Source organism: Cellvibrio polysaccharolyticus (assembly GCF_015182315.1).
Classification (GTDB): Bacteria; Pseudomonadota; Gammaproteobacteria; order Pseudomonadales; family Cellvibrionaceae; genus Cellvibrio; species Cellvibrio polysaccharolyticus.
On the sequence record NZ_PRDL01000001.1, the window covers coordinates 1150816 to 1266158 of the forward strand.

Below are 115343 nucleotides of genomic sequence, written 5' to 3' on the forward strand. Positions count from 1 at the left end.
AGGTTTGCAGTTCGTTGAAGCGTTTGGCAACGATAGGCATAACGCTTTTATGTTGCGGTAACTGGTCGCGAATATATTGGGCAGCCAGTTCTACCATTACCAGCGCCGAGGCTTCCAGCGGCTCGATAAACCCTGCCGCCATGCCAACGCCGACGCAATTTTTTACCCAGAACTTTTCACGATGCCCGCAGGGGATGCGAATTTTTCGCGGCGTCAGGTCGTTGGCGGCGGCACCGGCATGGGTTTTTAAAATCGCTACGGCTTCATCTTCCGACATGTGCCGGCTGGAGTACACATGGCCAATACCACGGCGGCTGTATAAACCTATATCCCATATCCAGCCGGATTTTTGCGCATGGGAAATGGTGTAGGGCAGGATGGGTGAATCTTCATTCTCGTAGGGCACTTGCACCGCTACGGCGCTATCAATAAACAGCTGCTCGCTTTTGTCCACAAAGGGGATGCCGAGTGTTTCGCTCAGCAGCAGTGATTTTAGGCCGGAGCAATCCACAAACAAGTCGGCGGCCAGCGTTTGATGATCAGCAGTTTCGACGCTGGTAATGCCCTGGTCATTTTGATTAACTCTGGTGATGGTGCCAATCACATGCTTTACGCCGAGCGTGTTTTTGCAGTGCTGGCGAAGAAAGGTAATGAATTTTCCGGCATCCAGGTGGTAGCCGTAGTTTACAAAGGATTTGTAATCGGCAGTATCAAAGGCGCGTGGCGCGATATTTTTTTCGCACAACAATTCCTGAGCGCTAACAGCATCGGCAAAGGATTGCTCGCCCGGGTTTTGCAGCCAGTGGGTGGCGGTATTGCGCTCAATAAAGCCAATAGGCAGCGAAAAGGGGTGGTAGAAGAAGCTGTTCTGCTCTGACTGCCAGTTGATAAATTTAACGCCCTGTTTGAAAGACGCATCGCACTCCCGGAAAAAATCCGTCTCGGCAATGCCCATATCACGCAGAGTATTACGCATCGACGGCCAGCTGCCTTCGCCGACACCGATAGTAGGAATTTCCGAGGATTCTATCAGGGTAATCGCAACCGCCTTGCCGTAGCGGGCGGCAATAATGCCAGCGGTTAACCAGCCGGCGGCACCCCCACCGACGATAAGAATGGATTGTATGGCGTGATTATTATTCATAGTGTCTGATACATTTCCCGGTAGCAGAAAAGCAAAAAGGCCATTGTAGCAATGGCCTTTTTACTGCGTTACACCCTTGCAGAAAATTTCTGCAAGGGTTTGCAATCAACCATTAAAAACTTGCACGGATACCGATAGCGTAACGACCTACGCCTTCACCGGTATAGTACATATGGTTTTTCTCTCTACCGTGAATGCGCGAACCTTCTTCGGTAACGTTAATGCCTTCAAGGAACAGGCTGACGTTATCGTTCAGATCGTAACTCATAGAGATATCCACTTGCGAGTAGTCTTCTACCACCACCGGCTCGTTACTGGTGCTGGAGTAGAAGTACTGGAAGCCGCGAATAAACGAATCACGCCAGTTGTACGCGATACGGATCTGGAAGGGGCCATTTTCATAGAAGCCGACCAGGTTCGCAGAGTCACTTACACCAACTACCGCATCTGCCGCCGGTACTTCACCCAGTGGAGTGAAGTAATCGTATTCCGGATCGGCAAATACGAAGGTGGCGTTAGCGATTACGCCGAAGCCGGAGTCACCGAAAATGTGCTGACCACCGATTTCAATACCGCTGATGTCTTTGGTATCGAGGTTGCGCGGACGTCTCATTTCGAAGACTACATCGCGGCCGGTTGCCGGATCAATAACACCGGTAATGGCTTCCGGAGACGCTTCGGTAACTACGAAGTTATCAATAGACTTGGAGAAAGCACCGATAGAGATGTAATCAAAGTCGTTGATATACCATTCTGCAGAAATGTCGAAGTTGTCCGACATAAACGGCTTCAGGTTCGGGTTACCAGCGCTGCCGATACCGGCTTGTCCCTGTCTGATACCGCTCAGCGTACGCGCTGATTTCATATCGTTCAGTTCGGGGCGGGTAATGGTGCGCGATGCTGCGAAACGCAGTACTACGTTTTCCAGCAAGTCATACTTCACAGACAGGTTGGGCAGGAAAACATCGTAACTACCATCATCTTTGAAAGGGGTTTCGCCCGAGAATACGCGGGTGTATTCCTCGCCTTCTACCGGCGGTGGCGTCAGCGATACCAGGGTTTGTTCCAGAGAGATGGAGTCAATGGAGGTATCTTCGTAACGGGCACCCAGTACCACAGTCAGGTCGCGGCCATTCAGGTCGAATGACTTGCTACCTTCCACATACACACCGAAGGTTTTTTCGGTAATGTCAGACCAGTTAGGCTGACGCACCAGTGTGGAGTTGGTCAGGTCTTTCTGAATCGCGGTGGCTGTCGGGTCGGTTTGTGCGTGACGGGTCCAGTCATTGAATGCCAGCGGATCAAAAGAGAAATAAGCCAGGTTGCCCAATACGGCGTGGTTCATGTGAGCCACTTTATAACCGGCATTGGCGGCTTCTTCTACCGAACGGAAAATGCTGGTTGTCGGGTCGCTGCCCACCAGATCGTAAGCGCCTTGTAAAACGGTACCGGCTTTCGCCTGGTACTGTTCAATCAACTTGCTCTGGTCGGTGTACATCACGCCGGTCTTGATGGACCAGGTATCTTCGTTAAAGGTGTAATCCAGACGGGTTTGCTGAATTTCATCTTTACGCGGGTCGGAGTAACCATCGTATTGCCAGATACGGGCATTGGCGAGGGATACATCGGCGTTGTTGTAATAGTGGCTGGCGATGCCATCACGAATAGCGAAATCGAAGGAGATCGGTGACGCCTGCAAGTCGGAGCGGCTGATGTTGGCCTGACGATCCGGCTGCGCTTCCGCCGTAGAGTGGCTGTGAGCGAAAACCAGTTTGGAGCGGTCGGTAATATCCCAATCCACTTCAATACCGGTGCTCAGGCCGGTTTCCTGGGTAACCGGGTTGTTGACGAAGAAGTCCAGACCGGCATCTGTCACGGTGCGGTGAACAATAGTGCCTTTGTCATCAATGGCGTACTGCTCGTCGTTACCATAACCGTACCAGGCGGCACTTTCGTATTCCATACCGTCTTGCTGCAAATCGGAGTACTGCGCATCCACGGTGATAGACAGGTTGTCAGCCGGCTTGTATTGCAATACCAGGCTGCCGTTCAAACGCTCGCGGTTGAACTCCTGACGTTTAATCGCGGTTTGGGTCGGGTAGAAGTCAGCATTGATGGTATTGCCTTGTGCATCCGGCAGTGGCAGGTAAGTGCCCAGGGTCGCCGGACGGCGAGAGCGCCAATCCCAACGGCGTTGTTCTACCGAATCGCTCTGGTATTCACGCTCCTGGTAGCTGATTGCCGCCAGTACACCGAAGTTGTCGTTGAAGGTGGTGCTGAACAGACCGGATACCGCCGGGGTAATGCTGCTGACGTTGGTTTCGTTCAGGCCTTTGACGGAGCCGGCAATTCTATGGCCGAGGTCCAGCGGTTTGGCGGTATTTACGTTGATGGTGGCACCGATACCGCCGGATTGGGTGGTAGCGGTAGAGGTTTTATACACTTCAACGCCGCTCACCATTTCTGCTGCCACGGTATCAAAGTTGAAACCCCGGCTGGCGTTGGCGCTGGGCATCTGGCGGCCATTCAACAATACCGTGTTGAACTGCGGGCCGAGACCACGAACGGTAACCTGGCGACCTTCACCACCGCTACGGTCAATAGAAACACCGGTGATACGTTGCAGGGATTCTGCGAGGTTGGTGTCCGGGAATTTGCCGATGTCTTCGGAGCTGATGGCATCGACAACACCGCTGGAATCACGCTTGGTATCCAAAGCGCTTTTCAAGCTCGCTTTGTAACCCGTTACAACAATTTCCTCTACCGTATCTTCCTGTGCGTACGCCTGGGCGGTTGCAGCAACAGCCAGGCTCAGCAAACTGATTTTGAAAAATGGATGTGTGTACTTTTTGTTCATATTTAGTTACCGCGTTGTTTATTATGACTATGCCAAACGCTTGACCAGGGCCTTTAAGAGACTTCATGTGAGCGTGCTTTTCTTTGTTAGTGCACTTGTATACATGGTCAATGTGAATATTAGTCTTTGTCTATAAACGCGTCAATAGAAAGCAGAACTCATCCGCCAGCTTTACATTCGGACGTGGCAACGTCTGGCAATAAGTCATTTTTATAAGATATATCGCCATAAGCTGCTGCGATTGTGCCGCGAACGGTGTGCGAAAACGGGCAGCGATTTATGGCGCTAAATCTTCGGTAATCCGGGTGGTAAAGTGAGGGAAATAATCAGCCAGGTGGCGCTGAAAATAAAATACTGTGGTGCTGCATGTTGTGATTTTTGCCAAGGGTTAGCTTTGATGGCAGTGCTTGAACAATTATTTTTACAGGGTGAGCGCGGGATCAACCGGCACAAGGCGCGCCGCCGCTGATCCCGCACCGGCTATTAATGAATTGGCGGATCGACCGGTTTTTGCAAGCGGCGAATCATATCCGGCACTTTAAACAGCATTGCCAGCGCCAGTAATAACAATACCGGCAAATAAATTTCCGGCGCCAATAACAGGTTCATACCCGGCAATTGCCCGTCTGCCAGCTGGCCATCAATTTGCGAACCGATAGAGGTAAAAACCAGCGTCTCGGGAATCAGCCCGATAAAGGTTGTCCAGATGTAAGTCCACAAACGGATGCCGGTGGTGGACGCCACAATGTTCACTGCCATAAACGGAAAAAAGGGTGTTGAGCGCATCAGCAATAAATAAAACACCGGTGCCTTGAGAAAAAATTCGCGCATACGAAAATAAAAACCGGCAGCGGGGCGTTGCAGGTGCGAAGCAAACGAGTATTGAATGGCGAAGCGAATAATCACCGCGCCGAGCGTAGCGCCGATAATAGAAAGCAGGCAGCCCAGCCAGGGGCCGAATAAAAAACCGCCCGCCATGGAAACGACCGCGCCGCCGGGGATGCCGAAAATCACCAACATGACATACATCAGCGTGTAGAAAAAAACGATCTGGTAAAAATTGTTGGCGGTGGCTGCCTCCAGTGCCGGGTAATACTCAAGAAATAATTTTTCCACAGAAATTCCGTGGTACAGCAGCAGCCCCATCAGAGACATGCCGGTAAACACCAGTACAATTATCGGTATGTAACGTAACGCATTATTCATTCATCGGGTCCATCGTTATTGCGGCTAACGGTTTTCGTTAATCTGGAAAATACTGATCCGCACCGGGTATTGATCAGCGTTGTGTGTTTGGCCTTGTGTGTTTGTCAAAGTCCCGCGTGAGGCTGTGGGTAGTAACAGGCATCCGTGCGACCTGTTTAGCGGTGCTACTGGTTGCTGTCAGGTGGCAGCCTGGTTCATGCCGGGCAGGCACACGCTGAAGCAGGTGCCGGGTTGCCCGTTGTCGGTAATGGCAAGCGATCCCTGGTAGCTGTTGATAATATCCAGCGCCACCGCAAGGCCAATGCCCTGGCCGGGTCGCTGCGTATCCAGCCGTTGCCCGCGTTGCAATATCCGTTCGCGGTCGGTGGCCGGGATGCCGCTGCCGTCGTCCTGAATGGTCAGGCACAACTGCCGCTGCGCAATGGCGCCGCACACCATAATATGTCGCTCGCCATATTTAAATGCGTTATCGAGCAGATTGCCGAGCAGTTCCATCAGATCCTGCTCATCCCCGGCGAATACCAGGCCTTCGCCAATCTGCACGTCGCAGGTGACCATTTTGTCACGATAAACTTTTTGCAGCGCGTTCACCAGCCGCTGCACCAGCGGCGCTACCGGTGTGAACTGATGGTTGCCCTGTTGATGGCTGGCCACTGCGCGTTGTAACTGATAGGTCACTACCTGGTTCATGCGCTGCACTTGCTCGGCGACGGTTTCTTGTAAATCCTGGCTGCGCGTTTCCGGTGTGAGTTTGCTTTGCAGCACAGCCAGCGGCGTTTTCAGGCTGTGGGCGAGGTCGCTCAAACTGTTGCGATAGCGCTGCCGCAAGGATTGTTCCCGTGCCAGCACCAGATTGAGGTTGTCGACGATTTGCTGCAATTCGCGCGGGTGCTGGCCGGAAATATCCCGGGTTTCGCCGTTTTGCATCGCCGCCAGCGAGGCCGCCAATTGCTTCAAGGGGCGTAAACCCCAATGCAAAATAATGGATTGCACCAGAATCAAAAACAACCCGGCGGCGCCCAGCCATTGCCACAGGCTGGAGCGGTAGGCGCGCAGTTCGGCGTTAAAGTTGCTTTCGGTATGGGTGACCACAAAACGGAACGGATGCCCGTCGCCATTGATGTCTTCCCAAATAACATCGTAGTGGCTGGCAAATTGACGTTGGCCGGTGAGGTGCTGAAAGATCAGTTCGCCGGGTTGGCGCTGGTGGGAAAACAGCGCTTGAGCGGGCACTGTTTTCAGGGCGGCGGAATTGGAATGCCACACCGGTTTGCCATCGCCATCATAAATGTAGGCGTACAAGCCGGAATCCAGCCGTTCAAATTCCGGCTCAAGCAGCGTATTGGGCATTTGCATGCTGGCGCTGTCATTGCCATTCAATTCGGCAACGCTGAACAGTAAATACAAATGGCTGCGCAAGCGGGTTTCTTCGGCGACTGTCTGGCTTTGTTTAAAGCCGCTGTGCAGAAAAAAGCCGGTGAGCCCGAGAAACGCCGGTAGCAATAACGCAGACGCCAACAGCAGACGCGTGCTGATGGCATTTATTTCGAAGGCGTTGCGATAGCGGGCCAGCAGGGTCAAGGTGGGTTAATCCGGTTGCGCGGTGGCGTTGAAGCGGTAGCCGAGGCCGCGCTGGGTCGAGATCAAATTCAGGGTGCCATCCGGGTCGAGCTTTTTACGCAAGCGCCCCACAAACACTTCAATAACGTTGCTGTCGCGATCAAAGTCCTGCGCGTACAAGTGCTCGGTCAATTCGGTTTTGGAAATATTTTTGCCCGCATGCAGCGCAAGGTAGGTGAGTGTGTTGTACTCAAAACTGGTCAGCTCAACTTCCTGTTCATTTAAATAAACCCGCCGCCCGCTGGTGTCGATGCGCAAGGCCCCGTAATTCACTACCGGGCTGGCATGGCCATTGGCACGGCGCAGCAAAGCATTGATGCGCGCCCGTAATTCTTCCGGGTGAAAGGGTTTGGTTAAATAGTCATCGGCACCGGCTTCCAGGCCTTCTACCTTTTCCTGCCAGGCGCTGCGCGCGGTGAGAATCAAAATAGGGAAATGCCGCCCGGCGGTACGCCATTGGCGAATCACCGAGGTGCCGTCAATCAATGGCAGGCCGAGGTCAATAATCACCAGGTCGTAGTCGGTTTCCTGGCCCATAAACAGGGCATCGCGGCCATCGGCGGCGGTATCACAGGCATATTTTTCAGCCGTGAGTTGTTGATTGATTTGTTCGCGCAAGGCGGGTTCGTCTTCGACAATCAATAAACGCATAAAGCGGTCTCCGCGCAGGCGTCAGCAGTGGTGGGGCTTAATTCATGATGGCGCCGGTCTGTGCGTTCACATTGACCGTGCGCATATGACCGGAAGATTGCAGAATTTTCACACTGTAAACGGTAGTGCCGTTACTTTGGCGGGTTTGCACACCCATCACCTTGCCACCAATTTGACGCTGCACGCGATCCGCCGCTTCTGCCGCTGACAGTGCTGCACGCTGCGGTTGCTGGCGCTGATTCTCCTGGCGAGGCTCCGGACGCTGATTATTGGCCAGCGCTGCTGTGCTCACCGCGAGCAGTGAGAGCAATAGCAGTGCTATTAATAGCAGCTTGCTGTTGGCGGGCAGAGGATGGGGCGGCAACATAACGGTTCCTGATGAGGATCTGGAAAAATAAATATAGCCGGCACTATCGCGTGTGTCTTTACAAACGTCAACGGTCGCAGTCCTGACGGCTGGAGATTGCAGACCTGATTTTAAAACAGGCGTCCATGCCTCACACCGGCGTCCTACCGGTAACCGTAAGCCGGGCGTACCTGTACATTGACAGGAATACGGTCACCAGGGTGGTGGCGGGTTTGGGTCTGATAAACGCGACCTTCATAGCGGTAAGTCACGTTATACCCGGTAATGTGTTGCGAATACTCGCTGCGGTAACGTGTCTGGCAAACCTGTTCGTCGCGATAGCGGGTGGTAGTGCGGCTGTTGCGGTTACTGACATCGCGCCCGATGGTTGCGCCCAGCAAACCGCCAGCTACAGCACCAACATCTTTGTTGCGCTTGCTGTTACCCAGTTCATGGCCAACCGCAGCGCCCACCAAACCGCCAACAATGGTGCCGGTATAGGAACGGGGGCCATCGCTATCGCGGTAAGACACGGTTTCGTAGTGGCAAACCTGCTCGGGAACCTGGTAGGAAGCGCTCTGATAAATCGGCCGCGCATCAATTACCCGCGCATAACGGGTGTGATTGTCGTGGTGGCGTGCCGAGGCCGGTAAGGCGATCAGCGCTGCCAACGCGAATGTACTAATAACACTGAATGTTTTCATCATGGAGTCCTCCCGCACGGGGTCATGGATTTTCAACCAGTGAGTGCAGATTACGAGCCGCAAGCTGAACCGGAACTGAAGCGGAGAAAAAACGGTTACACACGCGTATCCGGTTTAAAAAATGAGAGCTGGTATGCCTTTTTGACAAATGCATACTGCCGAAGAACGGCGGGCAATGGCACAATTGCCGCACTATGCATAGTCTTAACAGCGGTGTATCCCAATCCGTTTTTTTTCTGTGCGAATTGTGGTAAATCCTGCACATTTGCCGGGGTTTAACATGACTTTCAATGAACATGTAACAGGAAATATCGACGCGAGATGGATGCTTTAAGATCGACGTCAACTGTCAAAGAGATGCCTGTGCGCCTGATTCAAATTACCGATTGCCATCTTGGCTCTCACGCCAATGAGTCCCTGTTGGGGTTGAATACGGAAGAGAGTCTGGGTGATGTCCTGCAGCTTATTGCCAACGAGCACGACGCCATTGATTGGCTGGTGTGCACGGGCGATATCGCCAGTGAGGGGCACGACACCTGTTATGAGCGCTTCGTGCATGCCGTCAAACAGCACTTTTCTGTGCCGTTAGCCTGGCTGCCGGGCAATCACGACTCTGCATCCGTCATGGCATCCACGCCGGTGGAAGAACTTCCCGAATCCCGCGTTATCGTGCTCGACAACTGGGTGGTGGTGTTGCTCGACTCTTCCGTGCCCGGTGAGGTTTACGGTGAACTGGAGCAGGCAGAGCTCGATTTCCTGCAACAAACCATTACCCGCTACCCGGAAAAATACGTCATGGTGATGTTGCATCATCAGCCGGTACCGGTCGGTAGCGCCTGGATAGACGCCTACATTCTGCGCAATGCCCCGGCGTTATTTGCCATTATTGATGGCAACCCCAAAGTGAAAAGTGTGGTGTGGGGGCATGTGCACCAGCAGTTTTTTGGTCGCCGCAATCACATCACCTTATTGGGTACGCCGTCTACGTCGGTGCAGTTCAAACCGGGCTGTGACGATTTCACCGTCGATACCAGTATGCCCGGCTATCGCTGGTTTGATCTGGGTGCCGATGGCTCCTTTGAAACCGGCGTTTCTCGCGTATCCGGTGACCACTACCAGATAGATTACCAATCGGGTGGCTATTGATCGGGCATTTCGCTATCGTAAGCGCCCATGTCATCCCTCATTTACATTCACGGTTTTCTCAGTTCGCCGCAGTCTTTCAAGGCGCGGCAGCTGCAACAATGGCTCGCTGCACATCGGCCTGATGTGCAGTGGCATTGCCCACATCTCACGCCTTACCCGGAACAAACCCGCCACACCCTCGAAACCCTGGTAGATCGCTTCCTGGCTGAAAATCAGCCGGTGGGCGTGATGGGCAGTTCGCTGGGCGGCTTTTGGGCCACCTGGCTGGCAGAAACCCGCAATGTAAAGGCGGTGCTGGTAAACCCGTCCGTATCGCCCTGGCAATTTATGCCGGAATATCTGCACCGCGACCTCACCGCCTGGCATGGAGAAACGGTTTACCGTTTGAACGAAACACACGTTGAAGAAATACGCGCTTGTGAGCGTGCTATTCTTCTGCCTCATAATTACTGGTTGCTGGTGCAAACCGGCGATGAAACCCTGGATTACTCCCGCGCCGTAGCGCGCTATCGCGATTGCCGGCAAACCGTTGAAGACGGCGGTGATCACAGTTTCCAGGGCTTTGAACGCTACCACCAGCAAACCATCGAATTTTTGCTCGGGCCCGCTGCAATGCGCTCCGACACTGCGGCAACACCGCCATTGTTTTCAGGGGAAATCACAACACACTATGGCTAATTATTCTGCAGAAGATATTGAGGTTCTCACCGGCCTTGACCCGGTAAAAAAACGGCCGGGCATGTACACCGAAACCACCCGCCCCAATCACCTCGCTCAGGAAATTATTGATAACAGCGTCGACGAGGCGCTGGCCGGACACGCCCGTCAACTGGACGTGATTCTGCACAAGGATCAATCCATCACCGTAAGCGACGATGGCCGCGGTATGCCGGTAGACATTCACCCGGAGCAAGGCAAACCCGGTGTTGAAGTTATTCTGTGTACGCTGCACGCCGGTGGTAAATTTTCCAACAAAAATTACCAATTCTCCGGTGGTTTGCACGGCGTGGGGGTGTCGGTGGTAAACGCCCTCTCGGAAAAACTCGAAGTGACTATCAAGCGCGATGGCAACATCTACCGCATGGGTTTTGCCAACGGCGACAAAGCCAGCGACCTGGAAGTGATCGGCAGCTGCGCCAAGCGGCAAACGGGCACCAGCGTGCGCTTTACGCCCAACCCGAAATATTTCGATTCGCCGAAATTTTCCGTCAGCCGTCTGCGCCATGTGCTTCGTGCCAAAGCGGTACTGTGCCCCGGCCTTACCGTCACCTTTCTTGACGAGCAAACCGGCGAACAGGATGTCTGGTTTTTTGAAGATGGCCTGAAAGATTATCTCTCCACGGCTACCCGCGAATGGGAAACGCTGCCAGCAGAACCCTTCACCGGCGATTTCAGCAGCAAAACCGAAGCGGTCAGTTGGGCGATACAGTGGTTGCCGGAAGGCGGCGAACTGATTCAGGAAAGCTACGTTAACCTGATTCCTACCGCGCAGGGCGGCACCCACGTTAACGGCTTGCGCACCGGCCTGCTGGATGCCATGCGTGAATACTGCGAGTTCCGCAGTTTAATTCCGCGCGGTATCAAATTGGCCCCGGAAGACATCTGGAGCAACTGCGCTTTTGTGTTGTCCTTCAAGTTGGCCGACCCGCAATTTTCCGGCCAGACCAAAGAGCGTTTAACCTCGCGTGAAGCCGCCGGTTTTGTATCGGGCATCGCCAAAGATGCCTTCGCGCTGTGGCTGAACCAGCACACCGAAGAAGGCGACAAGCTCGCCGACTACTGCATCAACAACGCGCAAAAACGGGTTCGCTCCAGCAAAAAAGTGGCACGAAAAAAAGTCACCCAGGGGCCAGCGTTGCCTGGCAAATTGGCTGACTGTTCCGGTAGTGATCCGGCACGCGGTGAATTGTTTCTGGTAGAAGGGGACTCGGCGGGCGGTTCTGCCAAGCAGGCGCGTGATCGCGAATGCCAGGCGATTATGCCGTTGCGCGGAAAAATTCTGAACACCTGGGAGATTGACTCCAACGAAATTCTCGCCAGCCAGGAAGTGCACGATATTTCTGTGGCGATCGGCCTTGACCCGGGCAGTGAAGATTTATCGGAGTTGCGCTATCACAAGGTTTGCATTCTCGCCGATGCTGACTCGGATGGTTTGCACATCGCCACGCTGTTGTGCGCACTCTTTGTTCGTCACTTCCCGGCGCTGGTAAAAAACGGCCACGTATTTGTTGCCATGCCACCGCTGTACCGCATCGACATCGGCAAGGAAGTCTATTACGCGCTGGATGAAGGCGAGAAAAAAGGCATACTCGATCGCCTCGCCGCTGAAAACAAAAAAGGAAAAGTTAACGTGCAGCGCTTCAAAGGGCTGGGCGAAATGAACCCCTTGCAGCTGCGCGAAACCACCATGGCACGCGACACCCGCCGTCTGGTGCAACTCACCATCGAAGACGGCGACGCCACCCATTCTGTAATGGACATGATGCTCGCCAAAAAACGCGCATCCGATCGCAAAGCCTGGCTGGAATTAAAAGGAAATCTCGCCGATATCGCGGTTTAACCGCAACCTGCACAACCCGGCGCGCCCAACAAAAAAACTGTAAAAATGCGAGCAAGGATGCTCCAGCAGGTTCAACGGGCGCTGCTATTCACCGCAAAAAAATTCCAGTTTCTCCATATCAATAAAACTCCCTCCCTCTGCGTACCTGTACAGTCTATTCATGAACCCTCCCGGTTATGGCTTGTTTAACAGCTGAAAGTGGCTTGAAAAATAGCTTGCAATCATGCGCGCCAGTATTAATATCAACCACTTGCACGGATGAACAGCAAGATAACAGGCCATGACCAGGGAAATAACAAGCCCGCTCGTTTCCCTCCCCACCTGGCTGCGCCGCCTCCTGTTGATCCCGAATAAAAACAATCGCTTGCCTGTGGGTTTTAAGACGCTTTCTGTGTTGGATAACCGGCTGGCGCGATATACAAATAATGGTATGGACGCCCCTCTCTCAAGTGCCAAATAATAAAGGTACTTGATTCTGACATCAGAGAGGGCAAGGCTATGAGCGAACATGTTGCTGTGATCGGGGTTGATCTTGCAAAGAATGTATTTCAGGTTTGTGCTGCCAGTGGTTCAGGTAAAAGGTTAATTAATAAAAAAATAACCCGAGCAAAATTATTAGATTTTTTTGTTAACCTGCCGCCCTGTCTGGTGGGCATGGAAGCGTGCAGCAGCGCCCATCATTGGGCAAGGCAAATACAAAAGCTGGGTCACCATGTGAAGTTAATACCACCTCAATTTGTAAAGCCTTACGTAAAAAGCAATAAAAATGACGCAGCAGATGCGGACGCAATTTGTGAGGCTGTGACCCGGCCTACCATGCGTTTTGTTGCCATAAAGTCCGAGGAACAGCAAGCACTGCTATTGCTCCATCGGGATAGAAAGGGGTTGGTGGGGGAGAGATCTGCAATAGCCAATCGACTCAGGGCGTCTTTGGCTGAGTTTGGCTTGATTGTTCCCGTTGGTATACACAAGTTGAGAGCCTGGTTGCAACAGGATTATGGTGCCTACGAAGAGACCCTTCCCGTGATGATGAGGCTCCATGCGCAACGATTGGCTGGCAGGCTAAGGCAAATTGATCAGCACATTGATGAAATCGAACACGAGATAAAGCGCTACAACCCGGATATAGAGCTTACGAAACGGTTACAAGAAGTTCCAGGTATAGGTCCTTTAACTGCGTCGGCATTGGTGGCGACTATCAAAGACGGCAGCAGTTTCAAGAGTGGAAGGGAGTTTTCAGCGTGGCTTGGTCTTGTTCCCCGCCAGCATTCCAGTGGAGGAAAAGATCGCCTGCTGGGCATCAGTAAACGAGGCGATACCTATTTGAGAACGCTTTTTATTCATGGTGCAAGAGCAGTTATCAAACATATGAATCCCAGGCGATCTATGACTCCCTGGATCGCAGAGTTAATGAGGCGTCGTCACCGGAATGTAGTTATTGTTGCTTTGGCAAACAAGCTGGCTCGTATTGCCTGGGCACTGATGAGCAAAGGCAAAAGTTACGATGAAGCGTTTGGATTTTAATCGATAAATAAACTTACGCACAGTGTTGCGCAGGCAAGAAAACTGAAGGCAATGTAGATGACATCGTAATTGGGTAAGTCTGGTCCTAACATGGCTCATAACAAGAGCGAACAAATGATAAGACCCCGATTAGCGAATACCATCAGGGACCGTAGATAAATTCTACATCGGGAGTCCGGATAGATGGCTGCAACACACATTGACTACAAAAAATTGCTTGCAAAACCCGGGGCGTCCATAGATGTTAGGCTCATGCGCAACTGCATCTTATATTCGCAAAGGTAAACTATGCATTGGTACTACCTGATCTTGGGTTACTTCTTACTTATCATTGCATTAGGTCTATTTTCTTATAGATTGCACTTTCTATTTACAGGAAGAAGTGTTTCAGGTGTAGTTACTAACATCATCACCAGAAAAAGAACACTTACAGGCAATACCAATTCAACTCTTATAGAAATTTCTTACAAAAATTCAAATGGAGTTGATTGTAAATTTGAGGCTGACAACGGGTTATTAATTTTTTTCTATAAAATTGCAGACTCCGTAAAGCTATCAGAAAAAAATGGCAAAGTAATCGTTAGCTCATTATTTAATATTCTTACGGCACCAGTTTTTCTTTTTATCATGGGCTGTGTAATTTTGGTTTTTCTTGCCTAACAAGGCAATGAACTGGATGGTTTTTAAGTAGCGCCTTTATGCCATTCCGCTTCGCTACATTTTGTAGCATAAAGGCGCTACTTAAAAACCACCGTTTATCGCAACGTTACGCATAAGGAAGCTTCATGACAATTGCCAGCATGTTATCGTTATTTGTAGCCTTGGTTATTTTAGCGGTAATTCCTGGGCCGGGAGTCTTTACCGTTGTGGCTAGGTCAATGGCATCTAGTTTTTCTCATGGCTTAGTTACAGTCTTCGGTATTGTTGCCGGTGATTACATTTTTATCATTCTATCGCTTTATGGTTTATCTGCGCTTGCAAGCACAATGGGTGGCGTCTTTACATTTATAAAATATGCGGGTGCTGCTTACTTGGTTTTCCTCGGAATTAAATTGCTTCTATCAAAATATAGTTCCGTAGAAGTGAAGCCCATTATTGAACTGTCATTTTTTCCAAACTTCGTTGCGGGCCTAGTTACTACGTTAAGTAACCCAAAAGCCATTCTTTTTTACGTTAGCTTTTTTCCGGCTTTCATTAATGTGCAGAATGTTACTGTTGTCGAAATAGGCCAACTATTACTGGTCGCAACTATAGCTGTGGGCGGTGTTATGGTCACATACGCTTATGCAGCAAGTAAAGCTAGAGTCCTTTTTAAAAGTTCAAGAGCCGAAAAAACACTTAATGTAGCTGCGGGAAGTATTATGGTTGGCAGCGGTGTTCTCCTAGCCACAAAAGCGTAACAAAGTAATCAAACGGATGGCTTTTAAGTTACACTTTCGTCATTCCGCTTCGCTCCATTTGATGGCAAAAGTGCAACTTAAAAACCACCGTTTATCACGGCGTTAGCGCTCATGGGGAGGGGATATGGCACGTCGGGCAAATAGCAACGCTGGTATCTGGCTGATCGGCGGCCTTGTGTTGATCATTGCAATGTGTCGCGGCGGTAGCAACGACATCCCCACTTCGCCCGCTAGCACGTTGGTTGCACCAGCGCCTGGAGTTTCCGTCTCGCCACCGCAAACTGAAGCCATGTACGTCGCGACCAGCGTCCTCAATCAGCGCTCTTCACCTAACGGTGCAGTTGTAGCCAAAGCTTCTGGTGGTGATTCGCTAACAGTGTATGAGAACAAAGACGGCTGGGCTCGCGTATCTCCAGACGGGGCAAGTCAGCGTTGGGTGGCCTCAAGGTTCTTGTGCTCTGGTTCTGGTTGCTACTCGCCACCAGTCCGGAAGCAGCCTGGCAACCGCACCGATCGTCCTGACCGGAGCTACTACGATGACAGTGGCTGCCCCTGTTCAGAGGACCGGGTTTGCATCGGTCCTCGTGGCGGCCGTTACTGTATTACTTCGGGCGGAAATAAAAGATACGGGGTATGAGCGCTAACAATGCAAATCAGACCGACGGCTTTTCCGTTTCTTGTTTTGCGGTTTAGCTCGAGGCTACCGCAGAACAATTCTCTATAAGGTCGCAGCTGTTTGCGGTGTTATGTTACCAAATTGGGCACTGTCGGCATGCTGTCGGGTCTTTTTCGTAACCGCCAGCCCAATTTTTTGTCATTGTGACCGCTCAGAGCAGCGAGGATTTAAAATGATTGTTAGAAAATTGAGAGATGAAAGGAAATGGTCACAGGAGCAGCTTGCAATATTAAGTGGTCTCAGTATTAGGACTATTCAGCGTGTTGAAAGTGGTCAAAGTGCCAGCTTGGAAACTCTTAAATCACTCGCCTCTGTATTTGATGTTGAGATATCGAAATTAACAGAGGAGATCACAATGATTGATAAAAAGGCAGAAGTATGGAGATCACAGCCCTGGTGGTTTAGGTGGTCTTTTTTTGGGGTGCCTTCAAGAAGAGTTCAGCTAGCCCTTGAGCTATTGGCTTTACTCGTTGGAATTGGAGCTATATTTGTTGCGGATAATCATCTTATCGCGCCGGCATTTTTACTGGCAGCGTATTTTACGGGATGGACCGTTCGTTACGGGGATAGTAAAAAGGTCTGGTAGGGCGGTAACATAACAAGCGATTAACCGGGTTTAATGTCGGTTGCTTCTATTTTTTTGCTTAAATAGCGAACAATAGAAGCAATGAATCGCCCCGACTTTTTCGGAGGCGGTTTAATTTGAGTCATGCTACATGAGCCAACTCGGTTTGTTGATAAAAAAATTCCTCGAACTCCTTTGGCGGCACATAACCCAACGCACTGTGAAGCCGACGGTTATTAAACCATTCAACCCATACAAGTGTCGCCATCTCCACAGCATCAAGATTTTTCCACGGTGCGCTCTTATGGATAACCTCGGTTTTGTAGAGTCCATTAATCGTTTCAGCTAAGGCGTTATCGTAAGAATCGCCCACGCTCCCAACCGACGCATTAAATCCTGCCTCAGCAAGGCGTTCGGTGTAGCTGATGGATAAATATTGGCTGCCCCTGTCACTGTGATGAATCACGCCACGCGGTTTTCCTCTTGCCCACAATGCCTGCTCCAATGCATCCAGAATTAAATCCGCCTGCATTGTCGTCATCGCTCGCCAACCAACAATGCGACGTGAAAATACATCGATTACAAAGGCGACATAGACAAAGCCTGACCAGGTGGCGACGTAAGTAATGTCGGCAACCCAAAGTTGATTTGGCTTGTCCGCTTTAAAGTGACGGTTAACCAGATCTTGCGGGCAATGTGCCTTGTGATCGGGGATCGTTGTTTTACACTTTTTGCCACGACGCACACCTTCAATACCCAATTGACGCATGAGCCGCTCAACGGTACAACGAGCCACATCAAACCCCTCTCTACGCAGTTGTTTCCAGATTTTTCGCGCACCATAATTGCGATTACTCTCAGTCCAAACACGCTGTATTTCAACGACTAAACGCTCATCCTGCTGAATTCGCCGCGCCCGCAACTCGGGTGTTTTCTCCAATTGCTTGTGCCGATAATACGTTGATGGTGCAATCTGTAACTGCTGACAAATCGGCTCGACACCAAAAACACTTTTATGGGCATCAACAAAGTGGATTAGAGTTTCGGTTTGCGGTCGAGCTCCGCCTGGGCAAAAAAAGCCGAGGCTAAACGCAGGATTTCATTCGCACGTTTGAGTTCACGGTTCTCGCGCTCCAAGGCTTTAACTCGCTCGGATTCGGTAACGTTTGCAGTGTCGGGAGCGGCGCTATTGGATTCGATTCGGTTTATCCATGCACGGAGTGTTTCAGGTGTACAGCCAATCTTGCCGGCAACAGAAGTGATCGCCGCCCAGCGCGAGCTGTGATCTTGTTCGGTGGTGAGCACAAGCCTTACAGCTCGTTCACGCGTTTCAGGTGAATATCCGGGTCTCTTTTTCATAGGTTAATTCTCTCAAGAAAGTTAGCCTCCGACAAACCCGGAGCGATTCACAATTACAATTCGCCGGTTATAACTGCGGTATGTGCACCTATCTACAATGATTATCACCAAAAGATCCTTATTAAAGTTCTGGAGTTAATAATTCTAAAAAATCAACGCCCCTTTCGAGGTATTGCTATCAGAGCTTTGTTTTGCTTCTGAATCGCTCAAACCTGTGGATCACACTGAGAGTGCAGAGATAGTTACAGGAAACTATCGAGTAAAGGCGTGTGGCGCAAGACAGGCTACAGGCCGCGCATTCTTGTCAGCTCCAGAATGCCGGGGTGTGTATTGCCATTTGCCAGATGTGATCCATCTTTCAAGGCCGCATGGTACTGTTCACGAGCATCAGCCATAATTGTCAGAAATTTATCATGTACATGGCTGCTCGTAGTGGCATGCGAAAAATTCATTCCTTCCATCAACCAGGTTGCCGATACCTCTTTGGGTAGATAACGATTTTTTGATGCCCCATGAATATGCTGAGTTAGCGAGTTTTCGATCATTTTCAGCGCTGCGCCATTAAATGCGTCTATAGCTTGATGCAGCTTGTCGGCGACTTTTATTTCTTTCGGGTTATCCAAAGCCTCCTGTACTTTTTCCAGATCCTCATCATTAAGCCCATCACTGCCTTTACTAACCGCTACCGGTTTTCCATCACGAAAAACGATGTCATAGCTATCAGGATCTATATTAAATTCTTCCAACATGTATTCCTTGAATTCCTCCACGGCAGCGGTAACATCTTTTGCGGCTTTTAAATACGTGTGCTGAGCTTCAAATAAAATATTGGCAACCGCTACGTTGATGCGGTCACTTTGCAAGGTTCCGGCAAAGCCGGTTTTTAGATGGCCGTTTTCATCCACGGTAGGTAATCGTAACCCTTCTTCCATCAGTTCCTTTAATGTCAGGTGACTTAGCCGCTCATCCTCCGCAGAGGCAAACGGTCGCCTTGTGCCGCTTTCCAGTTCTTCGCGGGTAACCCAGGTGGCGGCAAGGCGAGTCATATGTTCACTCTGTTCCCCCATAGAAGAAAATCGGGAGGTCATGGTGTAATCGTGAGTGAGTTGGGAAGCTGCAGGAGATAAGGTGACGATGACAGAGGGCGATGCGTTGTTGCTCGAGGTAAATACCCTGTTTTCAGGCGCTTTGGATGCGTCTTGGGGTGAAGGTTTTTTTGACGGATTTGTCAAAATTTGCAGGTGGTTCAGATTAACGAATTCCATATCAATATATCCTGAAAGAGCCGTGCTTTATGAGTATGACGGCCTCTTTCCAAAAAACTTTATACTTATCATCAAATTTTCGCACCTGTTGATTTTGTAGGCTTCCAACGCCCCACCCATCTGCTCGCACCTTCCGGATTTGCGAGCAATGGTTATAAATTCACAGAATGCTTTTTCCGGTAGGCCAGCGGATTAATCCCCAGTGTGCGTTTGAAGTGGCGGTTAAAGTTGCTGTGGTCGTAGAAGCCGCAGTCGATGGCGATTTCGGCAATCGGCTCGCGGGAATATTTCAGACGGTCGCTGGCGATGAGTACGCGCAGGCGCACGAGATATTGTGAGGGGCTGATACGAAAGGTATCCGCGAAATGGCGCTCCAGTTGTCTTTGAGAGAAGCCGAATTGGCTGGCAATGTCGGGAATACTCAGTCGTTCCTTGTAATTGGAGCGAATATGGCGCACTACTTGATATAGCGGATTCTGCGAGTGATCCAGCATCCTTTCATAACTTTGCACAATGCCGCACAAGCCGCACACCTTGCCTTGCAGATCAAACAGCGGCAGCTTCTGGGTGATAAACCACTCCGGTAAGCCTTCCCGTGTCGGGAATAATTCAATCAAATCCAGCATTGGCGTGCCTTTTTCCAGCAGCGCTTCGTCATCGCGACGATATTTACCTGCCAGATAGGGCGGAAATAATTCTTCATCGCGCTTGCCGCGAATCTCTTCCGGCGAGCGACGGCCGCAGTGTTCGGCAAAAGCCTGATTGCCCGTAACGATGCTTCCTTGACAGTTTTTTACAAAGTACATGACGTTAGGCATGTATTCAAAAAGCTGCGTGGGAGAGTGCCGCGGGTCGAGTTGTGAAAAAAAAGCATCCAGATCGTTCATGTCGAAATCGTACAATTTTTTTACGATAAGGTACAAGCCTGATTTTGCCTGGCAAGATAGCATTAGCGCACAACATAATTATTTAATGCGGGAGACCTGTCTTATGGAATTCGGTGCCAGTACCTGGTTGTGGACTTCGCCCTTCACCAGTAACCAAATTGCCCTTCTCGAAAAAATTGCCGCACAAGGATTCGACTTTGTCGAAATACCCGTTGAGGCCGCAGAACACATATCCGTTGCCCAGCTGAAACCGGTATTGGCAAGGTTGGGGCTGGATGTGGTGATTTGTACCGCCGTGACCGGTGAGCGCAACCTCAGTTCGGACGATGCCGCGATACGCAAAAATGCACTCCAGTATTTCGAGTCGTGCATTGCGCTGGCCGCTGGGCTGGGCGCTTCCTGCGTAGTGGGGCCGCTTTATGCGTCGGTGGGCAAGGCTCGCCTGGCTACTGAAGCACTGCGCCAGGCGGAGTGGGAAAGATCGGTTGCCGGGTTGTCGCAATTGGCGGACACGGCAAGTTTGCACGGTATTCATTTGGGTATTGAACCCTTGAACCGGTTCGAGACGGACATGGTCAATAACGTTGACGATGCCTTGCGTATGGTGCAGCAGGTCAACAGCCCATGGCTCGGTATTTCATTTGATACCTTTCATATGAATATCGAAGAAACCAGTTTCCGCTTTGCTGTTGAGCGCGCTGGCGAGCGGCTGGTGCATGTTCAGGTGTCGGATAGCCATCGCGGTGTGCCGGGTGATGGCAATAGTGACTGGGCCGGTTTGCGTGAAGGTTTGAAGGCAATTGGCTACAACGGAAAAATTGGTATTGAAAGTTTTTCGCCGGATGCTTCCAGCCTGGCAGAGGCTGTGTGTATCTGGCGGCGCTTTGCTGAAAACCAGGATGAGTTTGCCAGCAAAGGGTTGGCGTTTTTGCGCGGTTGGTGGTCTGAAGTTTAAATCTGAAGTTTAAATCTGAAATTTAACTGTCTGAAAGATAGCTATCTGAATCTAACAATAAAGAGGAATCCATAATGAGTAAATTAAAAGTTGGTCTGGTAGGTCTTGGTTTCGGTGCTGAATTTATCCCGATTTATCAGGCTCACCCCAATGCAGAAGTCGCCGCGATTTGTCAGCGTAACCAAAGCAACATGGATACGCTGGTTGAGCAATTCGGTATTCAGGGCAATTGCTACACCTCCTATGAAGATATGCTGGCCGACCCGACTGTGGATGCGGTGCATATCAACACGCCGATTGCCGATCACGCGCGTCATACCCTGATGGCGCTGGAAGCTGGCAAACACGTTGCCTGTACCGTGCCTATGGCAACCTCGGTAGAAGATTGCGAGCGCATTGTGCAAGCATCGAAAGATCGTGGCCTCGTGTACATGATGATGGAAACCGTGGTGTACAGCCGCGAGTTTTTATTTGTAAAAGAACTTTACGAACGTGGCGATCTGGGCAAAATTCAATTTTTGCAAGCGAGCCACCAGCAAGACATGAACGGCTGGCCGAGCTATTGGGAAGGTATGCCGCCAATGCATTACGCTACTCACTGTGTTGGCCCGGTGTTGGGGCTGGAGCGCAAACTGGCGAAAGCGGTTTCCTGTGTGGGCTCGGGTCGTATCCGTGACAATCTGGCGCAAGTTTACGGTTCTCCGTTTGCGGTTGAGTCTTGCCATATTCAATTGCAGGATTCCGATGTGGCTGCACAAATTCACCGTTCGCTGTTTGACACGGCACGTCAGTATCGCGAAAGCTTTAACGTCTACGGTTCACTGAAATCTTACGAGTGGCCATTGATTGAAGACGAACAACCGGTTATTCACACGCTGGGCAAGCCCGAGCCGGAAATTCCCTCCCGTGTTGAAGTGCCGGATTACGCACATTTATTGCCTGAAGCTATTCGTCACTTTACCGGTCGCGGTGTTTACGATTCGGATAGCAACCAGCATTTGAGCTTTACTCAGGGCGGCGGTCACGGTGGTTCACACCCGCATCTGGTGCATCAGTTTATTCGTGCGGTGCTGGAAGGTCATAACGCTTACCCGAATGCGGTTGAGTCGGCCAATATCAGTTGTGTGGGTATTCTGGCTCATGAGTCGGCGCTGGCAGGTGGCAAACTGATGGCAATGCCGGAGTTCACCCTCAAGCCGTAAGAACCTTTTCGTTCTGCTACTGCGGTCCTGAATAAACCGCAGTAGCAGGCTGTATGTCGGGCAGGTTTCCAACAAGCTATAAAACACCACTTATAAAGACTAGAGCTATGAATATTATTAAAAATAATCCGTTAGCCAAGCCATTCAAAACTCTCACGCTGTTAGTCGTTTGCTTTGCCTTGCCTTTTGGCAGCGCGGTGGCAGATGACGAAGCAGGTATTATTAATTTGCTTTTTGTGGGGCACGAGCAGCGCGAAGGCTCGGGATATCACCTCTCCCATGTTTACGCACCCATGTTGAGCCAGTCGCTCGGCCACGAAAAAATCCGTCTGGAATATCATGAAGATCTTTCATCGTTCACCGATGAAGGGCTTGCGCAATATGATGCGGTCATGTTGTACGCTAACTACGACGAACTGAAACCGGCGCAGGAAAAAGCGCTGCTCGATTACGTGGATAATGGCGGTGCTTTTTTGCCGATACACAGCGCCAGCGCCTGTTTCGGCCATTCCGATAATTTCGTCAAACTGGTCGGCGGTCGTTTTCACAGCCACGGCTATGAAAGCTTTACCACGCGCACGGCACCGGGCCAGGAGAATCACCAGATCCTTCGCGGTTTTAAAAATTTTGAAACCAAAGATGAAACCTATGTACACCGCGACCATAACGAAGCCGGCCGCACGGTATTGACGTTGCGTGAAGACGAACCCTGGACCTGGGTTCGCGAGCAGGGCAAAGGGCGGGTTTTCTACACCGCGTACGGTCACGATGAAAATACCTGGGGGCAACCGGCTTTTCACGACCTGCTGATTCGCGGCATTTTGTGGAGTGTTGGCGACGAAAAGCGCGATGCCAATCGTGCGCTGGTAAAAACACTACCTAAAGCGGTGTATGAAGATAAAGGCACCATCCCCAACTATCGCCGTGTATCACCGCCACCGCAATTCCAGAACCCGCTGTCTGCTGAAGATTCCATGGCGCTAACAATGGAAGAGCAGGGCTTTGAGTTGCAATTGTTTGTTGCCGAGCCGGATATTGTTAACCCGGTGGCATTCACCTGGGATGATCGCGGCCGGTTATTTGTGGTGGAATCGGTTGATTACCCCAACGAAGTGCATCCGGATAGCAAAGGCAATGACCGCATCACCATGTGTGAAGACACCAACGGTGATGGCCGTGCAGATCGCTGTTCGGTATTTGCCGATGGCTTGAATATTCCCACCGGTATTGTTGCCGTCAACGGCGGCTTTATTGTGTCGCAAGCGCCACACTTTCTGTTTTTGAAAGATACCGATGGTGATGGCAAGGCAGACGTTAAGGAAATTATCAACAGCGTTTGGGGCGTTGATGACACCCACGCCGGCCCATCCAATTTGCGTTACGGCCATGACAACCGCATCTGGGGTGGTGTGGGTTATTCGGGTACCGAAAGTGCAAACCAGGGTAACTTCCAGAATGGTTTGTTCCGTATGGATGTTGATGGCACTAACATCGAACCCATCGCCCAGCTGAATAACAATACCTGGGGGCTTGGCTTAAGCGAAGACTTCGAAGTGTTCGGCTCTACCGCTAACAATGCGCCGGCCTGGCACGTACCGGTATGGCGTAATTTCCTCTACGGTAAACACGATGGTGTATCACCGGGGATGGCTGCAAAAATTGACAGCTTCTCGCAAGTGTTTCCGGCCACCTACAACTTCTTGCAAGTGGATGCGCACGGTCGTTACACCGCCGGTTCCGGTTTTAATCTTTATACCGCACGGGCTTTCCCGGAGCGTTTCTGGAATAGCAGTGCCTTTATTGGTGAGCCAACCGCGCATTTGCTGGGGCAATTTTTCCTGAAGGAAAATGGCTCTACTTATAAAGCCAACAACCGCGGTTCCATTGTTTCCAGTACCGATGAATGGCTGTCGCCGGTGTATTCCGATGTCGGGCCTGATGGTCAATTGTGGATTGCTGACTGGTACAACTTTATTATTCAGCACAACCCCAAACCGACCAAAAATTCGGCTGGCTTTGATGCAGAAATGGGCGCAGGTAATGCCCACGTAAACCCGCTGCGTGATGGCAAGCATGGTCGTATTTACCGTCTGGTTTCCAAGCAGGCAACGGCACAAGCCTCTCTCGATTTGAGCAAGGCTGATACCGCCACACTGGTAGAAACATTTGGCAACGACAACATGTTCTGGCGTATGACGGCGCAAAGCAAACTGGTGCAGGAAAAGCGTACCGATGCCATTCCCGTGTTGCGTAATATCCTGACCGGTGCCGCGCAGATTGATGCCATTGGCCTCGACCCGCGTTCTATCCATGCCATCTGGACGCTGCAAGGTCTGGGTGCTTTTACCATGGAGCAAAAAGCCAACGCCAAAGCCATTCAGGCCGCGCTGAAACATACGTCGGCGGCCACCCGTAAAAATGCCGTGCGTGCGTTGCTCGAAAGTGGTTCCGCTGCGGATTTGAAACTGGCGGCTGCGCAACTGCAAGACAAGGATGCCAAAACCCGCCTGTGGGCCTTGTTGGCCATCGCCCAGCAAAAACCCTCCAAAGAGGCGGCGCAACAATTACTGCGTTTGCGCACCGACTTAACGCAAGACGAGTGGTTGGCAAAAGCCTTTACGCTGGCAGCGATACAGCATGGTGAGTTTTACTGGGATGCGTTGAACCGTGGCGGTTCTGCGGTGAAAGGCGATTTCCTGAAAGGCTTCGCCGCCCAGGAACAAACACCGGAATATCTGCTGGCCAAAGATCACCTTTCCGGCGATAAAGTTGACTTCAATAAAACGCTGACCTCCTGGAAGCGTATTTCCGATGGTCGTTTGCCGTTGATGGCAATGGGTGTTGTGGAAGTGTGGCGTGCCGGTTTGAAACAGCCCTCCGATAAAGAGCTGGAAAATTTGCAGGCGCTGATTGATACCTTCGACAGCGATGCGCAAATGGCTTTCAAACTCAAAGCATCCGGGCTGGCGTTGAACTTTAATAAAGTGGAAGAGGCCGCCTATGCAAAATACCACGAGCAATATGCGTTCAAACCGCATGTCAGCAACTGGGGTTCGAAAGATAAAGGCCTTGAGTTATATCAGCAACATTGTGCCAGTTGCCACAGCGGTAATGCCGGTGGTGATCAGGCGTTGGGTGCACCGTCTCTTGCCGGCATGGACAATTGGTATGTGCAAATCCAGTTGCAGAAATTCCTCGCCGGGTTGCGTGGTACTCACTTCAAGGATGTTGATGGCATTTCCATGCGCGCTGCACTGGAATTTATGCAGCCGGAACAAACCGTCTATTTTGGTGCGTCGCTGGCACACTATGTAGAAAGTTTGCCGAAGGTTGAGCAGCCGGTAACTGTGACTGGAAATGCACAACGCGGTGCGGAACATTACGTAACCTGCGTTGCCTGCCACGGTGCCGATGGCAAAGGTAATCGCGAACTGGAAGCACCGCCATTGGCCGGGCAAGCCGACTGGTATTTGTTAAAGCAGTTGGAAAAATACCAAGCCGGCGCTCGCGGGCATGATCCGCGTGATGTGCAAGGCCAACAAATGGCCGCGATGAGCAAGGTGTTGCCCGATGAACAAGCTGTCAAAGATGTGATCGCCTTCATTCAGACGCTCGCTAATAAAAAGTAAAATAGCAACCTTTACATAGATAAATCATTGAGCCTCGACACGGATGTCGGGGCTTCTTTGTTTGTCCGTTCCCTTTTTCCAAACCGCTGAACCATCAATTTTATAAATATCACTCAAAGGAGGTAGTTACTGCGCAATAAAAAAATAATAAGATTTTTCGGCTAACAAACACTAATAAAACAAGAGAATAATGATATGTATACGGATGTATTCAAAAAGAAAGTCATCGCTACTGCTATAGCTTCAATCACCTTGGGTAGTTTAAGTCACATCGCTCTGGCTCAGGACAAGCCGGTAGAAGAAGTGCTGGTGCGGGGTATTAAAAGCTCGCTCGAAAAAGCTATCGACATCAAGCGTGAATCGGTCAATATGGTGGAAGCCATCAGCGCAGACGATATCGGCAAGATGCCGGACCAAAACGTGGCGGAATCGCTGCAACGTTTACCAGGCATTCAAATTGACAGAAACAATGGTGAAGGTACCAAGGTAAGGATTCGCGGCCTTGATCAAAATGCGACCTTGCTGAACGGCAATGTGTTTGTATCCGGTTTGGAGTATTTCCAGCTGGGTGAAGCGAAAACCGAGTTCGACAGTTCGCTGGAAGGCATTCCTTCCGAGTTGCTCGGTGGTGTTGAAGTGTATAAAACACCCAAAGCGTCCATGATTGAAGGGGGTATGGGCGGTGTGGTCAACCTGAAAACCCGCGATGCCTTCAGTTTGAATGGGCCACTGGTGGCGGTGAACGTAAAAGCCGACCAGGGGCTTGACGCAAAAGACACACAACCTTCCGGCTCTATCATTATTGGTAATAATTGGGACAGCAAGTTTGCTGCAATTATTGCGCTGACCGCCAACAAAAAAACCGTTCACAACGACTCTTTCCAAAGTTTTTCCCGCGAAGGCACTGCTATCAATTGCACCGATAACGGCGAATGGGATATCGAACTCTCACGTTGTTCAGCGGGCGACGCTTACCTTGTACCCGGCATGTATTACGCCACTGACTCCGAGCAGGAACGTGAGCGCCAGGGTGCGTCGGTGAATTTGCAGTGGAATGTCAACGAAGCGGTGCAGTTGGGCTTTGACTGGTTTCATGCCGACATGGAAGTGAGCAACCGTCAATACACTGTTAAACACGCGATGAATACGGATAACGCCACAGGTATTGACGAAAGCCAGCCTTACGAACTGGAAAACAAAGGGCTGTTCAATATCATCAAAAAAGCCAACTTTACCATTGCCGATGCCGAGGTGAACTCTGCCGGTGAAGTGAGCAAAGGTTCTGCGGATAACTTTGCCTTGCGCGCTAAAGTCGACAATGGCGGCAAGTTCCGTATCTCTACCGAAGTGTCTTATGCGCAGGCAGATCTTGAACAGCGCGCCGGTTACAGCGATAGCCGCTTTACTCCTTATCGCACCAGCCGTTATGTAGGCACTGACCTTGCCAATGGCGGCACGCCGAACGGTTGGGGCGATACTCCCGCCAACCCCGGCACCGGTGAAAGCACACGCTCTTACAACTATGTTGCCGGTTCACGCCCGTCACTGGCGTTTACCAACGATGCCTGGTTAACCAACCCGGATTTTTACGCGTTCAAATCCCATTGGGCGCTCGGTGCTGATGTAGACAACGAAGCGAAATCTTTCCGCACCGACCTGGAATACGATATTGACGTTGGCCATCTGAAAAAGCTGACCTTCGGCTTCCGCTGGTCTGAACAGGAAGTGGACTTCCGCGAGTTGCGTCACCTCACTGATTTCAGCCGAACCACCGGTGCGCAATCGCCCAATACCTACAACGCTGATGGCAGCCTCAACACTGCCACGACGTTCAACCCCAACAATGCACCTGGCCCAGGCGATAAAAATGCCAACGTACGCGAAGCGGTTTATTACGACCTCTGCGGCAACGGCGGTATTCCACAGGGTAAAGTTTGTGATATCGATGGCGATGGTCTGGACGATAACCAGCCTTACGGCCCCTGGGGATATTTCATTGACGCCGGTATCGGTTTGAAAGCATTTGACTTGAAAACCTCCTCGGGTATGAACCTGGCAGAGGCGCTTTATGGTTCTGCGGCGGTAGCGGGCGATGCCAATCGCTGGAGCCGATCACCGGGCGTTATTCCGTGGGAAACCTACAATCAAAACCCGCAGCGGTTTGTGCAGCTGAATAATTTCTTCCCGTCCGGTGGCTATCGCTCTGATGTGTTGATGGACAACGCCAATCTGATTACCGCCAATGTGGATGGCTGGATTAAAGGCCTGACGCCCAACTCGCCCGGCGAATGGATGGAGGTTCCGCTTGAATCCTGGAGCATTAAAGAGCAAACCACCGCGCTTTATGTAGAGGCTGATTTTACCGGCGACACAGTGCCTTACGATTTGAACCTGGGTTTACGTGTAGTGAAAACCGAAGTGGATGTCACTTCGGCTGAAACGACCCCCGAGTCTTCACTCTGGTCACTGGCAACCGATGGCTGGAACAGTCAGGGCGTGTTGTTAACCTGGGATGTTGTAACCAAGACCAAAGACTACTGGGATGTGTTGCCAAGCCTGAACTTTGTGCTGAACACCACAGACGACTCCAAGTTGCGTTTCTCGGCGGCCAAGGTGATCTCGCGCCCCAACTATCAGGATTTGGGCAAAGGTTTTGGTAAAAACTTTACCCGGGTGGATGAGCCTTACACCTACTTTGCCTTTACCGGCGGTAGCACCGGCAACCCGGATCTCGATCCTTACCGGGCAACCCAGGCGGATGTTTCCTATGAGTGGTATTACGATGACCTGGGTTATGTATCGGCCGGTGTCTTTGTCAAAGCCGTAGATTCCTTCCTCGCCGGGCAAACCACATTGGAGTACGGTGTGGACACCGGCCCGAATGGTGGCAGCATGGGCAGTGTCGCTCGTACCGTGAATGGTACCGGTGGCAGCGTTAGCGGTTTCGAGTTCGCCATGCAAAAGGCGTGGGAAAATGGTTTCGGTGTAACCTTTAACTATACCTTCTCCAACAGCAAGGCGGATGTGACCACCACCACCCATCAGGACCTCGGCTTGCCGGGTGTCTCTGAAAACTCGTTCAACGTGATCGGCTTCTTTGAAAATGATCAGTTGAGTGCGCGTGTTGCTTACACCTGGCGTGACGAGTATTTGTCTCCCTTCCGCTCCGCTTACGGTGTGATCGGTTTGGAAAACGGCGTGCCGGAGTTCTTTGAGGCTTACGGACAGTGGGATGCCAGTGTTACCTACGATATCAATGCCAACTTCTCGTTAACCGCAGAAGCGATCAATATCACCGGTGAGTCGCAGTCGTCTTATTTGGGTTACAAAGGTCAGTCCATGACCTACACCTCGCAAGAGCCTCGCCTGGTGCTGGGCGTCAGTTATAGAATGTAATTGTCGTTGCCCGCAAGCACAAACGCTGTGCTTGCGGGTTTTATTTCTGCTCTCCGCTTTTTCCGCTTCCCGACATAGTAATCCTCACTGCAGATTTCCCTCTTTCTTAAAAAAGTCTCTTTTTAGCGCAGATTATTTTTTTTGGTTGTTCGAAAAATAAGCTGTTTTTTTAATTTGTGTATTTTCCGTCAACAGCTTGCAGGGGGCGTGCGGTTTTAGTCGTTGCGCTCAACCCGTAATGTAATCCGTTCTTATGGGGCGGTTCGGCGGGGCATACAAAATACAATGTAACCGATGCGTTTCACACTTTATTAATAATTTTCTATTTTTAATGTTTGCTGAATTTTGTGCCAGTTTTTAATCATTACCTGTTGAAGATATTTTATTTCTTCAGTGTTTATTGTTTGTGTCGAAAATGTACAAATTTATTACCACTTAATACAAGATGCTTTGAAAATAAGCGGATAGTATCTAAAACATCGGAACATTCCGTTGCATGGATCTGGTGGTGAGTGTGATGGTTTTTTAAAAGGAATGATTAACGATTTGTTTTTAAATTTTTCTCAATTTTTTATAAAAATATAAAAGAGGTTGAGTGGTTTTTTGTTTGTGTTTCTACCTGATAATTTTTAAACAAAAAGGCTTTCGGTGGTGATCAGTAATAATAAGTGCTGCCGGGGCTGTTAGTAAAAAACTCAAAGGAAATATCCCATGTTTTCTCGCTCTGTATTAAGCGCCAGTATCGCGTCTGTTGTAGCTATTTCCAGCCCGTCCCTTTTTGCTCAAAGTAACGAAGCCGCGCCTGTTGAAGATGTTCTGGTTACCGGTATTCGTGCCAGCATGATGGAAGGGGTAGACATAAAAAGAAACTCCTTTCAGATTGTTGATGCCATCGTTTCTGAAGATATTGGTAAATTTCCGGACAATAACGTTGTCGAGGCATTGCAACGCATTTCCGGTGTTCAGGTGACGGATCGAGGGTCAGGCGAAACCTCAAAAGTTGCCATTCGCGGACTGGATGACGTTACCACCACCATCAACGGCAGAACGATTTTTACGGCTGCTGCAAGGTCAGTATCTCTGGCGGATATTCCGGCAAGTTTGCTTAAGCAGGTAGACGTTTATAAAACGCGTTCTGCCAGTAATATTGAATCCGGTATTGCCGGTCAGCTGGATATCAAAACCCAGCGCCCCTTTGATTTTGATGATTCCAGAGTAGTATTGGCCGGGCGGGCCATCTATCAGGATTCAGCGGATAAAACCGATCCCAATATTTCTGCACTATTTACCGATCGCTGGCAAACCGGTATTGGCGAATTTGGTGCATTGGTCAATCTCTCTTTTGCAGAAACCAATTATCGCGACCAGGCTGTAACAGCAGGTGCGATGTTGCCTTTCGCTGCGCAACCAGTAGGTTCTTATGGTTACCTTGAGCGTATTTTTGATACCAACATCTGGCAGCCGGGCCTCGAATTGGGCTTGCCATCTGCCGCCGGATCAACGCTGGATTTTGATGGTACGCCTGGCGAATATTTGCTCGCACGCGATGCGATATTTCAGCACGATGTGAGAGGTAAACGCGAACGCTCTGCAGCCAATATTTCGTTGCAATTTGCTCCGGATGAAAGCTCGGAGTACTTGTTTGAAGTCTTCTATAACGGCTTTCGTAACGAGTCATCTGACAGTGGATTGTTCGGATTCGTGGATGCCTGGCATGATCTTGAAAACAAGCCGGCACCCATACTCTACCCGGGAACCAACATTGTTAAGGAAAGAATTGTCGGTGACACCTCGCTTTTTTCATCGGCTAACTATGCGGACAGAAAAACGGACAGTTGGGTCTATGCCCTGGGTGGCAAATGGGAATTGAGTGAGGCGCTGACATTACGCTCGGAGCTGGTTTATCAGCACTCCAAAAATGATAACGTTACAAATGGCCTGCGAGCAGATACCCGTGGTGACATTTGGGTGGACTTCAAGTCAGATGGCGGGCTTCCCGCGTGGAAGGTGGTAGAGCAAGCGGCTGGCGGCGATTTGAATTATGGTGATGTGAGCTATCAGCACCGTGACCTGTCGGATAGTTCGCGCTGGACCATGGGTACTTTCTATGACAACCGAGGCAAGTACGAAGGTGATGCTTTTACCTGGACGGCTGATGGTCATTTAAATCTGGAAGGAAATTTCTTTAAGAATGTTGAGTTCGGCCTTCGATTTGATCGCCGTACGGCAGATGATTCCTATAAAAATCAGGAAGCCCAATGCTCAATCAATTGTTCATTTTCTTACTATGATGGCATCGAACATATCAACAGAAAGTTCTTCGATGGTAAGTCTGATGTACCGACAGAATGGTTTGTGCCTGGCAGTCACTGGATTGGCGCGAATGCAGACATTCTTCGTGCGAATTATGCCAATGACAATGGGCCGTTGGTCAAACCGGTGGTAGAGCGCTTTTTCTCTATTGAAGAGGATACCTACAACGCTTACCTTCAAACCGGTTTTGAAACAGAATTGGGTGGTCGCGTCCTGGATGGGCAAATCGGTTTCCGTTATAGCGGCTCACAAACCGATATGACTTTTTTTGATCTGGCGGTTGAAGGGCATCCGCGTAGTGTAGATGATGCCAGTACTTCCAAAGTGCTGCCCAGCATGATGCTTCGTTACCACCTTACCGATGATCTGGTGGCTCGCTTTGCCTATACTGAAACCTTGCGTCGCCCGAATTTCGGTAGTTTGAATGCCAATACCATCTACAGAAAAGATACCACCAATATCGGTTACGGCACGGCATCCGGCGGCAACCCTGACCTCAAGCCGGTAGAATCAAAAAATATCGACATCTCACTGGAATGGTATTTTTCACCAGGAAGCTCCTTGTACGGAACCTTTTTTACCCGGGACATTGAAGGCTTTATTGTCAATTCCCGACGCAAAACGGTTTACGAAAATTACGACTACATTATTGATCAGCCGGGCAATGCATCGAATGGCAAGCTGAAAGGGCTTGAACTGGGGCTGGTGTATTTCCCGGAAAGTTTGCCCGGCATTCTGGATGGTTTCGGTTTGCAATTCAGCTATACAGCGCTCGACTCATCCCAGGATATTCCTGAAACCAACAGTGCTGGCGAAATAACCGGTGTTGTGACGCGTGATATTTTTGGTATTTCGGACAGTTCATACAGTGCTGTGTTGGCGTATGAAAAGGAGAAGCTCGGGGCGCGGCTGTCCTATGTTTGGCGGGATGATTTCCTGAACAATTATGAGGCGGCGATGTTTGCCAATCCGTTGGGAATCTACCGCAAGGCGGAGAAAAGCCTCGATTTGCAAATCAGTTATGACGTGACGGATAACTTGTCCATAACATTGGACGGCACCAACCTGACCAATGAAGTGTATCAAAGCTATTATCAGTATCCGGCTACCAATAATTTTGGTTCGTCACTTTATAGCAGAACCTATGCGCTGGGTGCGCGTTATTCCTTTTAACCGTTAACCATCCGCAGGCTGATGGTGTTTGTCAGCCTGCGTTTTTCTTTCTGCTTTTCCACTATCTGCTGGCGCCTTTCGGCATCTGCGTTTTTATAACCCCGCAAACTCAAACGGTTTTGCCGTTACAAATTTATCGGTGGCATCGGCGGTGTAAATCTGATTGTTATCCAGCGCGAGTTTTCGGGTGCTGGTACCCGCGGAGAAATCTATTTTTTTCAAATCAATCCAGATGGTGTTTGGTGTCAGCACCGATTCAAAATAGTAAACCCGGTTTTTATGATCAGACACGGTACGCCAACGGGTGGAAGAAATATTGGGTTCGGTTTCTGATGAAATACCAAAAGGAACCGAGGCATTGCGAATAACACTGAAAACACTGGCAATAGCCGTTTGTGTGTTACTGGTTTGCGGAATGGCGTTGATATAAAACGATGCCCGTGCAAAACGATCGGCCGCGCGGTTGGTGCCCGGCAACATAGTGGTACCACCAATTTCCTGCCAATACTCATTCAGGGCAAGCTGCTTTTCGAAAATCGGTGAATTGGTCATCACCTGATATTGCTTGTCGTGATGAATCACCAGCTTGCCGCCAATGTATTCAAAAATAGCGTTGTCGCCCTGCGCATCGGAAATGGACAGGTGCAGCGTAGCAAAGCGGTCGGTACCGGGAATATCACTGGACACCACCACAAACGACTCTTTACGCAGTTCCGCTACCGCTTCACTCACGGTGGCAAAATTATCCAGCACATATTGTGTCCAGGCAGAAATGCCGAGCCCTTTACCAGTGCCGTTATAGGTCGGGTACTCCGATTCTGCCAACCATAACAAATTGGCCACCAGACCTTTTTCATTCATGCCATCGGTAGTGGCAATATCAAATGCGCTGGTAATTACACTGCCATAGCGCGATTTCCAGGTAATTGAATTCGGGCCTACTGCGCCGTTGCGTTCCATGCCTTGTGGAAAAACCCAGATATTTGCCGGTATGTCATCGCGCCAATCCATGGAGCGTGCAGTCACAATGGTGGACTCCGGCCCCTGGTAAACCACCCGCGTACAGGCATCTACCAAAGCGGTGGTGGTTAACAAAGGCAGGGCGGTGAAGAGTGCGAGGGTGATGGCGTTTTTTTTCATTTCAAACTTCCTGTTTGATCAATGATCGGGAAACCCGGCAAGGGTTCGTGAGCCTTGTCTTAAGAATGATGTGGGCTAATAAACCGGTTGGTAAAATGCCAGGTCTTTTAATGAGGGTGCAAATGCAGTCTAGGTGGTGACGGTGGTTTTTGCCTGAAATCTGTGCAGGTAAGGCGTTCTGAAAGGGGTAGGGTTTGGTTACTCCTCCGTGTTTAGCTGCGCCCGGTGGCTATAAAATGCAGGCGTCTGATTCATTGCAGAGTTATAAGCTAATGAAAAAGTATTCCTTTCTTCATAAAAAATATTTCATTAGTATGACATTCATCGGATAACCACCACCGGAAATGAATAACACCGGGCGGTTGGTGTTGATGAACCGGGCGTAAAAAGGCTGATAACGGATGCAGACCGCAAGCTTCAGGTTCACCCAAGACTATGCAATTTCAGGACTAAAAAGCATGACCACACACACCGCTTTGTACGTATCCCCTTTCGGCAACCCTTGTTGTTGCCGAATGATGTCCTCGAAATAAGCCCGACCGCAGGCTCTTCGCCTGCCATATCCGGGTAACCCTTTTTCCGTTTTTACTTCGCTTGAACTTCCGTTTTCGGAAGGTGCTGTACCTTATTGATTAAACCACACACAAAAAGAGAGTAAGTCATGAAGCGCACGTTATCTGTTTATATTTCTGCTATTACCGCGGCTCTGGCTGTGGCAGCAATTCAACCAGCCGTGGCAGCCACGCCAAATGGCCCAACCGTATACGGTAAGATCAACGTATCGGTAGACAAGTTTGACAACGAAGGCTCTGCGCGTGTTATCGCCGGCAGCTCTGCGACTGAAGTTGACCAATGGGAGCTGAACTCCAACGCTTCCCGTCTGGGTGTGAAAGGTGACCTGGCGCTGGACGGCACCGGCTTGACCGTAGTTTACCAGGCTGAATACGGCATCGACGTAGACGACGGCAACACCACCTTTACCCAGCGTAATATCTTCATCGGTCTGCAAGGCGACTTTGGCCGTGTGATTGCCGGTAAACATGACACACCGTTGAAACTTATCGAAGGTAAATTCGACCAGTTCAATGACCTGCGTGCGGATATCGACGTACTGACCGGCGGCCATAACCGTGCCAGCAACATCGTGCAGTACTTTTCACCCAAATTTGCCAATGGTTTGCTGACCGCCAGCGTAGGTTTCATCCTGCCGGAAGGTGCTGATGTGGATCTGGATGGCGAGCCGGACGATGGCCTGGCAGACAACGTTTCTGCCTCGCTGGTGGCGGATACCGGTACTTACTACGGCGCTCTGGCCTATAGTGGTAATGAAGCGGCCAGCCGCAGCGTAGACGGTATTATCCGTGCTGATATTATCCGTGCGGTAGGTACCACCAAAATCGGTGCTTTCGAACTGGGTGCCCTGTTGCAACAGTCCAAAGACGTAGCACCGGGTAGCGATCGCAAGGATGATACTTTTATCCTGTCTGCCGGTTGGAACATCGACAAATACAAGGTAAAAGCACAGTACGGCCTCTCCAAAGGCAAGGTAACTGACGAAGAAGGTACCCTGGCGGCACTGGGTCTGGACTACGCTCTGGGTGGCAAAACCCGCGTATACACCTACGTTTCTACCCTGGAGCTGGACAAGGCTGACCGTCGCGACGACACTTTTGCGGTTGGATTTGACCACGCCTTTTAAGGGATAATCGTCCTTTTCGGGGGCAACCCTGTAAAAACACCGGTCAGCAAAGGGAAATGTCCGGACGCTGACCGGTGTTTTTGTATCCCGAATATGCTTTTCGCCGCGCTATTGGCGCTCCGTTAGTGAAAAATCAGGCAGTAAAAGAGCAGACTTATGAGTATTGAGGTAAAAAACATCAACAAACGTTTCGGGCAATTTACCGCGCTCGATAATGTCTCTCTCGATTTCCCCACTGGTGAGCTGGTAGCGCTTCTTGGCCCTTCCGGTTGCGGTAAAACCACCCTGTTGCGCATTATCGCCGGGCTTGAACAGCCGGATGACGGCAACGTTGAATTCCACGGCGAAGATGCCACCCATGTTCACGTTCGTCAGCGTCAGGTCGGCTTCGTATTTCAGCACTACGCGCTGTTCCGCCACATGACAGTATTCGACAACGTGGCTTTTGGTCTTACGGTTCGCCCGAAAGACAAGCGCCCCGGCAAAGCAGAAATTCGCAACCGCGTGCACGAACTGCTGAAACTGGTGCAGCTCGACTGGCTGGCAGACCGCTACCCGGATCAACTGTCTGGTGGTCAGCGGCAACGTATCGCACTGGCTCGTGCGCTGGCGGTTGAGCCCAAAGTGCTGCTGCTGGATGAGCCTTTCGGCGCGTTGGATGCCAAGGTGCGTAAAGACCTGCGCCGCTGGTTGCGCCGCTTGCATGACGATTTGCACATCACCTCGATCTTCGTAACCCACGATCAGGAAGAGGCGATGGAAGTAGCGGATCGCATTGTGGTACTCAATAAAGGCCGTATTGAACAAATCGGATCGCCGGACGAGGTGTACAACAACCCGGCCAGCCCGTTTGTTTACGACTTTATTGGCCAGGTGAACCAGTTCCACAGCCGCGTACAGCGCGGTCAGGCAAAAATTGGTGACTACTCGGTTCCTGCCCCGGAGTTTGCCGACGTTGACGATTCAGCGGCGATCACTTACATACGGCCGCACGATATCGAGTTGCAAGCCTTGCCGGGCAGTAGTGACCTGATTGAAACCTACGTCGATAACGTCAGCACTGCCGGTGCTGTGCTGCGTATTGAATTAAAGCATTCACTCAGTGACAACCTGATTCACGTTGAATTACCGCGCTCCCAGGAGCGGCATCTGGATTTAACCCGCGGTGCAAAAGTCTATGCGCGCCCCACGGCAACCAAAACCTTTTTGACCGCAGAATAACCGTGTTTGCTGTTTGGCGGGCTGGTATAAAAAGCCGCTGAAAACACTGATTTTTCTGTTCCAAGCATAGGAAAACTTGATCTAACGGCGCACCACCGAATGTGATTTACTGGCGCCGTTAACACCTCATTCATCATGGAGTTTTTTATGAAATTAACGCGTTCAAAGCAGCTGGTACTTGCCGGCGCAGCGCTGCTGTTCAGTGTGACTGGCCAGGCGGCCTCCCAGGAAATTCTCAACACCTCTTATGATGTTTCCCGCGAACTGTTTGCGGAAATCAATCCAAAATTCCAGGAGTTCTGGAAAAAAGAAAGCGGCAACGATGTGAATGTAAAACAATCACACGCCGGTTCTTCAACCCAGGCTCGCGCTATTCTGCAAGGTCTTAAAGCCGACGTCGTCACCTTTAACCAGGTTACCGACATTGATATCCTGGCTGAAAAAGGTAACTTTGTTGCCAAAGACTGGAACAAAAAATTCCCGAACAACGCCTCACCATTTTACTCCACCACTGCATTCCTGGTGCGTAAAGGCAACCCTAAAAATATCAAAAACTGGGACGATCTGGCCCGTGCCGATGTGAAACTGGTTTTCCCTAACCCGAAAACTTCCGGTAATGCCCGCTACACTTACCTGGCATCCTGGATTTATGCCAACAAGGAATTCGCTGGCGATCAGGACAAAATCAAGGATTTCGTTAGCAAGTTCCTCGGTAACGTTGTGGTATTTGATACCGGCGGCCGTGGCGCTACCACTTCATTCGTAGAGCGCCAGTTGGGCGACGTACTGCTGACCTTTGAATCTGAAGTGAATCTGATCCGTAAAGAATATGGTGCCGACAAATACGACATCATTATTCCGCCAATCAGTATTCTTGCTGAATTCCCGGTAGCCGTGGTTGAGCGCGTCGCCAAATCCAAAGGTACTCTGGATGTTGCAACCGCATACCTGAACTACCTCTACCAGCCGGAAGCCCAAAGAATACTTGCGAGTTCTTTCTACAGAGTGCATGATTCTGCGGTCAAAACAGAGTTTGCTGCACAATTTCCCGAGTTGGAACTGGTAGCAATTGAATCCATCTTCGGTAGCTGGGCACAAATCGACAAAGATCACTTTGCTAACGGTGCCATCCTCGATGACCTGCTGAAGAAAGCTCACAAGAACTAATCGGACCGCACGTGTTAAAAAAATCCTCCCGGGTGCTACCCGGCTTTACGCTCAGCCTGGGGCTGAGCGTATTCTATTTAAGCCTCATCGTTTTATTACCGGCCTCCACTCTGGTGTTGCAGGCGGCAGAAATGTCTTTGAAAGAATTCTTTCAGGTCGTTACTGATCCGCGTCTGATGGCCGCTTATAAAGTCACCTTTGCCGGCGCTGCCATTGCTTCCATCCTCAATGCCATTTTCGGATTGTTAATGGCGTGGATTCTGGTGCGCTACGAATTTCCCGGCCGCCGTTTAATCGACAGCCTGATGGACTTACCTTTCGCCTTGCCAACGGCGGTTGCCGGTTTAACGCTGGCAGCACTGTTTGCGCACAACGGTTGGGTAGGGCAGTGGTTTGACGTCGCCGGTATAAAAATTTCCTACACTTTTTACGGCATTATTCTGGCGATGGTTTTCACCAGTATTCCGTTTGTAGTGCGCGCGGTACAACCGGTGCTGGAAGACCTCAGTGAAGAATACGAAGAAGCAGCCGCTTCGCTCGGTGCCAACAAAGCGCAAATATTTTTCCGTATCGTACTACCGCATATCGGCCCGGCGCTGACCATTGGTACGGCACTATCTTTTGTTCGCTCACTCGGTGAATTCGGTGCAATTATCTTTATCGCCGGCAATATGCCTTACGCCACCGAGGTGATCTCGCTGATGATCTTCACCTTGCTGGGTGAATACAATTTCCCGGCGGCCTCTGCTGTGGCGCTGGTTATTCTGTTCTTCTCGCTGGTGTTCCTGATGCTTATCCAGCTGGTACAGAGCTACTACGCCAAACGATACAAGTCTGTCTGATTATGCAAAAGTACAAACACAAAAAACCGGATGCCATCGGAAAACTGCTCATCGGAGTGGGGCTAACGCTCACCTTCTTTTTGTTGATACTGCCGTTGGTGCTGATTTTTTATTCGGCCTTCAAAGGTGGCTGGGCGCTGTTTACCGACAACCTGTTGCACCCGGACATGATCTCGGCCATCAAACTTACCTTGCTGGTGGCGTTGATCACCGTGCCGGTCAATTTGATCTACGGTACGTTTCTCGCCTGGTGCGTTACCAAATTTGAATTCCGGGGCCGTAAATTATTAATTGCCTTAATCGACATTCCCTACGCTATTTCGCCGGTGGTGGCCGGTTTGTGTTATCTGCTGTTGTATGGCGTACAAGGTTGGCTGGGCAGCTGGCTGGACGGTTACGATGTGCAATTAATGTTCGCCTGGCCGGGTATTGTGCTGGTCACCATCTTTGTCACCAGCCCTTACGTGGCCCGCGAATTGATTCCGCTGATGCAATCCCAGGGCAGCACCGAAGAAGAAGCCGCCGTGTTACTGGGCGGTAACGGCTGGACGGTATTTCGCCGCGTTACGCTGCCCAATATTAAATGGGCACTGATCTACGGCACTGTACTCACCACCGCCAGAGCCATTGGTGAATTCGGTTCGGTGTCGGTCGTGTCCGGTTCCATTCGCGGCGAAACCAACACCTTGCCATTGCATGTACAACTGCTGCACCAGGACTACAACGCCATCGGCGCCTTTACCGCCGCCCTGCTGCTGGCCTCCATCGCGCTGTTAACCCTGGTATTGAAATCGCTCGTGGAATACAAACAAGCCCGCCGCGAAGCACAGGCGATACAAGACGCACACTGACCGCTGGCCTTCGTTAATTGCAGCAGGGGATTGATATGAACAGAAAAACAGTCGATTCGCTGGACGCTGTGCGTACAGAAATCAACCGCATCGACCAGCAGCTTGTCGCCTTGCTGGGCGAGCGCGGCCACTATGTAAAACAAGCCGCCGCCTTCAAAAAAACCACCGATGACGTCCGCGCGCCCAAACGCGTAGAAGAAGTCATCGCCCGCGTAAAAACCCTCGCCGAAACCCACGCCGCCAACCCCGCCGTTGTAGAAGCTGTTTATCGCGCGATGATTGATGCTTTTATTAATGCGGAATTGGAAGAGCATGCGGCGTTGCAGTCAAGCTGAGTCTTCGCGATTTATATGATGGTGCTGTGGTTTTTAAAATTTTCCAAATTATATGTCGATACGATATGGGCTTTTCGGACTCTAATCAAATACCTGTTTAATTCCATGAAAATCCTTGCTGCAGAAAGGTTGGAATAGCTGGCAAAGAAATAAATATTTTCAGCAGCAAGGATAAACAGTTAGTGGGTAGCGCAGCTAGCACTTTTTGTTAGACATAAAATTTTTAATGTTATCGTTAAATAGCATATATAAGATGATTCCATCTAGCATATTCATTGTTGTATAAATCAGTATTTCTGCATGTGTTAAAAGCATCATTCCTATCTGAAGGTTGCCAATGATTGATGCTATGACAATAGCTGCATAACAAAATTTTGCATATGTATGTTTAAAAAACACAAAAATAGTTGCAATTAATTTCGTAACTATAAAGATGTAGTAGAGCTCATTTGGGAGGTCTATTACAGGACTTATCGGCCAGTTAAATAAATAATGCAAAACATGTTCTTCATAGAGATATTCGTAAAGATAAGGAAAAAAGAAATACAAAAAATACAATAAAAATGATGTGCAGACAAAAAGTCTAAGCAATCTAAAGTCCAAATTGGTCATTGAGCCTCCTTTAGCTTCCTGCAGGGCAGTATTGAGTTTTTTCTTCTATTGATTCAAGCAAACAAGCCAGTGGGTTTAGCTCACATCTAATCTTTTCTTTTATGTGGTCTTCAAAAATTGCATCATATAAATCCATAAGCTGGCGCAAAAACTCCTGTTCTCTACTCCCTGTCATTCCAGAGTAACCAACTGGATCTAACTTTCTAATGGGAAAAGGAGGCTGCTGCAAGTTAGGTCTGTGACTTCCATCTCCTAAAGGAATTCCCGGAGGAACATATCTGCCTGATGGCATAGTATATCCATTACTGATAACCTGCCCATATGTCCCTCCTGCGCCGCCATGAGTTCCACCGGAGCCATAGCCGCCACGACTGGGTGGTCGTACTTGTAATCCATCAAGATCAATAAAACGCACCGGGTTTCCAAGCACATATCCATAAAAGTTCGTATCTCCACCTGCAAATCCTATCGGGTCTCTTACCGTCCATCTTCCAGTCTGATGTCCCTGGCTTGCGTCAGGCTGTAGATGATATGCCCGGCGCCCCGGCCCGATTTATCAATGGTATAGCCAACCTCTTTCGGTGTGGGTAACCGCCAGCCGGTGTTGCGCGGTTCCGCCTGGTCGCGGCAATAGTTGATGGCTTGTTGTTTATCGGCAGTGCGGAACGGGGTCTGGAGATATTGCCACTCCAGACCCGTGACGCGATCGACCAGCAGGTTTTCAGCGCTGAGGAAATAGTCGATGTGTTTACCGCCCGCCTGGTAGTAACCGTCGTCACCATCGCTATGGCTGAAGGTCTGCCCGGTTTTGAGGATCAGGGAGGGTGTGACTACATCGAGGACAGTGCCGCTGCCCAAATAGACGGTGCCCTTGGGATCGAACTCATGCACCGACGAAAGTGACCAGCCCTCGGCAAGCTGGCGCTCATAGGTGTTTTTGACGGTAATGCCGCGCTGCTGCCAGGCGATGAAGTTTTCCCTGCCCGGCACCTGGGTGACGATATCGCTCAGGGTGGCCCAAGCCACCGGGAAACTGGCGAGGGGCTGGGGCGCTTAGGTAGACGGTGCGATATTCAAAACCGATGCTGACGCGGCCACTGACCAGCCCTTGCGCCCGGGTGCCGTCCCAGAGGAATTCGGCTTCCACATTGGGGGCGGGATCGAACGCTTGTTCGAACACCCGGCCAGCAATTTCCAGGCGCGCGATCATTTTTTCCAGCGACGAGATAATGTCATTGCCGCAGGCGGCAACCCGCAGTTTGTGGGGGTAGCCCGCGTTGCAAAATGGAAAGAATAATTTTCATAATCAAGTAATCTCTGTAAATAATTATCCTTACAAGCATAAAGATTGAAAAAATCCCGCTAAAAAAATTGAATACAGGAGATTTATATCCATTCCCACAGCTTGTTCTGCCTATCATAGGCACGTTATTTAATTAAATCATCTAAAATAATTTCACATGTCTCTTCGAGTAACAAAAAAAGCTCGGGTCAAATCCTGGATCTCCACTAACTTGCTGATCTTCAGTGCCGGCATTTCATAAGCATTTATTCTTGTATTAAATATGAACGCCAAAACTGAGCCTCCTGCAAATCATATTTTTCCGATTTTTGATTCTCCAGATGATATAGAATAATATTTAAAACTTCGCGTTGACGACTGGATATGATTTTTTTGTAATAAATAATTGCTTTATTTCTATCACGATGCAAAAAATCACCGACCGCATAAATTTCAGCCAGAAGAGACCGAGCTTCTTGAGAACCCCATTTATTAGCTTTTTTAAGCATCATAACCGCTGTGTCGATATTGCCAAGCTTTAGCTCAACGACTGCATCATCGTATAGTATTCGGATTTTTATCATGTAAAACACAGAAATTAAAACAACCAAAAGTAAAATAGAAATTACAAATAGCTTCTTCACGACGTCATATCTCTATTATTTAAGGAATAACCGTTAATATATTACTCTCTGATTCTCGACTCAAAAAATCAACCATAGCATCAAACTGCTCTTGATATTGAGGATCCACAGTTATACATCCATGCGAAACAGTACCGACATGAAGGTTGGCACCAGCCCTCTTTGATCCCAAATAATAAGCAAGCGCTGACATGCTGTTCCAATTTGTATCTTGAAGAGTGACCTTTCCCCAATCTTAGTACCACTTCAAGGATGAGATTTTCATGTTAAGCCGCCTGTTGAGCAAAAGCTATTGGCGGTAAATAATTTAATGAGCTATGCGGGCTTTCGTGATTGTAGTGATGTCGCCATAAATCAATTTCATATCGCGCCTCTTCGATTGTTCTGAACCAATGCAGATTTAAACATTCATTGCGGAACTTCCCGTTAACACTTTCAACGAATGCATTTTGTGTTGGCTTGCCTGGTTGAATAAACGCCAGTGCCACCCGCGATTCCTGACTCCAGAAGAAAATTGTCTTACTGGTAAACTCCGTGCCGTTGTCACACACAATCCGGTGCGGAGCACCTCGTTGTTCAATTAATTGATCCAGAAAGCGCGCCACCTGGTTGCCACTAATTGAAAACATTACTAGCTGCCCAATCATTTCACGGGAAAAGTCATCAATCACATTCAGCACACGGAAGCGGCGACCATTGGATAACTGGTCATATACAAAATCCATCGACCAACGGTCGTTCATTCGTGTTAACACGCTCATTGGCTGCGGGGACGCTGAATACGTTTCCGTTTTTTAGTGCGCACCTGTAAGCCTTCACTGCGATACAGACGGTACGTGCGCTTTTTGTTTATCACCAGACCATCGCGCCTTAATATCCCATGCAGCATCAGATAACCGTATTTAGGATATTGAACCGCCAACTGTTTTATATGCTGGCGCAGCTCAACATCATTTGTCTCGCTCGGCGTATAACGATGCGAGCTTCGGCTGAGGCCGATAAGCCTACAGGCTGTACGCTCACTCAATCGATGCTGGCTCATGAGGTGGCCTACCATTTGGCGCTTGCCTGTAGGCTTCACCACTTTTTTGAAATGACATCCTTGAGTGCCTCAACCTCCAGCAGCTTTTCAGCCAGAATACGTTTAAGTTTATTGTTCTCAATCTCCAGCTCTTTCATGCGCTTGGCTTCGTTAACTTCCATACCAGCATACTTGCTGCGCCAGTTGTAGAGCGTGCCGACAGATATGCCAAGGCGACGACAAATATCGTCAACTTTGACGCCCGTCTCATGATCTTTAATGGCTTTGATGATTTGTTCTTCGGTGTAACGCTTTTTCATAATGAGATCTCCTTGGGATTAGGATAATTGGAAATCTCATCGTCGTCATGGCTTAGGTTTTGGGGGATAGGTCAAATATGTCTCATCGTTGATCAAATTTTCCAGCTCAAATCTAGTGGGGACCGCTGAATTTAAACTTACAGGGCTGACTAGAGTTGAGCTGGCGGACTCAATATTGTTATCGTCAATTGGTGTTGTGGAGTAATAAACCAGGTAGTGCTCAACATGCGAGAGGGGGCTCCAGCTTATCATTACACTGCGATCACGTGCGACAGCTACGAAATCCCGAGGTGCCAATGTTTTCAAACCAAAACTGAAATTTATCGTGCACTCCCCGGTGATTGGGCTTGTAAAGTATGTGCTTCCAATCATATCACCGCTATTGCAGCCAGTAGCGCTAACCAATCTATAGCCCTCGTCCGATATTATCTCGAAGCTGGCGCGGGAGCCGTGACTTACCGATTGCATTGAAGGGATCACGCTGCCGCCACGCAAGCCTGTCGTTAAGACGCGGTGATTTTGATGTGCGCTTGAAGAGCTATTTTGGTCAGAAAGGATCGGAGTTAAATTTAAAGAAGAGCTGGAAGGAAGCAAGCTGCTGGCAAAAGAGCTCGGGCTGGGAGAAGAGGGCGAATAGCCAGGAGAGGGACTTAAATTGGAGGCAAAGAAATAAAGCCAGTTAATAGGCCCGTCAGTGTCTGTCCTGCTAAAATTCAGAGCACTGCTCTCGTCCGTGATAGCTTCTGTGTACATGTTAGTCATGCTCACATAGTTTTCCACGTTCACTCTGTGTTCAGCATGAGCTACAATAGAAAAACATGCCAAGCAACCAATCGAAACCAGAAATGTGGCAATAATTAGTCTACACATTATATAAGTCCTTTATAAAAACACTGTCCTTAGTAGTTTTTGCAAAACTCAACTTTTAGCAGGCCACTACATTTTCAATTTTAACTCAGGTGTAATAACAAAGATGAGCAGAGTGCCGACCATGCCAAGAATATAGAAATTTTTAAACTCATGCAATTTCTATCTATAAGCACAGGTTTTTTTATAGTATGAATCACTTTTTCTGTGGGCAGAATTTTCCGGCATTTCTGTCTTTGTAGTTGGGCGGATTTATTTCGTTGATTATGAGCATGAAAAAACGCGCTGAATTAATATCTGGCAGCAAGCACACTTTTAGAAAGTTATGATATATGAAGAATATCGTGTACAAAATTTTTATTTAATACTCATTAATACTCATTAATACTCAGTATGACTATGCCCTCAGGGAAACCGCTTGCGCACCAGCCATGTCAGCCACAACCCGGTGATACAGAAAACAGCAAATACCCAGCCGGAGACGGCGGCGGCCATGATGCCGGAGAGCAGGGTGCCGACGGTGCAGCCGAGGGCGGTCATTGAGCCCCAGCCCATTAGTACGCCGCCTGCAAAATTGCGGAGCAATTCAATCAGGCCGGGGCGTTTGGGTTGGAATTGTTTTGCGCTGACAGCGGCGGCGAACGAAGCCAGTACCAATGCCAAAATAAATAAGCCGTTATTCGAGAGAATACTTTCTTTAATCACCGTGGCGCAGCCAGAGAAAGTGTCCAGGCCTTCCAGCCGTAATGGAACCAGCTCCGCTTTGTTGCCCAGGGTTCTGGCGAGGCTGCCGAGTTCTGCGGTAACACCGAGCGGTGCAACACGGAAGTAAGCCAGTACACCCAATGCGCCAATGAATAAACCACCCACGTACACCGGCCAGCGTTGTTCCAGTAGCAGGTTGCGAAATGAAAATTCAGTGACACTAAACGTTTTATGGCGGTGCAAGGTCATCAGTACAATCGCGATAGCGAGCAATAAACCGAGTTGCAATAAAAGCGAACCGGCATAGCCAAGATGATTCGGCAGCCACACCACTGGCGCTTCCTGAATTACCCGCAGGTAGAGCGTATTCCAGGTAAGAAAACCCAGTACAAATCCACCAATAGCGCCGATCAGTGCCGCAATCGATGCAACCGAACCTTCACCCAAACGGTACAGATGAGCACTGATGCAAGAGCCGGACAATGACATGCCTGCACCAAACACCAATGCCGCCAATGCCAACACCCAGGACACCGGGCCGATATGCGCATCGGGCGGGAGCCGGCCGGGCGCTGGAGTGGGCAACATAGCGCTGAGTAATATGTGATAGCCTAGCGTTCCTATCACCAGCGCAACAATAATTCCCAGTAGCCCACGGCTGTCGCGTTCGTCGATAAACTCGCGGGTTACGCAGAAAAAGCAGAACCGCGACCGTTGCAACACCACCCCGAAAAATCCACCCGCTAATAACGAAAACGCCAGGCTGCGGCCATCATCGGCATGCAATGCCAACCACCAACTGAAAAATATAAGAAGCGTGATTACCGCAAGGCTGATTGTGTAGCGTAAATAATCAGCTTTATTTAAAACGAATGTGGATGGCATAGAAAATTTCCCGGAGCCAGCGGATTGAGAGGTCTGTTTTGTTATGAGTGTATTAAAGTTAAAAGGCGTGAATATTATGAGGTTTCGATAGGAGTTGAGTTAAACGCATATGGAGATCGAATAAGTACGTCCGTTATTCTTTTATACATTCAGGAATTTCACAGCAGGTGTGCCATTCTGTCCGTTTGCCATTAGGCGCTTTGTTCCAAAAATGCATGAATATCCTCAAGCGGAGCCGGCCAATCATCATAAAAGATTGTCGTTCCGTGCGCGCAAAACATGTTTTTCCTGGTGCGCACTACACCTATATAGCGCCGTCGGGTCATTTATGACCCGACGGTTTTGGAACAAAGTGCCTAACGCCAAACTCGCATTGTGCCGGATATTGAAATTGAATAATCTGGCGCAGTGAATAGCATCTACTTATTTACCGCCCCAAACCGTACCCGCCAGGTTGGTTACCGGTACACCAACGGCGTTGCCGTATTCAGTCCAGGAGCCGTCGTAGTTACGAACGTCATAGCCCAGCAGTTTTTTCAAGGCAAACCAGGTATGGCTTGAACGTTCGCCAATGCGGCAGTAAGTGATGATCGGCTTGCTACCATCTACGCCAGCAGCAGCGTAAACCTTGCGCAACTCGTCAACAGACTTGAAGGTACCATCGGCGGCAACTGCCTGACCCCAGGGAACATTCACAGCGCCAGGTACATGGCCAGCGCGCAATGCCAGTTCAGCAAAGCCGGCCGGGGCAAAAATTTTACCGCTGTATTCATCGGCAGAGCGAATATCAATCAGTTGTGTGGTCGGGGATTGTTGCTTGGCAACGCTGACAACATCCGGCAGCCAGGCGCGCAGTTTGCTGTTGGCTTCGGCCACTTCAATATTCCCGGCTTTTACCGACGGTGCTTTAGGTGAAAGCGGACGACCTTCGGCTTCCCACTTCTTACGACCGCCATCCAGTAGTTTTACGTTGTTCACGCCGTAGATATCAAACACCCAGGCGCCCCAGGCAGCAAACCAGTTATTGTTGTCGCCGTAAATGACGATGGTGGAATCTTTGTTCACCCCGGCATTACGCAACAGCTTCTGGAAATTTTCACGAGAGGCGATATCGCGCGTTACCGGGTCAACCAGATCGGTGTGCCAGGAAAAATTCACGGCTTCCGGAATATGGCCGCGCTCGTACACACCAGGATCAACGCTCACTTCAATAATGCGCAGATTTTTTTCCTTCAGGTTTTTTTCCAGCCAGTCAGTGCTGACCAGAAAATCACTGGCCTGTGCAGAGGCCAGTAGCAGTGGCGAAATCAGGCCGATGGCCAGACTTGCAAGAGTTTTTGTTAACGACATAAAAATCATCCCTATTGGTTGGTGTGGCCTCCAACACTAGAGAGATACGCGACAAAAATAAAAGAATTGTTTTTTATAATCTTATAGCGTTGTTGCTGGCGGTAATAAAAAGAGATTTCCAATGAGCGCCGTGTGTTTAAAAATAATCATCACTTCTTTTGGGTGTTGTTTTTTAAGCATTGGCGGGAGCTTAATTGCGGAGGGTTGGAGACGTTTCATCAGGCACGATGTAAGTTTTTTTGTTAGATCGGCTGTTCCAAAACCGTCGAGTCACTCGTCACTTCCCTATGGCTCGCTCTTCGGGCAGCTTCGCTGTGCTTATTGGTAATCCTGCCAATAAGTCAGGGATTACCCACCGCTTTTGGAACATTTAACGTCATGGCAAACGGGCGGAGCTGCTGCGTATGTTACGACTGGAAATTTGAATATAGCTATTTAAGGCTTCGCTCGATCCTTCGGTACCGTATGCTGGCACAGCTATTGCGTGGCAGTGAGCTAGCGAACTACTCAGTTTGTTTCCTGTAAGATTTCTGGAGTTAACAATGCACGTTGTAGGATTTTCCGGTGGCTTGAGTACACCATCCAAAACACTGGGGCTGGTTGAGGCTATTGTGGAAGAGTTTTCCCTTGAACCCGGCTTTACCTCGGAAATCATTGATCTTGCCGAAGTGGCTACGGCGTTCGGCAGCGTGTTGTACCGTACGCAACTGTCTTCCGCGCATGATCGTATTTTGCAGACCATCGAAAATGCCGACATATTGGTGGTGGCTTCACCGGTATATCGTGCTGCCTATCCCGGCCTGTTCAAACAGGTTTTTGACCTGATCGAGCGCGAAGCGCTGGAGCACAAAGTGGTCGTACTGGCGGCCAACGGTGGCAGCGGGCACCACGCGCTTATTATTGAAAGCCACCTGCGCCCGCTATTTACCAACCTCGGTGCCTACACGGTGCCAACCGGCGTTTACAGCCAAAGCCAGGATTTCTCCGGTTACCGTTTGACGGCCGAGCCGGTATTGGCGCGCATCAGTGATGCGGTGGCGGAAGCCAGAAACTTGCGTCAGCGTTTGGCCTGGAATAATGCCCCTCACGCTATTGCGGCGAATGCTACTGCCTGATTGGTAGTATTCGCGTTGTGCCGGTTATGGTTTCAGCCAGCTTCTGTTGTGGATTGAGCGCGTACTGCCAGGCGATCTTTGGTGATGCGAAATATCCACGGCAGGGCGAGCAGCAGAAATACCGGCTGCAAACCTATCGCTGTGCCCAGCCACCCGCCCACGACCGCGCCGCAGGTTCCGCCGGTCATTTGTGACAAGGTCAGCACCCCGGACACATGGCTTTTGTCGCTTTTACTGCGCGCAATGGTAGCCATATTAACCAGGTTGTTTAACCCAAGGCCGGTCGCGTTAATAATGGCACCCATAAAAAAGAAGACCGGGTGAGAGGCGAACGCCAGCAACAAAGTACCGGGAATTAACAAGCCATGGCTCACCCGATAGAGTTGCACATTGCTGGCGAGGATCAGCAGTTTTCCGGCGCCGAGTAATACGCTAACGTACGTCAGTCCGTACACCACAAGCAAAGTAACCGCCAGGTTGTTTTCCCAACTTTGTTCCCGCAAGGTAATAACCAGAATAAAGGTACCAAAAAATCCCGCCAGGCAATTGCCGAAAGATTCATACAAACAGGCGTGACGAATATCGTTTTGCTGCCATATCGCTGCAAGCCAACCCTTTTGATATTTTGCTTTTTTGTGCGGAGCCGGTGCAGCAGGCAGTGCATACCAGCCGAGCAGCCCCATCGCCAGAAAGCAACTGGCCGACACACTGAACGCAAAAGAGATTCCGAAATTTTCGCTGAGAAAATGTCCGGCCAATGGCCCCATCGCCATGACACCGAGTGACAGGGTGCCTTTGTACCAACCGGCGCGGTGCGTGCCTATCTCCGGCAGTCGTTGTAAAAAACTGCTGCTCATTGCCACGATGCGAAAGGCAATACACAAACCGCAGGCGACCATGGTCAACACCAGCAATTCCCATTGTTGAATGTGTGAAATGCCGAGGTAAACAAAAAACAGAATAACGCTGACGATGGCGTAAATGACTCGGGGGCTGTAACGCGACAAGAGTATGCCGGCCGGTAAAGTGGCCGCCGCCATGGCCAGGGTTTCCACCCCGCTGATCACGCCCATTTGCCAATTTTCCAGCGACAAGGACAAGCCCAACAGCGTGACCAGAATTTTATTCATGCCGATGGTTAATCCGCTTAATAGTGACAGCGCGATAAAAAGACGGAAAAAATGGCGTGTGCTGGCAGGGTCGGTCATGGTGTTGGCTCGAAGGAAGGTCGAGCGGGATATAGCAATATCCGAACCACTATCGAGTAACGGCTTTTTAAAGGTTCAAGCAGCGGTTCCGGGTGCTTGAGCAACGGGGACAATTAACCGCAAAATGATCTTGCGTTAAATAAAACACCGGGCGGGAATTTTGCGCTGCCAGCGCAACAGTGTGTTGTTCTGGCAGCAAGTGCGTTGAGCGGGAATCTCAGGGATTTTTAGTGCTGCTGGTCGGCGATGTAGCGGAATTTTCGCCCGGCGGTTCGTTGGCGGTGAGCCGATCCCAGTGATAAAGGCCGGGGAACATTTTTATCCACAAGCCAACCACCAGCAAGGTACCAACGCCACCGGCGACCACGGCGGGAACCGTGCCAAAAAATTCTGCAACCACGCCGGATTCAAAATCGCCCAGTTGGTTGGAGGCGCCAATGAAGATGGAATTAACCGCGCCTACACGACCGCGCATGTCATCCGGAGTTTGCAGTTGTACCAATGACGAGCGCACGACCACGCTGATCATATCGGCAGCGCCCATCACTATCAGCATCGTAAATGACAGCCAGAACCATTCGGATAGCCCGAAAATAATCGTGGTTACGCCAAATACCGCAACGCCAATAAACATGGTTCTGCCTACCTTTTCCTTGAGTGGAAAACGGGCAATATAAATGGCCAGTATCAGCGCGCCAACCGCTGGCCCGGCGCGAAGCAAGCCCAGCCCCCAGCTGCCAGTGTTTAAAATATGTTCGGCGTAAATAGGGAAGAGGGCGGTGGCACTGCCAATTAATACCGAAAATAAATCCAGCGATATGGCGCCGAGAATAACCGGCCTGCGCCAGATAAATTTTACGCCGGCGAAAATGGTTTCCCAATTCACCGGCCGCCGGGGTTCTTCATGCGGTTGGTAGCGAATGCGCAACATGGCGCCGAAAGCCAGCGCAAAAAGCAAAGCGCTGGCGGTATAAACAAAAGTGTTGCCGCCAAAAAATAGCAGGCCGCCCAGCGCCGGGCCGGCAATGGTGGCGAATTGCCGGGATGCAGAACCCAGCGCAATGGCTTTGGGCAAACTGTTTAATGGAATAAGACCGGGCAGCATTGCTTGCAATGCCGGGCCCTGAAACGCGCGAATAGCGCCGATGCAAAATGCCGCAAAGAAAATAAGTTGCTCGGACTGCACATCATAAAAACTGGCCAGCGCCAGCGAGCCGGCCACCATGCATTCCAGCGTTTGGGTGATCATCACAATGGTTCGCCGGTCATAGCGGTCAGCCACATGGCCTACTACCAGCACCAGCAACATTTGCGGCGCAAATAACATCAGGCCGATATAACCCAGGCTTAACGCGCTTTGGGTGATGGCATACACATGCCAGCCAAATGCCATCATCAGCACCTGGTTGGCCATAAAGGAAACGAATTGGCTGAACCAGTAGCGCGGGTAATTGGGAATGTCCCGCAGATCCTGCGGGATAAACAGTGACAACATGAACGATGAATCCGGAAGGGGAAATGGCTATTGTAGCCGAATGGTCACTTTAACGGAGGTGTTGCTGTTGCGCCGCCTTCCCTGGCGGCAAGCCGGTTTTTTTTAAACCAGATCAAGCGAACCGGGGATGGTTTCTGTTATTGGCTGATCAGTTTTGCCGGGTTTATCCGTTGCCGCTGTGCCGAGGGTGTTTTCTTCGTAAGCACGGTACAGCGAGGCATAAAAACCCTGACGGGCAACCAGTTGTAGATGGTTACCGGATTCAATAACACGACCTTCACGAATAACCGCAATACAGTCTGCATCGCGGATGGTAGACAACCGGTGCGCGATAATAATGGCGGTGCGACCCTCGCAAAGGCGGCGCAGAGCAATTTGAATTTTTCGCTCGGTTTGTACATCTACTGCTGAGGTCGCTTCATCCAGCACCAGAATCGCCGGGTCAGCCAAATAGGCACGCACCAGACACACCAGCTGTCGCTGTCCGTGGCTGAGTAAAGAACCCTGCGGACCGGTTTCGGTGTGGTAACCATCCTGTAAATTTTCCAACAGGTCGTGCACGCCGAGTGCCCGTGCGGCATCAATCAATTGCTCGTCGCTGGCGTCGGTTGCTGCCAGTCGCAAGTTGTCGAGGATGCTGCCGCTGAACAGTACGTTGTCTTGCAGCACCACACCCACATGGCGGCGCAGGTTATGTTGGGTGAGGTCGCGAACATCAATACCATCAATGGCCACCTGGCCGCTGTTAACGTCATAAAAACGCGTCAGCAATTGCACCAGAGTACTTTTGCCGTGCCCGGTAGGGCCAACAATTGCCAATACCTGCCCGGCAGGCACGTGCAAATCCAGATCATTAATAATCCATTTTTTGCTGCCGGGTAGGTAAGAAAAATGTACTCCGCTGAAATCCACATCGCCCTTTACGTGCGTGAGTTGTTTGGCATCGGGTTTGTCCTGAATATCCGGATCCGTATCGAGTAACAAAAAAATACGTTGTGCGCAGGCGGTGCCGTTGGCGTAGCGTTCAAATAAGTCGCTGAGCTCCTGCAAGGGCGCCAGAAAAATAAATACGTAAAACAAACTGGCGGCCACCTGGCCGAGGGTTATATCACCGAGTGCCACGCCACGCGCGCCCACCACCAGCAACACGGCCATTGCCGAGGTGGTAAGCACGCCGGTAAAGGGCGCAAACCAACTGGCGCGGATACTGCCGCGAATAATAGAGCGATTGAATTCATCCACCAGATGCCAATAGCGCTTCTGGTTGGCCGGTTCGGTAACGGTTTGTTTAACAATGCGCACCCCGGCAACGGTTTCTACCAGGTGCGCGGTAAAGCGGCTGCGGTTTTCTGCCACCACGCCCCAGTTGCGCTGCGAGATGCGTTTAAAAATAATGGTGGCAATAATCATGATGGGCACAATTGCCGCGATGCTGAAAAACAGCGTCGGGGAAATCAGCCACAACATAATGCCCGCTACCACGCAGCGTAAAATAGCCGATAAAAATTCCGGCGGCCCCTGAATCAGCAGCGGCTCAAGGGCGTTAACATCGCTGTCGGCGCGGGCGGTAATGCGGCCGGCTTTGGTGCGGTCAAAGTAGCCCACACTTAAACGTTGTACGTGGGTAAACACTTTTACCCGCAAGTCGTTAATAACATGAATCGCTGCTTTGCCGGCAACATACTGGCTGGCGCCGGAAAGCAAAAAGCGCGCACACCAGGTGAGTGCGAAAGCCACCGTTACCCACACAATAACCTGATGATCGACATTGACTTCGCTGCCTTGCGGCAATAAGCCCTGATCAATCAATACGCCCACCAGCCAGGGGCGCATAAAAATCGCCCCCACCAGTAAAGCTTCAATCGCGATAGCGGTTATTACCCAGCCGCGTACCGGTTTTAACAGCGGTAACAGCCGTGAAAACATACCGCGATTGAGTGATTTTTTTGCCAGCGCTTCTTCCAGTTCAATATCGCTGAGTGCGGTATTACCGCGACCATTAGTTGCCATCCTGAATCCCCATCAACTCACGGTAAGCCGGGTTATTTTTTGAAAGTTCGGTGTGTGTGCCCTGGGCGATAATTTGTCCGTGGGTTAACACAATCACCCGGTCTGCCAGCAGCACAGTGGATAATTTGCTGGAAACAATGACCACCGTAACCGTGCGCCCGTGGCTGTTTTTAAAATTACGAATATTATCGAGAATGGTTTTTTCGGTGCTGGCATCCAGTGCGCTGGTGGCGTCATCCAGGCCGAGAATGGAGGCGTCTCCAAGCAAGGCTCGGGCGAGGCAAATACGCTGTCGTTGCCCACCAGACAAAGTCAGGCCGCGATCACCAATGCGGGTTTCAAGGCCGTGCTCCAGGCGGTTAATGACATCGCGCGCGTTGGCAATATCCAGCGCGTCGAGCAATTCCCGATCGGTTGCGTCGGGTTTGCTCAGGCGCAAATTGGCGGCCAGGGTATCGGAAAACAGAAAACTTTCTTGTGGCACAATATGTACGCGGTTGCGCAGTTCTTCGCTATTAAGCGTTTGTACATCTTGCCAGCCGGTTTCGGTTGAGCCGATAGCGACCTTGCCCTGGTCGGCATCTACCAGGCGCGGCAACAACGACATCAGGGTACTTTTACCGCTGCCGGTGGTGCCCACCACCGCAACCACTTCACCGGGTTCAATGGTGAGATGGCAGTGCTGCAAAACCGGTTTGCCATGTTGTTGCGGTTGTACGCTGACGTTATCCAGTTTTACACCGAGCGCCCCCGCGGGTAGCGGCGCTGTGCCGGTTTGGCGTGCCGGGCGTGCATCCAGTAATTCCCAGATGCGTGCAGCCGATGCACGGGCATCGGCGAAAATTTGAATCACGCGGCCAATGCCTTCTACACGGATAATCAGCGTATTGGCCAGCATCACCGAAGCAACCAGCTCACCAATATTCAATTTACCATCGCCCACCAGTAATGCACCGAATCCCAGCACCCAGACATGCCCCATGGCAATCACCATTTGTGGTACCGGAATGCGCGAGGTGGCGTAAGCCAGTGCGGCGCGGGCATGGGCAGAAAACTGCGCGACCTGTCGGGTAAAGTCTTCAATGCGTAAAGACTCCAGGCCAAAAGCCTTGATAACCCGCACACCGGCAACACCTTCAGTAAGGTTCTGGTTTACTGTGTCGTAGGCGGCACCGGTGGCGCGATCCAGCGTGACCAGATGGTTGGTTTGCAAAACAAAAATCCCGACACCGGCAATGGTAATCACCAGCGGAATCACTCCAAGCCAAACGTTGTACCAGCACAACATGCCGACGGTGGCGATGACCAGCAGCAGTGTTTCAAAAATTTGCCGCCAGAAGTTCATCAGCGCATCGCGCAGTTTATCGGCATCGCGGGTAGTGCGCGTCACCATGCCACCAACGCCATGTTCGCGGTGATACACCAGATCAAGATTTTGCACCTGATGAAAAATACGTTCGCGCAAAATGAACAGCAGATCCTGGCCAATGATGAGCGAAGACAAACCGGCAAGGTATTGAATAATCCCGCGCCCGAAGGCAATGGCAAACAAAATCATCATCCAGGTCAGCGCGACGGAATAATCCAGGGCACCGCTGGCAGTTTGCACCACCGCAACGCCGCGTTCCACATCATGAATAGCGCGCCCCAGCAACCACTGCTGCCAGGCCATACTGAAATTCAATGCTGCGAATAACACCGCGGTTATGGTGAAACGCCAGGGCATTTCCCGGTAGAGCGCGAGGCAGCGCAACAGCGGCCAGTTTTTTAATGACATGAATCATCTCCTGCCGGTGTGGTAACGCAGTGACCTTGCGCAAGCAGGAAAGGTGAGATGAATATACGGAAAGGTAAACAAATATCAGGCAACTGCATAAACAGTGTTTTCTCCAACAAATATCAAGGCTTCTTTTTTCTACTTTCCGGCTCCAAGCAAGCCTCAGGCCATAAAGCAAAAATATGAGGGAGATAACAGCTTATTGAGTGGTGGCGCGGAGCTTTGAGGAAATGTTAACGGGCGAACGACCTGTTCAGGTTTTGTGGGTGCTGTATTTAAAACACTGGCGACATTTTCGCTGTTCGGAATGAAGCACTGTTGCCTGCCGGGCACCACCGCGACTTATGGTCGGCACAATGTAAGTTTGGCGTTAGGTGGCCTCTTCCAAAACCGTCAGTCAGGGGCGCCCGGCAAGGGATGACTCGTCGGCGCTACATGGACGTATTTATGCATTTTTGGAAGAGGCCACCTAATGCCAAACGGACGGAATAACACCTATCTTGCTGTTTGAGAAAGCTACATAGCCGTCAATGTAAAAACGTAGTATTCAGGTTATTCCATGCCGGGCGTATAAAAGATACCGTGCCGGTCTTGCGCTTGTTGTTGCGTAAAAAGTGTTCGAGCGGGCCTCTTTCTATCCAGCTGTCGATGGAAAAATCATTTTTGATATAACCATATTCCAGCAGGAATTTTTTCATGGTATCCAGCGCGGCAATATTGCCCGGGTGCAAATCCAGTTGTAAATTTTTATGCACCGCGCCGCCGTAGGCGTAGCTGATCCAGCTCTCCGCCCAGCCCACCTCGCGGCTGAGTAAATTCAGGGTTTCTGACGGGTGGCGGGTTGCCCACTCGCCAGCTTGCCAAACATGCTGAATCAAACAATCTACCAGGTGTGGATAATTATCCAGCAGCCAGGCGTTCACAATTAACGGACGCGGCGCGCAGTTATTGATGCGAACTTGCGGATCGGGGTGGCGGTTAATATCGGCAATGACCCGCGCACCCAACAGGTGGCAGGCTTGCGCACCGCGAAAATCCTTCACGTAAACGGCATCGACCAGGCCGTTACTCAGGGCATCAATCTCGCTGCTGTAACTGTAACGACCACGCCGACCAGTACCGGTAGCAATGACCTGGCCATCTCTGACTACCGAAGGAATCGCGTGATCCGGTAAATCAACACGCTCTACATCGTTCCATGAAAGACCAACACTTTCCAGAATCACACTGAAGCCGCGCACCGCAGATACCTGGGTGTGATCAATTTCCAGATTGAATTGCGGAATACCAATGCGCCGACCTTTCAAATCTTTTGCCGACTGAATGCCGGATTGGGGCAGTGCGATTAACGCCTGATATTCGTCTGTCCAGGTCAGACCAATAACCCGTGTGTCCTGGCCTGCGGCCCGCCCCCAAATAACCGGAACGCTGCCGCCCTGGCGAAAAATATTGGGCTGGTTCATATCCGCAAGGCGCGGTTCGTCCGTTGGGTTGTTGGCTTCAAAGGTCGCCCGCACATCAATCGCTGCGAGGTGATGCATGGCATCGGGCAGCCATCCGGTTTGCATGGCAATGGATAAAGGTGAGGGCACCGGACAGCGAGCGTATAGCAGCTCGTTCAGGCGATTGGGTTTGCTGGTGGTAGGCATCAGGTTAAAGTCCATGTTAGAGATTATAAGCAACCAGGCATTGAGCATACCGGTAATGTACTACCGGAGGCTAAAGCAGAAAACATGCCACCCGCCGGAATAGTGATTTAAAAGCATCGGTGGCGTTGGTTAACCGGTTTTTTGGTTGCAAGGTTGCTTCTGCCAACAGTAGTGCGAACACTGCTGTTGAAATCTGATCATCTTTTTGTTGCGCTTTGCGCAGGGGTAATTATTCCTGTTTCAGGAACTTCGGAGGAAGTTAGCCATTGTTCTATGTGTTTCAAAACTGTCGAGTCACTCGCCACATCCCTGTGGCTCGCCCTTCGGGCAGCTACGCTGTGCTTATTGGCAATCCTGCCAATAAGTCAGGGGCGCCCGCCATGGCTAACGGATGGATGTCTCTATTTTTCGCAAGAAAAAAATTTCAGGCTTCCTAACATTTAATGCCGCGAATTAAACACGCCTGCGCAATTTTTTGTCAGTTGGTTATAAGTTTATAGTTATAAATTCCTTAATAAAAAATACCACTGCTCTTACACTGGCCACGTCTTAGAACATTTTGTCATGGTTTTTTAACCATCCAATGCCAACAATACCGAGAGAATCCCGTGAGTGTAGAAACGCAAGAACCTATGGTTTTGTCGTTGGAAGGCGGTAATGCCCAACCACTTTCCGTTCGTGCCAAAGCACTGGTCTTTTCCGATCCTGTGTCGGCGGCCTTGCTTGATTATATTGAGCGCATCGCGCCCAGCGAGGCACCGGTATTGATTGGTGGCGAAACCGGCACCGGCAAGGAATTGGTAGCTCGCCACATCCATCACCTCAGTGGCCGCAAAGGGCCTTTCCTGGCGGTGAACTGTGGTGCTATCAGTGACCAGCTGGCCGAAAGCGAATTGTTCGGCCATGAAGCCGGTTCCTTTACCGGCGCCACCGGGCGTCGTGAAGGCTGGTTTGAGGCAGCCAACGGCGGCACTCTGTTTCTGGACGAGATTGGTGACTTACCGCTCGCCATGCAGGTAAAACTGCTGCGCGTTTTACAAGAGCGTGAAGTGGTGCGCATCGGTTCGCGAAAAAGTATTCCGGTCAATGTTCGCCTCGTAGCGGCCACCAACGTGGACCTTGACTACGCCGTAAACGCCGGTCACTTCCGCCGCGATTTGTTATACCGTATTAATATTGCTCACGTAAAATTGCCGCCACTGCGCGAGCGTCCGGGCGATGTGGTTCCTTTGGCTGAGTACTTTTTAAAAGTTTACAGCCAGCGCATGGGGCACACCAAACCGTCTTTTTCAGCCGATGCGATCAAGTTGCTGGTGAGTTATGCCTGGCCGGGTAATATTCGTGAGCTGGAAAACGTGATTCATTTTGCGTTGTTGGTTTCCGGTGAAACGACCATCGAACCCGAGCACCTTAAAGTTACCGGTGGCTGGGGCGCCACCAACACACCGGCTGGCCCCTGGACCGGTGGCGATAATGAGATAGCTGGCGAGGGCAGTTTTTCCCGTCAGGAAGGCCCGCACGATGTGATCGCCCGTCAGTTGCGTCGTTTGTTCAAATCCGGTGGCGAAAGCGCCTGGTTTGATCAGTTGGAAGCGCTGATTGTTTCCGAAGCTTTTGCTTACAGCAACAGCAACCAGGTGCACACCGCGGCGTTATTGGGAATTTCCCGTAACGTAATGCGAACCTTGCTGAAGCGCCATGGTTTCCTGCGTGATAGCACCTTTAGTCGTGAGTCTGGCTCTGCCGGTTATCACGATGATGCGCCGCATTCTCTGGAGTCGCGCGCAGGCTGATTTTTTTGTTGTAAACCTTTTCGTTCTCTCCTCGCTCGCCACCGATGCCACCAGGCAATATCGGTGGCTTTTTTTATTCAGCTGCTGATTTTTCACTCTGGTTGCTGTGTGTTTTCAAACAAACACGGTTGGTTTCGTTGTTGCCAATCGAGCAGTTATTGTTGCCAGCCGGTCAGTTGCATGAATAATTTTTCTTCCCCTTTTTGGTAATTTCCGCCGCATGCCTTGCCAATAAACCCTTTTGCCTGTCATGGCATGGACCTTGCTCAAGGTGAGTATCGTTTTTTCCTGCGGCTAATCTTGTGGCTGATGGAAATAGCACTCACCGTCATGATCAGGAGTTTTACCATGAGTCAATCTCAACCATTGGATGCATTGTGGTACACGCGTTGCCCGGTTCCTACCGGCCTTGGTATTGCTGTGCAAAAAGGCTGGCTGGAAGATAGTTTTCGTAGCCAGAACACTCTGATCAAATCATTGCGCGAGTCCAATGATCAGGCGGTACGCGAATCGCATTTTGATCACACGCTGGTTAATTCTGTTCGCCATGGCGGCAACATCCCGGCGGTGTGGGCACGTTCGGTGGGTAGAGAGACACGGGTTATCGGTTTGTCCTGGGCGGATGAAGTGCAGTTGATTTTGTCATTGCCGGAGTCCGGAATTAATTCCGTAAAAGATTTGAAAGGCCGTCGTTTCGGTTTGCCGAAATGGAGCAATGTGCAAATTGACTTCTCCCGCGCCCAGGCTATTCGTGGTCTTGAAAATGCGCTGAAAACCGAAGGCTTGACGGTAGATGATGTCGAGTTGGTGGACTACGTAATTGGCGGCACTCAAAGCGATGCGCCGGCAGAAAAAAGCGTCAGCGGTGCCAATGTGTTCAGTGGTCGCCGTGGCAGTTCGCGCAATGCCGAGTTGTTAGGCTTGTTGCGCGGCGAAGTGGATGCCATTTTTCTGAAGGGCGCGGTTGGTGCGCAGGTTGCGCATCAGTTTGACTTGAATATTGTGATTGATACCGGTTCGCACCCGGACCCGTTGATTCGCGCTAACAATGGTACGCCGCGTACGTTGGCGGTGGATATCAATCTGCTGGATAAGCATTTTGATTCGGCGGTAAATATTTTGCAGCAGGTGGTGCGTGCCGAACAGTGGGCCTGGCAGAATCCGGATGATACCCGTCGTTATTTGGCTCGCGAGACCAATAGCAGTGAGTATTGGGTAACCAGAGCTTATGGTGAAGATGCGCATTTGCGTTTGAAAACCGACCTTGCTGATAGTTCTATCGAGGCGTTGCAGGATTTTGTGAGTTTTCTGCACCGCTGGAAATTTATTCCCAACTCGTTTTCTGTGCGCGACTGGATTGATCCACGTCCGTGGGAAGCTGTGTCCGCTTCAGGGCTGGGATCCGACGTGTGAGACGGATCCGACTCTCGGGGAGCTTTTGCTCCCCCTTTTTTTTGGACAAAAAAAGACCCGCCGTAGCGGGTCAATCATGTAAGGAGATACAGTAAAGCGTGTTGCCCAACAGGTTCCATTAACGAGAGTTGCCCATGAAAGATACCGGTAGAAAAGCGTCCATGCTTTTTTGGTAATCCATCGGAGGCAGTTCCATAGTATCCATGTGTTATACCTTTTCAAAATACTGATTTTTTATATTCTTATATTTAAAAATATTTAATAAAAAACTCGATGGAATTCCCGTTTTTCCTACTTCCGTTTTGAAAAAGATATCCAGATGCAAAACTCGATTTTGTGCCGAGTTTCTGAGTTTGTAAGATCAACTGGTATTATTTTCTTCTGTTTTTATTTCATCAATATCTCACTCTTGTTTGTTCAAAATACAGCATTGCTGTCTGAAAGCTAACGATAAAAATTCAAATTTAAACGCATTCTTCCAGATAATGTTGGGTTTTTCAGGCTGGCATAAAAGCTGCAGAAGTGATTGCCGACAAGCTGCTTCTTGTAGCAGCGAAAAATGTAACCCGCTAATCGCGACAAAGAGGACTGCATATGGTTGATCAAACTCAGAAGCCGGTAGAGCTCTGGTACACCCGTTGTGGTGTAGCGACAGCCTCGGCGTTGGCAATTCGTCAGGGTTGGTTGCAGGAAGAATTTTCCGGCCCGGATACGCTGTTGCATTCACTAAAAGAATCCGACAGTAAAGATGTTCGTAACTCCCACTACAACCATTCGCAGTCCGGCATGTTCCGTGAGGGCGGAAATATTCCGCCGATTTGGGCGAAAGCCAAAGGTCAGGACACGGTGGTGATTGGTATTACCTGGCTGGATGAGTATCAGGGCATTTTGTCCCGTGCCGGTAGCGGTATTAGCAAGCCTGCTGACTTGCAAGGCAAGCGGGTTGGCATTCCTTTGCATGAAGAGGCGCTGATTGATTTTCAGCGGGGCGCAGCTGTGCATGGTTTTGATACCGCATTGAAAACTGTCGGGTTGACGCTGGATGACGTGACGCGTGTCGATATCAAGCGCGGTGAAGGCATTCATCGCGGCGAGGTGGCGGCACTGGAAGCCGGTGACGTGGACGCGATTTTTGTACGTTTTGCGCGTGGTTATGAGTGGTCTGTGGATGAAAAATTCCAGCAGGTCATCAACATCAACGCCTTGCCGGATCATTTGCAGCGCGTCAATAACGGTACGCCGCGACTGATTACGGTCGATCGTGCGTTTCTCGATAAAAACCCGGATGTGGTCGTGCGCTATCTGGCGGTGTTGCTGGAAACTGCCGAGTGGGCGAAGCAACATCCACACGAGGTTGTGCAGATATTGCAGCAGGAGAATCAGGGCGCTTCGTTGACGGCTGTTGAAGCCTCGCACCCGGAAGATGTGCATTTGTTTTTTGAACCACAGTTGATTTTCGAGTATGTCACCGGTGTTGAGGTGCAAAAAAACTTTCTGCTGGAGCAGGGTTTCCTTGAGCAGGATTTTGATGTGCGGGCCTGGATTGAGTCATGGCCGTTGGCGCGAGCCCACAAACTGGTCGAGGAGCGCCGTGAGCAACGGCGTTCGGTTGCCGCTGCCTGAGCTTGATCAGGCAGTATTTATTGTCCATTCATTGTTGTAAGGAATTTTTATGTCAGTCAGTAATGAAGCAGAACTGGTCGCTTATATCGAGCAGGCAAAAGCCGATGCTATTCACGCTTTTGAAACCTTGTCCAGCAATGGCACTTTGTCCGCCAGCCGTACTTTTCACATTACCCATCGCATCCCGGATACCGATCATTTGCTGGGTATTCGTTTTCCGGGTGGTTTGGCTCGCGACCAGTCTCCCAAAATTACCCTGGGTTCGTTTGCCGAAAGCAGTTCTCTGGTGTTGCACGAAAAGCGTTTGCAGGCCGATACGCTGATTCACGCGCATACCAGCTTTTTGTCCGGCTGGTCGCTGGCGCATAAGCCTTTCCCGATTCTGTACGTGGCTGCCGCCCGTCATTTGCTGGCGCGCGAAATTCCCAACCATTTGGAGCGTACCCGTACGCCGCTGGAAGTTATTAGCGAGCGTTTGGACAAGCATCCGGAGCTGGCGCCACCACCGGCTTTGCTGGAGTCTAACGGCGGCGCGAATTTTTGGGGCAAGGGTATTATTAAAACCTCCGAGCTGATTTTGTTTATTGAAGAGGCGGCGCGTTACCAGGCGGTTGCCGAGCAGATTGGTGGTGCCCAGGTTTACACCCCGGGTGCTTTGGAACTGCAATGGAAAAGAACCGGCCTGCTGGAAAAGTCCTACGCTTATCAAGGATGATTTTTTAACAACAGGTTCGTATTTTCAAACAACGGTTGATGCATCACGTTCTGTGCTGTGTCAGCCGTTGCTTTGTTTTTTCTCTTCGATTTTTTAAACCCCTGCATACCCCAATGAGAGGCTGCATGGTGTTTATGGATAAGGTGTTGTTTACAAGGCTATGAGTGATTCAGTCAAGGCTGCCAAGGCAGCTGAACCGGCTATTGATTACAAGGCCATGCCCCGTGTACTGACCCGCCTGAATAATCTGGCACTGCACTATCCCTGGCATTTTGCGGCTGCTATTGCTTGCGCTATCGCGGCGGCGGCTCTCGGTCTGGTAACGCCGCGTTTGCTCGGCGAGGCGGTAAATCAGGCCTATGCATTGCTGCAAAACGAACCGGCAGTTGCCGACCGATCAAGCTTGAATTCTCTACTGTGGGGGGCGGCGATATTGATTGTGCTGGCGTCGGGCGCGCGCGGTATTTTTACCGGTTTGCAAGGTTATCTGGGTGAGGGTATTGCCCAGCGCGTTGGTTATGATTTGCGACTGGCTTATTTTTCAAAACTGCAAACGCTGGATTTTGCCTTTCACGATAAAAGCCACTCCGGTGATTTGATTGCCCGGGGCATGCTGGATCTGGAAGGTGTGCGCGCTTTTCTGGAGATGGGCGTATTGCGTTTGATTACGTTGTTGTTATTGCTGGGGTTTGGTGCCTGGCGTTTGCTCAGCCTGGATGTCTGGCTGGGTTTGCTGGCGCTGTGTTTTGTTCCGGTCGTTATTATTCGGGCAACCGGCATGGGTGTGCGGTTACGCAAAACCTGGTTGCGCCTGCAGGAGCTGATGTCGGAAATGACATTGGGCATGGAAGAGAATTTACAAGGTGTGCGAGTGGTGCGCGCTTTCGCCAGTCAGCAGCGTGAAATTGCGCGCTTTGATGAAGTATCTGAACAAGCACTGAAAGTTTCCGAGCAGCGTATTGCCACGCGTGTAATGTCGATGGGTATTATGAACCTGGCGTTTTACTCGGCCATGGCTCTGGTGTTATGGGTGGGCGGGCAAAAGATTATTGCCGGTTCACTGTCGGTAGGCTCCCTCACCGAAATACTCACCTTTATGATGATTTTACAGCAGCCTGTCCGGCAGGTCGGCATGATTGTTAATGCCGGTTCACGGGCGACCTCTGCAGGCGGCCGTTTGTTTGATGTGCTGGACAGCGAACCGGTTATTGCCGATTCAGCCAACGCCAAACCCTTGCAAATTGCTCAGGGCATTTTACGTTTTGAGGCGGTCAACTTTTCCTTTTCCAAAGCACCGCAGGCGCGGCCCATCTTGCAGGACATCAGTTTTACTTTACAGCCGGGCAAAACCCTCGGCATCGTCGGTGCTCCCGGTAGCGGCAAGTCGGTGCTGGCGCAATTGATTCCGCGTTTTTATGACGTTGCGTCCGGTTGCATTACGATTGACGGTCAGGATATTCGCTCGGTTTCGCTGGCATCGCTGCGCAACAGTATCAGCCTGGTGCAGCAGGATGTGTTTTTATTTGATACCAGCGTTCATGAAAACCTCGCTTACACCGACCCGACTACCGATACAGAGCAGGTTGAAAATGCGGCGCGTGCTGCGGCGGTACACGATCAAATTACGGGTTTGACTGGCGGTTACCAAAGCCGGGTTGGCGAGCGTGGCGTGGCTTTGTCGGGCGGGCAACGGCAGCGCCTGGCGATTGCCCGTGCCCTGGTCAATCATCCCCGGTTACTGATATTGGATGATGCTACCGCAGCAGTGGATTCAGTGACCGAATCGGAGATTCTTGCCAATTTGCGTGCTTCTGCCGGGCAGCGCGCTACATTGATTATTGCCCATCGCTTGTCAGCGATTCGCAATGCTGACGAAATTATCGTGCTGGATAAAGGACGTATTACCGAGCGCGGAACACATCAGCAATTGCTGTCCCGCCAGGGCGCTTATGCACAGCTTTGGCAATTGCAGCAACAGGCTGCGCAGGTAGATGGCGAGCAGCCGTTGCCTGAGTCGGCTCGGGAGGTGCTGGTATGAACCCGTCATCCTCGTTTTCTTCTTCTGCATCATCGGTGCCTTTTTCCGGTGGCAGTCGCTTTGGTGATCGCAACCAGGATGCGCTGGCGCTGGACGATGATATTTTTGCGCGCTTTGATTCAAAAATATTCCGCAGGTTATGGCAGTTTGTGCAACCTTATCGGCGCAATTTATGGTTGTCGTTATTGGCGGTTGCCGCTTACGCTCTGGTGCAGGTTTCCATTCCGATTGCGATTCGCTTTGTGGTCGATGCGGCGGTGGCGGACAGCACCGACCTTGCTCACCAGATTAGCCTCAATGCAGCGGTGCTGATTTTTGTCGGCTTGATTGCGCTGAATTTTGTGCTCAACTGGACGCAGGAGTGGATGGCGGCGCGCGTGGCGCAGCGGGTAATTTTTGATTTGCGTCGGGCGATGTTTTTGCATTTGCAGCAAGTGTCGCTGTCGTTGCTGGACCAAACCCAGGTCGGGCGTCTTATGTCGCGCTTGCAAGGTGATGTCAATGCCTTGCAGGAATTTATGGAAAGCTCGATTTCATCCCTCGGTGATCTGTTCCTGTTGGTGGGCATTGTGACCGTGCTGATGTGGATGGATTGGCAAATGGGTCTGTTAACCCTCGCGGTGTTACCGGCGCTGGTGCTGATCCGTCTGCTCTGGTTGCCCTGGGCGAAGCAGCAGTTCCGTCGTGCACGGGAAGCTTCTTCGGCGGTCAATTCCGCTCTGGCAGAAAACATCAACGGTATTCGCACCGTGCAGGAAAGCCAGCGTGAGTCGTTAAACTTTGATCGCTACCGCGGCATTGCTGAAGCCAATCGCGCGGCGCAAACCCGATCGTCGCTGGCCTCGCAAATCATGGTGCCCAGCGTGGATATTCTTACCGGTATCGCCCTCGGTGTGGTGGTCATGGCCGGCGGCCTGGCGGTGATGGATGGCCGTATCGCGGTAGGTGTTATGGTGGCTTACCTGTTTTATGTGCAGCGCTTTTTTGATCCGATTCGTACCCTGTCAATGCAGTACACGGTATTACAACGGGCCATGGCGGCAGGTTACCGGATTTTTGAAGTGCTGGATTTGCCATTAACCTTGCGCGAAAAAGAAAACGCCATCAGCTTGCCATCGACCACACCGGCCATTGAATTTCGTGAAGTCACCTTTGGTTATAAACCGGCAACCGCGGTGTTGAAAAATATCAACGTCATCATCGAACCGGGCCAAACCATTGCGCTGGTTGGCCCCACCGGTTCCGGCAAAACCAGTGTGACTACCTTGATTCAGCGGTTTTATGATGTGTGGCAAGGGCAGGTGCTGATTAACGGTGAAGACGTGCGCGACCTGTCGCTGGCATCGCTGGGCAAAACCATCGGTGTGGTATTGCAGGAGCCGTTTTTGTTTTCCGGCAGCATTCTCGATAACTTACGCTACGGCAAGCCCGAGGCTAGCGATGCGGAAATTATTGCGGCGGCAAAAGCGGTGAGCGCGCACGATTTCATCGAAAAATTACCGGACGGCTACCACACCTTATTAGGCCAGCGTGGTCGCAATATCTCCATCGGGCAGCGCCAGTTGCTGAGCTTTGCTCGCACGCTGCTGGTTGACCCGAAAATTCTTATTCTTGATGAAGCCACTGCCAATATCGACAGTTTTACCGAGCAGGCCATTCAGCGCGCATTGAAAGTGCTCTGCGCCGGGCGCACCAGCATCATCATTGCTCACCGCCTGGCCACCATCCGCGATGCCGACAATATTCTGGTATTGCGAGCTGGTGAAGTTATTGAGCAGGGCAATCATCAACAATTGCTGGCCATACAAGGTTTGTATTACCAGCTGAACATAACCGGCCAATCTTCCTTTGAAGAGCCGGTCACTTCTCTATCAACCTGATTGGAAAAATGTTATGACACAGTCATCTGAAAGAACTGCAAGTCACGCAGTTGCGCCGGTCTTTATCGAGCGCTGGTCGCCCCGTTCCTTTGCTGCCGACACTATTAGCGATAGCGAATTGTTTACGCTGTTTGAAGCCGCCCGCTGGGCTCCGTCTGGCAATAACTCCCAGCCCTGGCGGTTTATTTACGCCAAACGCGACTCCGCGTCCTGGACCGGTTTTCTTAATGTATTGAATGAAAAAAATCGCCTGTGGGCGAGCAAGGCGTCTGCGCTGGTTATTCTGGTGACTGCGACCGCGGTACAGCGCGAAGGCGAAGCACAGCCATCCCCGCTGCGCAACCATGCGCTGGACGCCGGTGCGGCCTGGGTAAGCCTGGCGTTGCAGGCGCAACTGTCCGGTTGGAAAACCCACGGCATTGGCGGCTTTGATAAAGAAGCGGCGCGTCAGCAACTGGCCATCCCCGAGCATTACCAGGCGCAGTTGGCTATTGCGATTGGCAAACAGGGTTTGCTGGATGAGCTGGCCGAGGAATTTCAGCCGCGTGAAAAGCCTAACCAGCGTTTGCCGTTAAGTGCGCTGGTGGCAGAAGGGCGTTTTTCCTTTTCATAACCGATAGGGCAACTGATGAAAAATTTGTGGAGAACGATTCAGTTCATCCCGGAATACCGTGGCCGTCTGGTTGCGGTAATTCTGGTGGGAACGGCGTTGGGGTTTATCGGCACTGCAACTCCTTATATTTATAAGGGTGTGGTAGATGCTATATCGAGAATGATGGCCGGTACCATTACCTTTGAACAAGCCAGTAGCACCGTCATGTGGTTGCTGTTGTTGTTTCTGGGGCTGCGTTTGGGTGTGGTAATTTTTACTGCTCTGCAAAACAAGCAGGCCGATGATTTGTGGTTGCAAACCGTCAGTACTTTTCGCCAGCGGGTGTTCGACAATATGACCCGCAAGTCGATCGACTACTTTGAGAAAACCCGTGCCGGTGAAATTATGGACCGGTTTGGCAATATCACCACCATCACCATGTGGTTGTCCTCATTGACCGAAGGCGCGCTGGCCAGTGTGCTGCAAATGGTTTTTATTCTGGCGGTGCTGCTGATTAAAATTCCGGTGGTCGGCGGGTTAATGCTGGTGGTAGTACTGATCAATTTCTGGATTTCCTGGCGCACCGTCGGTTGGACCAAACCGCACCGCCGTGGCTGGCAGGAATACGCCGGGCGCATGAGCGGCTTGCTGGCAGAGATGGTCAGTAACATTGCCACCGTGCGCAGCTTCGGTGGCGAAGCTGCCGTCAAACAACGCTACGACGAAACTCAGGCCAAGTGGCTGGTGGCGCGGGGTAATTTGCACAAAACCCAATGGCGCTCCGAGCAGGCGTTAAACGTTGTGAATACCTTTGGTATTTTTATTGCGGTCGTGGTTATTACCCGTGGCGCCTTGCATGGTGAATTTACCACCGGCGATATTCTGCTGGTGTTGACCTTATCGCAAAACCTGATCAATGCCATTTCACCGGTTTCGCGGCAGATCAACCAGGCAAGCGAGATTGAAAGCGCCGCCGAGCGTTTGGTCGAGCTGCTGGATGTTGACAGTGAAATTGAAGACCACCCCAACGCGCATCAGTTAACGCATCTGGAATCTATCGCGTTTGAAAACGTCAGCTTTCGTTACCCCGGCAAGGATGAATACGCGCTGCGCCATATCAATTTTTACGTAGGCGCTGGCGATACCCTGGCACTGGTCGGCAGCAGCGGTAGTGGTAAAACCACCATTGTGAAATTGCTGATGCGTTTTTACGATGTGAGCGAAGGGCGCATTCTGATCAATGGCGTGGATTTGCGGGACTACCAACAGCGCAGCATTCGTGCGGTGATGGGCGTGGTACTGCAAGACGTAGCCCTGTTCAATGACAGCATTGGCGAAAACATCGCCTTCGCTCGTCCCAATGCGTCAGAGGAGCAAGTGGTGGAAGCGGCCAAAGCAGCCAACGCCGACCAGTTTATTCAGCGCATGGAAAAAGGCTACGAAACCGTGGTGGGTGAGCGCGGCGTGCGTTTGTCCGGCGGCGAAAAGCAACGGGTTGCCATTGCTCGCGCTATTTTGAAAAATCCGCAACTGATTATTCTCGATGAAGCGACCAGCGCGCTCGATTCGGAATCGGAGCATCTGGTACAAAAAGGCCTGGCAAAACTGGTCACCGGTCGTACGTCAGTGATTATTGCGCACCGCCTGGGTACGGTGATGAGTGCCAATACCATTCTGGTGATGCGCAGTGGCGAAATTCTCGAGCGCGGCAATCATCAACAATTGCTACAACACGAGAAAGGCCTTTACGCCAAACTCTTTGCCTTGCAAACGGGTAATGCCGAAGAGCATTCGGTAGAAGAATGGCTGGAGGTTGCTGAAAAGAATACAGAGTAATTTTCAGCGGTAATTGTTAAAAACATTAAACCCTGACACTGAATTGCCGTTCGGTGTCAGGGTTTTTTATGTGGATAAAATACTAGCGACGTGGCCAGATACCTTCGCGCCATACTATGCCAACAACCAGGCGTGAATCATCCTGCAGTATGCTGTTGTCTTGCACCGCTTCCAAACGCAGTGCCAGGCTGTTTTGAAATTGCCAGTGCCAGCCCAACGTCCAGCGGTGAGGGTTTTCGCCAGTCGTTACCAGCGCGGCATCTTTGGCCAGTTGCGGTGCGCCGGGGCCTTTCAAATAATTTTCCAGCACCAGCTCTTCTCCGCGCAGAGAAAAACGGTGTTGTTTCCATTGCAGCGAAGATTGTAACCAGCCTCCGGTGTAATCGGCGTTGATACTTGAAAAGCGTATGCCATCGGTTAAATCGCCGTCTGCCTGAACGCGCATCCATTCCCCCTCAGCCGACCAGCTCAATGCGTTGGATATTTTCCAGGAAAGTTTGCCGTGTAAACCACCGAGTCGGGTTTCACCGCTGAAGCGCACATCATTGAATAATGGGCGGAACAAACCGGTGTGCTGGTGTTCGCCACCGTAGCGATGGTCGCTGCGCAATGTGGCGTCGGCTTGCATCCACCAGGCTCCCGCCGTAAACCCGATAGTTTCGCCTTGCCAGTCGTAGCGTGCAAAAATATCCGAACTGCCATCGTTACCGGTTGGCGTTGCCGGAAACGCTTTGCCTCGCCAGACCTCAATGCCGGAGGTAATGCCATTTACCGGCGTCCAGATAACCCTGATACCTTCATCGTGAAAGTGCCTTCCCAAAAAAGCATCCAGCGCTAATGCGGATTCGCTAAACAACCGGGTGCTGGCGTGTTCGGCAATACCAGGAGAAAACGCCGCAGACATTCGGCCCGCTTCTACATTGAACGCTGACCAGGCATCCACACCTTTCCAGCCGAGGTAAACATGTTCCAGCTCCATGCCGCCATGATCGTCGCCACCGGCATGGATACCGGCTTTCATAACGCCATAAAACTCATCATTAATCGCGTGAGCCAATGCCAGCCAGGCTTCATCCACGTCTACCCCGGATTTAACCGGCCAGGATTCACCGCCCATCAGTGCGCCGGGAATGCGCCAATATTGCTGGTCACCGACCACGCCGTCTGAACGCCAACTGACAGAAACGCCTGCATCCAGCGTGGTAGGGTTGCTTGCGTTATTACTAATAACGGTATGTGCAGTGGCAGATGAACACAGCAGCTCAGCGGTTAACGCAAGAGAAATTTTTGTCATTGAATTCACAGAGGCTCCCATGGATTGGCAAAGCGCGGGTTGGTGACAAAAGATTCATCGGTGAGGGATTCCAGAAAAGCAATCACGTCCTGAATTTCCGCTTCACTGATATCAAACCCGGCAATGAAACTGTCTTTGAGCGGATTGATGCGGCCATCGCCGGTAAATTCACCCCCGGTAATATTTCTGCCGCCGTCAGCGTAGGTGCGAACCACTTCTTCCAGCGACGCGATGGTGCCGTCGTGCATGTAGGGCGCGGTCAGCGCGATATTTCTTAATGACGGCGCACGAAACGCACCCATTTCAAAATCGCGCCCGCTCACTTCATAAACACCGGTGTTCTCTTCCGGGTAAGCACCACGGCCATCAAGGTTATAAAGACCGGTGTTGTGAAAAGGCCGCTCTACCACGGTCATGGAGCGATCGCGGGTTGAGTTGGTGAAGTTGTAGCCTTCATGGCAATGAAAACATTCCAACCGTTCGCCATTAAAAAGCTGCATGCCGCGTCTGGCGCTTTCATTCATGGCAGTGAGCTGGCCTGCCGAATAACGGTCAAAGGCAGAATCAAATGAGACCAGCCCGCGTACAAAACTCGCTAACCCGGCGACAATATGCCTCCAGGCTTCTTCGCTTTGCAGGGCCTCGGGTATCTCGGGAAACGCCGCTCTGAAAAGGCGTTGGTAAACCGGATCGTTACGGATAACGGCGAGAATAATGTGATGGTTGCTTTCGTTAATGCCGTGTTCGATGGGCCTGTCGCCAAACAAAGGCACAACAATTTGTTGCTCCAGCGTTGCCAGTGACGGGTTGGCCCAGGTGAGGGTTGTCATCCAGGCAACGTTGGTGAGCGGTTGCGCATTGCGAGGATGTTGCTCACCGGTTGAACCAAAAGATCGCACCAGACCATCGGTAAAGGCTTTGTCCTGATGATGGCAGGAGCCACAGCTGATATTGCCACCGCCCGACAGGCGCGTGTCGTAAAACAAATGACGGCCCAGCTGAAATTTTTCTTCACTCATGGTGTTGTCTGCCGGTTCAACGGGCAAGGGCACCCCGACGGGCACCCTCCAGTCGAATCCGGACGCGGATGCACCTTCGTCATCAATGCGCGTTTCACTGCCGGTAGGGCACCCTGCCAACAGGCAGCAAGTCAGTGCAGCAAACGATGTGATCAGTGCTCGAAACATGAATTCGTCCTGCTTCAAGCTCAATCAATTATTGAGTAAGGAAAATGCGGTTTGCATCGGTGCGTTGGTGGTGGTACCGAGCGGATGCACCAGGCCAAAGCTGGTAAATACCTCGGCACATTCCGGATCAGACACCGTAGACATACAACCCGCCGGGCCGGCTTCATCTGCACCGAGATTACTGCGTGCAACAATGGCGGCGTAATCCAGTTTGATGCGGGACTTGCCGGGCATAAATCCATCCAGCGTAATGTCAGCGCGATTCAGTTGTGCACAGCTAACTTTTTCACCGCTAATGGCATCACCGGTACAGGCGGTGCTACCCAGATGAATATTCCAACGGTTACTGGTCCATTCCGGGCTGCCGGGGCGAGTAATGGCAACATCGGTAAAAATATCGAGGCCGGTAAATTTATAACCTACGTTCCAACCCCAGTTCATCCCGGATGCCAGCCCCGGGCTTTTCAGCGGCCCTGTTGCCCTGGTTTGGTCAGCATGGTTATGCGTTTCCGGTACGCCGAGCGTAAAACGCACACCGGCAATCGTATGGGAGCCCAAAGTGACTTTACCTTTCACGCTTTTATTCATGGCCGGGTTCTCATCGCCCTGGCAAGCAGCAGCACCGGAGCCCAATTTATTGCGAAAATCCAGCAGCGCGACATTGGCAGTTTGCAAATCGGTTTCATCCAGTTCAATCGGCAAGGTTTCACCGGATGCAGTTAATAGCACAAGGTTGTGCACATAAAAACGGAAGTCTGCAATACGGCCGGACGTGCCCACCGTACCCAGCCCATCCAGTAATGCGTCGCAACTGATTGGCGTAGTGCCTGCAAAAGCTTCAAAGGGAATTTCAATCGCAACCTTGCCATTACTGGCTGCTGAAGAACTTGAACTGCTGGGAATACTACTGGCCTGGCTGCTTGAAGAACTGCTGATAGCTGAAGACGAATTGCCGGATTCTATTTTTGTGCCGGAGCCTGAACCGCCGCAAGCCGTCAGTGCCGATGCAATAAATAATAATGACATGGGTTTTATCAGTTTCATTTCCAATTTCCCTGAATGTAAAAACGTGAAATGAAATCATAAAAAGTGGTTTTTCTGAATGTGGCAAAATGCCGCAGGTATTGATAAACCCTGTTGTGAAGGTTGCGACACTTTGTCGCATTAACATTACCGCCGTGCTGCGCAATAATTTTTCTCTACCAAAAAGGAGAAGAAATAATGATTAGAGTATGCAGCGCTTTTTCTTTGCTGTCGCTAATGGCAGCGGCACCCATCGCGATGGCCGACGATATTATTGAAGGGAAGTACAATCGTTCCTGCAAAATGTGCCATGAAGCCGGACTGATGGACGCCCCGAAAACCGGCGATAAAGAAGCCTGGGCGCCACGGTTGGTGCAGGGTAACGAGGTGTTGCTAAAACACACCATGGAAGGTTACAAACTGATGCCTGCCAAAGGACTGTGTCAGGATTGTTCGGAAGACGACTATCGAAAACTGATTGATAAAATGTCAGGCAGATAGATTGTCAGTATTCATTGAGCCGGATTCAGATTTTCTGTATCTGGCTATTTTTCGTTGCAAGGTGCGCCGGTGTAACGACAGAGAGCGGGCCGTTTCGGAAATGTTGCCATTGCAGGCATCCAGTGCTTTCTTGATATTCTGCCACTCCATATGCGAAAGAATATTGGTGCTGCTACCCAGGTCAGCGCCTTCCTCGATATCGAAAGCGTTAATGATGTCATCAACATCCGCCGGTTTTAACAAGTAATCCCGCGCGCCCATTTTAAATGAAAACACTGCAGCCGCGATGCCAGGTTGCCGCGTCAACACGACTATTTGCATCGACGGGTTTATTTTTATCAGCTCCGCAATCAGTGCAATACCGGCATCCGGTTTTTCCAATACCGTTTCCAGTAACGCAAAACGAATCTCCTTTGTCGCCACTGCCAAAGCCGCTTTGCTGTCGTGAGAGGTATAAACACTAAAACCTCGCCGGGTAAGCTGCGGGCATAGCGTCGCAACAAAATCCATGTCGTTATCAACAAAAAGTAATTTCATCTTTTCGCTCGGCTATTGGTGTGGAAATTAAAATTACTGCGTATTGCCATGCTGCATCGGTAATGCACCTGTGAAAAATCTACCACCTTTTTTCCGGTTTTCTACTCATGCGACAATTTGTCTCATACCTTGTTTTTTTTGAAGCGGAAGGAATGATGAATCGGGGAAATATATTTTCAGCGGAATTGATTAAAGCAGATATGATTGGTATGAGAATATAGGTCAAAAAAAGTTACCGGTAATAGAATCCTGAATTTTCGTAAGTATCGGAGCGATAACGGGCGAGTTTGGTGTCAGGAAGCTTGTTCCAAAACCGTCGAGTCAGGGACGCCCGCCATCTGCGATGGATGGCCGGCTCCGCTTGTGGATGTTCACGCGTTTTGGAGCAAGTTTCCTGACACCGAACGAATAAATGGCATTACCTCCACAATACCGTCGACCAATAAAAAAAGCCCACATGATGTGGGCTTTTGCTTAAAGTGCTTGTGGAACTCCTTCCCCGAACAGGATTGCGGCAGCAACGCCGGAGACAGAGGTTTCCTGGACAGTTACGCCGCTAACAGCTTTTTTGCGTGCAAATGACTTCCCAGCAAAGGCAGGCCATCTTTAAACACCAGGCTCTCGCCCGCCTCACAAATAATCCAATGTTCATTACGGGTCAGCGGCTTGGTCGCAATCACCACCATGCGATCTTCCCGTGAATTATGCGCATTCAAATCCAGGCTCACATCGCTATCAATCAACGTCACCTGCGTAAACGGATAACTGCGCTCTACATACGCCAGGTTAGTCGAGCAATGCGTGAACAAAATATCGCCGTTCGACAGCATCACATTAAACACACCAAAGGCTGCAATTTCGTCGGCCAGGGTCTGCCACAGTGAGTACAAGTCATCCAATGCGGGCGGGTTATCCCGGGTCGCTTTAGGAAATGCAGCAGCCATTCTCTCCATAATAAAGCAGAACGCGCGCTCGCTATCGGTTTCACCTTCCGGGGTAAAACGGCCAGTCAGCACCGGGTGAAAATTATGCAAATCACCGTTGTGCGAAAAAATCCAGGACTGACCCCACAGCTCACGCTTGAACGGGTGGCAATTGCGCAGGGTCACTTCACCGTAGGTCGCTTTGCGAATATGAGCAATCACGTTGCGGGACTTGATCTGCTGGGCGCGGATCGCGGTCAGTAACGGTGAGTGCGCAGCCGGTTGGTGATCCAGAAATATACGGCAGCCGTGCTCTTCAAAAAAGGCGATACCCCAGCCATCTTTGTGTTCATCGGTCAGTCCACCGCGCGCCTGAAAACCTTCAAGCGAAAAATCGATGGTGGCTGGTAATCTGCAATTCATTCCCAATAACTGGCACATTGGCGTGTCTGTCTTTCCGTTTTGTATGAATGGAAGGTTAAGGGTTGGTTGAAGGGACGCTGTCAATAACAGCAGTTGATGAGAGGTATAGTAGGGATAAACCCGCAAGGGGTGAAATAATAAAAGATCGCAAGCTTATAACCAGACGCGGATTTAGCTTATAACCGTCAATCCCCCGTAGGTGAGATACAGAATTCGAGCACTTCCGGGTTCTGCCGCCACAGCTCGGTGAGCCTGGCTACATTGTCGATGCGCCCGGTGCGGATCACCATACGGTATTGAAAGCGGTCATCTTCCAGCAGCCGGTAACTGGTATTGGCGATGGCAAAACCCTGCTGTTGCAACAGAGTGCGCAGCTCGGCTTCGGGAATAATGCGGTCGCGGGCAAAGGTGATGTTGTGGTGAACGTAGCATTGGCCGGGCATCACCGCCTCAATATGGCGAAAGACCGACAAAATACCCAGAGTTGCCAGCGTCGCCAGCAGGGCGGGAAAGTAGAAGCCGACCCCGATCAGAATGCCAATGGCGGCGGTAATCCAGATGGATGCGGCGGTAGTCAGGCCGCGCACGCTGAAGCCTTCCTTGAAAATAACCCCGGCGCCGAGAAAACCGATGCCGGTCATAATGCCTTGCGCCATGCGCGTGGGGTCAGCGCGAACGGTTTCATTCACCACATCGGCAGGCATCCAGCGGGATTGAAAAAAGGTCACCATCATTAACAAACTGGACGCCACACACACCAGCGCATGGGTGCGAAAACCCGCCGGGCGGCCATGAAAACTTCTTTCCAGGCCAATGGCACCCCCTGCCAGCAGGGCACCACCGAGATGGATAATCATTTCAATATGATCCGCTTGCACTGGTGCTCCTTGCGAATGGGCAAAGCAAACATGGTAGCAAGCAGACCAAAAAGCAGAAGGACTGTTTGTTTATATGCTTATGCCAGCGGCGGTTACTCGGTGCGCGGGGCAATCACATTGGCAAACAACCGCGTCGCCCCGGCCACCCCGGCCGGCAACTGGCGAAAAAACGACAGCGGTGCATAGACAAAGCGGCCCTTGCCGTAATTTGCGGTTAGCAACCCGCCGTGCAAGGTTTGCTCGCCTTCATCATTAAAAGCCAGCAGCGCGGTGTAGCGGGGGTCGTAATCTCGCGCAAAATACAGCCCGCGTTCCTGTACCCAGCCATTAAAATCCGCAGCGGTAATTTTATTGGGGTGATTGAGCAACGGGTGATCCGCTTGCAGAAAAGTCACTGCCGCCCGCTCTTCGGTAATGCGGTCACGGCTTATGGTAAACGGGTAGGGGCCAATGCCACCGGCCGGCAAGTTGGCGAGCGTATTGTATTGGCTGACCAGCACACCGCCCTGTTCGATGTATTGATGCAAAACCGGTAGCAACTGTCGAAGGTCGGCATCGACATTAATAGCCCGACCGCCGGTGATCAGGCTGTCGTAGTGTTGCAGCAGCTTGAGCGGTTCTGCATTGGCGACCAGCGCTGCACTGTTCAAAATATCAATGTCATAACCCAGCTGTTGCAACACCGCAGGAATTTCATCACCAGGTCCGGCGAAATAACCAATGCGGGCCTTGCTGATGTTTATATCCAGTTTCTCCAGCCGGGCGCGGCTTTCCGGGTACCAGTTGGTAACCGGAATATGTTCATAAGCAATGCGGGTTAACCCGCGGTTATACACCTGCTGGCCGGTTTCCAACGCAATGCGCAGATCGTCACTGCTGGCGGTTGCTGGCGGTTGCAGCGTAAACCGCAACACCTGTTGCTCGCCGGATTTTTCAAAATGGAAGGGCTGTGTTGGCGGTGTCACTTGCCAGCCCTCCGGTATCACCGGGCGAACCTGTCCGCTGATACGGGCAAAGCCATGTACCCGCACGGTGATAGCCTGCTCGCGGTTATGGTTGAACAGGTACACGGGCGCATCCAGTGTCGCCGTTACCGGCGGTGCCACCTGAATCGGCTGGTACACTTCGCCGCGAATCGGATCAACATACTTATGCTGCACCTCACGGGCAACCGTGACGAGCTGCCCGGCAATATTCAGCTCAATATGTACCTGCGCCCGGTTGTTATTAACCGGCAAACCAATCAGCTGCTGATCATCTACCTGCCAGGTATATTCACTATCCAGTTTTTCCAGCCAATAAGGTTGGTCCGTGTGCACCAGCTGCAACCGGGTATTGAGGCGGGCTATCTCGCCGGGTTGCAGTACTTGCGCATCTGCAGGCGGTTGTTGCCCTGCCTGGTGTGAGTTATCGAGCAGGCGAACGGCTACCGGAATAGGACTTTCGGTAAGCACTTCAGTAATGACCTGCAAGCTGTCGCCCGCAGCGTACTCTCGCCCCTCTGCCAAACTTTCTACATGAACCCCCGCCACCTGCAACAGCAGGTTTTCTACTTGTGTGCGCTTATAATTCACCCAGGGCGAATCCGGTAATTGACGCAATTGGGTCAGTAACTGCGAAAGCGGTTTAACCAGTTTTTCCGGATGATGCGGTTCAAAGGCTTTTTGTAATTGCCGGACTTTTTTTTCAATGCCGCTGCTGCCCGCAATGCGCGACCAGTCGGTGTGGATATCTTCAAACAGATCCGCCCTGGCTGGCGTTCCGTCCAGGTGAGCAAAATGCTCGCGTCGAATGCCGCGATTGACGGCAGAACCGAAGCCCTGGCTTTTATGTTGGTCACGGCTTTTTGCGGAAATTTCACCGTAGTGTTTCCCGGTCAGCACATTCAAACCGCCGATCTGTTTTTTCAGCTGGTCATCGCTGGTGGTATCGCCGCTATCCAAAAACCGCAACCAGGTATTCCACACAATACGCTTCGCCTGCCAGGGCTTTACCCAGGTTAATTGTTCCGGGAATCGTGTCGGGTCTGCGGCAGCGCGAAAGGCTTCCTGAGCAAGGATGGAAGACGCCTGATGATGCCCGTGCCCGGCGCGGGCGTCAGCCGGAAAGCGGGTAATAATCACATCGGGTTGGAAATTGCGAATAATCCACACCACATCGGCGAGAATTTTTTCCCGGTCCCACAAGGACAGGGTTTCTTTGGATGTTTTGGAAAAACCGAAATCAACCGCGCGGGTAAAAAATTGTTCTGCGCCATCAATTTTGCGCGCCGCCAGTAATTCGTGGGTGCGAATAATGCCTAATGATGCCCCGCGTTCGCTACCAATCAAATTCTGCCCGCCATCGCCGCGCGTCAGCGATAAGTAGCCGGTGCGCAAGTGCCGGTGTTGATCCAGCCAGGTGAGCAGCTGGGTATTTTCGTCATCCGGGTGGGCGGCAATATATAGCACGCTGCCGAGCACATTCAGACGATCCAGTTGTTGGGCAATATCGCCGCTACCGCTTGCCAGGGTATTGCCGGAAAGCCAGAGCAGGGCGACGAGGAAGATGGATTGGTGTTTGGAGGTGGACATGTTTTGGTCCTGGAGTTGTAGAAATAATTTTAAGAAGAGCAGATATCGGTATATCTCGAAAAGCGGGTGACAGATTCCGAAATTTAAAAGCGGTGCCATTTGTCCGTTTGTCCTTAGGAACTTTGTTCCAAAAACGCATGAACATCCGCAAGCGGAGCCGGCCAATCATCACAGATGATTGTCGTTCCGTGCGCGCAAAACATGTTTTGCTTTATGCACACTCCACCCCTGTGGCTCCGACGGGTCAACGGCAATAGCTCCTGCATTGCCCTAACTCCCGCCATCCATGGCGGTCGTCCATGACCCGACGGTTTTGGAACAAAGAGCCTAACGCCAAACTCGCATCATGACGGTGTTAAGACCATTGCTGATTTCTGATTGAAAGCAGAAAAAATAGAGCCGCAGTCATCAAAACTCATAACTGACACTGCTGTAATAAAACGCACCCTGATGGCCTTCCGGAGACGCCGTGCTGTACTTGGCAATACCATAAGCGCCGGTACCGGTGCTGGCCAACTTGTCGGGGCGGGTATCAAAAATATTGGATGAGCCCACTACCAGTCGCACACCGCTATCAAAGCGGTAAGCAATATCCAGATCGCTAATCGCCTGGGACGAGAAGGTCTGGTCGTTGGCGGCTGCGGTAGAACGGCTGGTATATTCGCCATAGAAACGGTTATTGAAATTCACATTCCAGTTACCAATTTTGTAAGCGATACCCAGGGTGTATTTATTGTTGGGTGTAACATCTTCCAGCACACCTTGTGCAGCTCGACCAATAATGCGCGTGCCGGAGAAATTGCCGACATTACGAATGTTGGTAATTTCCGTTTCATTCCAGGCGTAGCCAAAATTTATATCGAGTTGGCCGCCAGCAATATCCAGCCGCGTTTTTGCCACCAGTTCAGCACCACGGGTGCGGGTGTCGAGCAGGTTGGTAAAGAAGGTCGCGCTGTTAACGTTGTAAATCCCTACTCTTTCCAGCGCGGTAATAACATCATTGCCACTGAGGTTTTCAGACGGCGTAACGCGTTCTTTTACCTCAATCTGGTAAGCGTCCAGGGTGATGCTGGTGCGCTCCAGCGGGCGCCATACCAGGCCGGCAGAAATATTGTCAGAGGTTTCTGCTTCCAGCGGTTTGCCGCCCAGCGCAGCGGCAATGTCACTGTCGGCGCGCAAGGTGCGCTGTTGTACGGCAGTAAATTGTCCGGGTGATACTTCAACAAACTGGGTGCCAGAACCTTGAAAACCTGCCTGTACCAGTGACGGTGCACGGTGGCCGGTACTGAAACTGGCGCGCAGTGCAAATTCCGGGGTGAAGTCGTAGCGGGTGGTTAACTTGCCGTTGCTGGTGTTGCCAAAATCCGAATAGTCTTCAAAACGAAATGCCACACCGGCTTGCCAGGCATCGGTCAATTGCGTTTCCAAATCCAGGTAAGCGCCGATCACATCGCGAGAAATTACCCCGGCGTCGTTAGGCGTAATACCGGATGATGCCGGGGTATAAAAACCGCCACTCGGGTGCGGGTACCAGCGGTTTTCCCAGGCCGCTGCTTCACCCACATCCAGCGTGTATTTTTCATCGCGCCAGGCGAGGCCGCTGGAAACGGTGAGTGCATTTTGCAAAAACGGCAGGGTGAAATCTTTTACCCAATCGAGGCCGATATTGGTTTGCTCATTGGTGCGGCGACCAGTGTAAAAGTCGGTGGGGGTTTCCGGGCCCCAGCTGGCGTTGAGAATTTGATAGTAGTGAGAGTCAACCTGGTTTTGGCCGTAGTTGACAAAGAAATCAAAATGGCCTGCATCATTCTCAACTTTCAAGCCGCCGTTAATGGCGTAGTCGTTGAGCGTATAGCGGGTGTAAGGCCAGTAACCTTGTGGATAAATTTCTGTCAGGTTGCGGCGATCATTCGGCAGTACATAGGCCGCTTCGGCATCGCTGATTTTATGCGACCAGGTGGCGAAGCCATAAGCTTGCACATTGTCGTTCAACGGCAGTTCGCTGTTCACCAGCACATTGTATTGATCCTGCACATTGCCCACACCAAAACGCCAGTTTTTATAGGGGTGGCCATCCGGCAGGCGGCTGTCCGGATTGGTATCGTTGGCGGCTGCCGACGTGCCAGCATCCAGGCTCACGGTTACAAAGCCGTCGTTCGGTAATGAAAAACCTTTCCAACCGCTGAGCTTGCGTGACAGGCCATCGCCTTTTTTGTATTCGCCGATGCGGAAACCGATTTTTCCGCCTTCGTCGGCTTCTTTCAAAATAATATTAATAACACCGGCAATTGCATCGGAGCCGTATTGTGCCGATGCACCATCGCGCAATACTTCTACACGCTCAATGGCGTCAATCGGGAACAGGGAAATATCAACCGGTACACCGCCTTTGGCCCCATAGTTTTGGCGGGTAACCGTTGAGCCGGTATGGCGGCGCTTGCCATTGACCAGCACCAGGACCTGATCGGAGGCGAGACCGCGCAATGAAGCTCCCGGTGGAACTTCCTGAGCAAAAGCGCCATTGGTATTTTGCGGAAAGGTAAACGAAGGCAGTAACCCGGCCAGTGCCTGCCCCAGGTTGCTCGCGCCGCTTTCAATTAACGCAGCCGCAGAGATTACATCAATCGGTGCCGAACTTTGCAGTGCCGTTACGTCACTGCGGCGGGTGCCGGTTACCAGCACGGTTTCCAGTGAATCTGCTGCGGCAGGCTGATTGTTTTGTGCGAAAGCAGGAACAGCAGCAAGCGAACCCAGTGTGGCTGTTGCAATAAGGCTGCTGAGAATTTTTTTGTTTACATACGACATGCGCAAGTCCTCTTGGAATAAATCATGATGGCGTTTTGCTGTTCCTGCGGATGACTGGGCACATGCTTTGTCAGCGAATTCCTTGTTGTAGAATCGCCGGTTTGCAGGCTTCATGCCATTGTGTGACACAGCGCAAAAAATGGCGCAGTGGCTGGGGGATCGTGGTGGGGTAATAAAAAGGGAGGTGTTTTTCTGGTTAAAACAGAGCACACCGATAGCGTGTTGTTGAATGCCAAGCAGCGGGTTGGATTATTTTAAAACAGACTGGTAATGCGTAGCGGGGGATAAATATAACGAAGGTTTGCAAAAACACCCCTGTCAATCGAGTGTTTTTGCAAAAAAAATGCTATTCGAAATCTAGCCGTTAATTGACCGGTTTGAGGGTTTTTATTTGTATGGATTTCGAATGTCAGAATCTTTCGGTGGTTTTATCGGCGATGAAACCGGGATGTCTGTAATCGTGGTGGACGTTGAAGTCGGTGTTAAGCTCGAATCAACTGCCGAGTCAGGCCGAAGCGACGAATAGTTTTCTTCCGGGATAGCAGAATTTTTATCGGTTTTGGGGCGAGTGGTTTCGTCATGAATGGTCGCGTTTTTAGTGACTCGCGAAATAATAAAAAATATGACGATAATGGCCAAAACCAAAGCGATCCATACAAGATTATGCTGTAACCATTGCATTGCCGTTCTCCTGTTATTCAGAACCAATATTCACAGCATTAATCTATTCACAGAATTAATTTTTACTGGTTCATTGGTAGTAATCTTTACCGTGATAAAGCGGGTAGTAGAAGAATCCAGTGTAGACCAGACCTGGCTCATTGCCAGCTGTTGCCTTGCCAGGAAAATTCGGGGGTAGAGCATTGGCATCCTTGCCTGGCACCGGGCGTGCTGCCATTATGCTTGTCCTGAAGTTTTTCGGAAAAATTACTCCCGAAAAACCACTTGCATCAGTGTTTACCGCTACGGTTTTGTTGATCGTCTTTCTTAGCGGGTTTTGATGTTGATTTTTGATCGCTACCAGATTGCGATTTGCCATCCTGTTTGGCAGCTTGTTGCTTGTCCGCCGGGGTCGTTTTTTGACCGGGATTCTGTTGCATTTGTGCCATGGTAAACCTCCACAAAACATGAAGTGCATTGGTGCACGAACTCAGTATAAGTGGTGGTGGGTGATGCGCAAATGTCACTTAATCCAATTAATGCTGAACAAATACGCTGATAAAACCATAGATGATGGTCGTGAAAAATGGGGCGGAAGCAGTTCCGTTTGCGGTTGAGTGGCAGACCACAACAGCGCGGTAAAAGCATGCTAAAAGTCACAAATTACCGGCTTAACCGGCGTGTTTATCCGTTTGGGCAGGAGTACACACATCGTCAGCATTTGTGACAGGGTCGAGCATAATAACCGGCTCGAAAAATAATAAAGTGTGTCGCAATAAAAAAATATGCAATACAACGAAACGGCAATCCTTGCGGTATCGTTGTATTTTTATCACTGCTTGATTTGTCTCAAGTAATTGCAGCCAGGCGCGCTGCATTACTCTTAAACCGGACAGCATCAAACCAGTTGGTATCAAGCTAATGCGTGAGCTTTTTCTTTCGCGGCAAAGGCCGCCTTTTCCTGTTGTTTTGCTTGCGACTGCTCACGGCGAGCAACTTCTTCGCGCACGCTGCCGATAATCCAGCGGCCATATTCAATAGCATCGTATAAAGGTTCGTAACCACGGTTCAGGAAGGTGGTCACCCCAAGGTCGTAATAATCCAGCAGCGCCTCAACAATTTGCTCCGGTGTGCCAACCAGTGATGTGGAGTCAGTGCCAAAACCAATCGCACTGGCCGTGCCTATATAAAGATACTTGTCATGGCGATCGCCCTGTTCGGCAATAGACACCTGGCGTTCGGCACCGCCGCTTTGCCCTCTGTCTGACCTTGGCGCATCCACACTGTTTTGCTTAAGCGTAGCGGCAATGGTGTGTGCCTTTTCCCACGCCAGCTTTTCAGTTTTACCAATAATCAGCCGCGCTGACAGGCTCACGCGTGGCGCCGTTACCTGGTGCTCTGCCGCTACCGCCTTCAGCTTGGCGATGCGCTCGGCAATTTGCGCATAAGGTTCTGCCCACAGCGCATACAAATCGGTATGGCGAACCGCCACATGGTAAGCTGCCTCGGAAGAGCCGCCGAGCGAGATAGGAATATGCGGTTGCTGAATCGGTTTGATCGGCGAAAAACCGCCGCGAATTTGAAAATACTTTCCATCAAAATCAAAGGGTGTTTCCGAGGTCCAGATTTTTTTCAACACCTGCAAATATTCATCGGCCCGTTCATAACGGGCTTTCTTATCCAGCAGTTGTTCGCCGTGTTCCGGCTCGGCGGTGTGGCCGGTCACGGTATGCACACGAATACGACCACCGGTGGTGTGATCCAATGTGGCCAGCGTGCGTGCCGCCAGCGTTGGTGGTACCAGTGCCGGGCGGTGTGCCAGCATAAAGCCGAGTTTTTCGGTATGAGACGCCGCATAAGCCGCAAGAAACAGCGGATCACCACCGCCATTGGCAATCAGCACCCGATCAAAATCGGCGTGTTCATGGGCGCGCGCAAGATCGCGCAGCCAGGTAAGGTCCAGCTTGCGGTTATAAGCGGAGCGGGGATTTAACTGATCGCGTGGAAATAATCCACCAACAAATTCAACTGGCATGTGTCGTTACTCCCGGAAATTTTTTGGATGTGCTTGCCGGGTATTTAGCAATTGCTGTACCAGCTTGGGAAATTGCTGCGGCGGCCAGTAAACCGGAAAGGTTTTGGCGAATAGCGCAGCGGCGTAAATCAAGCGGATGCCCTTATGCTGTTTCTTTTTCAGATAAGCCTGCATTCAACACAACAAACCTGATGGCTTTGCAGCAGCAAAGCGGCGCAGGTTTACCGTCAGGTGTTGTGAACAAAACCCAACAAAACTTGTGGTTATTTCTGTGCAAGTAATTGGTGGGTTGTTGAAAACAAAACAGCGCGGTTTTTTATCGTTGTTGGTTTTTCCGCTATAACCCTGCATTTATCAGGGTTTTGTTGTCTGGCGCGAAAGTTGCTTTGTCGCTGCCATTCTTAACAAGGAGAATCGCAATGGGCGTTAAAATTTTATGGTATGTCAGTGGTCCGGACGGTTCCGTACCCTGGGAAAACCATGGTAGTTGGTCTAATGACTATGAAAAATTTGAAGCACAAGTAAAGAACATTGACCGCTTGGGCTACTACGGCGCACTGCTGGCCACCGATCAATACGAATCTATCAGCGTTACCGCATCGCTGGCGCCGCTAACCGAGCGCATGAAATTTATCACTGCCTTGCACCCGGGTTTGATCTCACCCACCAAGCTGGCACAAATCGCTTTAACACTCGACCACTTCAACCAGGGCCGTGTGTTGTTCAATGCGGTGAACGGCAATGACCAGGGGCTCGCCAGTTTTGGTATGCACATCCCTCACGACGAGCGCTACGAATACAGCTACGAATACTGGGATGCCTTTAAAAAATTGTATGTCGGGGATCACAGCGGTTATGACGGTAAATACATCAAGCTGGCACCGCGTCAATTCCCGCCAGGCCGCAAACCGATTGGCCCCGCCAAAGACCCCTTCCCGTTGTGGGGCGCAGGCACCTCCGAGCCGGGTGTAGAACACTCTGCAAAAATACTCGACTGGTATCTCAGCTTTGCCGACACTCCGCCAAAACTGGGCGAAAAATTCCGTCGGGTTGGCAAACGCGCCGAAGAAAAAGGCCGTCAATTGCGCTTTGGCACCCGCTTGCAAATTATTGTGCGCGAAACCGAAGAAGAAGCGTGGGCGCACGCGCAATGGATTCTCGATCAAACCAGCATTGAAACCGCGATCCGCCTCGCCAGCCGTCACCTTGGCCCGGAAGGTTTGAATACCAAAATAGAAAGCGATGACCCGAAATTGCTGCGCCGTGTACAAGCGCTGCGCGAAGGTCGTTTACCGGAGTTGCGCGATCTTGAGGTGTACCCCAACGTCTGGGTTGGCCCCAGCCCGTTCGGTTTCGATATTCTGCATCCCTGGGCGGGCACCTGGATTGTCGGCAGCGCTAAAAATGTTGCCGAGCGAATTCATGAATTCCATGCACAAGGCACCGATGCCTTCATCATTTCCGGCTGGCCGTTAATTTCCGAAGCGCAACGCGTAGCCGATATTTTGTTGCCGCTGCTGGATCTGGATCACGGCTTTGAACTGCCAAAATTTGTTGCTGAAGATCACCGCGAAGCGCTGGAACATCAGGAGGCTGACTACATTTGGCCGGAGAATGAAAAGCGTTGGGTGTAATCTGAGCGTTCGCTAAAAATCTTTCTAACCGCACAATGCAAGTTTGGCGTTAGGGCCTTTGTTTCAAAACCGTCGAGTCACTCGCCACTTCCCTGTGGCTCGCCCTTCGGGCAGCCACGCTGTGCTTATTGGCAATCCTGCCAACAACTCAGGGACGACCGCCAGGGATGGTGGGAGTTAGGGCAACGCGGTTGGCACAACAAAGGCCATAATGACAAACGGACGGACTGGCATCGTATTTTCCGGCAGAAGATTAAATCCTTTCCTTAAAAACCACGCGTCCTTAAATTTATCCATTCCTCATTTCACTGCTGCTTCTTCAACACTACAAATTTTCGTTGAGTGAAAAAAAACACTGTCTATTTAATTGCGCCACACCACAAGCGAATCCAGTCTCCCCAAAAAAAACCGCTAACCCTCTATCGCCATTCATCTTTTTCAAAATTATTTCACATAAATCAACCTTGGCATGACGGCTGCAATACCACACCCACAGTTCAGGAACACACATCGTTTAAATCCTGAAAAAAAATCGACGGTATCAGTTGGCACAGAACAATCAGGACTACTGGTGTTTTTTGATAACAGATCTGGCTCTCGACATCACACACCATATTTAACACCGGTATTGGGGAAGATTATGCAATTGAATCGTTTGACCGCGGGTATCTTACTCGCCGTATGGGGTAGCGCATCGGTCGCTGCAGAGTCGGGCGCGGCGGCAAATGTCACTGCGGCACAAGCAGCACTGGCTGCCGCCAACTCTTCAAAACTGGAAACACTCATTGTAACGGGCAGCCGTAGCGTCAGTGACAATCGCACTATTGAAAACAGCCCCGCGCCGATTGACGTCTTATCGGACGAGGTTATTCAGCAGGCCAATCAAACCGGTTTATTGCAAACCCTGAACACCACCTTGCCCTCATTCAACGTACCTGGCCTGCCAGGTTACGGCACCAACTCGGTGGTGCGCGCCGGTCAACTGCGCGGCCTCAACAGCAGCCACGTACTGGTGCTGGTAAACGGCAAGCGTCGTCACACCACCGCACGTTTGGGCGCGGGTGGTTTCGCGGCCTCTGCACCGGTAGATTTGGGCCTGATTCCTACCGGCTCTATTGAACGCATTGAAGTGCTGCGCGATGGTGCCTCGGCCATTTACGGTTCCGATGCGATCGCCGGTGTTATCAACATCATCACCAAAAAAGATTCCAGCGGCGGTAGCGTTTCTGTGCGCGCCGGTGAGTACTACGAAGGTGACGGCGACACGCAACAATATATTGCCCGCGCCGGTTTTGAAATTGGTGACGGTGGCCATTTCCATATCGCGGCGCAATACGACGATCAAAAACCTGCATTCCGCGATGGCCCGGTACCGGACGATGTGCTGTTTTATTTCCCGCTGGACGCTAACGGTAACCAGATTGTGCCGGTGGGCAACCGCTCAACCGGCCCGAAATTACCCGCCGGTGCAACGCCAGACCCACGTGAAGCCACCGTTGACCGTCATAAAGTATTCGGTGCTTCCGGTGGTGTTGCCGAAGCCGAGTTTGCGGCACTGACACTCGACTTTGGTTTGCCGTTGAACGCGCAAACCGAGTTGTACGGTTTCGCCAGTTACGCCGGCCGTGAAGGTCGCTCTGCACAGCACTTCCGTTTTCCCTCTCGCGACCAGGTGATTCGTGCAATCTGGCCAGACGGCTTTACGCCTTACACCGGTGTTGAAGAAAAAGATTACTCCGTACAGCTGGGTGTAAAAGGTGAAGACCTCGCCGGTTGGAATTGGGATTTGAGCAGCGTTTACGGCAAGGACGATGTTGATACCTATCAATACGATTCCAACGCGCCGAGTTATGGCCTTGCCAGTAAAACCGACTTTTTTCTGGGCACTTATCAATACACCGCCTGGACCAACAATGCCGATTTGAGCCGCACACTCGACAGCGGTTTGTTCGGCTTGACCACCGATTTGTCTTTCGGTGCTGAGTACCGTTACGAAACTTACAAGCGTACCGCCGGTGAAGAACAGTCCTGGAATCACGGTGGCCAGTTAATTCTTGATGGCCCTAACGCCGGTAAGCCTATCTCTATTTCCGATGCCGGTTCACAAGCCGATACCGGTGTGCGCCCGGAAGACGTTGCTGACGATTCGCGAGACAGCTACGCCTTGTATGCCGGTGTTTCTCTGTATCCCACCGACGCCTGGGTCATTGATCTGGCGGCACGCTTTGAAGACTATTCCGACTTCGGCGACATCACTACCGGCCGGGTTTCCAGCCGTTATGAATTTACCGATTCGCTGGCGTTGCGCGGTACAGTCGCTACCGGTTTCCAGGCGCCTGCATTGGCTGCATTGACCTTCCGTAACACCGGTGTGACGGTCGAAAACACCAACCATACTCTGCCGGTAGATTCGCCGGAAGCGCGCGCCCTCGGTGCAACACCCTTGCAGCCGGAAGAATCACTCAGCTATACCCTCGGCCTGGTCGCGCAACTTGCTGATGACATCAGCCTCGCGGTGGATGTGTATCGCATTGATGTGGACGATCGCATTTCGCAACTGAGTACCTTCCGTGAATCCACGCATCCAGGCTCCGGTGTGCTGGTGCAGGCTGCATCACCGGACTTTGGCCCGGATGACGGCATCTCCTATTTGATCAACGCCGGTGACACTCGCACCGAAGGTGTAGACGTTACCTTGGAAGGTGGTTTTGATACCCGCAACGCTGGCGAATTCCGCTGGTCGCTGGCCGCCAACTACAACGAAACCGAACTGAAAAAGATTGCCCCAACGCCTGCGGTATTGGCGCAATTCAATGTTCCTTTGTATAGCGCTGCGTCACAGGCCAACCTTTTGTACCTGGCACCGCGCTTCAAAGGTATTGCCAGTTTGAATTGGAGCCTGGAAAACTGGTCGGCAGCATTAACCGCAACGCGCTACGGAGAAATCAAACGCAGCACCAGCGTGAATGTGAATGGGGTTTCTACACCAACCGTATTCAGTGTGGGTGACTTGTGGGTGGTGGATCTGGAATTGGGCTATGAGTTTAATGACAACCTCAGCCTGCGCCTCAATGCCAATAACCTGCTCGATGAAAAGCCGGCCAAATTGCCGGAGGGCAGTACCGCCTTGTGGCCGTTCCAGAGTTACAGCTACGTCAACAACGGACCGATCAATGCCGCCGGTGGTTTCTATTCTGCCACCCTGGCTTACAAATGGTAAACCCGAGTGTCACGGTCGGGGTTGCTCCGGCCGTGGCTTGATAGAACATTGCCGGAGGCTGTACGCCTGCCGGCATTTTTGCTGATGAGATTCCGCTATGTCCCAATCCTTATCCAGTTCTGCGACTGTTCCACTGGCTAATGTGCGCGCTGCGCGCCTGGCCAGTGAAGCAGAGGCCATTGAAGCTGCACACGAAGCCGCTGCGGCGATAAAAGTGCTGGCGAAAAAGCGCAGTGAAAACGATCGCATCCCGTTTGAGCAGGCGGATATTTTATCCGGCTACGGTTTAACCTCTATCCTCGTCCCCAAAGCGCTGGGCGGCATTGGCGCATCGGTAAAAACCGTGGTTGAGGTGGTGCGTATTATTTCTGCTGCCGACGGTGGTGTTGGCCAGATTTTGCAAATTCACAACGTGATGATCCGCGGCATTTTTTCCCGGCCGGATGACGCCTTTCGGGAGCGACTGATTGAAGACGTTCTCAATGGCAAACGTTTTGGCAATGCACTGGCCGAAGGTAAAGGAAAAGGCAAGGGCGGCGGCACCCGTATTGAGCGCAACGCTGAGGGTAAACTGGTACTTAATGGCCGCAAAGTATTTGCCACCGGCTGCTACCTTGCTGAATGGATTTCAGTTTCTGCCACCAGCGACACCGGCCCATCCGGTGCATTGGTTAACCGTAATGATCCGGGCGTGATTATTGAAGACGACTGGCATGCCTTTGGCCAGCAGCATTCGGTCAGTGGCAGTATTCGTTTTGAAAACGTCCTGCTGGATGAGCGTTTCGCACCGAAACCGGCCGGCGAAATAACGGCCAATAACAACAGTTTACCGGGGCGTACCGGCCTCACCTGGCCGCAAATTTTACACGCCGCCATTGATACCGGTATTGCCCGTGGTGCATTGGATGCAGCGGTAGATTATCTGCGTAACCACACCCGCGTGTGGGTCGATGCGGATGTTGAAAAAGCCTCTGAAGAACATCACATTATTAAAACCATCGGCGAATACGCCGTGGCGGTGCGCGGTGCTGAATCCGCACTGAAATATGCCGCCACGCTGTTTGATCAGCATCATGCTGACCCGCAGAATGTCGAGCTGCAAAACGAATTGATTCTGGCCACGGCCACGGCGCGTGCGCAATCGGATCATGCGTCCATTTACGTAGGGCGCGATCTGTTTTCACTGACCGGTGCCAACTCCACCCTTGGTAAATGGAATTTACACCGCTATTGGGCGGACGCCCGTGTGCATACTACCCACGATCCTATTCGCTGGAGAATTTACCACGTCGGTAATTATTATTTGAATGGCGTACCGCCGGATGAATATGGCCGCGCCGCTCGTTTAAAACGTGAAGAACTGGCCGCTGCCGGTGCCATTACTGTGTCAGAAGCCGCATCAACAACAGAAGCCCCTGCCGTGGGAGTAGCATCATGAGTGAACAACACAAAAACAGCGCTCCGTTGCTGAAAACTACCCCAAACAACGTTCTGAAAAGCGAAGCAGAAGCCATCGCCGCTGCGCATGAAGCCGCTGAAAAAATCCGCGCACTGGCGGGCGACCACGAGCTGCAACAACAGGTACCCTTTCGCCATGCGGAAATTCTTTCGCAGTCAGGCATTACCACCATTGCAGTGCCCAAACATTTGGGCGGGCTTGGCGCCAGCGTTCCTACGCTGGTAGAAGCGGTGCGTATTATCTCTACCGCCGATGGCGGCGTAGGGCAGTTGCTGCAAATTCACAATGTGATGTTGCGCGGCGTATTCGAGCGGCCAGCGGGTGCGGTACGCGACCGGTTAATCGCCGATATTCTTGATGGCAAACGCTTTGGCCACGCCGGTGCAGAAACCGGTGGTAAAACCAAGTTTGATCATAAAACCTCAGCGGTAAGAAACGCAGACGGGAAATGGGTGGTTAACGGCACCAAGTTTTACACCACCGGCTCGCATCTGGCTGAGTGGATTTCCTCCGGGGCGCGCACAGCCGAAGGTAATATCGGTTTTCTGGTGAATCGCAATACTCCAGGTGTACGCCTGGTGGATGACTGGGATGGTTTTGGTCAGCAACACTCGGTCAGTGGCAGTGTGATTTTTGAAGATCTGGTGCTGGACGATGAGTGGGTAACCCAGCGCAAGGAATCCTCACCGCAGCCCGACCCGGACGCCGCCGCACCGGTAAGAACCGGTTTGACCTGGCCACAAATTCTGCATGCTGCTATTGATACCGGTATTGCGCGCGGCGCCTTGGATGCGGCAGTTGATTATTTGAAAAATCATGCCCATGTGTGGGTGGATGCCGACGTTGAACACCCCACACAAGAGCCGCTGATTATCAAACAGATTGGCGATTATGCGATTGCAATACGCGTTGCCGAATCGTTATTGCGTGACGCGGCGGAATTGTTTGAAGTGTATCGCACTACGGAAAACAACAGCCATTTGCAAGATGAGTTGATTCTTGCTGTTGCCAGTGCCCGTGCACAATCGGATCATGCGTCTATTAGTATTTCCAGCGATATTTTTTCATTGCTGGGCGCAAGTTCGTCTTACAACAAGTTCAATCTCAACCGCTTCTTCGGCGATGCCCGCGTGCACACCACCCACGATCCGATTCGCTGGCGCTTGCATCATGTAGGCAACTACTATCTCAATGGTATTTCCCCCAACGAGTACAGCGCCGCCAGCGCCCGCAAGCTTGCTGCGATTAATGCGCAAAAGGCGAGCTGATTTATCGCTTCTACGCAACGTCACTCATCAATCCAATATGGGCACAATACGAGTTTGACGTTAGGTTGCCTGTTTCAAAACCGTCGGGTCATGGACGACTGCCATGGATGGCGGAAGTTAGGGCAATGCAGGAGCAATTGCCATTGACCCGTCGGCGCTACCGGGGTGGAGTGCGCAATAAGCAAAACATGTTTTGCGCGCAGGGAACGACAATCATCTGCGATGATTGGCCGGCTCCGCTTGCGGATATTTATGCATTTTTGGAACAGGCAGCCTAATGGCGAACTGATAGATAGCACATGTTGTTTTCCCAAAAGTGATACCAGATGTCCTGAAAGGTGAAATGATGTCCAACCTTGCCTGTCAAATAAAGAAATCAGCCCGCTTGTCCGGGCAATTTACGCTGCGCTCGGGAAAAGTGAGCGATACCTACTTTGACAAATATCAATTTGAATCCGACCCGACGTTGTTGCTGGAAATTGCAAAGTCTCTGGCTGCACTGTTGCCCGAGGGTATTGAAGTGCTGGCTGGATTGGAGATGGGGGGTATCCCGGTTGTTACTGTGTTAAGTCAGGTAACCGGTTTGCCAGCGACTTTTATTCGTAAAGAAGCCAAGGAATACGGTACCTGTCGTTATGCGGAGGGTGCTTCGCTGGCGGGGAAGAAGTTTGTTTTGATTGAGGATGTCGTTTCCAGTGGTGGAGCGATCATTGATGCTCTGGCGAAACTGCGTGAAGACGGTGTTGAACCGGTAGCTGCCTTGTGTGTTATTGACCGAGAAACAGGTGGCAAGGAAAAACTTGCAGAAGTGGGGCTTTCATTAATTTCTTTACTAACATTTTCAGAAATAGAAAATAGCATCTGAATAAAATTTACTCTTCAGTGCCTCAGTTGATTGCAAGGTTCCCGGCCTTTCCTGGCTGAAATATCGGTGTCATTCTGACTGCTTGTCATTAGGATATCTGTTCCAAAAACGCATGAATACGTTCCCTGTAGCTCTGACGAGTCATCCATGACTCGACAGTTTTGGAACAGATATCCTAACGCCAAACTGCATTGTGCAGGTCATAGGCCTGTTTGCTTTTTACACCGCGACGGCTTCTTCCTCTGCCACTTTCTGCGATTGCAACAACTTCCAGGCTGCTGCCAGTGGGCGGTGGTCGATCCAGCCGTCGAAGTCGAAATCATTATCCAGTACGCCGTGCTTCAGCAAAAAGTCTTTTTGCTGGCGGAATAATTCAATACGTTCTTCAGACAGATCCGGTGCCAGGTGCAGATGAAAACCATCGCGGTAGGCGCCTTTCAAACCTTCAATGCTTGCGCCGGTTTCTTTATGCAGTGCATCGTAAACGCCGTCAAGATTGGTTTTCGCCCACTCGGCTGCACGTAATACCTGTGCCAGAAATCGCACCAGCTCATCAAAATGGTTGTTGAGTAAATCTTCGTGAACGGTAATCGGGCGGGGTGTACCGTTATTCACGCGGAAGCGACGCTCCGGTAACTTGTCCAGATCAATTCCCACCACCAGACCCAGCTCACGTGCCTTATCAACAGCGGCACCGCCTTTTACATACAGCCCGTCAATGTCACCTTTCAGCAAGGCATCCGCACCAACGAAGAAACCGCTGCGCTCATCGTTACCGCCAGTGCCTTGGCCTCCGAATTCAACCAGCGTGATGTCGTCCAGCGTTAAACCTGCTGATGCCAAAGCACCTTTGTAACCGTGCAAGCTCATATGACGGGAGATGCTGCGGCCGCGTTTGTTTTGCTGAATATCAACCGGGTTGTAAGCAGGCAGTGACAGGCGTTTGCCTTTCAAATCGGCCGGAGTTTTGATGTCCGAGTCGGGGCGCACCAGAATAAATTGGCCTTCTTCAATCCAGGTTAAACCGATCAGACGCGTTTTGGCGCCTTGCGCACGAGCCGGAATAGAAAACAAATTGCCACCTTCGCGAATCAGTGTGGGCAGTTCGTGATCATAATGGTGATAGCGCAGTTCTTGCGCGTCTTCGTCTTGCAGCGCGCGTACTTTGATATTGTCGCGGGAAAATTCTTCGGTTAACCAGCCCAACTGCGAAGCAATACCGGTGGCCGTTGGTACGCCACCACGACCCTGACCCGCACAGCGTGTAAACCAGATAGTATCCGGCTTGTTATTTGACCCAGACATAAAAAATATCCTGTTGAAATGCATCAATGAGATGCAGGTGATATGACGTTTTACTGATCTTCCCCTGGAGGGGGTTCAGTGGCTTAAAATCGGCTTTCTGAAAAGTGTAAGGTGGCACAGTGTGAGTTTGGCGTTAGGCGGTGTGTTTCAAAACCGTCGAGTCATTCGCCACCTCCCTGTGGCTTACCCTGCGGGCAGCTTCGCTGTGCAAATGGGCAATCCTGCCAATTTGTCATGCGTTTTTGAAACACACCGCCTGATGGCAAACGGACAGAGAGATACCTGGTCACACCTGGATATCTGAATATTTGCAATATCGATCATTTAAAGTGATTGAAAACTACAAAACACTAACGGCTTTACCAAAATCCAGACGTGGGCCTACAGGCTTTACGCTGCTGTGATCACCATAACCAATGTTGGCCAGCAACAAACTCTTCCATGACGTACCCGCGAAAAAAATCTCGTCCACTTTGGCATTATCAAAGCCCGACATAGGCCCAACATCCAGCCCCAGTGCCCGCGCTGCAATAAACAAATAACCGGCTTGCAAGGTGGCATTGGTGCGAGCGGTTGGCTCAATCCATGACGGGTTATTGATAAAAAAACTGCGCGCATCGTAAGCAGGAAACTGCTCTGGCAACTCATCGTGAAAATTTTCATCGTAAGCGATGATCACATTCAACGGCGCGGCGATGGTTTTATCGCGGTTGCTGGATGACAGCGCCGGTGCCAGTTGCTGCTTGGCCTCCGGCGAGCGCACAAATAAAAATCGCGCCGGCTGGGCGTTAAAGCCGGTAGGGCCTTGTCTTACCAGCGTGTACAGCTCACGAAGGGTTTCATTGGAAACCTCGGCCGGCAAAAACTGATGAATACTTCTTGCCTTGAGAAACAATTGATCCAGCGTTGCATGTTCAACCACAGACATAACGATTCCTTAAACGTACTCAAACGGTTGCGACCAGTTGGATTGCAACTGCTTGATGCTGGACGGTGAGTGTGAAACCAGCAGGCGGGTGTAGTCTGCTTCCGGTGTATCCAGCACTTCATCCACCGGGCCTTGTTCAACAATGACGCCCTGGTGCAATACCACCACGTCATCAGCGATGGCACGCACCACTCCCAGATCGTGAGTGACGAACAACAGTGACAAACCGCCAGCTTGAAGTTCACGCAACAAGGCGAGAATGTTGGCTTGCACGGATACGTCCAGCGCCGATGTGATCTCGTCACAAATCAGCAAACGCGGTTCGCAAACCAGAGCGCGGGCAATGGCAACACGTTGACGCTCGCCACCGGACAATTCACGCGGGTAGGCGTGCATCAGTTCTGACTGCAGCGATACTTTGTTCAGCGCGTTGACGGCACGTTGCCAGGCTTGCTTGTGGCTGAGCTTGAAAAAATGTTGCAGTGCATTGATCAAAATCGTGCCCACGGTGTGTCGGGGGTTCAGTGCACGGTAAGGGTTTTGAAAAATGTATTGCACCTGGTGGCGCAGTTCCGGTGCGCGGTCACGCGCTTTAAACGGCAGCAATTTGTCGCCGTAATAAATGTTGCCGCCGGAGTCTTCACCTACACCGGCAAGGGCGCGGGCGATGGTGGTTTTGCCTGATCCGGATTCTCCCACCAGCGCCACACATTCACCGGCTTTCAGTGAAAAGGACGCATCAAAAACAACCTGCTTTTTACCGTAAAACGCTGACAGACTTTCTACGCGCAGCAGCGCGGCGTCGGTGCGGTTTTGTTTGCGGGCGGCGCGGTTGTCTTCGCGGCTAATAAATGCCGGGCCGCTGTCCTGATGCCAGCAAGCGGTGTCGTGACCTGCGGCAGTACGTGAGAGTGCCGGTGCTGTCTGGCAGCTTTCGCTGCGCAGCGGGCAACGTTCTGCAAAAGAACAGCCCTGCGGACGGGTGCCGGGTGAGGGCGCCTGGCCGGGGATCGGTTGCAGAAAACGGCGTTGCGCTACATCGGGTACAGCTGCCAGCAAGCCCTGGGTGTAAGGGTGTGACGGTTTGGCAAACAGTGTTTTCAGTGGAGCAGATTCAACAACGCGACCGGCGTATAACACAATGATCTGGTCAACCAATTCCTGCACCACCGCGAGATCGTGGGATACATAAATGGCTGAGACGTTATAGGTTTGGCACAGGTGACGAATGGTTTTCAACACCCGGGATTGGGTGGTTACATCCAATGCGGTGGTAGGTTCGTCCAATACAATCAGGCGCGGACGCAACACAAAAGCCAATGCCAATTGCACACGCTGCTGTTGGCCACCGGACAACTGATGAGGAAAACGTTTTAAAAATTCCCGCTCGGCAGGCAAGCCTACATCGGTAAACACCGCCAGAATACGTTCTTCACGTTCAGCTTTGGACAGTGCCGGTTGATGCACTTGCAGCAACTCATCGAGATGCTTGCCAATACGCATTAACGGATTCAACGATGTGGCCGGGTCCTGGGAAACGTGCGATACCACATTGCCACGCAAGTCGCGCAATTGTTTCGCATTCAGTGCCAATACATCGGTATCGCCGATGTTGATTTGTCCCTGGGTAATTACCGCGCCGGTGCGGGTGTGACCAAGCAGTGCCGAGGCAATGGTACTTTTGCCGGAACCGGATTCGCCCACCAGACCGAGAATTTTTCCTTCGGCTAACTGAAAGGAAATATCCGAAACAATGTCTTCACCGTTATCCAGCTCAATGCGTAAATCTTTTACCGAGAGCAGGGTTTTTTGCGGTGTGCTGACCAGGTGTAAATCTTCGCGGTGCAGCGGTGCAGTATCGCTTTGGCGGGCGATGATGCGTTCATAAACCGGAGAGTTCGTTTTCAACACCAACGGTGTTGCTGCTGAACGGGCAGGGGCTACGGCGGCAACAGGTGACATGGTTATCGCTCCTCAATTCTTGATGTAATTCGTCCGATGCCTTCGGCCAGCAGGTTGGTACCCAGTGCGAAGATGGCAATTAAAAGTACCGGGGCAAACACGGCGATGGGCTGAATTAGCAAACCTGCACGGTTTTCGTTAATCATCAACCCCCAGTCGGCGGTTGGTGGCGCAACGCCGTAACCGAGAAACGCAAGGCCGGAAAGCATGCCCACTGCCCAGGTCAGCATCACACCAAGGTGCACCAGTAGCGGAGTAAGAATATTGGGGATAATTTCGCGGAACAGAATTCTCCAGCGCGAGTAACCCATCATTTCAGCGGCTTCAATAAATTCCTGCGATACCACATTAAAAGCAATACCTCGGGAGAGGCGTACTACGCCGGGAATAAAGGCAATGGCTACCGTTAACACAATCAACCAATGTTCGCGCCCCAGCAGAGAAACAATCAGCAACACCAGAATCAAATCCGGGAAGGCAATTAAAACATCGGTGCCCCACACGATGGCCTGGTCGGTTTTCTTTCGCAGAAAGGCACCGGTCACACCCAGCGCCGCGCCAATAAACAAGGCAATTGCAGAGGCGGCAATGGACATCCACACCACCGATTGACCACCGGCAAGCACACGCGACAACACATCGCGGCCCAGCACGTCGTAACCCAAAGGTGCCTGGGCATCCGGTTGCCCGTAAGTCATTCCCACCAGATCAGTCGGGCTGAAAGGAGCAAACCATGGCCCTGCCAGTGCGGCCAGTAACGCGATAACCGTAAGAATAAAACCAATGCGAACCTGCTGACTTTTCCAACCGGTTATCAGCAATGTTTTAGCACTGCGTTCTTTGATTTTGGTAGTCATGCGGCACTCCCGGCGGCTTTGCTGACAAGTGGTTCGGCTTTGCTTTTTTCAGTTTTCTTGCGTGAAGCGGCGGTGCGTAAACGCGGTGTCAGCATCAGCGTAATAAAATCGGCAATCAGGTTGATCACTACCACACCCACCGTAATGGCCAGCACGATGGCCTGAATCATCGGCAGGTCGCGAATTTCGATAGCGGCATTCAACGAGTTACCGATACCCGGGTAGCTGAACACGACTTCAACCAGTACGGCACCACTGAACAGCATGCGGAAGGTCATGGCCACGCCTTGAATGGAAGGAATCAGCGCGTTCGGCAAAGCATGACGCCAGATGATGTGACGCTCGGGAATGCCGCGCAAACGTGCCGCGATAACATAATCCGACTCCATCGCTTCAATCATCGAAGCGCGTACCAGTCGTAACAAATAAGGAATAACGGAAAGCGCCAGCGTCAGGGTAGGCAGCACCAGATACTGCCATTGCGACAGTGCCGGTTTGCTCGGGTCAAGCAATGAAGCCGCCGGCAAAATATGAAAAACCGAGGTGGAAAACAGCATTACCAGCCAGATTGCCAGCACAAAACCGGGAACCGCTTTGAACAAAACAATCGACGTAATGGCGAAGCGGTCAAAGGCAGAATCGCGATGCAGTGCCAGATACACACCACCAATCATCGCCAGCGGAATCGCCAGTAGCGACACGGTGATGGTCAAGGCAAACGAGTTGGCAAAGCGGGCGCTGATCACTTCTGACACGTTTACGTTGGAATCGATAGAGCGGCCGAGGTTGCCGGAAAGAATTTCACCCAGCCAATTAAAGTACTGAATGTAGATTGGCTGGTTCAAGCCGAGCTGATTGCGCAGCACTTCAATCGCCGCTTCGGAAGCTTCCGGCCCGAGAATAATCCGCGCCGGGTCAGACGGCAGCGCCTGGGTCGCCCCGAATACAATAAAGGAAATAACCACCACCACCCCGAGACCGGAGAACAGGCGACCCATCACCCAGGGGAACCAGGGTGGAAAATAATCGCTCAGATCGGCGAAGCTAAAGAGCGACGATTTGGCGGGTGATGACTGGCGACTGGATGAGACGAGGCTCATGGCTTACCTCAGTTTTACGGTTTATTCAGGACAATGCCCGTTATGAATTCAACAACGGTCTGCGCATCATGCACAGCCGCAATTTCAAGTACCGGTATCAGGAACTGTAAGAGGAGAGAGCAGAAATCATGCCATCGTCGGTGGCGTTATTTATATTTTTGAAATGTATAAAAGCCAACACTTAAGGGCGCTTATTCAGAAGTTTTACAAGCTTCAGGTTCGCATTTCGACACGAAAAATGATGTGGCTGTTGTTTTTAAAACATTGCGGCGGTGAGCGGAAATCAACAGCGCCGTTTCTTTTAAAACATTGATCTGCGTCATTGCTACTGGTGAGATGTTTTGATGTGAACAGTGCTTGTCAGTGCCAGGGATTCGTTAATCCAGGGCGACAATATTTTTTGCGGGGAGTTGGTGGAATGCAGCAGCCGTTGTCGTTCAATCCCGGGAGTTACATGGGCGAGTCGCGCGTGTAGCAAAACATACTTTGCGCGCACGGAACGCCAATCACCGGTGATGATTGGCGTTCTGCTGCGGATATTGATGCGATTTTGAATCAGTTGCCCTGATCACAAACGGGCAGCAAGCCCGGTTGTGACCTTCAATGTTCACACTTATCAAACGTCCTGACGCCACACCTTGTCGGTGCGCCAGGCGGCAAAACCTGAACGGTCCGGTTCTATACCGCCGATGTGCTGTGTAGAAACATCCAACACATCCGCATAACCCCAAATCAACATGCCGCCAATATCATGTTGAATCTGCTGCGCTTCATGGATCAAAATTTTCCGCGCTTCAAAATCCGGTTGCTGCAAGGCCTCGGTAATCAGTTCGCCAAAGCGGGCATCGCGGAAATGGGTTTTATTGCCCACGGCTCTCGGGCCATCATGCTGTTGTACGGTCAACAAAATAGGACGGGAAACACCACCGCCGGTGCTGAACGTCCAATCGTTACGCTTGGGGCCGGAGAAAATCGACGGATCAACCTGTTTAACCTGAATATTCACGCCAGCGGCTTTCGCCTGTTGTGAAAACACCACCGCCGCATTCAAGCCAGCACCGGTGGTTGTCACCAGCTCAATGTCCAGGCCATTTTCATAACCGGCTTCTGCCAGCAGGCGTTTGGCCTCATCAAGGTTTTGTTTGCGCTGGGGAATCGTGTGGTTGTAGGTAGGATCGGTTTCGCCATAAATATCGTTGGCAACACGACCGCGCCCTTGCAACACGCGAGCAACCAACTCTTCACGGTCGGCAATCAGGCGGAAAGCCTTGCGCACGCGGGCATCGTTAAACGGCGGCCGCTCCAGGTTCATATCAAACGACTGCCAGGCATCGGTAGGCGACACGGTCAATGCAAAACGTGCATCCTGATTAACGAACGGCAAGTGCTCCTGGGCAATACCGGTGGCAATATCAATTTGCCCGGACTGCAATGCTTGCAGGCGGCTGGTTTGATCGAGGAAATCGATAATCTCAATTTCATCGGCATAGGGCTGGTCTGCTTTGTAATAGTTTTCAAAGCGGGTAAATACCGAGCGTTGACCCGGCGTAAAGTTCTTCAGGCGATAAGGACCCGCGCCTACAATATTGGTTTGCGGGTGGTAATCGGTAGGCACAATGCCGCCCCAACTCATCCAGCACTCTGCCAGTGCAACCAGTCCGCGACCTTCCTGAAACGGAATCCGCACAGTAAGGTCATCCAGTTTTTTCACGTTGTTGCGGTCAAGCGAATACAAATAGCCGGCGTAGGGTGAAGCCAGTTCCGGGTCGGTCAAGCGCAGCAGCGAAAAGATAACGTCATCTGCAGTAATGGTTTTGCCGTGATGGAATTCCAGATCTTTGTGCAGACGAATCGTCCATTCGGTGCCGTCTTTGTTGACTTCGGTTGACTCGGCCAGTGCCAGGCCAGGCTGTGCGTTAAGGTTCCACTCCCACAATTTGCTATACAGCGCCCAGCCACGAAAGGCTGCGCCGCCGCCGAGTGGTTTGTGTGCATCAAGGTTACCGACCTGGTTGCCCGCAATAACACCAAAACGAATGGTGCCGCCACGTTTTGGCAGCAGGTTGATAATAGATTGTGATGAGGCGCTGATCAGGCTGCCGGTGTCAGATGCGGTGTCGCAACCAGCCAGAAAGCCGGCACCGATCACGCCGCCTCCGATTGTCAGGCTGTGCTGGAGAAATTTGCGACGTGAAAATTCGGTCATGCTTACCTCTGGGTATAAAATGATTTCCTTGTGAATCGTACGGCGTGCCTTGATTACACAGTTATCTGGAAATTAGGGGGCTTTAGCTTTTTGTATGTAGCAATTGGCAAAAGGACGGAGTGTCTTCTCAGACTATGTGCCATAGAATCCGTTTGGCATTAGGGCCTTGGTTGCAAAAACACATAAATATCCGCAAGCGGCACCGGCCAATCATCACAGATGATTGTCGTTCCCTCGAGTCAACGGCAATGGCTCCTGCATTGCTCTAACTCCCGCCATCCCTGGCGGTCGTCCATGACTCGACGGTTTTGCAACAAAGGCCCTGGCATCAAACTCGCATCAGCGTGTGAAAGAAGTGAGATGATTATTCGTCTTTCAACAAGCCCAATGCTTTGGCTTGTTCGGTCAAACCGCTCATTTTGAATTGCTGAGCCAAAACGCCCGGGCCGTAGTACTTGGAACCGCCAATGGCTTGTGCATCGATCTGAATTTTTGCGCCTTCTTCCAGAATTAAAATAAATTCAGCCGTATCGCGCAAACCTTTGGTGCCCCACACAGTCGCACCGCCATTGGCTTCAATAATCGCCGGGGTGTGAATATTTTCTTTCAAGCTGTCGAGAATAAAATCAACTTCTGCCTGGCGACGATCAATGTAAACTGGCAGTTCACGGATCAGCTTGTAGCGCTGTACCGGAACGTAAGTGATCGGGAAAGTGCGGTGGGTCTGTGCCCAGGCGCCCAGTGCCGGTGAATGCACATGAGAAATGGTGGTCACTTCCGGATGCTCAATAAACAGCTTGGTGTAACGACCCGGGCCTCCACGGCCTTTGCCAAAAACCACATTGCCTTGGAAGTCAGTTACCGTAGCCTGAATAGCACGGCCACGGTTAAACGGGCCAGGATAGTTAACAGAAACCAGCAGTTCGTGGCCCGGTACGCGCTCAACAAAACCTACGGTGCCGTTAGCGGTAATGGTGTTGGTTTCACGGAATACATCAAACGCCAGTTGGGCTTGCTCTTTCACTTGTTCAATAAACGCCAGTACTTCATCGCTCAGTGCCGGTGTTGCAGGGGTTTCCAGAACGGCTGCTTGTGACATGGTAAATTTCTCCAAAAAATTAAAAGTAACAATCAATAAAATCAGATAGTAAAAGTGTTAACCGCAGGCCTTTCAAAAAGACCTGATATCGGAAAATCAGGCCTTGCCCTGTTTTTTCCATTCAGCCAGCAGCGCGTGCGCAGCAGCCAGCGGGCGGTGGTCAACCCAGCTTTCGAAATCAAAATCGTGCTCAAGGAAACCGTGCAGCCAAAGCGCTTTTTTCTGCGATTCAAACCAGCTCAGGCGTTGTGCTGACAGGTCCGGGTGCAATTTTTTGTGGAAGTCGTTGCGATAGGCTTCCACCACGCTGGTGCTGCTACCACGGGTTTCACCTTGCAAAATTTCGTGCACTTTTTGCTGGTTGTCTGCTGCCCAGTCGGCGGCGCGCAGGGTTTGCGCAAGGAAGCGAACCAGTTCATCAAAATGATTTTCAATCAAATCTTTATGAACGGTAATCGGGCGGGGTGTGCCGTTATTAACGCGGTATTTCGGGTCGTCCAGCGCATCCAGATCAATACCAACAACTGCACCGGCAGCTTTCGCAGCGTCTACTGCAGAAGCACCTTTTACGTACACGGCATCCACTTTGCCACTGGCCAGATAATCCAGACCCGACCACAGATTGCGCAGGCCGTCATTGGTGTTTTCTTCGCCATCGCGGGTCGGGTTGCGGCGGTTGGACGGTACTTCTACCAATTCCACATCGTCAAAAGTCAGGCCAACCGAGTGCAGTGCACCGCGGTAACCTTGCAGAGACATACCGCGTGCAATGCTGCTGCCGCGCAGGTGATCCGGCAGTTCGTGGTTGGTCCAATCCGGCAGAGCGAGGCGCTTGCCTTTCAGGTGTTCCGGTTTGGTAATGCCTGAGTCAGGGCGAACCAGAATGGTTTGCCATTCATCAATCCAGGTAAGGCCAACCAGGCGGGATTCCGAACCCTGTGCGCGGGCTGCCAGCGCAAGAATATTGCCGCCTTCACGAATCAGTTGTGGCAATTTGTGATCGTAGTGATGGCGACCCAGTTGACGGTTGTCTTGCAGGGTTTCTACGGCAATGCCATCTTGGGCAAATTCATCGGTTAACCAGCCGAGCTTGTAAGCAAGGCCAGTAGCGGTTGGCACCGGGCAACGGGTAAACCAGATGGTTTCCAGTGCGGGGGAGTTGTCTGTCGAACGGGCGGCAGATGTAGACATCTTTGTTATCCTCAAAAAGGTGGGTCACAGCAACGGTTATCAAAATCAGCTGCTGTAGTTTCAGCATCAATATGCGATTCAGGAGGGGTATTGCATGAAGTATTCCAACTCGGTTAGCGGAATTGATTTTATTGGCGCAGTACAGTTACCCATTGATTGCGATGCGCAGATTGGAGTTGGAGAAAAGAGTTTGTTTACAGATGACGAAAATAATTGAGCTTTGAAGGCGAGTAATGCAGAGAGGTTTATTACGATTTTGCTGCCGGGCGAACACTGCTGTTTGTTAATAAACAAACTTGATACAGCCAATGACAAACGGACAGGATGGCACCTGTCATTTAATTCAGATTCAAGGTGCGAGGAGGGGATGGATCAAAGCAACTGCTCTTGTGGGTTCCAAATCCGGCCGCGCATGGTGGGTCATCCTTGACCCGGAGAAGAAGCTTACTGCAGTACCGGCTCACACACCGGTTGAATGGTTTCACCGGCAATTACTTTTTTGGCAAAAGGAATGGAATCTATCAGCGACGCATTCACCGTTGCGCTGTGGCCAAGGCCTGCGTACAAATGGCCTTCAACTACAGAACCGGCAGCGCAGGCATCGCGCATCAGCGCCAACTGGTTAACCGCTGCCGGGGTAACGTCAGACGCGCCTGTACCAATAAAAATAGGCACTTCCAGTTTCAGCGTCGGGTAAATGCTGTAACGGTTTGCGCGCTCATCGGCGCCGGCCTGAAATGCCTGATAGCGTTCGGAAGGTTTTTCCAAAAAGGTATTGGCCCGCGTCAGCCCGGCGGTTACCACATCGTTCATCAAACCGGTCAGGCAAGTGCTGCGCGCCTGCTCAACCAGAGCGGCCCCTTTTTCCGTGAACAAATCGGAAGGCTGCAAAGAAGGTTCATGTTGCTGCGCAATCAGGAAGCCGTAAATGCTGTAAGCGATTGCAGAATCCACCAGGTTGGGATCAGCCGGCAAGCTGACAGATGGCAATGGTGGCTGGTCAGAATGGCGGCGATAAATTACACCGGTACCCACCGCACCTTTAAGCCCTACGTCTGGCGCATAGGTTGGTGCATAAGCTGCTGCACCAAAAGCAGCAGCGCCGCCTTGCGACTGGCCAACAATCACCACATTGTTGGCCAGCTCCGGGTAGTGGCTAACGGCGGCGCGAACGCTGTCGAGTACACCCCAGGAAATTGCCGGGATATTAATCAGCGGGTGCGGGCCAGGAACGCCCAGCCCCTGGTAATCGGTCGCGACCACAGCAAAGCCTTCGCTCAACCAGCGGTTTAAATACAGCACGTCACGCCAGGAGCGACCCGCCCAGGAAGGTGCGCAAATATCGGCCAGGCCAACGGTGCCATGCGCCCAGGCAACAATCGGCCAGCCACCCGCCGGTGCTTTGCCTTCCGGAATAAATACCGCACCGGAAACCACGATGGGCCTGGTGCCGCTAAAGGCATCGGTAGACGAATATAAAATACGCTCCTGCTTGCCTGCATTGGCGAGACCAATGGACGCCGGTAATTTTTCAGAGCGCAGTAATTTACCGGCTTGCTTGGGAATACTTTTTTCCCAGGTGTAAAACGCAGACACACGGCCGTCGCCCTGGCTGTCATCCGGTTTTGGCGATTGCGCAAAGGCACTGCTTGCCGATAGCGCTGCCACCAGCAACAACGCCGTTTTCAGGCGATTTTTTAATGTGCGATGAAACATAATATGTCCTCTCAATAAAAAAACCGGTGATGCCTGAAACGCATCAGGCATCACCGGAACAGGGTTTATTTAGAAATCATAAGCAACGCCGGCATACCAGGCGCGACCGTAAGCACCTTCCGGTGAGTTAAAACTGAACTTGGTTACGCTGGCACCGCGCCCGACAATATGATCCGGGTAGGAATTGAAAATATTTTGAAAACCGGCGCTGAGTTTTACGCCCGGCAGAACTCTTTCAAAGCGGTAAGCTACGTCCAGATCAAAAATGGTTTGCGGGCTGAACGTTTGATCCTGTGAAGTAGCAGACGGTGTAGCAACACGCGCAGTCCACTCGCCGTAACGGCGACCACTGAAATTCACTTTCCAGTTTTCAAGGCTCCAGCCAAGACCAAAAATAATTTTATCTTGCGGGCTGCCTTCTTCCAGCGAAGCGCGGTTAATGCGGCCAACAATCGCCGTTGACGGAATCACATCACCATTAGCGGTAACGATATCCCGCGCTGCGGTAATGTCGGTATCGTTTTTGGCATAACCGAAGTTTACGTCCAGCAAACCAAAACGGTTCAGATCAAATTGATAGGTCGCCGAGGCTTCAATACCACGCGTGCGAGTGTCCAGAATGTTGGTAAAAAACGCCGCGTTGCTGATGTTGTCGTAAGGTGTGCCGGCAAATGCCTGCTCAACCGCCGCACCTGACAGGTTTTCGGATAGTTGAATGCGGTCATCAATCTCAATCTGGTAAGCATCAATGGTGATGTAAGCATTGGGAATCGGATTCCAGACAAAACCGGCAGAGAAGTTGGTGGACTCTTCCGGTGTCAGCGCCGTACCGCCGAGCAGCCGGGCCGCATCGCTGGTTGCCAGCAACGTACGTTGTTGCACATCAACCGGGATGCCGTTGATAACCGGTGTTTGCACGCTGAATGCGGAGTAACCGAGTTGCACAATAGACGGCGCGCGGTGCCCGGTACCAACACTGGAGCGGAACGACAAGGTGTCCGTCAATTGGTAGCGCAGCGACAGTTTGGCGTTGGTGGTTGAATCAAAGTCGGAATAATCTTCGTAGCGCACTGCAAGCCCGAGGTCTAATGATTCGGTTGGCGAACCTTCCAGACTTAAAAACGCACCGGTCACGTCACGGGAAATAGAGCGCTCATCTTCATTGGTAATACCGGAATAAATAGCGGGAATACCCACACCGGCAACCGGTGACGGATTAAAGAAAGGGCCACGGGTATGGGCAATCGGGTCGCCGGCTTCCAGTTCGTAACGCTCTTTTCGCCAGGAAATACCGGTGGCAACGGTCAAGGGTGATGCCAGGAAACTGACCGGAATATCGCGGGTGTAATCCAGCGCGGCGTTGGTTTGCGAATTTTTACGGCCACCGGTGAAATAGTTGTCGGCGCTGTCCGGACCGAAGCTGGGGTTGATGCCATTGTGATCGTAAGAATCGACAATATTCACACCGTGGTTTACGTAAATATCAATCAAACCGGTTTCGGTTTCACCAATGCGCGTGCCCAGGGTCGCAGCGTAATCTTCCAGTTTATAAACAGTAACCGGAATACGCCCGTCCGGGAAACGCTCTTTAAAATAAGTAGACTGATTAACCAGCGAGGTAGAGCGCGGGAACTCATAAAAGCCTTCACCCACCGAGGTGCGGTGGCCGTAGCTGGTAAAGCCGTATGCTGTTACCTGATCATTAATCGGCAGTTCGCTGTTGATCAGAGCGTTGTACTGATCGCGAATAGCCGGTGCACCAAACAACCAATTGCGGTGCTTGGCATTGGCTTCGCGCGGGTCCGGTTGGCCATTAATGTTGTTGTAAAACTGACGTGGGTCCGGGTCGGTATTATTCGCCGGGTCTTTATCACCTGCATTAATCGCAACCGTTACAAAGCCATCATTCGGTAATTCCAGACCTTTCCAGGCATTCAGCTGATTGCCTTCACCGCCGTGTTTGGTAAATTCGGAATAGCGGTAATCAATACCACCGCCGTCATTACGGGTTTTCAGCACCACGTTAATCACACCGGCAATCGCGTCTGAACCGTACTGTGCGGCGGCGCCGTCACGTAATACTTCAACGCGGGCAATCGCAGAAACCGGAATCAGGCTCAGGTCAACCGACGCCGAGCCGCGGCCACCATTCAAATTTTGCCGGGTAAAGTTGGAACCGGTATGACGGCGCTTGCCGTTAATCAACACCAATACCTGGTCAGCCGACAAACCGCGCAGCGCCGCACCCACAGGAATGGAAGACGCAAAACTGCCGGTCGGTGTGCTGGGCAGTGAAAATGACGGGGTGAGTTTTAACAGCGCAGCCGATAAATCCTGCGCACCGGTGCCGGACAGCGCATCGCCGGTCAAGACATCAATAGGTGCAGATGCTTCAAGGTGGCTAACATCGCTGCGGCGTGTTCCGGTTACCAGAACGGTTTCAACGCTGGCGGCGGCTGGTGCAGTATTGCTGCGGGCATCGTTAGCAAAAGCGGGCAGTGCAATTCCGGCGAAGGTACTGAAACCAATAACGCTGGCCAGCAGGTTCTTCCGGAGGTGTGTGTACTTCATGGTATTTCCTTGTGATTTCCGAGTGACGCTGTTTAACGGGCTTTTATAAGCTTGTATTTTTCAGAGGTCGGGAAAGGCAAGAAGAGTGCCACAAGAAAATAATTTTCAAAAAAATACGTGAAGCTTGATTTATAAGGTTGTTCGTTAATATTTTTTCAGAGGGTTTACTTTTAAACGGAGAAAAAAATATTGAAATAGCAGCAGTGTGTTACTTATCAAGCAGGAGTCAGTCTTTTTTTGAGGGTGGTGTTATTCCTTACGTTTGTCATTAGGTTACTCCTTTCCAAAATCGCATGAACACGTCCATGTGGCTCCCTCGAGTCATCCCTGACTCGACGGTTTTGGAAAGGAGTAACCTAATGCCAAACTCGCATTGTGCTCATCCTTGGGTTTTGAGGATTTGTGGTTTGGCAAATAATTTTTCTGATACTTAAGGCTTTTCTTCCGGCAGATTGCTTCTCGATCACAAATCAATTGACTTTAGCTTAGAAAATTAATTATGTATGTTTTTTCTAAAAGAGAGCGGAATCATACAGGGTGATCAAACTATTTTGAGGTTTGAGAGCGAAATTTTTTTCAGATGGGCACATTGTGAGTTTGGTATCCGCCTGATTATTTCAAAACCGTCGAGTCAGGGATGACTCGAGGGAGCCACATGGATGTGTTCATGCGATTTTGAAATAATCAGGCGGATAGCAAACGTATGGGAACTACTAACTACAGGTAATAGCTATAAATCCATTACCTTCTTTGATATCAAGCAATCTTCTTAACAGCTTCCGCTTCGCGGCGACGAACTTCTTCACGAACTGCAGGAATAATCCAACGGCCATAATCCAGCGCGTCGTGCAGCGGATCGTATCCACGGTTAAGGAAAGTGGTTACACCAATATCGTAATAATCCAGCAGCGCTTGCACGATAGTATCCGGTGTACCGACCAACGCTGTTGAATCGTGAGTAGCACCCACAGCAGTTGCTGTAGACAGCCACAAAGCACGATCATGACGCTCGCCGCGTTCGGCGGCGGCCAGCAAACGCTGGGTGCCGGTGCCCGGTGTACGGCCTGCAATGGGCTTGAAGTTTTTCTCAAGCGTTGCCTGAATTTCATGGGCCTTTTGCCACGCCAGTTCTTCTGTCGGGCCGATAATCAAACGGACAGAAAGGCTCACGCGCGGTGCCTGTACGCCAGCCAAATCTGCTGCAGCGTGAAGCTTGGCGATTTGTTCTTTCACATCAGCGATAGGCTCGCCCCACAGCGCATATAAATCGGTATGACGTGCCGCTACGTGATAAGCCGCATCGGAAGAACCGCCCAAAGAAATAGGAATATGCGGTTTGGCCAGTGGCTTGAGTGGCAAAAAGGCATCTTTGACTTTGAAGTATTTACCTTCGTAGTCAAACGGTTTTTCTGACGTCCAGGCCAATTTAACGATATCCAGATACTCACTGGTGCGCGCATAACGCTCGTCTTTATCCAGCAAAAATTCGCCGTGGCCGGGCTCTGCGGTGATGCCGGTAATGGCGTGCAAGCGCAAGCGTCCGCCACCGGTGTAATGGTCGGCTGTGGCAAAAGCGCGTGCGGCAATGGTCGGGGCGATCAGTGCCGGGCGGTGGGCGATCATGAACTTGAGACGCTCGGTTTGCGATGCCGCATAAACAGCGGTGTGCAGCGGGTCGTGCGTCAGTGTGAGCACGCTGTCAAAACCGGCGTGTTCGTGGGCACGGGCCAGATCGCGCAAATAGGTCAGGTCAATTTGATCCTGACGATTGCCGCCGGGGCCGGCGAGTTGATTGCGGGGAAAAAGTCCGCCAACAAATTCTACTGGCATGGGTATAACTCCTTTAACTACGGGTTGGGTTGGCAGCGGCTGCCAGTTCGGCACGTTTGGCGCGGATGGCTGCGCCATATTCATCGGGTGGCACACCGTTGAGGTAATAATTACCGACGTGGTGCAAGCGCCAGCGAATGGGGTCGTGGGTGGTATGAACGCGGGCATCGGCCCAGAAGCGGTTCAGATTCCATTTGTTCAGTGAGGCGCTGGCGCCCAGCAGGGAAAACATATCGCTGGAGACAAACAACGAAGCGGAATCGGATTGCGAGCGAACCGATGCTACGGCAAGAATCAATTCGTCCTGAAGGGCTTCGTCTTCCGGGTCGGCAAGGTGTTGATCAAACACATCGGCGGCGTAGCGCAACAGCGCTTCGGCACTGCGTACCGCCACAGCATATTCGCCAACCCGTTTAATGATGTGCGGTTCTTCGGCAGCGCGTTCTACTTCCGCATCTACCCAGGGGCGCGCGTTATTGCGTAAATAATCGGTGGCCGCTTCCAGTGCGCCGCGGGCAATGCCGGTATCAATAGCGGCGTGCAAAATTTGTGGCCAGGTTAAACCGGTGCGCGGCATGCCTCCACCGGCGGCGCCAGGCTTGGGCAGAAAGCGCTCGTCCACCAGGACATTGTCAAAGCGCACCGTGCCGCTGACAGAATGTTGCTGGCCGAATGCGCGCCAGTCATCCTCCAGCGTCAGGCCGGGCGTGTTGCGATTTAACAGCACACCGAGCGGGCCGTTATCCGATGCGGCGGTAAGCGAAATCCATTCCGCCAGAAACGAGCCGGTTGAATAAAATTTGCTGCCATTTAAACGGTAGTTGCCATCTTCATCGCGGGTAACGCGGGTGGCATGGTCAAACTTGTTTTTACCGCCCACTTCTGCGAGGGCGTTGCCAAAACGTTTGCCGGCGAGAATATCGCGAATCAAACCTGCCCGAAATTCGTCATCAGGGCGGTTGAAGACACCGCGAATCATCACGTTGTGAATTTGCAGTAATTGACCCACGCCGCCGTCGGCGGTAGAAATAATGCGCACCACTTCTACCACGGTTTTAATGCTGGCGCCCAAGCCGCCAAAGCGTTTGGGAACAAAAATAGCGGTTAAACCATAGTTCGATAAAATATCGGCTTGTTCATACGGCAGTTGCTGATGGGTTTCCGGATTGCGAGCAAGCTGCGCAATTTTTTCTGCGGCTTCTTTGGCAAAGCGGATTGCTTCCGCTTCACTGCCCGGGTGCCTGATTGCAGAGGCAGCGGCGTGAACGGGTCTTTCAATGTCGGTAATACTCATCCGGTGTTCCTTATTTCATTAAACGAATCTGACGGCTATTCAATGCGTGCTTGAGGTGGCTAGCGAACGGCGGCCACCGCTTTGGCCGGTGATTGCTGCACCGCCGCCTGACGCAAGCGCGGCAATACGTATTCACCCAGGCGATACATTTCTTCAAGGTGCGGGTAACCGGCCAGAAAAAACTTGCTGATGCCCAGGTCGGCATATTCCTGCACCCGTTCGGCAACATTGGCGTAGCTGCCTACTAACGCGCAGCCGGGTGGGATGCCGATATAACCAAAGCCTGCCCACACGTTGGGGTAAATAAAACAGTCGTCCCACTGCTCGACAATTTTTCCGGTGCGGAACTGTTTTTCATAACTGAGTTGTTGCGCCGAGCGCAGGCCGGAAAAATTCACGACATTTTTGTCGGCACCGGCTTGTATACCCTCATTGAAAAAGCGGGCGGCTTCGGCGAAGGCTTCCTCGTCGGTCGCACGGGTAATAACGTCAATCGACATGCCAAAGCGAATGCTGTCTTCGCGGCCCCACTGTTTGGCTCGCTGGCGTACATCGCGAATCAGTTCGCGCACTTCGTCCGGGTGTTCGGCGCGCATCAAATAATAATCGGCATGGCGCGCACCCAGCTCTCTGGCCGGTTCCGATGAACCGGCAGTGCAAATCAGCGGTATCGGTGATTTGCTCAGCGGCGGCGTAAGGCCACCGTTTTCAGCGCGGTAATATTTACCTTCAAAACTGAATTTGGGGTTGCTCCAGTAACCTTTAACCACCTGCAGAAATTCGTCGGCACGCTCGTAGCGGTCATCGTGCGGGGTAAAGTCGCCTACCTGCCGTTGAACCACTTCAGAACCGCCGTTGATAATGTTCCAGATCAAACGGTTATTACTGGCGCGCTGCAAGGTGGCGGCCATTTGCGCGGCTGCCCAGGGGCTGAAGTGAAAAGGCTGAAAGGCGTTGATAAATTTCAGCTGTTTGGTTTCTCTCGCCAACAGGGAAGAGGTTGTCCAGGGTTCTTCGCCAGCCGGGCCGTTTACCAGCAGTACGCCATCAAAGCCGTTGATCTCGGCGGCGCGGGCAACCTGCGACAGGTAATCCATATAAGAAAAAGCATCGCCCGGTTGGTAACGCGCGGTGGCACCGGTGGCGGTGGGGTCGTTGTTCCAGTCACCACGGTTTCTGCCGTCACCGGGAAGGTGGCGCAGGTCGCCGTGCAGGGGAAGCCGGGAAAAAAAGCCAATCGACATAATCAATGTTCCGCAATACAGCCAGTAAGCCAGTGAAGAGATTTTTTCAGCGCTAATAGTCTTTCAGTGCTGATAAAAAGATTCTTCCCATAGATGTTGGGCAGAATGCAGGAAGTGTGCCGCTTGAAAACGATGGCTTTTTCAACCTGCAAAAAAGCGCGGCTGTTTAGAAGAGCGCTGGCGAATCAGGCATTTGCCAAGGCTTTCACAAAAAAACAATGTCCGCTGTGCAACATGGCGTTAACAAACTGTTCTCTTTTGCACACACGAGCGAAAAGGCTTGCTGTTATTTTTTAAACACCGCGGTTTTTGTGCTGATGCCTTTTGTGCAGATGGCAAACTTTTCTGTTGAAAAAATCACACTCTGTTGATGAGCCAGCCTTGTTTCATTTTTTTGTCGTTATTTTTTCGAGTGGCATGTTGATTGCTATTTCCAGATCAGGTCTGTTCCGATGAAAAAAATTCGGAACGCTATGAGGCTGACTGCACGCTTTAGGCGAGCGGTAATCGAGTAGTCGAAAAAAGGTTAATGACGCGCAGCGTCAGACTCATACATTATTACGATTGAAATAGAGGGTTAGCATGAACGTTGTGAAGTCGTTCCGTAAAAAATTGATTGCCGATGTTGTTCGTACATCTCTGTGGGTTTCCGCTGCCAGTGCAATAGCTGCACCGGTATTTGCGGCCGAACACTGGAGTGTAACTCTGGCCGGGCAAAACAGTGCTTCGGTAGAAACCGTACTGGTTGAAGGCCGCAAAAGCACGGTCGGTGAAAATATTTTACCGGTGAGAACGGTAAAAGGTATTTATGGCACCGAAGCAACAGTCGTGGATACGCCGCGCTCTATTGGGCAAATTAATGTTGAACAATTAAATCGCGACCCTATTTTCAGTGCTGACGATTTAACCAAATACGCCCCGGGCCTTACCAAAGGCGGCGGACAAAACGCCGGTATTGCACCGCAGTTTCGCGCCCAGGGCGCCGAGGTATATCAGGACGGGCAGCGCACCTACAGCGTGCGTCACCCCACCAATCTCAACGCCTATGAAGGTGCCGATATTATTGCCGGCCCGTCTTCTGTTATTTTCGGTTCGGCAACCGGCAGCGGTGGTTACGTTAACTACCTCAGCAAAAAACCGGATTTTGAACAGCAGCGCACTCGCTTGAGTGGCGTGCTGGGCACCTGGATTCCTGATGGCAATTCCAAAAACGGCACCCGTTTTACTGTCGATACCACCGGTCCGATCAGTGACGATGTCGCTTACCGCGTAAGCGTTACCCGCCAGCGCTGGGACGATTACTACGATCACGTTGAAAATAACTTTGATGCATTTTACGGTGCCGTCGCCTGGCAGCCTTCTGCCAACCTGCGAGTAGACTGGAATGCCAGCTACGATGATTATTTTGACTGGAACGTCACCCACGGTTGGAACCGTCCGTCCCAGGAATTGGTGAATGGAAAATACTGGGCAGGGCGTTCTACGCCGATTATTCAAAATGGCAGCAACTACTGGTCACCGGTGTTTGAATCCGGTGCTGCAAACTCGGCGTTACTCGGTTGGGAGCGCCGTCAACTGGAAACTGCGACTGGCCGTTATACGGTAGTGCCAGACAGCTTCCAGGTTGCCAACCCCAATACTCAGGCAGCACCCGGCGCTGTGCGCGGGTGGGTGTATGACCCCAACCTGGCGGGCAACGGGCTGGTGGATATTGACCCGCAGGTTTCGCAGCGCGGTGAAGATCAGAATACCTCGAAGCGCACCCGCAGCCAGTTGCGCGTAGAGTGGGATGCATCAGACAGCGTAACCTGGGTTAACAGCACCTATGTGCAAGTATCCGAAGATACCACCGATGCCACCGGCACTTTTCAGGTTCAATCCAAAGACGATTTGATTGATAACCGCACCGAATTCCAGTGGAAGGGTGAATACCAGCTGTTTGGTTTGGACACCCGCCACGACAGCAACAGCGGCTTGATTTATCGCTATGAAAGAAATACTTCCATCGCCGGTAATAACAGCTTTTTCCATATTAATGCTTACGACATTACGCAAAACCCGTCTACCAAAAGCCCGCAGTTTTTATTTGGTATCAACACCCTTAACCCGGCGGGCGGCAATGCAGCCTGGATAGGCAGTAACGGTGGCAACGGTGTTTATTCCGATTATTTCGGCTACCTGAATTTGCCGTCCATGGTGGCGGTGGATAACGGTAAAAAACTCTACGCAGAAACCTACGCCTCTTACACCTCGGAAGCCAGCTGGTCTACCACCACGGTATTTACCCAGCATAACTTCCTGTTTGAAGACCGCTTCGGTTTTAACATCGGTGCCAGTGGCAGCTATGTGGATGCGGATATTGAAAACCCGCTGGCCAACCTTGACCCGCAAAAACGCAAGCGTCAGGACAGTGGCAATTACAACTTGTACGCCGCGCAAGCCAGTGTGTATTTCAAACCCACCACCGACAGCTCTATTTATTTTACCGCTGACCGTTCGCAAGCCATCAACACCGGTGGTTTTGCCAACACCCTGTCATGGGGCGCTAATGACAAGTTAAATGCCTTGACGTTTGACAGCCTCAGCGAGCTGTATGAAATTGGTTACAAAACTACCCTGGGCGAAAATCTGTTTTTTACCCTGGCTGCGTTTGACCAGGCACGCGACACCTCGCCTGACCAATTCAATAACATCGCCCGTTTGAACGTGAAAGGTTACGAAACCTCATTGCGCTTCCAGCCGGGTACGCATTTCAAAACCGGTATCAACGCTACCAAAATTGAAGCCTACAACGAATACCAATCGCAATCCGGATTCGCACCGCGCGGTTTCGTGCCGGATAACGGCACGGTATTCAGCGATAGCAACGTATTGAACCGTTTGCCCAGCGGCAATTTTGATCAGATACATATTCCGGAATACAACGTAGCGGCTTATGCCGACTACACCTTCGAATCCGGTTTCGGTGTTGAAGTGTCCGCATGGTGGACCAGTGACTGGTACGTCAACCTGAGCCGCTCGGTACACATTCCCAACAGCTATAACGTAGACACCACCTTTTATTATCGCCAACCGGCGTGGAGCGTAGCGGTGCAAGTGTTGAACGTGACCGACGAACTTAACTTTGTTAACGGGCAGGGCTCGGCGACCAGTACCTTTTTGCAACCGATGCGCGGCCGCTCTGTACAAGCGCAAGTGGAATACCGTTTTTAATTTGCTGTCGCAGGTAATACCTGCGGCTGCCGCCAACTCCTGAAAGACAAAGGTGAATAGCATGTACCCAACATTATCCCGTCGCGGTTTTCTGGCTTCCGGTGCAACCCTGGGCGGTGCCCTGGCGCTGGGTGGTGGCTTGTTAAGCGGTTGTGATAACCAGGTGGCAACTACCGAGTCACCGGCTGATGTACTGCCAGGTACTCCGCGTCGCGGCGGTCGGTTACGTTTTGGTGTTATTGACGGTGAGCAAGCGGGCACACTGGATGTGCACAAACCCACCACGACAGGCAGTATTATTCGCGGCTTTGCGCTCTACAGTAAGTTGTGGGAGTGGGATGAAAATATGTTCCCGCGTTTGGCACTGGCAGAAGAATCGGAAGTGAATGCCGATGCAACGGCCTGGACCATTCGTTTAAAACAGGGGCTGGAATTTCACAACGGAAAAACCATCACCGCCGACGATGTTATTTTTTCCATCCTGCGTTTAACCGACCCGGAGCTGGCATCGCCTTACGGCAATTACGTCAGCATGGTAGACCGCACCCGTCTGGAAAAACTCGACAACCGCACGGTGCGCATTAACTTCAAACCCGGCCAGCATTTTCTTTCGCTGCCGGAAACCTGGGTTAACTTTGGTGGTATTGTTCCGGAAGATTACCATCCGGTTACCAACCCGGTTGGCGCCGGCCCTTACAAACTGAAAGAATTTTTACCGGGGCAGCGTTCAACTTTTACCCGGTTTGAAAACTATTTCAAGCCGGGGCAGCCCTACGCCGATGAATTGGAAATTATCGACTTTAAAGATCAAATCTCCCGTTACGCGGCCTTGTTGGGCGGGCAAATTGATCTTGCCAACGCGATAGCGCCGGAGCAAAA

The 115343-nt window shown here is 51.3% G+C and carries 84 protein-coding genes, 1 pseudogene and 1 other annotated feature (2 of these 86 only partly in view); of the genes and pseudogenes, 38 read left to right on the forward strand and 47 right to left on the reverse strand.

Annotated features, from left to right (window positions below; translation table 11 throughout):
* The 7 genes from C4F51_RS04900 to C4F51_RS04930 form a co-directional block, all read right to left on the reverse strand.
* A protein-coding gene (locus C4F51_RS04900; protein WP_193907705.1) for a tryptophan halogenase family protein crosses the window boundary here: on the reverse strand, positions 1–1144 show its 5' portion. It extends 368 nt beyond the left edge of the window; 1144 of the gene's 1512 nt are visible here — the first part of the coding sequence; the start codon lies at positions 1142–1144; its stop codon lies off the left edge, out of view.
* Between the two features lie 112 nt (positions 1145–1256).
* The gene (locus C4F51_RS04905; protein WP_193907706.1) at positions 1257–4001 is read right to left on the reverse strand and encodes a TonB-dependent receptor; all 2745 of its coding nucleotides are present in this window, start codon (positions 3999–4001) and stop codon (positions 1257–1259) included.
* Positions 4002–4484: 483 nt separating this feature from the next.
* Positions 4485–5207, reverse strand: a complete 723-nt coding sequence (locus tag C4F51_RS04910) for a TVP38/TMEM64 family protein (RefSeq protein ID WP_193907707.1) — start codon at positions 5205–5207, stop codon at positions 4485–4487.
* A gap of 177 nt (positions 5208–5384) precedes the next feature.
* Positions 5385–6788 (reverse strand): ATP-binding protein, encoded by a 1404-nt coding sequence (locus C4F51_RS04915; protein WP_235992280.1) that lies wholly within the window; start codon positions 6786–6788, stop codon positions 5385–5387.
* 6 nt (positions 6789–6794) lie between these two features.
* Complete coding sequence (locus C4F51_RS04920; RefSeq protein WP_193907708.1) at positions 6795–7478, reverse strand: response regulator transcription factor; 684 nt, start codon at positions 7476–7478, stop codon at positions 6795–6797.
* 37 nt (positions 7479–7515) lie between these two features.
* Positions 7516–7845, reverse strand: a complete 330-nt coding sequence (locus C4F51_RS04925; RefSeq protein ID WP_193907709.1) for a PepSY domain-containing protein — start codon at positions 7843–7845, stop codon at positions 7516–7518.
* Between the two features lie 143 nt (positions 7846–7988).
* A complete protein-coding gene (locus tag C4F51_RS04930; RefSeq protein ID WP_193907710.1) occupies positions 7989–8531 on the reverse strand; it encodes a glycine zipper 2TM domain-containing protein in 543 nt (180 codons plus the stop codon).
* A gap of 318 nt (positions 8532–8849) precedes the next feature.
* Between C4F51_RS04930 and cpdA the strand changes: the two genes are divergently transcribed.
* The 7 genes from cpdA (at position 8850) to C4F51_RS04965 (ending at position 16420) form a co-directional block, all read left to right on the forward strand.
* Entirely contained in the window at positions 8850–9674 is an 825-nt protein-coding gene (gene cpdA, locus C4F51_RS04935) for a 3',5'-cyclic-AMP phosphodiesterase (RefSeq protein WP_193907711.1), read from the forward strand.
* Between the two features lie 27 nt (positions 9675–9701).
* On the forward strand, positions 9702–10352 hold the full coding sequence (locus tag C4F51_RS04940) for a YqiA/YcfP family alpha/beta fold hydrolase (protein ID WP_193907713.1): 651 nt from the start codon (positions 9702–9704) through the stop codon (positions 10350–10352).
* Positions 10345–12234, forward strand: a complete 1890-nt coding sequence (gene parE, locus C4F51_RS04945; RefSeq protein ID WP_193907715.1) for a DNA topoisomerase IV subunit B — start codon at positions 10345–10347, stop codon at positions 12232–12234. Before C4F51_RS04940 ends, parE begins: the two co-directional genes overlap by 8 nt.
* A 498-nt stretch (positions 12235–12732) precedes the next feature.
* A complete protein-coding gene (locus C4F51_RS04950) occupies positions 12733–13758 on the forward strand; it encodes an IS110 family RNA-guided transposase (protein WP_193906647.1) in 1026 nt (341 codons plus the stop codon).
* A 288-nt stretch (positions 13759–14046) separates the two neighbouring features.
* Positions 14047–14418 carry a hypothetical protein gene (locus C4F51_RS04955; protein WP_193907716.1) on the forward strand — a complete coding sequence of 124 codons (372 nt, stop codon included), beginning with the start codon at positions 14047–14049 and terminating at the stop codon, positions 14416–14418.
* 125 nt (positions 14419–14543) lie between these two features.
* Positions 14544–15158, forward strand: a complete 615-nt coding sequence (locus C4F51_RS04960; protein WP_193907717.1) for a LysE family translocator — start codon at positions 14544–14546, stop codon at positions 15156–15158.
* An 848-nt stretch (positions 15159–16006) separates the two neighbouring features.
* The gene (locus C4F51_RS04965) at positions 16007–16420 is read left to right on the forward strand and encodes a helix-turn-helix domain-containing protein (RefSeq protein ID WP_193907718.1); all 414 of its coding nucleotides are present in this window, start codon (positions 16007–16009) and stop codon (positions 16418–16420) included.
* 121 nt (positions 16421–16541) lie between these two features.
* Here C4F51_RS04965 and C4F51_RS04970 read toward each other — a convergent pair.
* From C4F51_RS04970 to C4F51_RS04980, 3 genes are all read right to left on the reverse strand, one after another.
* Positions 16542–17758 (reverse strand): IS3 family transposase gene (locus C4F51_RS04970; RefSeq protein WP_193906707.1). Its coding sequence is split into 2 segments (ribosomal slippage): positions 16542–17479 and positions 17479–17758, totalling 1218 coding nucleotides; the frame shifts between segments, so codons are not numbered across the junction.
* Positions 17364–17480 (reverse strand) — a sequence feature (AL1L pseudoknot). (Overlaps the previous gene by 117 nt.)
* 284 nt (positions 17759–18042) lie before the next feature.
* Positions 18043–19023, reverse strand: a complete 981-nt coding sequence (locus tag C4F51_RS04975) for a hypothetical protein (protein WP_193907719.1) — start codon at positions 19021–19023, stop codon at positions 18043–18045.
* A 152-nt stretch (positions 19024–19175) separates the two neighbouring features.
* Complete coding sequence (locus C4F51_RS04980; RefSeq protein ID WP_193907720.1) at positions 19176–19910, reverse strand: AraC family transcriptional regulator; 735 nt, start codon at positions 19908–19910, stop codon at positions 19176–19178.
* Positions 19911–20013: 103 nt separating this feature from the next.
* Between C4F51_RS04980 and C4F51_RS04985 the strand changes: the two genes are divergently transcribed.
* From C4F51_RS04985 to C4F51_RS05005, 5 genes are all read left to right on the forward strand, one after another.
* The gene (locus C4F51_RS04985) at positions 20014–20865 is read left to right on the forward strand and encodes a sugar phosphate isomerase/epimerase family protein (protein ID WP_193907721.1); all 852 of its coding nucleotides are present in this window, start codon (positions 20014–20016) and stop codon (positions 20863–20865) included.
* Positions 20866–20939: 74 nt separating this feature from the next.
* On the forward strand, positions 20940–22067 hold the full coding sequence (locus tag C4F51_RS04990; RefSeq protein WP_193907722.1) for a Gfo/Idh/MocA family protein: 1128 nt from the start codon (positions 20940–20942) through the stop codon (positions 22065–22067).
* Between the two features lie 107 nt (positions 22068–22174).
* On the forward strand, positions 22175–25696 hold the full coding sequence (locus C4F51_RS04995) for a PVC-type heme-binding CxxCH protein (RefSeq protein WP_193907723.1): 3522 nt from the start codon (positions 22175–22177) through the stop codon (positions 25694–25696).
* Positions 25697–25891: 195 nt separating this feature from the next.
* On the forward strand, positions 25892–29092 hold the full coding sequence (locus C4F51_RS05000; protein ID WP_193907725.1) for a TonB-dependent receptor domain-containing protein: 3201 nt from the start codon (positions 25892–25894) through the stop codon (positions 29090–29092).
* A gap of 711 nt (positions 29093–29803) precedes the next feature.
* Complete coding sequence (locus C4F51_RS05005; protein WP_193907727.1) at positions 29804–32578, forward strand: TonB-dependent receptor; 2775 nt, start codon at positions 29804–29806, stop codon at positions 32576–32578.
* A 93-nt stretch (positions 32579–32671) separates the two neighbouring features.
* On the opposite strand, the gene C4F51_RS05010 is transcribed toward C4F51_RS05005, so the two are convergent.
* A complete protein-coding gene (locus tag C4F51_RS05010; protein ID WP_193907729.1) occupies positions 32672–33718 on the reverse strand; it encodes a linear amide C-N hydrolase in 1047 nt (348 codons plus the stop codon).
* A gap of 661 nt (positions 33719–34379) precedes the next feature.
* Between C4F51_RS05010 and C4F51_RS05015 the strand changes: the two genes are divergently transcribed.
* From C4F51_RS05015 to C4F51_RS05040, 6 genes are all read left to right on the forward strand, one after another.
* Entirely contained in the window at positions 34380–35417 is a 1038-nt protein-coding gene (locus tag C4F51_RS05015) for a porin (RefSeq protein ID WP_193907731.1), read from the forward strand.
* Positions 35418–35573: 156 nt separating this feature from the next.
* Positions 35574–36638, forward strand: a complete 1065-nt coding sequence (locus C4F51_RS05020; RefSeq protein ID WP_193907733.1) for a sulfate/molybdate ABC transporter ATP-binding protein — start codon at positions 35574–35576, stop codon at positions 36636–36638.
* Between the two features lie 147 nt (positions 36639–36785).
* The gene (gene cysP / locus C4F51_RS05025) at positions 36786–37805 is read left to right on the forward strand and encodes a thiosulfate ABC transporter substrate-binding protein CysP (RefSeq protein ID WP_193907735.1); all 1020 of its coding nucleotides are present in this window, start codon (positions 36786–36788) and stop codon (positions 37803–37805) included.
* Between the two features lie 11 nt (positions 37806–37816).
* The gene (gene cysT / locus C4F51_RS05030) at positions 37817–38647 is read left to right on the forward strand and encodes a sulfate ABC transporter permease subunit CysT (protein ID WP_328701311.1); all 831 of its coding nucleotides are present in this window, start codon (positions 37817–37819) and stop codon (positions 38645–38647) included.
* 2 nt (positions 38648–38649) lie between these two features.
* Positions 38650–39498, forward strand: a complete 849-nt coding sequence (cysW, locus tag C4F51_RS05035; protein WP_193907736.1) for a sulfate ABC transporter permease subunit CysW — start codon at positions 38650–38652, stop codon at positions 39496–39498.
* Between the two features lie 35 nt (positions 39499–39533).
* Positions 39534–39833 carry a chorismate mutase gene (locus C4F51_RS05040; RefSeq protein WP_193907737.1) on the forward strand — a complete coding sequence of 100 codons (300 nt, stop codon included), beginning with the start codon at positions 39534–39536 and terminating at the stop codon, positions 39831–39833.
* A gap of 622 nt (positions 39834–40455) precedes the next feature.
* On the opposite strand, the gene C4F51_RS05045 is transcribed toward C4F51_RS05040, so the two are convergent.
* The 6 genes and pseudogenes from C4F51_RS05045 to C4F51_RS05070 form a co-directional block, all read right to left on the reverse strand.
* Positions 40456–40860, reverse strand: coding sequence for a hypothetical protein (locus tag C4F51_RS05045; RefSeq protein WP_235992282.1), 405 nt, complete (start codon positions 40858–40860; stop codon positions 40456–40458).
* Between the two features lie 62 nt (positions 40861–40922).
* Positions 40923–41471, reverse strand: a complete 549-nt coding sequence (locus C4F51_RS05050) for a hypothetical protein (protein WP_193907738.1) — start codon at positions 41469–41471, stop codon at positions 40923–40925.
* A gap of 522 nt (positions 41472–41993) precedes the next feature.
* Positions 41994–42371: a hypothetical protein gene (locus C4F51_RS05055; RefSeq protein WP_193907739.1), complete on the reverse strand. Its 378-nt coding sequence runs from the start codon at positions 42369–42371 to the stop codon at positions 41994–41996.
* 266 nt (positions 42372–42637) lie between these two features.
* Positions 42638–43712 (reverse strand): annotated as a pseudogene (locus tag C4F51_RS05060) (IS3 family transposase).
* 1272 nt (positions 43713–44984) lie between these two features.
* Positions 44985–46169, reverse strand: coding sequence for a YeeE/YedE family protein (locus C4F51_RS05065; protein WP_193907740.1), 1185 nt, complete (start codon positions 46167–46169; stop codon positions 44985–44987).
* A 423-nt stretch (positions 46170–46592) separates the two neighbouring features.
* Positions 46593–47519, reverse strand: a complete 927-nt coding sequence (locus C4F51_RS05070) for a sulfurtransferase (protein ID WP_193907742.1) — start codon at positions 47517–47519, stop codon at positions 46593–46595.
* 542 nt (positions 47520–48061) lie between these two features.
* Between C4F51_RS05070 and C4F51_RS05075 the strand changes: the two genes are divergently transcribed.
* Entirely contained in the window at positions 48062–48634 is a 573-nt protein-coding gene (locus tag C4F51_RS05075) for an NAD(P)H-dependent oxidoreductase (RefSeq protein WP_193907744.1), read from the forward strand.
* Positions 48635–48666: 32 nt separating this feature from the next.
* On the opposite strand, the gene C4F51_RS05080 is transcribed toward C4F51_RS05075, so the two are convergent.
* From C4F51_RS05080 to C4F51_RS05100, 5 genes are all read right to left on the reverse strand, one after another.
* Positions 48667–49842, reverse strand: coding sequence for an MFS transporter (locus tag C4F51_RS05080; protein ID WP_193907746.1), 1176 nt, complete (start codon positions 49840–49842; stop codon positions 48667–48669).
* 217 nt (positions 49843–50059) lie between these two features.
* Positions 50060–51337 carry an MFS transporter gene (locus C4F51_RS05085; protein WP_193907748.1) on the reverse strand — a complete coding sequence of 426 codons (1278 nt, stop codon included), beginning with the start codon at positions 51335–51337 and terminating at the stop codon, positions 50060–50062.
* Between the two features lie 102 nt (positions 51338–51439).
* Positions 51440–53347 carry an ABC transporter ATP-binding protein gene (locus C4F51_RS05090; RefSeq protein ID WP_193907750.1) on the reverse strand — a complete coding sequence of 636 codons (1908 nt, stop codon included), beginning with the start codon at positions 53345–53347 and terminating at the stop codon, positions 51440–51442.
* Positions 53337–55124, reverse strand: a complete 1788-nt coding sequence (locus C4F51_RS05095; protein WP_193907752.1) for an ABC transporter ATP-binding protein — start codon at positions 55122–55124, stop codon at positions 53337–53339. The genes C4F51_RS05090 and C4F51_RS05095 overlap by 11 nt, the downstream gene beginning before the upstream one ends.
* A gap of 527 nt (positions 55125–55651) precedes the next feature.
* Positions 55652–56773, reverse strand: coding sequence for an ABC transporter substrate-binding protein (locus C4F51_RS05100; RefSeq protein ID WP_193907754.1), 1122 nt, complete (start codon positions 56771–56773; stop codon positions 55652–55654).
* Between the two features lie 608 nt (positions 56774–57381).
* Between C4F51_RS05100 and C4F51_RS05105 the strand changes: the two genes are divergently transcribed.
* From C4F51_RS05105 to C4F51_RS05140, 8 genes are all read left to right on the forward strand, one after another.
* Positions 57382–58566: a sigma-54 interaction domain-containing protein gene (locus C4F51_RS05105; RefSeq protein ID WP_328701312.1), complete on the forward strand. Its 1185-nt coding sequence runs from the start codon at positions 57382–57384 to the stop codon at positions 58564–58566.
* A gap of 348 nt (positions 58567–58914) precedes the next feature.
* Complete coding sequence (locus C4F51_RS05110; protein ID WP_193907756.1) at positions 58915–59979, forward strand: ABC transporter substrate-binding protein; 1065 nt, start codon at positions 58915–58917, stop codon at positions 59977–59979.
* Positions 59980–60573: 594 nt separating this feature from the next.
* Positions 60574–61602: an ABC transporter substrate-binding protein gene (locus C4F51_RS05115; RefSeq protein WP_193907758.1), complete on the forward strand. Its 1029-nt coding sequence runs from the start codon at positions 60574–60576 to the stop codon at positions 61600–61602.
* 49 nt (positions 61603–61651) lie between these two features.
* Positions 61652–62317, forward strand: coding sequence for a class II aldolase/adducin family protein (locus tag C4F51_RS05120; RefSeq protein WP_193907759.1), 666 nt, complete (start codon positions 61652–61654; stop codon positions 62315–62317).
* Between the two features lie 160 nt (positions 62318–62477).
* The gene (locus C4F51_RS05125) at positions 62478–64355 is read left to right on the forward strand and encodes an ABC transporter ATP-binding protein (protein ID WP_193907762.1); all 1878 of its coding nucleotides are present in this window, start codon (positions 62478–62480) and stop codon (positions 64353–64355) included.
* The gene (locus C4F51_RS05130) at positions 64352–66235 is read left to right on the forward strand and encodes an ABC transporter ATP-binding protein (protein ID WP_193907764.1); all 1884 of its coding nucleotides are present in this window, start codon (positions 64352–64354) and stop codon (positions 66233–66235) included. Before C4F51_RS05125 ends, C4F51_RS05130 begins: the two co-directional genes overlap by 4 nt.
* Before the next feature lie 13 nt (positions 66236–66248).
* Positions 66249–66848, forward strand: a complete 600-nt coding sequence (locus C4F51_RS05135; RefSeq protein WP_193907766.1) for a nitroreductase family protein — start codon at positions 66249–66251, stop codon at positions 66846–66848.
* A 15-nt stretch (positions 66849–66863) separates the two neighbouring features.
* Positions 66864–68663, forward strand: coding sequence for an ABC transporter ATP-binding protein (locus C4F51_RS05140; RefSeq protein WP_193907768.1), 1800 nt, complete (start codon positions 66864–66866; stop codon positions 68661–68663).
* Between the two features lie 82 nt (positions 68664–68745).
* On the opposite strand, the gene C4F51_RS05145 is transcribed toward C4F51_RS05140, so the two are convergent.
* From C4F51_RS05145 to C4F51_RS05155, 3 genes are read right to left on the reverse strand one after another with little or no spacing between them, the layout of a single operon-like run.
* The gene (locus tag C4F51_RS05145) at positions 68746–69957 is read right to left on the reverse strand and encodes a hypothetical protein (RefSeq protein WP_193907770.1); all 1212 of its coding nucleotides are present in this window, start codon (positions 69955–69957) and stop codon (positions 68746–68748) included.
* Between the two features lie 5 nt (positions 69958–69962).
* Positions 69963–71144 (reverse strand): methanobactin export MATE transporter MbnM, encoded by a 1182-nt coding sequence (locus C4F51_RS05150; RefSeq protein ID WP_193907772.1) that lies wholly within the window; start codon positions 71142–71144, stop codon positions 69963–69965.
* A gap of 24 nt (positions 71145–71168) precedes the next feature.
* Entirely contained in the window at positions 71169–72188 is a 1020-nt protein-coding gene (locus C4F51_RS05155) for an MbnP family copper-binding protein (protein WP_202987622.1), read from the reverse strand.
* Between the two features lie 177 nt (positions 72189–72365).
* On the opposite strand from C4F51_RS05155, the gene C4F51_RS05160 reads away from it, so the two are divergent.
* Positions 72366–72668, forward strand: coding sequence for a c-type cytochrome (locus C4F51_RS05160; RefSeq protein ID WP_193907774.1), 303 nt, complete (start codon positions 72366–72368; stop codon positions 72666–72668).
* Here the strand turns inward: C4F51_RS05160 and C4F51_RS05165 are convergent.
* The 9 genes from C4F51_RS05165 to C4F51_RS05205 all read right to left on the reverse strand — a co-directional run bounded on the left by C4F51_RS05165 (position 72657) and on the right by C4F51_RS05205 (position 83502).
* Entirely contained in the window at positions 72657–73205 is a 549-nt protein-coding gene (locus C4F51_RS05165; protein WP_193907776.1) for a response regulator transcription factor, read from the reverse strand. The two genes, C4F51_RS05160 and C4F51_RS05165, sit on opposite strands and share 12 nt — an antisense overlap.
* Before the next feature lie 548 nt (positions 73206–73753).
* On the reverse strand, positions 73754–74569 hold the full coding sequence (locus C4F51_RS05170) for a class II glutamine amidotransferase (RefSeq protein ID WP_193907778.1): 816 nt from the start codon (positions 74567–74569) through the stop codon (positions 73754–73756).
* Positions 74570–74736: 167 nt separating this feature from the next.
* Positions 74737–75429: an MgtC/SapB family protein gene (locus C4F51_RS05175; RefSeq protein ID WP_328701313.1), complete on the reverse strand. Its 693-nt coding sequence runs from the start codon at positions 75427–75429 to the stop codon at positions 74737–74739.
* 92 nt (positions 75430–75521) lie between these two features.
* The gene (locus C4F51_RS05180; protein ID WP_193907780.1) at positions 75522–78002 is read right to left on the reverse strand and encodes a PIG-L family deacetylase; all 2481 of its coding nucleotides are present in this window, start codon (positions 78000–78002) and stop codon (positions 75522–75524) included.
* Between the two features lie 408 nt (positions 78003–78410).
* Complete coding sequence (locus C4F51_RS05185) at positions 78411–80807, reverse strand: TonB-dependent receptor plug domain-containing protein (RefSeq protein WP_193907781.1); 2397 nt, start codon at positions 80805–80807, stop codon at positions 78411–78413.
* 387 nt (positions 80808–81194) lie between these two features.
* Positions 81195–81488 (reverse strand): hypothetical protein, encoded by a 294-nt coding sequence (locus C4F51_RS05190; RefSeq protein ID WP_193907782.1) that lies wholly within the window; start codon positions 81486–81488, stop codon positions 81195–81197.
* A 70-nt stretch (positions 81489–81558) separates the two neighbouring features.
* A complete protein-coding gene (locus C4F51_RS05195) occupies positions 81559–81705 on the reverse strand; it encodes a hypothetical protein (protein ID WP_193907783.1) in 147 nt (48 codons plus the stop codon).
* Between the two features lie 52 nt (positions 81706–81757).
* Positions 81758–81916 (reverse strand): hypothetical protein, encoded by a 159-nt coding sequence (locus tag C4F51_RS05200; RefSeq protein ID WP_193907784.1) that lies wholly within the window; start codon positions 81914–81916, stop codon positions 81758–81760.
* Positions 81917–82380: 464 nt separating this feature from the next.
* A complete protein-coding gene (locus tag C4F51_RS05205) occupies positions 82381–83502 on the reverse strand; it encodes an LLM class flavin-dependent oxidoreductase (RefSeq protein WP_193907785.1) in 1122 nt (373 codons plus the stop codon).
* A 23-nt stretch (positions 83503–83525) separates the two neighbouring features.
* Here C4F51_RS05205 and C4F51_RS05210 point away from each other — a divergent pair, with 23 nt between their 5' ends.
* The 6 genes from C4F51_RS05210 to pyrE all read left to right on the forward strand — a co-directional run bounded on the left by C4F51_RS05210 (position 83526) and on the right by pyrE (position 91948).
* Positions 83526–83783 carry a hypothetical protein gene (locus tag C4F51_RS05210; RefSeq protein WP_193907786.1) on the forward strand — a complete coding sequence of 86 codons (258 nt, stop codon included), beginning with the start codon at positions 83526–83528 and terminating at the stop codon, positions 83781–83783.
* A gap of 138 nt (positions 83784–83921) precedes the next feature.
* Positions 83922–85136: an LLM class flavin-dependent oxidoreductase gene (locus tag C4F51_RS05215; protein ID WP_193907787.1), complete on the forward strand. Its 1215-nt coding sequence runs from the start codon at positions 83922–83924 to the stop codon at positions 85134–85136.
* Between the two features lie 640 nt (positions 85137–85776).
* Positions 85777–88356: a TonB-dependent receptor plug domain-containing protein gene (locus C4F51_RS05220; protein WP_193907789.1), complete on the forward strand. Its 2580-nt coding sequence runs from the start codon at positions 85777–85779 to the stop codon at positions 88354–88356.
* A gap of 97 nt (positions 88357–88453) precedes the next feature.
* On the forward strand, positions 88454–89794 hold the full coding sequence (locus C4F51_RS05225) for an acyl-CoA dehydrogenase family protein (RefSeq protein ID WP_193907790.1): 1341 nt from the start codon (positions 88454–88456) through the stop codon (positions 89792–89794).
* A complete protein-coding gene (locus tag C4F51_RS05230) occupies positions 89791–91083 on the forward strand; it encodes an acyl-CoA dehydrogenase family protein (protein WP_193907791.1) in 1293 nt (430 codons plus the stop codon). The genes C4F51_RS05225 and C4F51_RS05230 overlap by 4 nt, the downstream gene beginning before the upstream one ends.
* A gap of 346 nt (positions 91084–91429) precedes the next feature.
* Positions 91430–91948, forward strand: coding sequence for an orotate phosphoribosyltransferase (pyrE, locus tag C4F51_RS05235; RefSeq protein WP_193907792.1), 519 nt, complete (start codon positions 91430–91432; stop codon positions 91946–91948).
* Between the two features lie 219 nt (positions 91949–92167).
* On the opposite strand, the gene C4F51_RS05240 is transcribed toward pyrE, so the two are convergent.
* The 8 genes from C4F51_RS05240 to C4F51_RS05275 all read right to left on the reverse strand — a co-directional run bounded on the left by C4F51_RS05240 (position 92168) and on the right by C4F51_RS05275 (position 102596).
* Positions 92168–93253 carry an ABC transporter substrate-binding protein gene (locus C4F51_RS05240; RefSeq protein ID WP_193907793.1) on the reverse strand — a complete coding sequence of 362 codons (1086 nt, stop codon included), beginning with the start codon at positions 93251–93253 and terminating at the stop codon, positions 92168–92170.
* 340 nt (positions 93254–93593) lie between these two features.
* Positions 93594–94181, reverse strand: a complete 588-nt coding sequence (locus C4F51_RS05245; protein ID WP_193907794.1) for a malonic semialdehyde reductase — start codon at positions 94179–94181, stop codon at positions 93594–93596.
* Between the two features lie 9 nt (positions 94182–94190).
* The gene (locus C4F51_RS05250) at positions 94191–96143 is read right to left on the reverse strand and encodes a dipeptide ABC transporter ATP-binding protein (RefSeq protein WP_193907796.1); all 1953 of its coding nucleotides are present in this window, start codon (positions 96141–96143) and stop codon (positions 94191–94193) included.
* 2 nt (positions 96144–96145) lie between these two features.
* Positions 96146–97000 (reverse strand): ABC transporter permease, encoded by an 855-nt coding sequence (locus tag C4F51_RS05255; RefSeq protein WP_193907798.1) that lies wholly within the window; start codon positions 96998–97000, stop codon positions 96146–96148.
* Positions 96997–98100, reverse strand: coding sequence for an ABC transporter permease (locus tag C4F51_RS05260; protein WP_193907800.1), 1104 nt, complete (start codon positions 98098–98100; stop codon positions 96997–96999). The genes C4F51_RS05255 and C4F51_RS05260 overlap by 4 nt, the downstream gene beginning before the upstream one ends.
* A gap of 616 nt (positions 98101–98716) precedes the next feature.
* The gene (locus C4F51_RS05265) at positions 98717–100306 is read right to left on the reverse strand and encodes an ABC transporter substrate-binding protein (RefSeq protein WP_193907802.1); all 1590 of its coding nucleotides are present in this window, start codon (positions 100304–100306) and stop codon (positions 98717–98719) included.
* Positions 100307–100670: 364 nt separating this feature from the next.
* Positions 100671–101405, reverse strand: coding sequence for a class II aldolase/adducin family protein (locus C4F51_RS05270; RefSeq protein ID WP_193907803.1), 735 nt, complete (start codon positions 101403–101405; stop codon positions 100671–100673).
* 96 nt (positions 101406–101501) lie between these two features.
* Entirely contained in the window at positions 101502–102596 is a 1095-nt protein-coding gene (locus tag C4F51_RS05275) for an ABC transporter substrate-binding protein (protein ID WP_193907805.1), read from the reverse strand.
* A gap of 94 nt (positions 102597–102690) precedes the next feature.
* Here C4F51_RS05275 and C4F51_RS18255 point away from each other — a divergent pair, with 94 nt between their 5' ends.
* Positions 102691–102813, forward strand: coding sequence for a hypothetical protein (locus C4F51_RS18255; protein ID WP_268905020.1), 123 nt, complete (start codon positions 102691–102693; stop codon positions 102811–102813).
* A 227-nt stretch (positions 102814–103040) separates the two neighbouring features.
* Here C4F51_RS18255 and C4F51_RS05280 read toward each other — a convergent pair whose 3' ends face one another.
* From C4F51_RS05280 to C4F51_RS05300, 5 genes are all read right to left on the reverse strand, one after another.
* Positions 103041–104312, reverse strand: a complete 1272-nt coding sequence (locus tag C4F51_RS05280) for a lipase family protein (protein ID WP_193907807.1) — start codon at positions 104310–104312, stop codon at positions 103041–103043.
* A gap of 69 nt (positions 104313–104381) precedes the next feature.
* The gene (locus tag C4F51_RS05285) at positions 104382–106883 is read right to left on the reverse strand and encodes a TonB-dependent receptor plug domain-containing protein (protein WP_193907809.1); all 2502 of its coding nucleotides are present in this window, start codon (positions 106881–106883) and stop codon (positions 104382–104384) included.
* A gap of 756 nt (positions 106884–107639) precedes the next feature.
* Complete coding sequence (locus tag C4F51_RS05290) at positions 107640–108713, reverse strand: LLM class flavin-dependent oxidoreductase (RefSeq protein WP_193907811.1); 1074 nt, start codon at positions 108711–108713, stop codon at positions 107640–107642.
* Positions 108714–108726: 13 nt separating this feature from the next.
* Positions 108727–110007 carry an acyl-CoA dehydrogenase family protein gene (locus C4F51_RS05295; protein WP_193907813.1) on the reverse strand — a complete coding sequence of 427 codons (1281 nt, stop codon included), beginning with the start codon at positions 110005–110007 and terminating at the stop codon, positions 108727–108729.
* Between the two features lie 59 nt (positions 110008–110066).
* Positions 110067–111251 carry an LLM class flavin-dependent oxidoreductase gene (locus C4F51_RS05300; protein WP_193907815.1) on the reverse strand — a complete coding sequence of 395 codons (1185 nt, stop codon included), beginning with the start codon at positions 111249–111251 and terminating at the stop codon, positions 110067–110069.
* Positions 111252–111374: 123 nt separating this feature from the next.
* Between C4F51_RS05300 and C4F51_RS05305 the strand changes: the two genes are divergently transcribed.
* The 3 genes from C4F51_RS05305 to C4F51_RS05315 form a co-directional block, all read left to right on the forward strand.
* Positions 111375–111548 carry a hypothetical protein gene (locus C4F51_RS05305; protein WP_193907817.1) on the forward strand — a complete coding sequence of 58 codons (174 nt, stop codon included), beginning with the start codon at positions 111375–111377 and terminating at the stop codon, positions 111546–111548.
* Positions 111549–111833: 285 nt separating this feature from the next.
* Positions 111834–114464 (forward strand): TonB-dependent receptor plug domain-containing protein, encoded by a 2631-nt coding sequence (locus C4F51_RS05310; RefSeq protein ID WP_193907819.1) that lies wholly within the window; start codon positions 111834–111836, stop codon positions 114462–114464.
* A 61-nt stretch (positions 114465–114525) separates the two neighbouring features.
* A protein-coding gene (locus tag C4F51_RS05315) for an ABC transporter substrate-binding protein (protein ID WP_193907821.1) crosses the window boundary here: on the forward strand, positions 114526–115343 show its 5' portion. It continues 757 nt past the right edge of the window; the window shows 818 of its 1575 coding nt (coding positions 1–818); it begins with the start codon at positions 114526–114528; its stop codon lies beyond the right edge, outside the window.

Excerpts from the sequence above, each read along its gene's own strand:
- C4F51_RS05100 (WP_193907754.1), bottom strand. The coding sequence starts at position 56,773 with ATGCCTACCACCAGCAAACCCAATCGCCTGAACGAGCTGCTATACGCT.
- C4F51_RS05295 (WP_193907813.1), bottom strand. The coding sequence starts at position 110,007 with ATGAGTATTACCGACATTGAAAGACCCGTTCACGCCGCTGCCTCTGCA.
- C4F51_RS05255 (WP_193907798.1), bottom strand. The coding sequence starts at position 97,000 with ATGACTACCAAAATCAAAGAACGCAGTGCTAAAACATTGCTGATAACC.
- C4F51_RS04920 (WP_193907708.1), bottom strand. The coding sequence starts at position 7,478 with ATGCGTTTATTGATTGTCGAAGACGAACCCGCCTTGCGCGAACAAATC.
- C4F51_RS05040 (WP_193907737.1), top strand. The coding sequence starts at position 39,534 with ATGAACAGAAAAACAGTCGATTCGCTGGACGCTGTGCGTACAGAAATC.
- C4F51_RS04975 (WP_193907719.1), bottom strand. The coding sequence starts at position 19,023 with ATGGAATTCGTTAATCTGAACCACCTGCAAATTTTGACAAATCCGTCA.
- cysW (WP_193907736.1), top strand. The coding sequence starts at position 38,650 with ATGCAAAAGTACAAACACAAAAAACCGGATGCCATCGGAAAACTGCTC.
- C4F51_RS04925 (WP_193907709.1), bottom strand. The coding sequence starts at position 7,845 with ATGTTGCCGCCCCATCCTCTGCCCGCCAACAGCAAGCTGCTATTAATA.
- pyrE (WP_193907792.1), top strand. The coding sequence starts at position 91,430 with ATGTCCAACCTTGCCTGTCAAATAAAGAAATCAGCCCGCTTGTCCGGG.
- C4F51_RS04960 (WP_193907717.1), top strand. The coding sequence starts at position 14,544 with ATGACAATTGCCAGCATGTTATCGTTATTTGTAGCCTTGGTTATTTTA.
- parE (WP_193907715.1), top strand. The coding sequence starts at position 10,345 with ATGGCTAATTATTCTGCAGAAGATATTGAGGTTCTCACCGGCCTTGAC.
- C4F51_RS04930 (WP_193907710.1), bottom strand. The coding sequence starts at position 8,531 with ATGATGAAAACATTCAGTGTTATTAGTACATTCGCGTTGGCAGCGCTG.
- C4F51_RS05250 (WP_193907796.1), bottom strand. The coding sequence starts at position 96,143 with ATGTCACCTGTTGCCGCCGTAGCCCCTGCCCGTTCAGCAGCAACACCG.
- C4F51_RS05220 (WP_193907789.1), top strand. The coding sequence starts at position 85,777 with ATGCAATTGAATCGTTTGACCGCGGGTATCTTACTCGCCGTATGGGGT.
- cysP (WP_193907735.1), top strand. The coding sequence starts at position 36,786 with ATGAAATTAACGCGTTCAAAGCAGCTGGTACTTGCCGGCGCAGCGCTG.
- C4F51_RS05215 (WP_193907787.1), top strand. The coding sequence starts at position 83,922 with ATGGGCGTTAAAATTTTATGGTATGTCAGTGGTCCGGACGGTTCCGTA.
- C4F51_RS04905 (WP_193907706.1), bottom strand. The coding sequence starts at position 4,001 with ATGAACAAAAAGTACACACATCCATTTTTCAAAATCAGTTTGCTGAGC.
- C4F51_RS05260 (WP_193907800.1), bottom strand. The coding sequence starts at position 98,100 with ATGAGCCTCGTCTCATCCAGTCGCCAGTCATCACCCGCCAAATCGTCG.
- C4F51_RS05075 (WP_193907744.1), top strand. The coding sequence starts at position 48,062 with ATGCACGTTGTAGGATTTTCCGGTGGCTTGAGTACACCATCCAAAACA.
- C4F51_RS05200 (WP_193907784.1), bottom strand. The coding sequence starts at position 81,916 with ATGGCACAAATGCAACAGAATCCCGGTCAAAAAACGACCCCGGCGGAC.
- C4F51_RS05280 (WP_193907807.1), bottom strand. The coding sequence starts at position 104,312 with ATGTTTCATCGCACATTAAAAAATCGCCTGAAAACGGCGTTGTTGCTG.
- C4F51_RS05065 (WP_193907740.1), bottom strand. The coding sequence starts at position 46,169 with ATGCCATCCACATTCGTTTTAAATAAAGCTGATTATTTACGCTACACA.
- C4F51_RS05275 (WP_193907805.1), bottom strand. The coding sequence starts at position 102,596 with ATGTCTACATCTGCCGCCCGTTCGACAGACAACTCCCCCGCACTGGAA.
- C4F51_RS05170 (WP_193907778.1), bottom strand. The coding sequence starts at position 74,569 with ATGTGCCAGTTATTGGGAATGAATTGCAGATTACCAGCCACCATCGAT.
- C4F51_RS05270 (WP_193907803.1), bottom strand. The coding sequence starts at position 101,405 with ATGTCACAAGCAGCCGTTCTGGAAACCCCTGCAACACCGGCACTGAGC.
- C4F51_RS04995 (WP_193907723.1), top strand. The coding sequence starts at position 22,175 with ATGAATATTATTAAAAATAATCCGTTAGCCAAGCCATTCAAAACTCTC.
- C4F51_RS05115 (WP_193907758.1), top strand. The coding sequence starts at position 60,574 with ATGGTTGATCAAACTCAGAAGCCGGTAGAGCTCTGGTACACCCGTTGT.
- C4F51_RS05300 (WP_193907815.1), bottom strand. The coding sequence starts at position 111,251 with ATGTCGATTGGCTTTTTTTCCCGGCTTCCCCTGCACGGCGACCTGCGC.
- C4F51_RS05285 (WP_193907809.1), bottom strand. The coding sequence starts at position 106,883 with ATGAAGTACACACACCTCCGGAAGAACCTGCTGGCCAGCGTTATTGGT.
- C4F51_RS05145 (WP_193907770.1), bottom strand. The coding sequence starts at position 69,957 with ATGACAAAAATTTCTCTTGCGTTAACCGCTGAGCTGCTGTGTTCATCT.
- C4F51_RS05000 (WP_193907725.1), top strand. The coding sequence starts at position 25,892 with ATGTATACGGATGTATTCAAAAAGAAAGTCATCGCTACTGCTATAGCT.
- C4F51_RS04955 (WP_193907716.1), top strand. The coding sequence starts at position 14,047 with ATGCATTGGTACTACCTGATCTTGGGTTACTTCTTACTTATCATTGCA.
- C4F51_RS05150 (WP_193907772.1), bottom strand. The coding sequence starts at position 71,144 with ATGTTTCGAGCACTGATCACATCGTTTGCTGCACTGACTTGCTGCCTG.
- C4F51_RS05190 (WP_193907782.1), bottom strand. The coding sequence starts at position 81,488 with ATGCAATGGTTACAGCATAATCTTGTATGGATCGCTTTGGTTTTGGCC.
- C4F51_RS05070 (WP_193907742.1), bottom strand. The coding sequence starts at position 47,519 with ATGTCGTTAACAAAAACTCTTGCAAGTCTGGCCATCGGCCTGATTTCG.
- C4F51_RS05310 (WP_193907819.1), top strand. The coding sequence starts at position 111,834 with ATGAACGTTGTGAAGTCGTTCCGTAAAAAATTGATTGCCGATGTTGTT.
- C4F51_RS05135 (WP_193907766.1), top strand. The coding sequence starts at position 66,249 with ATGACACAGTCATCTGAAAGAACTGCAAGTCACGCAGTTGCGCCGGTC.
- C4F51_RS05140 (WP_193907768.1), top strand. The coding sequence starts at position 66,864 with ATGAAAAATTTGTGGAGAACGATTCAGTTCATCCCGGAATACCGTGGC.
- C4F51_RS04980 (WP_193907720.1), bottom strand. The coding sequence starts at position 19,910 with ATGAACGATCTGGATGCTTTTTTTTCACAACTCGACCCGCGGCACTCT.
- C4F51_RS05195 (WP_193907783.1), bottom strand. The coding sequence starts at position 81,705 with ATGGCAGCACGCCCGGTGCCAGGCAAGGATGCCAATGCTCTACCCCCG.
- C4F51_RS05245 (WP_193907794.1), bottom strand. The coding sequence starts at position 94,181 with ATGTCTGTGGTTGAACATGCAACGCTGGATCAATTGTTTCTCAAGGCA.
- C4F51_RS05015 (WP_193907731.1), top strand. The coding sequence starts at position 34,380 with ATGAAGCGCACGTTATCTGTTTATATTTCTGCTATTACCGCGGCTCTG.
- C4F51_RS05130 (WP_193907764.1), top strand. The coding sequence starts at position 64,352 with ATGAACCCGTCATCCTCGTTTTCTTCTTCTGCATCATCGGTGCCTTTT.
- C4F51_RS05080 (WP_193907746.1), bottom strand. The coding sequence starts at position 49,842 with ATGACCGACCCTGCCAGCACACGCCATTTTTTCCGTCTTTTTATCGCG.
- C4F51_RS04910 (WP_193907707.1), bottom strand. The coding sequence starts at position 5,207 with ATGAATAATGCGTTACGTTACATACCGATAATTGTACTGGTGTTTACC.
- C4F51_RS05010 (WP_193907729.1), bottom strand. The coding sequence starts at position 33,718 with ATGAAAAAAAACGCCATCACCCTCGCACTCTTCACCGCCCTGCCTTTG.
- C4F51_RS05180 (WP_193907780.1), bottom strand. The coding sequence starts at position 78,002 with ATGTCCACCTCCAAACACCAATCCATCTTCCTCGTCGCCCTGCTCTGG.
- C4F51_RS18255 (WP_268905020.1), top strand. The coding sequence starts at position 102,691 with ATGAAGTATTCCAACTCGGTTAGCGGAATTGATTTTATTGGCGCAGTA.
- C4F51_RS05265 (WP_193907802.1), bottom strand. The coding sequence starts at position 100,306 with ATGACCGAATTTTCACGTCGCAAATTTCTCCAGCACAGCCTGACAATC.
- C4F51_RS04990 (WP_193907722.1), top strand. The coding sequence starts at position 20,940 with ATGAGTAAATTAAAAGTTGGTCTGGTAGGTCTTGGTTTCGGTGCTGAA.
- C4F51_RS05225 (WP_193907790.1), top strand. The coding sequence starts at position 88,454 with ATGTCCCAATCCTTATCCAGTTCTGCGACTGTTCCACTGGCTAATGTG.
- C4F51_RS04950 (WP_193906647.1), top strand. The coding sequence starts at position 12,733 with ATGAGCGAACATGTTGCTGTGATCGGGGTTGATCTTGCAAAGAATGTA.
- C4F51_RS05185 (WP_193907781.1), bottom strand. The coding sequence starts at position 80,807 with ATGTCGTATGTAAACAAAAAAATTCTCAGCAGCCTTATTGCAACAGCC.
- C4F51_RS05160 (WP_193907774.1), top strand. The coding sequence starts at position 72,366 with ATGATTAGAGTATGCAGCGCTTTTTCTTTGCTGTCGCTAATGGCAGCG.
- C4F51_RS05005 (WP_193907727.1), top strand. The coding sequence starts at position 29,804 with ATGTTTTCTCGCTCTGTATTAAGCGCCAGTATCGCGTCTGTTGTAGCT.
- C4F51_RS05120 (WP_193907759.1), top strand. The coding sequence starts at position 61,652 with ATGTCAGTCAGTAATGAAGCAGAACTGGTCGCTTATATCGAGCAGGCA.
- C4F51_RS04985 (WP_193907721.1), top strand. The coding sequence starts at position 20,014 with ATGGAATTCGGTGCCAGTACCTGGTTGTGGACTTCGCCCTTCACCAGT.
- C4F51_RS05020 (WP_193907733.1), top strand. The coding sequence starts at position 35,574 with ATGAGTATTGAGGTAAAAAACATCAACAAACGTTTCGGGCAATTTACC.
- C4F51_RS05290 (WP_193907811.1), bottom strand. The coding sequence starts at position 108,713 with ATGCCAGTAGAATTTGTTGGCGGACTTTTTCCCCGCAATCAACTCGCC.
- C4F51_RS05155 (WP_202987622.1), bottom strand. The coding sequence starts at position 72,188 with ATGAAACTGATAAAACCCATGTCATTATTATTTATTGCATCGGCACTG.
- C4F51_RS05095 (WP_193907752.1), bottom strand. The coding sequence starts at position 55,124 with ATGTCATTAAAAAACTGGCCGCTGTTGCGCTGCCTCGCGCTCTACCGG.
- C4F51_RS05085 (WP_193907748.1), bottom strand. The coding sequence starts at position 51,337 with ATGTTGTCACTGTTTATCCCGCAGGATCTGCGGGACATTCCCAATTAC.
- C4F51_RS05125 (WP_193907762.1), top strand. The coding sequence starts at position 62,478 with ATGAGTGATTCAGTCAAGGCTGCCAAGGCAGCTGAACCGGCTATTGAT.
- C4F51_RS05230 (WP_193907791.1), top strand. The coding sequence starts at position 89,791 with ATGAGTGAACAACACAAAAACAGCGCTCCGTTGCTGAAAACTACCCCA.
- cpdA (WP_193907711.1), top strand. The coding sequence starts at position 8,850 with ATGGATGCTTTAAGATCGACGTCAACTGTCAAAGAGATGCCTGTGCGC.
- C4F51_RS05205 (WP_193907785.1), bottom strand. The coding sequence starts at position 83,502 with ATGCCAGTTGAATTTGTTGGTGGATTATTTCCACGCGATCAGTTAAAT.
- C4F51_RS05240 (WP_193907793.1), bottom strand. The coding sequence starts at position 93,253 with ATGTCTGGGTCAAATAACAAGCCGGATACTATCTGGTTTACACGCTGT.
- C4F51_RS04965 (WP_193907718.1), top strand. The coding sequence starts at position 16,007 with ATGATTGTTAGAAAATTGAGAGATGAAAGGAAATGGTCACAGGAGCAG.
- C4F51_RS05090 (WP_193907750.1), bottom strand. The coding sequence starts at position 53,347 with ATGGCAACTAATGGTCGCGGTAATACCGCACTCAGCGATATTGAACTG.
- C4F51_RS05110 (WP_193907756.1), top strand. The coding sequence starts at position 58,915 with ATGAGTCAATCTCAACCATTGGATGCATTGTGGTACACGCGTTGCCCG.
- C4F51_RS05165 (WP_193907776.1), bottom strand. The coding sequence starts at position 73,205 with ATGAAATTACTTTTTGTTGATAACGACATGGATTTTGTTGCGACGCTA.
- C4F51_RS04940 (WP_193907713.1), top strand. The coding sequence starts at position 9,702 with ATGTCATCCCTCATTTACATTCACGGTTTTCTCAGTTCGCCGCAGTCT.